Below are 115343 nucleotides of genomic sequence, written 5' to 3' on the forward strand. Positions count from 1 at the left end.
CAGGACGCCAAGAAGGCGAAAGCCGGCTGACGACGTTGTTAAGACTGCTGAAAGCCGATGGCCGTCTGCAGGATCTGGAATTGGCCATCGACGATGAAAAGGCCAGAGAAAAACTGTATGAGGAATATCATATTAATTAAAGAAAATCATAGTACAGCCGGATACGTTTGGTGACGCAGCCGGCTGTTTTTCTAGAACTGTCTATAGAGTTTCAACCGTCCGAAAAAGGGAAGCGATTATGAACAACTGCCGGAAAGCTACGTCATCTTTATTACAGAAAACGATGTCTGGCAGCATGGCTTGGACCGCTACCATGTCAACCGGATCATCGAAGAATTGAACCGGCCTTTTGAAGACGGCAGTCACATTATCTACGTCAATGGCAATTACAAGGGCCATGATAAAACGGCACAGCGCCAGAAGCCGGCAGATGGACAGCCTCATCAAGAATTTACAAGGGCAGGAACTCATCAGAAATCTTGATGAAAGGTTATGGTACAGCCTAATATCTTTTATTATAGTATACAGCAAAGAGAATATCAGGGTAATCTTTAAAGACGGGGCGGAACTCAAGGGGGAATCAAGGGATTTTTTTGCTTGACTAGTCTCTGTATATAAGTGATAAAATAATAAAGAATAAATCAACGATAAATACTTTAATAAAAGGAGGAATAATAGATGAAAAAGTCGTGTTTTTTAATGATGACCGCGATGATTATCGCCAGTGGTATGGGGATTCAGCCAGCAATTGGAGCAACCGTGGAGGCTGTAAAGCCGGCTATTGCTGTGCCAGATACCGATCGGAAGAGCATTGCGGATAAAATAGCTATCCGTGAACTTATAGATACGTTTTCAATTGAGGCGGATAATAAAGATGGCATATCGCAGATTGACCTTTTTACGAAAGATGCTGTTGTGGAGAATTACAACAATGGCAAGCTGACGCAAACTTTAAAAGGCAATGAAAATATTGGCAAGGCCTTTGACGACTTTTTAAAGACACAGGATGTTGTTTATCATATAAATGGACAGCAGGTCATACATCTAAATGGGAATAAAGCAGACGGAATCAGTTATTGCTTTGTTACTCTTATTTATACGGATAAAGAGGGCAAAACTATGAAACGTCAGACAGGCGTCCGCTATGTAGATGATTATGTATTCCAAAATGGTCGTTGGCTGATTGCGCATCGAAAAGCCTATTTTAATTGGAGCGAACAGGTCCCGTATCAAGGCGGCTGAAAAAGCCAATAGTCACATCATCTACGTCAATGGCAATTATAAGGGAAATGATGACATGGGCAAGCTGATGAATGATTTTCGCAGTGAGAACGTAGAAGACATGGTGTTGGAACCCTTGAAAGAAACGGTCCATCGTTACAAAAACAACCCGGAGGAGGTGGCGGTTATGTGCGCAGAACTTGAAAAATGGAGCCTTGAAGAACGTCAGGAAGGACGTCAAGAAGGCGAAAGCCGGTTGACGACATTGTTAAGACTGCTGAAAGCCGATGACCGTCTGCAGGATCTGGAATTGGCTATCGACGATGAAAAGGCCAGAGAAAAGCTGTATCAGGAATATCATTTTAATTGAAGAAAATCATAGCACAGCCGTTTACGTTTTGTGTAACGCAGACGGCTGTTTTGCTAAAATACAGAGGTAACGCCGCTTTGATGCGAAATGGTGCCATGACGTGATCGGTTGGTCATCACCAATGAGTACCGTGACATACTATCATTGAATACGTTAAAAAGCCTGATTTCTAGTAACTGAGAAATCAGGCTTTTTGGCGTTGTGGAGGTAGTGTATGAGGTCTCGGATTTGATGTCAATCTTCTTCGTCCCCGGTCCGCTTGGGCCCGGGATCGGCGACGAGGGTGCTGTCGGCAATGGGATCCGTCGGCGTCGTCGGGGTCTCTCCGGAAGGAACTGTGCCATGGCTGCTGGAATAATGGCCGGCATGGGGGACGGATTGGCCGTGATAGGAGTAGTTGTTATAGACGATGCCGTCGGGATTGGTGGCTTCGTAGCCTCTAACGTGATGCATCGTGCCGTCCGGTCCCGTTCGGTAATAGTCGTGGGTATAGTGAGTGCCCGGGGCCGGCGTGACGGCATCGGAACCGCCGTGGATGTCGCCGCCGTGCGCCGTATCGACGGCTGTGTCGGCAGCATCGGCGATGGCGTCAAAGCCGCCAAAGGCCTTGATGAAGGGCAGGCAGAGGAGGATGATGAGCAGCGGCGCGACGCCCATGATGGGAAGAGCCCGTTCGAGGGTGTAATGATGATGGTAAAGCCAAATCAGGATGAGGTGGAAACCGACGGCAGCGACGAAGCCCGTGAGCAGGGCTGGAATCATTTCGACGGTCGTACTGCGAAGAACTGCAAAGTAGAAACCTACGCCGTACATATAGAATCCGGCCAGAACGGCCCGCCAATTGGCCGCAATATATTTCAGACGCAGGAAGAAGATGACCGCCATGATGATAAAGGCGATGGGCGCCAAAAAGGGAAAGAGGCTGATGAGGAGCACCGTAATGGCTGCCGTGATGACGATGTACATGATGCGCCGCCAGGTAAAGGTGATGAATAAGATGACGACACCTACGATGGAAGCGATTTGATAATCGAGGGTCACCATATTGATGAAAACATAAAGCCAGGTAATGAGTAAGATTGTCAGGTGAGCTGCACGGTCCGCACGCTGGGGGGCCAGGTTCAATATCATCACATCCTTTAGCAAAATTAGCCGTGAATAAGCCGTATAATTACATTTAATTATATCATATATTTTCTATGGACGAGGGGGATAATAGAGGCTTTTCTTCTTTTTTACGAAAGGATATGTTACCGGTTTTCCGGCTATCCGCAGGTAACGACAAAAAGCGCCGCTGTCCGGCAGGAGATGCTGTCAGACAACGGCGCTTTGCATATGCTTTTTATCAGCCTAAGATTTCAATGAAGGCCTTGACCACTTCCGGGTCAAAGAGGAGGCCGGATGAACTGAAGAGTTCGCGGACGGCCTGTTTTTTCGTTTTCGCCCAAAATTCAGTCGACGGATTGATGATCATGTCATAGTAGTCGGCCACGGCGATGACCCGCGCTCCCAAGGGGATGTTGGCTCCGCGCAGGTGTTTGGGAAAGCCCGAACCGTCCCAGTGTTCATGGTGATAGCGGATGTAAGGCACGATGTCCTGGCAGCAGGGGATGTTTTCCAACATATTGCCGCCGGCTGCTGCATGGCGCTTGTACTGGGCCATTTCCGAGCGGTTGAGATAGGGTATCTTGACTAAAAGTGTATTAGATACGACCAAAAGACCAACGTCATGGAGGAGAGCAGCGTATTTTATCTGTTCGATTTCGCTCTTTGGCAGCATGAGTTTGGCGGCGATACTGACGCTGTAGTTGGCAACTTGCAGGGAGTGCATATATAAGCGCTGACTTTTTAGCTGTATGAAGTTGAGCAACTCTGCCGTAATGCCGTCAAGAGACGTCATTTCTTCACGGGCAATGCCCGCTGCTTGATTTAACGATACCATATACATGACAAACAAACCCTTTCATCTGCAACCATACTATTCGTTCGTCGTCCGATTCGACTGGCGTACTTTTTTTGGATGACGAAGGATATTGAACATTTTGGCACTCGTTTTTTTGATGCGCGCGCCTGTATTTTTCATACGCCGTGCTGTCGTAATCTTGGACTTGCGCTTCGGGCGCATGTCGCGGATTGAGCCGAAATCACCGCGGCGGATACTCGTCGCCTTGATGCGGTCGGAACGGAGGTTTACTTTTAATGCGTTCATGATTTGGCTCGTCTTAAGGTCGATGTTAAAACTGTAGATATCTACTGCCACGTAGGAGAGGAGAGGATAGGCATGGATGCTGATATGGGCGTTGCCCGATACGGCCATGCACGTCAGTTCGTCATCAATATGGAAGAAGGTAATGCCCTCAGCAGGTGCGCCGACCAAATGGAATGCGCGTTCTACCAAGGGCTGCAAGTCTTCGGCTTCGGTGAAAGAAGCTTTGCAGTTATAAAAATCGATCAGTACATGATTTCCTAATGTATTATTCATAAATCTCCACCCGTTACTTAGTTACAATTAATTATATACTGTTTTTGGGAACTTGTAAACTAAAAAGGGCCCCATGGGATATGTTAAAACCCCATGAGGCTCGTTTTAGTTATGCTTTGTGCTCACGAATGGGCGTGAAGGTAAAATCCGTTCCGTCAAAGCCGATGCTGACCGTATCGCCTTCGCGGATGGTGCCGGCGATGATGCTGCGGCTCAAGGACGTTTCGACGGTATGGGTGATCAAGCGGCGCAGGGGACGGGCACCGAACTGAGGATCGAATCCTTTGTCGGCCAATTCCTGCAGGGCTTCATCAGTCCAAGTGAGTTTGATCTTGATCTGTTTTTCCAGACGCTGACCGAGGCGTTCCAAGAGGATGGCTGCAATACTCTGTACCTGGTCTTTCTGCAGGGCCTTGAAGACGACGATGTCGTCGACTCGGTTGAGGAATTCCGGACGGAAGTACTGTTTGAGGAGGTCACGGACCTTCTGGTTGGCCTGTTCGTAATCCGGCGTTTCCAAAATTTCATGAGAACCCAGGTTACTGGTCATGATGATGATCGTGTTCTTGAAGTTGACGACCCGGCCCTTGCCGTCAGTCAGGCGGCCGTCATCGAGGATTTGCAGGAGGACGTTGAAGATGTCGGGATGGGCCTTTTCGATTTCATCGAGGAGGATGACGCTGTAGGGACGGCGGCGAACGGCTTCGGTGAGCTGACCGCCTTCGTCATAGCCGACGTATCCCGGAGGCGCCCCAATCAGGCGCGATACGGTATGTTTTTCCATGTATTCTGACATGTCGATGCGGATGATGTTCCGTTCGTCATCGAAGAGGGATTCCGCTAAGGTCTTGGCAAGTTCGGTCTTGCCGACGCCGGTCGGCCCCAGGAAGATGAAGGAACCGATGGGACGGTTCGGGTCTTTGATACCGGCACGGGCGCGGATGATGGCGTCGCTGACGACTTGGACGGCTTCGTCCTGGCCGACGACGCGTTTATGGAGGGTTTCGTCGAGGTGGAGCAGTTTTTCCCGTTCGCCGGTCATCATCTTAGTGACGGGGATGCCCGTCCAGCGGCTGACGACCTGGGCGATGTCTTCTTCGCCGACTTCTTCTTTCAGGAGCTGCGAATCCTGTTTCTGTGCCAGGTGAGCTTCCTGTTCCGCCAGTTGTTTTTCCAGTTCCGGCAATTTGCCGTACTTCAGTTCTGATGCTTTCGCCAAGTCGTAGTTGCGTTCGGCCTGAGCCATTTCGCCCTTGACGGCGTCGATTTCTTTTTTCAGTTCCTGTGTGTGCAGGATGGACTGTTTTTCCGTATCCCACTGGGATTTGAGCTGGTTTTCTTTTTCCTTTAATTCATTTTTCATGGTCGTAATCTTAGCCAGCCGTTCTTTGGAAGCGTCGTCCGTTTCTTTGGTCAGGGACTGTTCTTCGATTTCGAGCTGCATGATCTTATGGCTCAATTCGTCGATCGGCGTCGGCATGGATTCGATTTCCGTGCGCAGCTTGGCAGCGGCTTCGTCGACGAGGTCGATGGCCTTGTCGGGCAGGAAGCGGTCCGAGATGTAGCGGTCCGAAAGGACGGCAGCCGCAACCAGGGCCTTATCGCGGATGCGGACGCCGTGATGGACTTCATAGCGTTCTTTCAGGCCGCGGAGAATGGTGATTGTATCTTCGACGGAAGGCTGGTCGACCATGACCGGCTGGAAACGCCGTTCGAGGGCAGCGTCCTTTTCGATGTATTTCTGGTATTCGTTGAGGGTCGTAGCCCCGATGCAGCGCAGGTCGCCGCGGGCCAGCATCGGTTTCAGGATATTGCCGGCGTCCATGGAGCCTTCGGACGCGCCGGCGCCGACGACGGTGTGGATTTCATCGATGAAGAGGAGAATCTGACCGTCTGATTTGGCGATTTCATTGAGGACCGATTTCAACCGTTCTTCGAATTCACCGCGGTATTTGGCCCCGGCAATGAGAGAACCCATGTCGAGGGAGTAGAGGGTCTTGTTCTTTAAGGATTCGGGAATGTCTCCGCTGACGATGCGGCGGGCCAATCCTTCGACGATGGCCGTTTTACCGACGCCCGGTTCCCCGATGAGGACCGGGTTGTTCTTACGGCGACGCGACAAGATTTCGATGGTCCGTCGGATTTCGTCGTCACGGCCGATGACGGGATCGAGCTTATTCTGGCGGGCAGCTGCCGTCAGGTCGCGGCCGTATTTTTCCAGGGCTTTGTAGTTGCCTTCAGGGTTGTCGGTATTGACGTTGGCCTTGCGGTTGGCCTTGATGGTACTCATGATCTTGTCTTGGTGCAGGCCGAATTCACGGCACAGTTCCTGGACGTCGCTGCTGCTTTCGCTGACGATGCCGAGGAGCAGGTGTTCCGTACTGATGTAGTCATCGTGCATGGAGTCGGCTAATTGCTGGGCTTTGCCGATGACCCGGACCATTTCCGTCGACATCGACATCTGGCTCGAACCTTGGACGGAAGGGATTTTCTTCAGCAGCTGTTCCAGACGTGCCTGGAGCATGGGGACGTCGGTCTGACATTCCGTAAGGATGGTGCTCAGCAGGCCTTCAGGCTCTTTGAGCAGGCCCATGAGCATGTGGACCGAGGAGATTTCTTGGTTGTAATGGAGGGCGGCAATCTGCTGGGCAGACTGGAAGGCTTCCATGACTTTCTGTGTATATTTTTCGTTTCCCATAAGTAAGACCTCCTTATTATGGCGATTGTATTCAGGATTAGGAGCTTTTCGCTAGCTTCTAGTATCATTATAGCTATAAAAGTCAAAAAGTCAATATGTCAAAAAGGAAAATTTGTAAATCTTTTGGAAAAGACTTTGTTGACAGTCCTCATCCTTTCCCCTACAATCGAGGCAGTATAAAGATTGTCTTCCGTCATGGGAGACCGATGAAAGGAGTCCGACGATGGACGAAACAGAACGACTGGCCTTTAGCGGCGATGCAGCGGCTCAATGTGCCATGGGAGACGATTATTTCTTTGACGCTTTTGACGCCGATATAGAAGATAAAGATGATTTATATAGGAAGGCTTTTTACTGGTACAGCCGTTCGGCCAAGGGCGGTTATGCTGCCGGTCAGTATAACTTGGGCTACCAGTATGAGCATGGGTTAGGTACGGAGCGCGATATCGAACAGGCTGTCCTTTGGTACGGTGCGGCCGCCAGCCACGGCTATGGAGCGGCTGAGAATAATTTAGGCCATCTCTATGAAATAGGGGATGATCTCCCTCAGGATTACGAAAAGGCCCTGTACTGGTACCGGCGGGCTGCCGAACACGACGACGGCGACGGCCAGTGCAATGCGGCCATCATGTATCAGTTCGGCTACACCGGGGAGCCGGATTATGAAAAAGCCGCCTATTGGTATGCTAAGGCGGCAGATCAGGGAAATGTCATTGCCGGAAACAATCTCGGCTATCTCTATGAAAAAGGATATGGCGTTCCTCAAGACTGGGAACTGGCTGCGCACTGGTACTATGAAGCGGCCATGGCCGGCGACGGGCCGGCGCAGAATAACTTGGGCGTCCTTTACCGTGACGGCCACGGCGTCGCCCGTGACAGCATTCAGGCGGCTTACTGGTTTGCCCAGTCTGCAGCGTCAGGCTATAAAGAGGGCATGAAAAATTACGCCACCGCCCTGGAAACAGGCGATGGCGTAGAGTTGAATCGTGATGAAGCTCGATATTGGCGAAATAAAAGCCGGGACGATTAGTGGAGAATATTGATAAATACCGTAATGATCGTGGCATTGACCGGGTCGATGATTAAGGACCCGATGAGGGGAATGACGAAGAAGGCCGTCGGTGCCGGGCCGAAGATTTCCGTCATGGCCGTCATATTGGCGATGGCGTTGGGCGTAGCCCCTAAGCCGAAGCCGCAGACGCCGCTGGTCATGACGGCAGCTTCGTAATCGCGGCCCATGATGCGGAAGACGATGAAGTAGGCGAAAAGAGCCATGAACAGGGCCTGGCTGAGGAGCATGACGACCAGAGGTACGGCAAGGTCCGCCAACTGCCAGAGCTTGAGGCTCATGAGGACGCAGGTCAAAAAGACGGTCAGGCTCAGATTGCCCAGGACTTCGCTTTCATGCTGGTAGACTTTGAAGCTGTGCGTGAAGTCGGCGATGTTGCGGATGATGGCAGCGACGATCATCGAGCCGATATAGCCCGGGAAGACAAGGCCGATGCTGCTGAAGAAACCGCTGACGATCGTTCCGAGACCCATGGCCAGGAAGAGGTGGGCCATGGCGTTCATGAAGCGGTAGTTGTCGATGGTCTGGCCGATTTTGTTTTCAATCTTGATGGCGTTTTCGGCCCGTTCTTTATCGCCGGCTACGGCTTTTAACCGCGATACGGCGTCGGCGTTGGCCGAAGGATCGAACCGTTCTGATTCAGCCGAGCTGACCAGATGGTGTTTGTGAATCAGTCCTTCCCCAATCGGACCGCCGATAACACCGCCGGCGACGAGGCCGAAGGTAGCGGCGGCGACGGAAATGGTGACGCCGCTGTCAAGGCCGATGTCTTCCAACAAGGGACCGAAGGCCGCTGCCGTGCCGTGACCGCCGACCATGGGAACCGATCCCGTTGCCAGTCCCATGAGAGGACTGAGGTCGAAGACTGTCGCGAGGCTCACCCCGATGATATTCTGTAAGGTGATGAGAATCGTCGTGACGATGGCCATTTTAAAGACCATGATGCCGCCTCGTTTGATAAGGCTGATGCTGGCCGTGTAGCCGACACTGGTGAAAAAGAGCATCATACAGATGTTTTGCATAATCGTATCCTGCTCGTACTGCCAAAGACCCTGTGTATAGAGAATGCAGTTGATGATAGCGAATAAGATGCCTCCGACGACCGGAGCGGGGATACAGTACTTGCGCAGGACGTCGAATTTTGCACGCAAGAATACGCCGGTATAGTAAACGACAATCGCTGCGGCTAATGTTTGATAAATATTAAGATTTACAGCCACAAATAAGCCCCCTTCATATTTTACCGATTATGGTCAGAATCGATGAAATAGGTTATGAAAAAATAAAAAATACAGTACTTATGATAACAGATTTTGGGCTGTAAAACAAATATATGGATAAAAATAAGCGGAGGTTACGGTTCACGATCGCCTTGGGGAAGATAGCTGGGGGAGGTATAATAGTCCCTTCGTCCTTGGCGGCAAGAAGCGCTGCGGAAACAGAGCGCTTGAATGTCGTTGGCCCGGATATCAAGGGTAAGCTGTGCCTGTCCGAGAGGGGACAGGATTTTTTTTGCCTGCGCCGGTTTGGTTATGATGGGGAAGGTTCCTTTTGCTTTTTTCAAGAAGGCGGCGCCGCGCTCGTTGAAGGCCAGGATGCGGCCGTATTGAGGCCCTTCACGGTAGGATTCATTGAAGAAATCTTGTGACGGCTGCAGGACCGTATAGGCGCCCATGCGGCACAGGCGGCTGAATGCATAGCGCTTGGTCTTGACGGCGGCCAGGGCTTCTTCATACGTCGAAAGGGTAGAGAAGGCCCGGTGCCAACGGTTTTCGAGGCCTTCGGTAAAGGCCGGCAGGCAGCGGAGCTGTTCCGGTGTCAAGAGGCGCCCTTCAAGGCTGACGAAATCGCCGTAGCGATCGTAGTCCGTGAAAGAACCGGCTCTCAATAGGGCTTCGATGTCGCTGTGGTTGGCCGGCGGCAAATAGGCTGCGACGCGGGACGTGAATCCCTTTTTCAGTTCCCGGCGGAGAGCCGAGGCACTGGTGAAAGGCTGGTCGAAGCTGTTTTCAGCATGGCTTCCGCGGCGAGGGACGGTTTGCATCGCAAGGGGAGACGGCAGGGCGAGGATGGCTTTTGCATATTCAAGAGCCAAGAGGGCATTGGGCTGATCCAAAAGGCCGGCCAGTTCCGGCAGGGTCTTTGCCAGGTCATCTGTCTGATTCCGACCGGCCGTGGCCGTCTTTGTCGATCCATCGTACGAGAGGCTCAAGGCGGTTTTTCCCAGGCGGAGAAAGTCGGCAGCCGTCCCCTCTTCGACGCCGCAGGCAAGGGAGGTGCAGCCAAGGCGATAGGCTAAACGGATGCCGCCTGAGGCAAATCCTTCGGCACTCGAGAGGGCATAGACGGCAGGCAGTTCAAAGACGGCATCGGCTCCGCTGCGGACGGCCCAACGGGAGCGGTGCCACTTGTCGAAGAGTGCCGGTTCGCCGCGCTGGACGAAGGCGCCGCTCAGAATGACGATGACGGCCGTATCGGGCGGACTTTGGCGGCGGATTTCCGACAGCAAATAGGCGTGGCCGGTGTGAAAGGGATTAAATTCGGCGATGACGGCAATGGCTTCCATAGCAGCCTCCTTACGTTCTAAATTTCACAATATCTGAACGGGACGAAGCCGCAGTGTCTGGCGGCACCGTCCGGAAAAGGCCGTATTTCACGAAGAAACACAGTATAAGTTGTTTATAAGTATACGGAAGGTAAAGAAAATCGTCAATGGATGCCGTTCATTCTTTTTGGCTGTTTGGGCGGATAGCTAAAGTATTTCCAATTCCTGCTTTTTTTAGATGACGCTATAAGGCTTTTATGCTATAATGAACCTAGTCTGTAGAAAGCATAAATAGGTGATTGTATGAAGGGATTGAAAGGACTTGCAGCTGCGGCCATGGTCTCAGCTGCCGTATTGTTAGCCGGCTGTGGCAGCAATACGATGCTTGAAGAATACAGTTTCGGCTATGTCCAGTTAAAGGCCGGAAATTCGGAAGTGTACGTCATGACCCCGTTTGACCTGGCACACGTGAATCGCCAGGACGGCGAAGGCATGATGTATATTAACAATGACAAACACATCGATGTCGTCGCTGTTTCTGAAACAGCCGGCGAAACGACGCCTGTTGCCATGGCAGATAAATACGTTGCCATGCTGAAACAGACACCGGATGTATCTGATCTGCAAACGAAGATTACCGAAGCCGAAGAGAGCGGGCGCAAGGCTACCGTCGTCGACGCCTCCTATACGGAGCCCTTGAACGGCCAGCCGGCGAAGCTCACCGTGCGGAGTTTCTTCTTTGAAGATAATGGCCAGATTTGGCACGTCATGTACATGTACAAAGACGGTGACGAACTGGCGAAGGAAGTAGTTGACCACGTATTTGGCCAGCTAAAGTAATTTTAAAACACACGAAAGAGGGTAAAATTTCATGATCGTATTGGTTGTAAACTGCGGAAGCTCATCTTTGAAGTATCAGCTCGTCAACATGGATAATGAAGAAGTAATGGCAAAAGGTTTGGTCGAAAAAATCGGCCTCACCGATTCGCAGCTGACCCACAAATGGAATGGCCAGAAAAAAGAAATCAAACAGTCCATTCCGGATCACCAAGTAGCCGTCAAGTTAGTCCTCGACATTTTGACCGACGCTGAATGCGGCGTCATCAAATCGATGGATGCCATCGATGCTGTCGGCCACCGCGTCGTCCATGGCGGTGAAGAATTCGCTGCTTCCACGCTCATTACGGACGAAGTCATGAAAGCCTTGGAAAAATGCTCGGCCATGGCTCCGCTTCACAATCCGCCGAACATCATCGGCATCAATGCCTGCAAGGCTATTATGCCCGGCGTACCTCAGGTCGGCGTCTTCGATACGGCCTTCCATCAGACCATGCCGGCAAAAGCCTTCATGTACGGCCTCCCGTACGAACTCTATAAGGAAGATCATATCCGCCGTTACGGCTTCCACGGCACGAGCCATCGCTATGTCGCCGGTGAAGTCGCTAAAGTCATGGGCAAACCCGTTGAAGAACTGCGCATCATCAACTGCCATCTCGGCAACGGCTCTTCCTTAGCTGCTATCAAATACGGCAAATGCGTCGACACGACGATGGGCTTTACGCCGCTGGCCGGCGTCCTCATGGGTACGCGCTGCGGTGATATCGACCCGGCTATCGTCCTCAACGTCATGGACAACCATAACCTTTCGACGAAAGATATGGACAAATTGATGAACAAACAGTCCGGTGTCCTCGGCATCTCCGGCGTTTCCAGCGACTTCCGCGATCTCGGTAAAGCTGCCGGCGAAGGCAATGAACGCGCTCAGCTCGCCCTCGACATGTTCCACTATCAGGTCCGCAAGGAAATCGGTGCCTTTGCTGCTGCCATGGGCGGTGTCGATGTCATCACCTTTACGGCCGGTGTCGGCGAAAACGGCATTGAAGACCGCGCCGCCATTGCCGAAGGCCTCGAATACCTCGGTGCCAAACTCGATCCGCAGCGCAACGACGTCCGCGGCAAAGACGCTTTGATCAGCACCGACGATTCGACGGTTAAGATGTATGTCATTCCGACGAATGAAGAAATCATGATTGCCCGCGATACGAAGGACATCGTATCCAAACAGTAATAGTGCCTCGGATGGAGTGAAGACCGTGAAATTATTATACTGGGATATTGACGGAACCTTATTGAATACCGGCCATGCTGGATTGAATGCCATTAAAGAGGTCCTCCGCGATTTAAAAGGGGAGGATACACCGGTGCCGAAAATCGATGCCGGCGGCAGGACCGATAACTATATTTGTCAGCAGCTGCTCTATAAATCGACGGGCGTCATGCCGACGGATGAAGAAGTCTTTGCCTTTTGCCGCAACTATGAACAAAAGCTCTTGAAATGGCTGAAACGCAAGGCTCATGAAGGTGTCATCCTGCCGAATGCAGCAGAAAACCTGGCATTCTTCCATGGAAGGGAAGGTTACTGCCAGCTCCTCCTGACGGGGAACAGCCGCGTCGGTGCCAGCCTGAAGATGGATTTCTTCGGCTTGTCTCAGTATTTTGATTTCGACCATTCCGGCTTTGCTTTCGACTACTACTACCGCGACGACTTGGCCCGCAATGCCCTGGCCATTGCCAAACGGACTTGGGGCGATGACATTGAAGCCATGTATGTTATCGGTGACACGCCTCATGACATTCAGTGTGGAAAAGCCATTGGCGCCCGGACTATCAGCGTCGCTACCGGAAGGCATTCCTACGATGATTTGGCCAAGTGCGAACCCTGGAAAATCATTTCATCCCTTCCGGAACCGGAAGCCTTCGAAGCGCTTCTTGAATCGTGATAAATCCCTAATAAAAAAAGGAAACCCAGACTCATCACATGGAGTCTGGGTTTTTTTTCGGTTCTTCGATGCGCCACGTGTTTTCAAGGACACGGAAGTTCAACGAATGCCATTTTTTTTCTATATCGTTTAAGGTGACCGATGCTGAGTAGAGCAGGTTATTCTGTCTTTGAGCCTGTTTCTCCAGCTGGGAGATGCGGACTTGTTGGAGCGCGACGGTCTTAGACAGCGTAAGAATCTGGACCTGCAGCACCAGGTTCCATGCCAAGAGAAGAACCGCAGCGGCAGTTAGGTATCTTTGCGTCTTAGACAGACCCTGCCAAGTCTTGAGCAGGCGGCGATACTGATTGAGCAAACCGTTTCTGCCGCGCTGTATCCGGCTTTTCAGGGAACCGGCAGGAGCGGCGGGGCCTTGTCTTTCCCCGGCCATTATAAGTTGGAAATGACGCGGGCCTTATTGCGGACGAAGTCGAGCCATAATTGAGCCGCATGGGACAGGTAGTGGCCGCGTTTCCAGATGACATAGAGGACGTGCATGATTTCCGGTTCGACCAAGGGACGGACGACGACCGATTCCGAGACGCGGGGGTTGGCTTCCTTCGTCGGGCACAGGCGGCTCGGCAGGAGGGCGACGCCGAGGTTGGCGACGACGGTCTGGATCATGAGGTCGCGCTGGCTCGTTTCAAAGATGATTTTCGGCTGGAAGCCGATTTGCTTACAGTGTTGGATGATTTCGTCGTGCAGGTTGAAGTCATCGCGGTAGAGGACCAGCGATTCGTTGGCCAGTTTCTTCAAGGGAATCGTCTTTTCCTTGGACAGGATGTTGTCGCGGTGAATGATGACGTTCATCGGATCCTGGGTGAGGAAGAACGATTCAAAATCCTTTTCCTTCGGCTGGGTGCAGACGATGCCGAGGTCGATGAGGCCTTCTTGGACGCTGATTTCGACCTTCTTCGAGCCGTGTTCGTACAAGTCCAGTTCAATTTGAGGATATTCCTGCTTGAAAGCCCCTAAGAGGTTGGCGAAGATCGGCGCCCCGGTAATGGGGGGCAGGCCGATGAGAATCGTGCCCTGTTCCAATTTGAATTCATTTTCGAAGTCGGTCTTCAAATGTTCGAACATGAAGACGACCCGTTTTGCATGGGACAGGAAGATCGTGCCGGCATCGGTCAGTTCGACGGCCTTCGCATTTCGCATGAAAAGGACGACGCCCAGTTCTTCTTCCAGGGCTTTGATGGTACGGCTGATGGCGGACTGAGAAATATGCAGTGTTCGCGCTGCTTTGCTGAATGACTTCTTGTCTGCTACTTCGACAAAGTATTTAAGATGATGAAAATCCATGCTAACACCTCCACTAACTAATCGTGTATATCAAAAATAACGCTACAATATACACTACTTCGGTATACGTTTACAAAATAGCACTGAACGATGCATAAACTAGCATCACATTCCTATTGAATTTAACATTGCTTAGGCATATAATTAACTTGTAAGAAAAAGTTACAAAGTCGTTCGGTTTGTGATGGTCAGCAATTCTGAAAAGAGATATGGTAATGTGCAAATCTGTAATACCACTATAATAGTAGTACAGATTGAGAATATTAGCAATACTTTTTTTGAATATTGTCGGACCTTCCCGCGTTTTATTGCATTTTTTTCAATTATGGGACGTGTATAGTCGATACGTGAACAGAATGCATCATTGGAACCTTTGCGTGCTGTTCGCGCCTTCTGTATGAGATACAGCGGGACGTCTTTATAGCTATCTTAAGCCTATCAGTATGGAATCTTCCATATTGTGTATAACATTCAATTAAGGAGCGTGTTTTATCTATGAGCAAATTTAAAACCATGGATGGTAACGAAGCAGCTGCATGGGTGTCCTATGCATTTACTGAAGTTGCCGCAATTTATCCGATCACGCCGTCTTCTCCTATGGCAGAACATGTCGATGATTGGTCCGCCACTGGCATGAAAAACCTCTTCGGTCACAAAGTTCACGTTGTTGAAATGCAGTCCGAAGCTGGCGCTGCCGGCGCATTCCACGGTTCCTTACAGGCTGGTGCTTTGACCACGACGTACACTGCATCTCAGGGCTTCCTCCTCATGATGCCGAACATGTACAAAGTTGCCGGCGAACTCCTTCCGGGCGTATTCCACGTAGCTGCGCGTGCTTTGGCTAACCATGCACTGAGCATCTTCGGTGACCATCAGGACGTCATGGCTGCTCGTGCAACGGGCTGCTGTCTCTTGGCCGAATCCAATGTTCAGGAAGTCATGGACCTCGCTGGTGTCGCTCACTTATCGGCAATTAAAGGTTCCTTGCCGTTCATCAACTTCTTCGACGGTTTCCGTACGTCTCACGAAATTCAGAAAGTTGAAGTCATGGATTTCGAAAACTACAGAAAACTCGTTGACTGGGAAGCTATCGACAAATTCCGTAAACGTGCTCTTAACCCGGATAACCCGCAGGTTCGCGGCACGGCTGAAAACCCGGACGTATACTTCCAGCACACAGAAGCTGCCAACAAGTTCTATGATGCTATGCCGGATATCGTAGCTGACTACATGGACAAGATTTCTGAAATCACTGGCCGCTCCTACAAACCGTTCAACTACTACGGTGCTCCTGACGCTGAATACGTCGTCGTTTCCATGGGTTCTCTCTCCGACGTCGCTAAACAGACCGTCGAATACTTGCAGAGCCAGGGCGAAAAAGTCGGCGCTATCAACGTTCACCTCTATCGTCCGTTCTCCAACAAATACCTCCTCAACGTTCTTCCGAAAACGGTCAAGAAGATTGCTGTCATCGACCGCACGAAAGAACCGGGTTCCCTCGGCGAACCGCTTTACCTCGATATCACGGGCTTCGTAAAAGAAGAAGGTCTTAACATTGACGTCATCGGCGGCCGCACCGGTATGGGCTCCAAAGACGTTCTTCCGGAAGACTTCCTCGCTGTCTTCAAAGAATTGAAGAAAGATCATCCGCTCAACGGCTTCACCCTTGGCATCGTCGACGACGTTACCAACCTCAGCCTTGCTCGCGAACCGAAAATGCCGGTTGATACGACGGGTCTTACGTCCTGCAAATTCTGGGGCTTCGGTTCTGACGGTACTGTCGGTGCTAACAAATCGGCTATCAAGATCATCGGTGACCACACGGATATGTATGCACAGGCATACTTTGCTTATGACTCCAAGAAATCCGGCGGCGTAACGATTTCTCACCTGCGTTTCGGTACTCGCCCGATCGATATGCCGTACCTCATCGACGCAGCTGACTACATCGCTTGCCATCGTCAGTCCTATGTAGGTCGTTTCGATGTTCTCCGCGGCATCAAAGACGGCGGCACGTTCATGCTGAACTGCACCTGGACCGATGAAGAACTGGAACACGAACTTCCGGCTCGCATCAAACGCGCTATCGCTAAACATCACGTTAAATTCTACACCTTGAACGGTGACGCTATCGGCCAGAAACTCGGCCTCGGCACTCGTATCAACATGGTCATGCAGGCTGCATTCTTTGCCCTCGCTAAGATCATCCCTGTAGAAGACGCTGTTAAATACTTGAAAGACTCCATCATCAAGAACTACGGCAAAAAAGGCCAGAAGATCATTGACATGAACAATGGCGCCGTTGATGCTGGTATCAAAGAATTCCACGAAGTTAACTATCCGGCTTCCTGGGCTGATGCCGTTGACGAAGTCGTCGAAGGCCGTCCGGCTACGAAGTACTTCACGGAAGTTGCAAAACCGATGCTCGAACAGGTTGGCGACGATCTCCCGGTTTCCGCATTTGTCGGCCGCGAAGATGGCACCATGCCTTCCGGCACTTCGAAATTCGAAAAAGCCGGCCCGGCTCTGCACGTTCCTTCCTGGGATAACGAAAAATGTATCGGCTGCCTCCAGTGTTCCTTCGTTTGCCCGCATGCTACGGTTCGTCCGTGCTTGACGACCAAAGAAGAAACCGCTGCTGCTCCGGCTGGTTACAAAGTCGCTGTTAAAGCTAAATCCGGTAAAGAATATGATTTGGCTATCGTCGTCGACCAGCTCGACTGCCTCGAATGCGGTTCCTGCGTCAACGTCTGCCCGGTCCAGGCTCTGACCATGGTTCCGAACACCGACGAAGAACGCAAGAAGATGGAATTCTGGTACTATGCTACGGAAAAGGTTGCTCCGAAAGCTAACCCGCAGAACAAGAAGACCGTTATCGGTTCTCAGTTCGAACAGCCGCTCCTCGAATTCTCCGGCGCCTGCGCAGGCTGCGGTGAAACACCGTATGTCAAACTCGTTACACAGCTCTTCGGCGACCGCATGATGATCGCTAACGCAACAGGCTGCTCCTCCATTTGGGGTGCATCGGCTCCTGTTTCCCCGTACACCATGAACGCTGCCGGCCACGGTCCGTCCTGGGCAAACAGCCTCTTCGAAGATGCTGCTGAATTCGGCCTCGGCATGTTCCTCGGCGTAGACAAAGTCCGTAAAGACTTGGTCGAAAACCTCGACGCTGCAAAAGCTGTCGCTTCTCCGGAACTCCAGGAAGCACTCAGCGATTGGGCTGCTCATGCATACGAAGGCGAAGGCACTCGTGAACGCGCTGACAAATTGACGGCTCTCCTCGAAAAAGAAGCTGCCGGCAAACCGGTTCTCGAAGACTTCCTCGCTAAGAAACAGTTCTTCGTAAAACGCAGCCAGTGGATCATCGGTGGTGACGGTTGGTCCTACGATATCGGTTACGGCGGTGTTGACCATGTCCTCGCTTCGGACAACGACATCAACGTCCTCGTTCTCGATACGGAAGTTTACTCCAACACCGGCGGTCAGTCCTCTAAAGCTACCCCGACTGCAGCTATCGCACAGTTCGCTGCTGCCGGCAAACGCACCAAGAAGAAGGACCTCGGCATGATGGCTATTTCCTACGGCTATGTTTACGTAGCTCAGGTAGCTATGGGCGCTGACAAGAACCAGCTCCTCAAAGCTATCACCGAAGCTGAAGCTTACCATGGTCCGTCCTTGGTTATCTGCTACGCTCCTTGCATCAACCATGGTATCCGTAAGGGCATGGGCAAGAGCCAGACAGAAGAAAAACTCGCTGTCGAATGCGGTTACTGGGATCTCTTCCGTTACAATCCGGAACTCAAAGAACAGGGCAAGAACCCGTTCAGCCTCGATTCCAAAGAACCGGATTATGGCAAATTCCAGGAATTCTTGCAGGGTGAAGTTCGTTACGCATCCCTCAAGAAGAGCTTCCCGGAAGAAGCCGAAGCCCTCTATGCTAAGACTGAAGCTGACGCTAAGAATCGTCGTCATTCCTACGTCCGTCTCCAGAAGGGTTTTGAAGACTAATTTAAATGCACTTGCTGCATAGATAAATAGCGGAAAGGCTCTGCACGGTGGTTTCCACCATGCAGGGCCTTTTTGTTGTTTGTTATTTATGGGGAAGTAGTGTATAATGAATCGTGATTGAATTATTAGTTTTTTTATTCTCTATCATAATAATTAGATGAACTAGGGGGCCTCTTTCATGTCATCTAAAATGGGTACGCTTTGTATTGTCCTGGCAGCCCTTGCCTTTGGGACCATGGAAATTTCGCTGAAGATTGCCGGTACGGCCTTTACACCTTTTCAGCTGACCTTTCTCCGCTTTCTCGTAGGCGGCATCCTGCTCATGCCGCTGGCCGTTCGCGATATGAAGAAACATCAGATTCGTCTCAGACGGACTGATTGGGGGTATTTGGCTGTCTTGGGACTGGTCAATATCTGCTTCAGCATGATCCTCTTCCAGATCGGCGTCAACATGGCCAATGCCAGCCTGGCGGCCATCGTCTTTTCCAGCAATCCTATCTTCGTCATGATTTTTTCCTATTTTCTCATCCACGAAGCCTTTACGCGCAAGAAGGCCATCACCTTGGTATTGAGTCTCATCGGCCTGATCATCGTCGCCAATCCCGTGGATATCATCCAGAACGGAAATGTAGGACTTCTGGTGTCCTTGGCAGCGGCTATTTCCTTTGCCTTTTACACGACCTTGGGGAAACTGCGGATCGGGAAATTGGGGGGCAACGTCGAAAACGCCTTCAGTTTTCTCATCGGCTGCCTCTTCCTCTTGGTCATTCTGATTTTCCACGGCGATCCGATCATTGCCGGTATCAATTCCCGCACCATTTGGCCGCTCCTGTACTGCTCCTTGGTCGTCACCGGCTTTGGCTACCTGTTCTTCATGAAGGCCATTGAACTGACGGGTCCGTCCAATGCGTCCTTTGCTTTTTTTATTAAGCCTATCATCGCCCTCATCTTGGCCTCGATTATCTTATCGGAACCAATTACGGCCAACGCCGTCATCGGCCTGGTACTGATCCTTTTAGGCTGTACCATGGCAGGGCCCATTGAACGTCTGATTTTCTCTCATCGGGCTATCGGCGAAATCGCCGGCCGTACCAACCATCCGGCTTGGATGAAGGAAGATACGGACAGCCCCTTAGTCATTACCATTTCGCGTGAATTCGGCAGCGGCGGCCGGAATATCGGGAAACTCGTGGCCCGTAAATTAGGCGTTCCGTACTACGATACGGAAATTTTCAACCGGACCCAGAAAGAACATCCGCAAACTGTCATCGCCTGGTGCAAGGACCAGAAGCGCCGCTTGGGGCCGCTCCTGTCTAAGGTATACGAAGATTACGTCCACTATGCGTCGGGATATGAATCGAATCAGATGGAAATGTTCCGCGATGAAGCTGAAGTCATTGAAGCCCTGACGACAGGGCATTCCTGCGTCATCGTCGGCCGTTTGGCAAACTACGTCCTGCGCAAACGACCGAACACCTTCAATGTCTTCATTTCGTCCGATCCTGATTGGGCCGTCCAGCGCATCATGCTCCGGGAACACATCGACGCCGACCGGGCGCGTAAACTCCGCAACCACGTCAATCGTGAACGGCGGGATCACTGTATGTACTGCACCGATTCCTATTGGGGTTATGGGGCCAACTACGATTTGAGCCTCAAATCCAGCGACTACGGCATCGTCAAGACGGCCGACCTCATCTTAGAAGCGGCCCGTCATCGCCTGACCATTTCTCAAGACGATATCAATCCCACAGAGAAGGAAAGGGAAACGGCGAAGGCCGGGACGACTTCGGAAGCGTTGTCGTCGTAAACTCGATGTTTTCGATATCGACATGATACAGAGGGCTATTCGTGATTTTTCATGAATAGTCCTTTTTCGCTATCCTCGAAAAGGGAGGCGAAGTGGAGACTGTAAAGAAATGGTAAAATCCATTTCTAAGATGAGAATCTTGCTAAGTGCATATTAATTTAGTCTTTATTTTGAGAATAGAAAGTGATAAAATAATAATTGATTTATTGATAGTGATTATTCCTGAGAATGAGTTGTGATGCAAATGGAGAAACGATGGCAGTTTGCCCCCTTCGAAGAGGGCCTTACGTCCGCCTTAACCGAACAACTGCATATATCGCCGATTTTGGCCCAAATACTGGCTAATCGCGGCATTGCCGATGTCGAAGAAGGGCGTCACTTTCTCCAGGACACATTGAACGACATGGCCGATCCGTTCTTGATGGACGGGATGGAAACAGCCGTCCGTCGGCTGAAGCAGGCCGTAGAAGATAAAGAGCGCATCGTCATCTATGGTGACTATGACGTCGACGGGATTACGTCGACGTCACTTGTTTATTCAGTTCTTCGGGATCTGGGGGCGTCGCCGCAGTTCTATATACCTGAGCGGCAGAGTGAAGGCTATGGCCTGAACGAAGAGGCCCTGCAGCACTTAGAGCATGAAGCCGATGTTCTCATTACCGTCGACTGCGGTATTTCATCGTATGAGCTGGTTCGTGAGTTTTCACCTCATCTTGATATCATCATTACCGATCATCACGAGCCGCCGGAAAAGATACCGCCGGCCTTGGCCGTCCTCAATCCCAAGAAACCCGGCTGTCCCTATCCCTTTAAGGAGCTGGCCGGTGCCGGTGTGGCCTACGTCCTTTGCCGGGCCCTTTGGCAGCGCTGCTGTAACGAAGATCTGGCAGGCTATTCGGATCTTTCGGCCTTGGGAACCATTGCCGACCTGGTGCCTTTAATCGGAGAAAACCGCATCATTGTCCGCCAAGGGCTGGAATTGATGAAAAAGGGGCAGCGCACGGGATTGTACGCCTTGCTCCGGGCTTCGGGGCTTGTCGATAAAGAAATCACAGCCGGCCGCATCGCCTTTACGGCAGCGCCGAGATTGAACGCTGCCGGCCGCATCAGCCATGCGACAAAGGGCGTCGAACTGCTCTTAGAGACGGACGACGAAAAAGCGGCGGCTGCGGCCGCGGAGCTCAGTGAACTCAACGCCGAGCGTCAGGACATCGAGCATACCATTGCCAAAGAGGCCATCGCCCAGATCGAAAGCCGGCAGCAGGGAAGGGACGGCGTCCTCATTGCCAGTCATGAAGGCTGGCACGTCGGCGTCATCGGCATTGCCGCATCGCGCCTCGTCGAAAAATACTACCGCCCGGCCTTGGTCATTACCATCAGCGACGGTATCGGCAAGGGCTCGTGCCGGAGCATCAGCGGCTTCAATATGTACGAAGCCCTGCAGTCGGCGAAAGACCTGCTCATCCAATTTGGCGGCCATACCATGGCAGCCGGCTTTTCCATCAAGGCCGAAAACATCGAAGGCCTGCGCGAAAGGCTTTTGGACTATGCCAAGGAGTACATGACGGCCGACGACTACATTCCCTTGGTCCATTTAGATAAAGAGCTGGAAACACAGGACGTCTCGCTGGACATGATTGCCGAGCTCTCCTCGTTAGAGCCTTACGGCATGGGAAACAGCCGGCCCGTCTTTTCCCTGCGGAATCTGACCGTCGAAGAAATCCGACCCATCGGACGGGATAAGCAGCACGTTCGCATCGTTGTCTGCGGTCCTCATAAGATTCGCCTGAGCGGCGTTGCCTGGTCCCGGCCGGACCTGTGCGATGCCATCGTCGAAGGCGATATCATCGACGTCGCCTTCCAGCTCGAACGCAATGATTTTAACGGAACGTCGTCGCCTCAGCTGGTCGTTCAGGACGTCCACGTCTTGAATAAGGAGGTCACCCTCAACCGGACGGTCATGGTCGATATTTACATGGCCCTGAAGAAACTCCTGCCCGAATGGGGTATGCCCGTTTGGCAGGTCCGGCGCCGCATGGCAGCCTCTCAGGCCGACCGCTACGACGTCCATACCATTTACGCGGCCATTGTCGTCCTTCGGGAAATCGGCGTCCTCAAAGTGCGCCAAGATGACGACGGCCCGGTCTATTATTTTCCTATCCTTGCAGGGAAAATGAATCTTCATATGTCCCCGACGTATGAATTGTATTGCAGGGAGTAAGGAGGTTTTTTATGGGAGAAAGAATTCAAGATGCCGAATTCAGGCACCTCATCGATACGATACACTCGTACCTGCCACAGGCAGACTGCGAAGATGTAACGAAAGCATATCATGCGGCAGAAGAAGCCCATAAGGAACAGCATCGCGTCAGTGGGGAACCTTATATCCTGCACCCCCTGGCGGTGGCCCAAATTTTGGCCGACATGAAAATAGATACGACGACGATCACGGCAGCCTTGCTCCATGACGTCGTAGAAGACACAGCCTGTACCCTTGAAGACCTGCGCCAGGAGTTCGGCCGCGAAGTCGCCTTCCTCGTCGACGGCGTCACCAAGTTAAGCCGTCTCAATTACCGGACGAAGGAAGATCAGCAGCTCAACAGCATGCGCAAGATGTTTTTGGCTATGGCCAAAGACGTCCGCGTCGTCGTCATAAAGCTTGCCGACCGCCTGCACAATATGCGGACCCTGCGCTATATGCGCAGCGACAAGCAGAAGCGGATCGCCCAGGAAACCCTGGAAATCTTCGCGCCCTTAGCGCATCGCCTGGGTATTTTTAACATCAAATGGGAGCTCGAAGACCTGTCCTTCCGCTACCTTGAACCGGATAAATACTACGACCTCGTCGATCAGATGAAACAGAAGCGGCACGTCCGCGAAGAAATCGTCAACGAAGCCATCGACGTCCTGCGAAAAGCCCTCGACGATGCACACATCCACTGCGAAATCAACGGCCGGCCCAAGCATTTTTACAGCATTTATAAGAAAATGAAAAAAGATAACCGCGACTTGAGCCAGGTCTATGACCTCTTCGCCATCCGGGTCATCGTCGACGACGTCAAGGACTGCTACGGCGTCTTAGGTATCGTCCACAGTTTGTGGAAACCCTTGCCGTACCGCTTCAAAGACTACATCGCCATGCCTAAGCCCAATAACTACCAGTCCCTGCACACGACGGTTATCGGGACCCGGGGACAGCCCGTTGAAATCCAGATCCGCACCTGGGAAATGCACCACATCGCCGAATACGGCGTCGCCGCCCATTGGCGCTATAAAGAAGGCAACCAGACGGCGAATAAGGACGCCTTCGATGAAAAGATGGGTTGGCTGCGCAACCTCCTGGAATGGCAGGATACGAGCAACCCCCAGGAATTCGTCAACGCCTTAAAGCTCGATGCCTTTTCGGACGAAGTCTTCGTCTTTTCTCCGCGAGGTGACGTCATCGACCTGCCCCAGGGGGCCATTCCCATCGACTTTGCTTACCGCATCCATACCGACGTCGGCCACCGCTGCGTCGGCGCTAAGATCAACGGCAAGATCGTGCCCCTCGATTACCGTCTGAAAAACGGCGATATCGTTGAAATCATTACATCTAAGACGGGGAAACCGAGCCTCGACTGGCTCAATATCGTCGGCAGTTCTGAAAGCCGTTCGAAGATCCGCAACTGGTTCAAGAAAGAAAACCGTGAGGAAAATATCGAAAAAGGTCTCGAAGCTTTGGAGCGGGAATGCAAACGCCTCAATCACGACTGGAAGACCTTAAACGTCGGCGGACGGCTGGGCCGGGTAGCCAAGCAGATGAACGCCGGCTCGGAAGACGATTTGGCAGCGGCCGTCGGTTACGGCGGTTTTGCCGTCAATACGGTCCTCATCAAGCTCCTGGAGCTGCAGAAGAAAGATTTGCAGAAGCAGGAAGAACAGAACACCAGCCTGGTCATGCTGGAAAAACTGAAACCCCGCAAGCCGGTCAAACACAGCGGCACGGGCATCTTGGTAAAAGGGGAGCCGGGTCTTCTCGTGCGCCTTGCCAAATGCTGCAGCCCCGTGCCGGGCGATCCCATCATCGGATTCATCACCCGCGGCCGCGGCGTGTCGGTCCACCGGGCCGATTGTCCCAACGTTACCCACGGCCAGAGTGACGTCGACCGCTTGATCGATGTCGAGTGGGATTACGAAGGCGATGAACGCTTTGAAGTCAACATGGAAATCGTCGCCTACGACCGCACGGGCATCATGGCCGAAATCATGGCCGCCCTGGCAGAAATGAAAATTTCCATCTTAAGCATCAATGCCAAGACCAGCGATACGAAAAACGTCGTCATCCACATGGGCATCAGCATCAAGGACTTGGCTCAGTTTGAATTCATTACGACCAAGATCCGCCGCTTGAAGGATGTCTATGCCGTAGAACGTTATACAGGAGGAAGCATGCAATGAGAGCCGTCGTACAAAAGACGCTGACATCATCGGTCACCTCAGACGGCGTCCTCGTCGGAAAAGCGGCCGAAGGCCTTACGGTCCTCCTCGGCGTTTCCGTCGAAGATACTGAAAAGGACGCCCTGTACCTGGCCGATAAGATCGTTCACCTGCGGATCTTTGAAGATGAAGCGGGGAAACTGAACGACTCCCTTCTCGATAAAGGCGGTGACATGCTGGTCATCTCTCAGTTTACCCTCTATGGAGATGCCCGCCACGGCCGCCGCCCGAGTTATACAGAAGCTGCCAAACCGGAACAAGCCGAAGCCTTATACACCCGATTCGTCGAAGCTGTCCGCGCCTTTGGCGTAGAGGCAGCGACGGGTCGCTTTCGGACCCATATGGTCGTATCCCTCGATAACGACGGGCCGGTTACCATTTTATTGGACAGCCAGAAACATTTTTAAGGAGGAATCGACATGAGTATGCAATATATCAGCATGGAACTCGGACCGATCATGACCAACTGCTACGTCGTCTATGACAGCGACACGAAAGAGGCGATGGTCGTCGATCCGGCCTGGGATTACAACGCCATCGACCGGGCCCTGTCCCGCTATGAGCTGGATCTGAAATTCATCTTCCTGACCCATGGTCATGCCGACCACATCGGAGCCTTACAGGAGCTTCGCCAACGCAAGAACGTACCGGTCTACGTCGGTGCCGGCGATGCCGGGCTCATCTCTAATTCGCATCACAACCTGTCCATGTTCATGGGACAGCCCATTGAATGCACGTCGGCCGATCACTTAGCCAAAGACGGCGACGTCATCAGCCTGGGAACGCTGCGCTTCAAGGTCCTGGAAACACCGGGCCATACGCCGGGCGGACTCAGCCTCTATGGAGAAGGCGTCGTCTTTTCCGGCGATACCTTGTTCCGCTATTCCGTCGGCCGGACCGATTTATACGGCGGCTCGTCCCATATCTTATTGGACAGCATCGAAAAGAAACTCTTGACCCTTCCTGACGATACGGTCGTCCTGCCCGGCCACGGCCCGGCGACGACGATCGGCGACGAACGGATGGGCAATCCCTTCTTGGATGGAGGCTGGTAAGCCATGATTACCTATAAGGAAGCAGAATTTTGGATGCGGGTTACCCTGGCTGTCCTGGCATTGGCCCTGTTTTTAACGGTCCATGCCATCTACTGGCCGGCCATCGTGTCCCTCATTCTGACCTTTATCCTTATGCCCATACGCGATGGCATCATCAAAGTGTTCCTGCGCCTTACAGGGCGCAAGATGCCGGTGAGCATTGCCATCCTTATCTCCTTTGTGGTCTTTATTTTCCTGGTGACGGTCATTACCAACATCATCGTCAAGCCGTTAGTGGTTCAGACAAATTTGTTGGCTGCCAACTTCAGCAACTTAGTCAATCGGACGGCAGATCTGGTCATGCAGCTTGAAAATGAACAGACCCAGCTTTACATTCCGGACCAGGTCAAGCGGATCATCAACGATGCCTTCGCTAAGGTCAGCAATTACGGTATCGACGGCATTACCAATCTCCTGCAGTCGGTCTTCGTCATTGCCGGCACGGTCGTCGAATTCTTCGTCGTACCCATCATTACCTTCTACTTCATGAAAGACGGCAGCCGCATGGTCCGGACCTTTGTCGGCATCTTTCCGGCAGGCTACCGCGACCACTTGGCGTCCCTCTTTCTGGAAATCCAGCACGTCCTGAGCCGTTACATCCGCGGCCAGATTCTCATGAGCTGCATCATTGCCGTCCTGACCTTTATCGGCATGTGGGTCCTGGGCGTGCCCTATCCGATGGTCATCGCCCTCTTGGCGGCCATCACCGAATGGATACCCATCGTCGGGCCGATCGTCGGCGCGGCACCGGCTATCCTCTTGGGGGCGTTAATAGACCTGTCCCTGGCCTTGAAGGTTCTCATCTTCTACGTCGTCATTCAACAGATCGACAGCCACCTCATCATGCCCCAGGTCATGGGTGCCGTTATCAAACTCCATCCCGTGGTCATTGTCATAGCCCTGCTCATCGGCGGGACCCTCTTTGGCATAGCCGGCATGATCCTTACCGTCCCGGTGACGGCAGTTTTACAGATTCTCTGCAAACATCTGTGGTTTTACAATACCTATAGAGAAAAGGCGATGAATAAAAATGGAAACCAATAAAAAAGAAATCATGGATACCATGATGAAACGCATGAAAGACAAGATTAAATTCAAGAAATATAAGATGACCTCCCAGCGTCAGATCATCCTTAGGACCTTCGTCGAAAGCCCGATCCGCCATATGAGCGCCGAAGAAGTCTTTGAACTGGTCAAAAAGAAGGCCCCCGATATCGGTTTGGCGACGGTCTATCGGACCCTTGATTTATTCACTCAGATGGACCTCCTCAAAAAGCTCGACTTCGACGACGGTTGCAGCCGTTACGAATTGAACGACCGCGACAATGAAGGCCATTACCATCACCACCTCATCTGCCTCGGCTGCGGAAAAGTGTGGGAATGCGAAGACGACCTTCTGGAAACGCTGGAAACGATTTTGGAAAAACAGCTTCACTTCCATACCGTCGACCACCAGCTCAAGGTCTACGGCTATTGCGAAGAATGCCAGAAGAAGCGCGACGCCGAAGCAGAAGCGGAAGCGGCTGCGAAAGAAGCGGAATAAGATGTCTGTAAAGACCTATACGTACTGCGGTCCCGAAAGCCTGCATTCCCTCATCGGCCAGGTCATGGCCTCCCTGGGCTATGTCGGCGGTCGGGAAAGCCGCGACGTCGGAGCTGCCATCACCTTAAGGGACGATGGCAGCCATCTTTATGTCGGCTGTACCTTTACGGAGGAAGGGCAGTCGTGGTCGTCTGAAATCGGGCTCTTGTCGAAAGACGATCCGCGAAAGATCGTCAAAGACTGCCTTATTCACTGGCACCAGCGTTTTACCGGTCACGGCCCCGGTCCGTGGGGAACCCTCATCGGCGTGCGGCCGACCAAACTCGTTCACCATCTCTTTGACCAAGGCTTTGATGAAAAGGGTGCCGAAAAGGTGCTGACCGACGACTATGACGTGGCCGATAAGACGGCGAAAGACCTCGTCGCCATGGCAAGTCTCCAGCGTCCCTATGTGACCGACCGCGGCCGGAAGATTGCCCTCTACGTCGGCATCCCGTACTGCCCCAGTCACTGCCTGTACTGCTCCTTTCCGTCACGCCTCATCGGCGGGGAAGGGGAGGACGGCCTTACGGCTTTTCGCGACGCCATGCTGCGCGACTTCGATGACTTGGCAGCCCTTTGCCGGGACTACGACCTCGATGTGACGTCCCTTTACGTCGGCGGCGGAACGCCGACCTGCCTGCCCCCATGGGTTTTGAAGCCCCTCATGGAGCGGTTGGCCCGAAATTTCCCGAGCGTCCGTGAATGGACTGTCGAAGCCGGGCGGCCTGACACGGCTGAAGAAGACGTCCTTACCATGCTCAAGGACTGCGGCGTCAATCGCATCAGCGTCAATCCCCAGACGATGCAGCAGCACCTCCTCGACGCCTTGGGACGCCGCCACAGTGTAGACGATATTTATACCATGTATGAGTCGTGCCGCAAGGTCGGATTTTCCGTCATCAACATGGACTTTATCGCCGGACTTCCGGGGCAAACCGTAGGGGATATGCAGGAAAATATGGAAATAGTTTGCAAACTGCACCCGGAAAATGTTACAATTCATACGTTAGCATTAAAAAAACGGGCACCTCTATTCCATCACGACCTGCGGGAAAAAATTCCGCCGGCTGACGTGACGGGCCGTATGGTCAGCCTTTGTCAGTCTGTTTTGGCAGGCGGAGGCTACGTCCCTTATTATATGTACCGCCAGAAATACATGGCCGCCAGCTTTGCCAATGTCGGCTACGCGCTGCCGGGCACGGTCAGTGCTTATAATATCGAGATGATGGAAGAACGGCAGTCTGTCTTGGCAGCCGGACCGGGCGGGGCGACGAAGTTCCTCGGCCGTGACGGTCATACGCTGGAAAAAGTATATATGCCGAAAGATGTCAATACATACATTCAGGCGCTGGACGACAAAATGGCTCGGCGCCGCCGTTTGTGTGCTATCGTATACGGAGGAGAGGATATTTAAAATGGCTATTACTGCACCGAGAGGTACGCAGGATTTCCTGCCGGAACAGACGGCGGAATGGCAGTGGCTGGAAGCAAGAATCCGGCAGATCTGCTCGCTCTATGGTTTTGGCGAAATCCGTACGCCTATGTTTGAAAGTACCGAATTATTTTTACGGGGTATCGGGGAAACGACAGACGTCGTTACCAAAGAAATGTATACCTTTGAAGACCGCGGCGGCCGCAGCATGACCTTGCGTCCGGAAAATACGGCATCTGTCGTCCGGGCCTTTCTCGAGCACAAGCTCTACGGCGAACCGCAGGTCCATAAATTGTACTATATGGGGCCCATGTTCCGTCATGACCGTCCCCAGGCCGGTCGCTACCGCCAGTTCACCCAGTTCGGTGTCGAAGAAATCGGCTCCAAGGATCCGGCCGTCGATGCAGAAATCATCGCCATGGCCTTCCAGCTCTTCCGGGAACTGGGACTGACGGATCTCGTCCTGCACCTCAATTCCGTAGGCTGCCCGAAGTGCCGTCCCGTTTACCGCCAGAAACTGCTCGATTTCTTCGCCGATAAGAAGGATCAGCTCTGCGACGACTGCAATTCGCGGTTGGAAAAGAATCCGCTCCGCGTCCTCGACTGCAAAGAAGACGGCGAAAAGATGATGAAAATGGGCGTGCCTTTGATTACGGATAATCTCTGCGACGAATGTAAGGAACACTTCCACAAAGTCCAGGAATATCTGACGGCCATCGGCATTCCCTTTACCCTCGACCCGCGCCTGGTCCGCGGCCTCGACTACTATACCAATACGGCCTTTGAAATCATGTACGCTCCCTTGGGCGCACAGAGCACGGTCTGCGGCGGCGGCCGCTACGACGGCCTCATCGAAGAAGTGGGCGGTCCGTCAACGCCGGGCATCGGCTTTGCCATCGGCATGGAACGCTTGCTCCTGACCTTAAAGGAACAAGGCCTCATGCCGCCGATGGATGCCAAAAAGCCGGTATTCATCGTCGCCCTCGGCGATGCGGCCAAGACCAAGGCCTTTGAACTCCAGCAGGCCCTGCGCCAAAAAGGTTTCTATGCTGAAATCGACCTCTTGGGCCGCAGCATGAAAGGCCAGATGAAGTCGGCCAATAAACTGAATGCCGATTACACGGTCATCATCGGTGACGATGAATTGGCCAACGGCGCCGCCATGGTCCGCGATATGGCCAGCAAAGAACAAGTCAGCGTTCCCCTTGATGGGATTGTTGCATATATGGAAACACACAAGAAGGGATGATTTACTCATGGATACAATGGAAGGTTTACACCGCTCCCACTACTGCGCTGAAGTAAGCGAAGCGGATAAGGGCAAAGAAGTCGTCTTGACCGGCTGGGTTGAACGCCGCCGCGACCACGGCGGATTGATTTTCATCGACCTCCGCGACCGCACGGGCATCGTACAGGTCGTCGCTTCTCCGGACTACGAACAGGCTTCTTTCGATAAGGCAGAACAGGTCCGCACGGAATACGTTCTCGTCGTCCGCGGCGTCGTCCGCATGCGTGACGCCGATACGGTCAACCCCAAGATGAAGACCGGCACGATTGAAATCCGCTGCGAAGAACTGCGCATTCTCAACTCGTCGAAGACGCCGCCGTTCTACATTGAAGACAACATCGACGTCGACGAAAAGATTCGCCTGAAATACCGCTACCTCGACCTTCGCCGTCCGGAAATGCAGAACAACCTCATCATGCGCCATAAAGTAAAGCATGCCATGCGCACCTTCTTGAACGGCCACGGCTTCATCGATATCGAAACGCCGGAACTGTGCAAGAGCACGCCTGAAGGCGCTCGTGACTACCTCGTACCGAGCCGCGTCAACGAAGGCAAGTTCTACGCACTGCCCCAGTCGCCGCAGATCTTCAAACAGCTGCTCATGATCTCCGGCATGGACCGTTATTACCAGATTGCCCGCTGCTTCCGCGACGAAGACCTGCGTGCCGACCGTCAGCCGGAATTCACCCAGCTCGACATGGAAATGTCCTTCATGGACCAGGAAGAAATCCTGACCTTGGTTGAAGAAATGGTACACTACATCTTCAAAGAAACCCTGGGTCACGACGTCAAGCTCCCGATTCACCGCATGACCTGGGACTACGCCATGGAAAACTACGGCTCCGACAAACCGGACCTGCGCTTCGACATGAAATTTACCGACGTAACGGAACTCGTCAAAGACACGGACTTCAAAGTCTTCCGCAGCGTCATCGATAACGGCGGCCAGGTTAAGGCCATCAACGTCAAAGGCGATGCCGACATTCCTCGCCGCGAACTGGACGGCCTCGTCGAATACGTCAGCCATTACGGTGCAAAAGGTCTCGCTTGGATCGGCTTCCTCGAAGACGGCACCCTGAAATCGCAGATCAAGAAATTCTTCGGCGAAGACAAACTCCTTGAAATCGGTAAAGCCTGCGGCGCTGAAAAGGGCGACTTAGTCCTCATGATCGCCGACAAACCGAAGGTCGTCGCAGCCGCTCTCGGCGAACTGCGTAAAGAAATGGCTCGCCGCATGAATCTCATCGACGAAAACCAATTCGCCTTCACTTGGGTTGTCGACTTCCCGATGTTCGAATACAGCGAAGAAGAAAAACGCTACGTCGCCATGCATCATCCGTTCACGGCCATGCGCGACGAAGATATGGATAAACTCGAAACCGACCCGGGTCACGTCTATGCCAAGGCCTATGATTTGGTCCTCAACGGCATCGAACTCGGCGGCGGTTCTCTCCGTATTTACCAGCCCGACGTCCAGCAGCGCGTCTTTAAAGCTATCGGCCTTACGCCGGAAGAAGCTGAACAGAAATTCGGCTTCCTCCTCCGGGCCTTCGAATACGGTGCACCGCCCCATGGCGGCCTGGCATTCGGCTTGGACCGCATGATCATGCTCATGCTCAAACGCAAGTCCATCCGTGACGTCATCGCCTTCCCGAAGACGCAGAACGCTATCGACCCCATGAGCGAAGCTCCGTCGACGGTTGCATTGAAACAGCTGCATGAACTTCATATTCAGGTTGAAGAAGACTTAGTCAGCAAATAAGTTTGTACCATAAAACAAAAGAGAGGCTGTCCTTACGGATGGCTTCTTTTTTTGTATATAGATTGACAAATATCAATGTGAGAATTATACTGTTCATAGATTGATACATATCAATATGAAAGGGAGAGAGTCATGGAAGAAAAGGAAGCGATTCGCGTATTGAAAGCCTTAGGGGATGAAAAGCGGCTGCGCATTTTGTCGCTCTTGCGCCAGGGTGAACGCTGTGCCTGCGTCCTCTTAGAAGACCTGAATCTGTCGCAGCCGACCTTATCGCACCATATGAAGATTCTCTGCGATGCCAATCTCGTCACCGGCCGCAGAGAGGGGAAGTGGGTCTATTATTCCCTGAATGCCCGCCAAGGGGAAGCCCTGCAGCAGATGATCGGCGATTTGATGAAACCTTCCGGTGACGCGGCTCCCGATGACAGGGACCGCTGCTGCTGAAGCCGGCCGTTTTTGCGACCTCATATATTGATAGATGTAAATGTATAAATTTATTGAGGAGGCTTTTATCATGAAACAGATGGAAATTTTTGAACAAGCGATGTGCTGCCCGACCGGTCTCTGCGGCCCGTCTATTGATCCGGAACTATTACGCCTGTCGGCCGTGCTTGAAACCTTGAAGGGGAAGGGCATCGTCGTCGGCCGCTATAACTTGTCGAACGATCCTATGAAATTCGTTCAGACCAAGGCCGTCACCGATTTTCTTCAGAATCACGGTCCGGAAGAACTGCCCTTGGTCCTCGTCGACGGCGCCGTTCAATATTCCGGCCGCTATCCGACTAATGAGGAATTCGCCGATATTCTCGGCTTTGATGTCGCCTTGTTAAATGATGCTGCCGATGCCTGCCAGGATACGTCCTGTGCTGACGGCGGCGATTCGTCAGCCTGCGGCTGCGGAGACGATACCGGTTCTTGCTGCGGCGATGATACGAGCAGCGATACTTCCTCCTGCTGCTGTGGTGACGGCAGTTCCTGCTGCTAAGGGGGAATGATGATGACCTTATATAATCCTTTAGAGGTTGTCCGTACGAAATACCTCTTTTTGACCGGGAAGGGAGGCGTCGGCAAGACATCCGTTGCCTGTGCGACGGCAGTTGCCTTAGCTGATGCCGGGCGTAAGGTGCTGCTCATCAGTACCGATCCGGCGTCGAATCTGCAGGACGTCTTTTCCATGGATCTGAGTGATGAGGCTACGCCCATTCCGGAAGCGGCCAATCTGTCGGTCGCCAACTTAGACCCCATTCAGGCGGCAGCTGCCTATCGGGAGAGCGTCGTCGGTCCGTATCGCGGTCTCTTACCGGAAGCGGCCCTGCGCAATATGGAAGAGCAGTTATCCGGCTCTTGTACCGTCGAAATTGCGGCCTTCAATGAATTTACTCGCTTCCTGACCGATGGCGAGATCAGTAAAAATTATGATCACATCATCTTCGATACGGCGCCGACCGGCCATACACTGCGGATGCTGCAGCTGCCGTCGGCGTGGAGCCAATTCATTCAAAAGAGCAAGCACGGCGCGTCCTGCCTGGGGCAGCTGGCCGGCTTGGAGTCAAAAAAAGAAGTATATAAAAAAGCCGTGGAAACCTTGGCTGACGAGACGGCGACGACGATGCTCCTCGTGGCCAGACCGGACCTGCTGCCTCTAAAAGAAGCCGGTCGAGCCTCGGCAGAATTGGCGGCCCTGGGCATTTCAAATCAAGTTATCGTCATCAACGGTAAACTTACGGCTTGGGACGATGACCTTACCCGCAGCCTCTATGAAAAGCAGGCGTCGGCATTAAAATCCATTCCGGAACTGCTCCCGGCCCTGCCGATTTTTGAAATCCCCCTGCGTTCGTACAACGTGACCGGTCTCGACCATGTACGGGCCCTGCTCAAGGGAGAAATGGCCGAAGAGAAAGGGAACGCTGACGAGATGAAAAAGGTCAGCTCTCTTTCGTCGGTCATTGATGACTTAGAACAAAAGGGTCGCAAGATCATCTTTACCATGGGCAAGGGCGGCGTGGGTAAGACGACCGTTGCGGCGGCCATTGCCATGGAACTGGCTCGGCGCGGCCACCGCGTCCATCTGACGACGACCGATCCGGCAGCCCATGTAGGCGACATCGTCGAACAGACGGCAGGCCTGACCATAAGCCGCATCGATGAAGGCGCGGCCTTACAGCAGTATCGGAAGGCCGTGTTGGACGAAGCCAAAGCCAACGGTTTAGGAACCGCTGATTTGGCCTACATCGAAGAAGACTTGCGCTCGCCTTGTACCCAGGAAATCGCCGTCTTCCATGCCTTTGCCGACATCGTCGACCGAGGCGGTGACCAAATCGTCGTCATCGATACGGCGCCGACCGGTCACACCCTGCTGCTCTTGGAATCGACGGAAAACTACGATAAAGAAATCCGCCGGACTCGCGGCGTGACGCCGCCGTCGGTACAGCACTTACTGCCGCGCCTTAAAAGTGACGATACGGAAGTGGTCATCGTCACCCTGCCGGAAGCGACGCCGGTCTACGAAGCGCAGCGACTTGAAGATGACTTGAAACGGACGGAACTTCACTGCCATTGGTGGGTCATTAACAAGGCTTTTTGCCGGGCCGGGACGACGAGTCCTTTGCTCCGGGCTAAAGCCAATCAGGAAATTCCCTGGATCAATACCGTTCATGACCATACGAAGGGCCATGCGGCCTTGATTCCTTGGAAATCGGCTGAAGTGCGCGGCTCTATGTTAGAAACCTTATAAGCAAGCCGGCATCGATACTTTTGAAGGATTGGTGATAATCCCGATGCTCTGCAGAGACGGTCGGCGCTTTGACCGAAGGCAGGGCTGCTGACCTTGGTCCGCATTGCCCTGGCGACCAAGTAGATTTGATTTTGACATGAAAAAGGACTCTATGAAATTTCATAGAGTCTTTTTTTCGTATGCTGTTATATGGGAAGGAGGAGTTACTTGCCTTCGTAATAGTAGCGAGTCCACATGACGACTTCCGAGAGAGACGGGTGAGGGGTCATGGTTTCGCTGAAGGTGTAGACCGATTTCGGCGTCAGGGTCCGCGTCAAGGGCAGGGCCCGCAGTTTCTTGGCCGTGTCCGAAGCGATGTCTTCGTGGACGGGCTGAATGGTGTGTTCGCCGCTCATGAGGTTGTTGATGAAAGGCTGAATGAGGATCGATGCTTCAGGGCCGATGATGTGGGCGCCGAGGATGAATTTCGTCTTTTTGTCGACGACTAATTTGATGAAACCGTCGTCGTCTTGTCCCGGTTCAAAGCCCATGGCGTAGCCCTTGGCCGAAGCCGAGTAGTGGTTAATGGCCGTTTCGACGTCGTAGCCCTTCTTTTTGGCATTTTCTTCGCTCAGGCCGACTTGAGCCACTTCGGGATAGGTGTAGGTGACGGCCGGGATGATGTCGTAGCTGGCCCAGCGCCAGTTTTCCGGTTCATTGCCTGAGAAGAGGTTGTGGGCAATGATTTCGGCTTCGTAATTGGCTTTGTGGCGGAAGGGGGCCATGCCGTTGATGTCGCCGAGGGCCCAGATGCCGTCAGCCGTCGTTTCCAGGAACTCATTGGTTTCGATGTAGCCCCGTTTATCGAGGCGGACGTCGGTATTTTCGAGGTGGAGGAGATCCGTCGTCGGCTTGATACCCGGGGCGACGAGTATTTCTTCGGCAGCCACTTCGGCTTCTTCACCGCTGTCGATGTCGCGGATCTTGAGGACTTTGAGGCCGTCGCGGACGGTGACGCTTACCGTGTCCTGCTTTAAGCGGACGTCCATGCCGTAGCGGCGGAACTGTTTGAGGATGAAGGCAGAAATGGCTTCGTCTTCTTTCGGCAGCAGGCGGGCGTTGTGCTGGACGATGGTGATCTTCGTGCCGGCTGCGTCAAAGACGTGGGCAAATTCACAGCCGATGGGGCCGCCGCCGATGATGATCAGGCTCTTATAAGGCGTCTTGGGGAAGGATTCACCGAAGAAGGATTCCGACGTCAGATAGCCGACGTCTTCGAGGCCCTCGATGCGGGGGATGTTGGTCCGGCCACCGGTGGCGATGAAAATCTTGTCGCCCTGGATTTTTGCGTCCGTGCCGTCATTTAAGGTGACGTCCAAGGTGTGGTTGTCGACGAAGGCTGCCGTGCCGTTGTAAGTGTCGACGTTGGGGAACTTGTCGTAGTAGCCCTGGATGGATTTACTTTCATCGATTTTTTCCCAGAGTCTTTTGGCTAAAATATCCCAGTCGAGGCGGGCATTGTCGGCAAAGACGCCGATGCGGCCGCCTTCGCGGATTTCACGGATGCGGCTGGCTGCCGTGACCATGACCTTAGTCGGGATGCAGCCGCGGTTCAGGCAGGTGCCTCCGAAACTGCCCCGTTCGATAATGGCAACGGACAACCCTTGGGTAATGGCGGCGTCGGCAATGATGTTGGCCGACCCGGTCCCAATGAGGATGACATCATATTTTTTCATGAGCAAGACTCCTTTACTTTTCAGCTTCATAATTCATATTTAAATACAACCTTTTTCGTATAGTATAAGCGAAAGGGGACGGTTTGACAAGTGCCGAAGCCCCTTGTTTCGTCATGATGGGAAAGGAGAAAAGATGGTCTGAAAATGAGTGATTTTATGGGATAAAACCAATGGCTATGACACAATCTGTCCATACTATATGGTAGACTATAATCAGCGACAAGACTATCGTGTTGCAAAGAATTCGTGAATTTGTAATATTTGTCGAAAATAACAAAGGCCTTTCTTGTACTCTTTTTTTATTCATGGTAACATAATACTATGTATGACGATATGGCATAGTTGTTGTGACTTATGAGTTCATGACATCATTATATAGTGGAGGTATGGTTATGGGATTGATTTTAAATCGAGATGACTTGGTGAAACTATTGCAGGAAGATGAAGAAATCCGTGATTTGATTCGGCAGATTGCCCTAGGGCAGCCCGAAGAAGGGGAAGCTCACGAAGTCCCGGAAGCACCGGAAGTTCCGGCATCATTAAAGGTTTTGGAACCACTGAAGGAAGCGGTCTATATTGCAAAGAAAGAGGAACTCAGTTCTAAGAAGCAGGAACTTCGACAAAAATTGGAAGAGGCTCGAAAAGATAGAGACCTTTGGAAACAAGCGGCACAGCAGGCCGCGGCGGAAAAGGAAGCCGCAGTTCTTGAGCGAGACCGGGCAATCAATGAACGGGACGCCGCCGTGTATGAACGAAATCAGGCTGTTCAGGAACGGGACGCTATGGCAGACCAATTGAAACAGGCTGTCCGCGAAAAAGAACAAGCCTTTCGTGCTATGGAAGAATCTGACCGGCTGCGGAATCAAGCCGTCCGCGCAATGGAGGAATCGAATCATAAGGTAGAAGAAGCGCGGCGTATCGTTTCTAAACTTCAGGCTGAAATCACCTTTTTGCAGGAACGACTGGGTGAAGCTAAGGGAACAATCAGCTCCCTTACGGCAGATTTAGATCATACCCGGGAAGAACGAGAAGATTTAAAAGATGATTTACAGCAGGCTGAACAAGAATTGGCTCAACGCTTTGTCCAAGGTTGGCAGCTCTATGAAGCCTACCAAGACGTCGATGACTATTATAAAGACCTCTTGGACGGCGTGTTGGCTCGCCCCGGTTTTGAAGCCTTCATCGTAGGCCTATCTCAGGACCGGTCTTTGCGGACCCTGTGGGATGTGACCCGGGAAGCAGTCATGAAGAGTCGTGACGAGGCTGCCGGGAAAATCCTTTGGAATCTGTTCTGCTACAGTTTGGACTTGGTCAATCGGAGCCGGTCGGAAAATCTCTACGCCGTCGAAGACGTAGAGGTCGGTGATCCTTACGATATTGACCGCCATGCCCTGACCGGAGACAGCAGGTCTCAAGGCTGCCTGTCGAAAGTATTCCTGGCCGGGTATCGCAATGTATCTACGGACAAAATCGTCTGCAAAAGCCAGGTAAAGATATAAAGGAGGCACTCCATGGACGTATCGAATCAAGAAACGACTACGACAGAAAAACTGTCTGACCAAAGACCGACTCAAGTCAGTGAAATTCACGTGTCCCAACAGGACTTCGAAGACGCCTTTATGGAAGACGTCTTCACCCGGTGTGACGATATTGAAAAGAAAATCGATTTTGTATTCCAAGCCTGCCGGAAATTAATTGATAAGCGCTTCGTCAAGATGAAGAATAAAAGGGTCTGGTATGACCGCGATACGGCGGCCCTCTATCCCCAGCACGATAAGGTAACTGTGCCCCATTGTGAAATGATGTTACGAAGTGGTAAATTACATATCTATGAAGGTGTTAAAGATTTTGATTACCAATCTAATACATTGACTGTTGACGGAATCGAGTTTGTCCTGGCATCAGCAGAAGAATCCTCTAAAACTTTCAATTCGGAAAATGGAAATCCTTATATTGATAGAGAGGGGCGGATTGCTGACTATCCAACGAACCCCGCACCTTGGGGGCGAATGTTTTTTATAGCTGATGACTATAATTACAATTTATCATCTCATATGAAGTTTTATTCAACCTTAGATCGTCGCAGAAATATCGACTATAATTCAGATCGATCTATATTCATGGTCATGATTTCCCGTTTGGACGGCAGGGACAGCGATGGCTTGAATCCGATCAAGACGTTGTCGGCATGGCTGCAAAGGGGCCTCGTACCGGAAGGCCTTACCGAGAAAGAAGAGACCGCCTATCATCAGCTTTTGTCATCCTATCAAGACCTCGACGCCTATCTTGATGGGATTTCGGCGAACGACCGCATTCTTTTCCGAAGAGAGGCCTTCATGGATGACGTCCGTGACGGCCGTTTTCGGAAGAATGTTTTTCAATGGAAGGGCGAAGTATCGGAAGAGGGGCTTAAGCCAGGAAAAGGTCAGAGTGATATAGATTTGCCTTTGCTGCGGAAGCAGCTTCTGGAATGCGACTACCGGCGGGCCAATTTGGAACCCTATGCCGACAGTACCCTGTCCGATATCAATAAGGGCCACTGGGAACTCTTTGAAGCTCCGGAAGACGGTGCGGTTGCCGTTCCTCTTCCGCCGAATCAGGTCTGGACGGCTCGGCCGCCTCAACTCGATGTCGTGGCCAACGGGACCTGTGCCATCGACTTCGGCACCAAGAGTTCCGTCGTCGTCTGCCGAGGAGAAGGGGGAACACGGCTCCTGCGCATCGGCACCGGTGACTTTACCAAGGCCGTCGAGCAGAAGGATTATGAAAATCCGACCGTCGTCGAACTCCGCGACTTAGACAGTTTTGAAAAGGCCTATCGCAGCCGGAACGGCCGGCCCTTTACGGCTTGGGAAGACGTGACCGTATCTCATCAGGCCGAACAGGCCCTGCTTCAGCAGGATGTGGACAGTTCCGTCTATTACGCCGTCTTCAGCGAATTGAAACAGTGGGCCCATGAAAAAGACCGGCGACTGCTGCTCAAAGACCGCAAGGGCAAGGTATGGAAGCTCAATCCCTACTTGGAATTAGACGATGAAGCCCTTGACCCCATCGAAATCTACGCCTATTACTTAGGCCTCTATATCAATAATATGCGCCATGGCATTTATTTGGACTACATCCTGTCCTTCCCGGTCAACTACGACCTGGCTGTTCGTACACAGTTGCTGAAAAGCTTCGAGAAGGGTCTGAAAAAATCCCTGCCGCCGGCTATCTTGGCCGACGAAAATTGCATGCGGCGCTTCCGCGTCTATGCCGGGGCCAGCGAACCGGCAGCCTATGCTGCAGCGGCCCTGCAAGCCTATGGACTGGAACCGGCTGAACAGGGAGAGATGACGGCTTACGGCGTCTTTGACTTTGGCGGCGGCACGACGGACTTTGACTTCGGCATCGAAAAACGGTCGGCCAATCCGCGGCGCCATAAGTTCGAGCTCCATCAGTTTGGCCGCGGCGGCGACCCCTATTTAGGAGGCGAAAACCTGCTCAATGTCCTGGCCTTCGAAGTTTTCTGTGCCAACTTGGACTTTATGCGCGACAATGCTATCCCCATCGCCCTGCCTCATGGCTGCACGGCCCCGGCGGGGACGGAGACCCTCATCTTGGCCGAGCGGGAAGCGACGCAGATTTCTTTCATGAACCGCAAATGCCTGGCCGAAGCCATGCGGCCCATTTGGGAAGAGCGAACGGAAGAAATCAAGGCTTGGCAAGACAAGGAGTGGACACTGCTGCTGTTTACGGACGGTAACAAAACGGCAGGACGAAGAGACAAGCAAAACAGTGACGATGAGGGCCAACAGAGGGAACGAGAAGAAAATCAAAATAGGGTCAAAGTCAAACTCACCGTCGACATCGATCGCTTAAAAGACGTCATCCGCCGCCTCATTTCTCGCGGCGTCACGAACTTCTTTGAAGCTTGGAAGACAGCCTTTAAACATCAGACCGAAGAGCCGGATACCCTTCATATCTTATTGGCCGGCAATTCCTGCCGTTCGCCTATCGTCAAAGAACTCTTTGAGGCCCGGATTGCTGAGGAAGCCCGGAAAATTTCGAGTCATGCCGGCGGCAAAGACGCCAAGGGGATACTGGTTCTCCATATGCCCTTGGGGATGGAAGAAGAAAAAACGGCAGACAGCAAGACGGAAATAGAAGAAGCCGTAGTCGAAGCGGTAGCGGACGCTGTCCAAGCCCTGAGAGAAGAACAATCCGGCGAAAGATTAGAAAACGCAACAGAAAAAACTACTGAAGACCGAGGTAAACTCGATCAGAAGCTGACCGGTAAGACCGGCGTCGCCTTTGGCCTCCTGCGCAGTCGTAAGGGCGGCAAGGACATCAAAATCATCAATGACAACGTCGATGACAGCGGCGAAGCCTTGTTCCCGTACTTCTTAGGTGATATCGATACGGACGGGCATTTCTGCGTGCGCATCGGAAAAGCCGTGCCTTATCAGAACTGGGCGGAGTTCTGCTATGCCGATGAAGAAGATTTTGAAATCTATTACACAGCAGAGCCTCAGGCCTTGGAAGGACAGCTGCCGCAGGACGCCGTAAAATACGTCAACTGCCGCATCGATGAGGCCGATGTGTCCGACGACGACAACCACATGATCTTCCTGCGAAAAGTGGCTCCCGACGCCATCGAATACGCCGTTGGCACCAAGGATGCGGCGGGGAAGAAGGTCACCATTGAAGAAAGTCGTGCCATCCGTCAGACCTTGAGATGAGCCTCATGAAAACGGGGAGCGGGATAAGCCTGAAATCTGTCGGCTCCTCGTAAATTTGTATCGATATTGGAGATTATTAGCGAAAAGAGGTAGTATGACATGGTGTCATCAAATAGACGCAAAACGACGACCGTCGTGACTTCATCTCATAGAGAGGGAACTCAGACGACAAAATCCCCTGACAGCAAAACCGTGCAGCAGACGACGTCAAGGGAAGAGACGACGACCGTCGTAACCTCGTCTCATAAAATAGAAATGGCGGGGAGAAACTTATCCACTAAGCGGCCAACCCAAGTCAGTGAAATCTACGTGCGCCAACAGGACTTCGAAGACTCCTTTATGGAAGACGTTCGTGTCCAGTGTGACGATATAGAAAAGAAAATCGACCTTGTATTTCAAGCCTGTCAAAAATTAATCGACAAGCGCTTCGTCAAGATGAAAAATAAACGAGTCTGGTATGACCGCGACGTAGCCGCATTATATCCTAAGAATGATAAGGTGGCACTACCCTATTGTGAAATGTATTTGTATAGTGGAGGATTATATGTCTGTGTGGGACTTAAGGAGTTTGATTATGAATCAAAGGTACTGACTGTCGACGGCATCGAGTTTGTCCTAGCATCACCAGGAGAAGCAGGGAAAACCTTTAAAAAGGGAAATGGCAATCCTTATATTCAAGAAGATGGTACAATTTCTAATTTTCCTAAAAATTTCAATTCTTGGAGTAGAAGTTTTTTTGTCGATACAGATTATGATTGCGGTTCTCGTCCGCGGCTACGGTATCATGATATCAATAAGGAAAGCACACAGAAAGATTACGTTTCAGACATCTATATGTTAATGATTATGATCGCTCGCCTGGACTGCAAGGATAGTTCGGGCTTGACTCCAGCTAAGACATTATTGACATGGCTGCAAAAGGGCCTAGTACCGGAAGGACTTAGTGAGGAAGAAGAAGCAATTTATAATCAGCTTTTATCATACTATCAAAACCTTGATGCCTACCTTGATTGGACTTTTGAGGACAATCGAGTATCTTTTCGTCGTGATGAATTTATAGACGATGTCCTCCACGGCCGTTTTCGACAGACGGTCTTTCAATGGCGGTTTAACTTACCGGGCATCATAGAAGAACTCAAGTCCGGTCAAACCAAGTACCAAGGTGAGTATCTGTCGCTGCGGAAGGACCTATTGGAATGCGACTACCGACGGGCCAATCTGGAACCCTATGCCGATACGGCCTTGTCGGACATCAATAAGGGCCATTGGGAACTCTTTGAAGCACCCGAAGCCGATTCGATTACCGTACCGCTGACGGCGAATCAGGTCTGGACGGCCCGGCCGCCCCAGCTCGACGTCGTGGCCAACGGGACCTGTGCCATCGACTTCGGCACCAAGAGTTCCGTCGTCGTCTGCCGCGGTGAGGACGGGGCCCGCCTCCTGCGCATCGGCACCGGCGACTTTTCTAAGGCCGTCAAGGAGAAAGATTACGAAAACCCGACGGTTGTCGAACTCCGCGATTTAGAGCGCTTTGCATCGGCCTATGGACAGCGGATCGGCCGTCCCTTTACGGAGTGGGAAGATGTGACCGTAGCTCATCAGGCCGAACAGGCCCTGCTCCAACAGGATGTGGACAGTTCCGTCTATTATGCCGTCTTCAGTGAACTGAAGCAATGGGCCCATGAAAAAGACCGTCGTCTGCTTTTGAAAGACCGCAAGGGCAAGGTATGGAAGCTCAAGCCCTACTTGGAACTCGATGACGACGACCTCGATCCCATCGAAATCTACGCCTACTACTTAGGCCTCTACATCAATAATATGCGCCACGGCATCTATTTGGACTACATCCTGTCCTTCCCGGTCAACTACGATTTGGCTGTCCGCACTAAATTGCTCAAGAGCTTTGAGCGGGGCTTGAAAAAGTCCCTGCCGCCGGCTATCTTAGCGGACGAAGAATGCATGGATTGGTTCTTAGTCTACGCCGGAGCCAGTGAACCTGCAGCCTACGCGGCGGCTGCCCTGCAGGCGTACGGGCTGGAACCGGCTAAAAAGGAGGACATCACGGCTTACGGCGTCTTCGACTTTGGCGGCGGTACGACGGACTTTGACTTTGGCATCGAAAAGAAGGCCGCCAATCCGCGCCGTCATAAGTTCGAGATCCATCAATTCGGCCGCGGCGGCGATCCCTATTTGGGCGGCGAAAATATCCTCAACGTCCTGGCTTTTGAAGTATTCCGCACCAATTTAGGCACTATGCGGGAGAACGCCATTCCCATCGCCCTGCCTCACGGCTGCACGGCTCCGGCCGGAACGGAGACCCTCATCCTGGCCGAAAGGGATGCGACGCAGATTTCCTTCATGAACCGCAAATGCCTGGCTGAAGCCATGCGTCCCATCTGGGAAGAACGGCCCGATGAAATCAAAGAGTGGCAAGACAAAGAATGGACAATTCTGTTGTTTACCGACGGCAGTAAAACGGGACGGAAAGACAAGAAAAACGATGCCGAAAAAGAGCAGAAGAAGCGAGAAGACAATCAAAACCGCGTTCTTCCTGCGGAAAGTCGCGCCCGACGCCGTCGAATACGCTGTGGGCACGGGGGCTGAATTTAAAGATTCCGACTGCGTGGCACAGAAACATAAAATTCGTCAAACATTGAGGTGAACTGATGAAATTAGGGGAAATAAGGGATGAGGCATCCCAAAATCAAGTTGAATCGGCGTTGACAGCGTCCCGACAGGCCATGGCCTTTTTGGAGCAGGGCGTTCCGGATACGGCCGGAGGCGGCGAGGTTCCGAAGGACTTGGGCCCGGCTTTGAGCCTTCCCAAGCTGTCCTTGTTCCGTCTGGATGAGATTACTTATGAAGAAAAGGCGCCCCGCCGGGAGGCCATGGAAAACGTCATGGGAACCTTTCGCCATATGAAGGGCATCCACTTCGTCTATTTAATTTTAGGTACGCCCGAAGGCGTTCGATTTTATCTCGGCGTCGCCGGTGACTTGTCCTGCCCGGACCCTACTTTTCAGAGCGTTACCGACGTGGGCAATGAGATCCTTCAGCCGGCCCTGCGCGGGAATTTCCGCGGCTGCCAATTGAAGCTGATCAGCGATAACGACGAGAAGCAGGACATCCTCGACGTCTTGGCCCAAAGCCCGTATGGCGGCATTCTCGAAGGGGTTCCGACTATCGATGAGAAGAGTGAAAACTTCCAAGGCGTCGAACGACTGGTCGACGTCATGTCGGGGCAGGAACGATTTGCCTTAGTCGTCTTGGCCCGACCCTATGAGGGAGGAGAAATAGAATCCGTGGCTCGTCAGCTTTCCGTCGTGGCCGATAAGTTGGGCCCGCTGGCACGCTGCCAGTGGCGCTATGACCGTAGCCATACGGACAATGAAAGTGAACAGGTCAACAAGACTTGGAACAAGGGCGTCAGCCGCGGTACGAGCGACCAGTCTTCGGTCAATCACAGTCGGGGAAAGAGTGAGAGCGTCGACAGCCGCCGCGATGAGCTGAGTAATATTCAGGTCGGTACGATGGAATCGGGCAGCGAGACGACGCAGAAGACGGAGCATACCAGTATGTCTTCCAACACCCATAAGGGCGGCAGTTCGGACACGACGACCGACGACGGCCGTGGCTCGGGGACGCAAACTATGAATTCAAACGGCATGAGCCGGCAGAATAACGAAATGTATTCCAGTAGCATGACCGAAAGTAAGGGCCACCATACGACGACGAACGAGTCGGAAAGCCGGGGTGACATGACCCAGCGCAATGTATCTCTGGCGTATGGCCGAAATACGGTGCAGGGGACGGTGCGGGGACGGGTCAGCAATACCAGTCAATCGTACCAGATGGAATTGGAACAGAAGACGGCCGTCGATTGGCTGAAGTATATTGACGAGGTCCTGATGCCCCGTGTCGATGACGGCCGAGGGAAGGGATTATTCCTGTCCTGCGCCTATTTGTGCAGCGATAAAAGGACGACCTTATACCGCCTGGCCAATACGATCGGCTCCTTATACAGCGGCCCCAAGGGGAACCGCATGCCCTTGACCTTCCGTGAGTTTGGCGAAGCGGACGCTTTTTATCGGAATCGGTTGGAGAACTTACAGATTCCCTATCGATTTACGGGTCATGCCGGCAAGTCCTATTTGTACAGTGCTTTTTCCAAGGCCTGTGCCGGCGGACGATTGTACTGCGGCAATTGGCTGTCTGCCGATCAGCTCAGTATTTTGGCCGGCGTGCCGCAGAAAGAAGTCATCGGCCTGAAACTCCGTAAGGAAGTGGAATTCGGCCTCAATGCAGTCCAACATAAGCGGCCCGACGACAACCTGCCTTTAGGGAAATTGGTCCAATGCGGCAGCGTGCAGGAACGGATTCCGGTCATGCTGTCCCGGAAAAGCCTGAGCATGCACACCTTCATTACCGGCGTTACGGGCAGCGGCAAGACGACGACTTGTCAGAACATCCTCCTTCAAAGCGGCCTGCCTTTCTTGGTCGTCGAACCGGCTAAGACGGAATATCGGTTGCTGCAGGTCGTCCATCCTGAACTGGACATTACTTTCTTTACGCCCGGCGCCCAGGATGTGGCTCCTTTCTTCTTAAATCCCTTTGAACTCTTTCCCGGCGAGTCGATTACGTCGCGGGCCGATATGATTAAGGCCACCTTTGAAGCGACCTTCGATATGCAGGCTGCCATCCCGCAGCTCTTGGAAGCGGCGATTTACCGCATCTATGAAGATAAGGGCTGGAGCATCGGTACCAATCTATGGAAGGGGAAAGGTCCTGACGATGCGGACGGTCCCTTTGCCGACGGCGTCTATGCCTTTCCGACCTTGCAGGACTTTTACGATATCATGCCGACCATCATCCGCGAACAGGGCTTTGACGAACGGCTGTTCACGGAGTATCTCGGTACGGTCCATGCTTATATTCAAGGACTGTTGGTCGGCTCCAAGGGCATGATGTTCAACACGCCGCGATCCATTGATTTTCGCGATATCATCAAGCGCAACGTCGTCATCGAATTGGAAGAAATCAAGAACGCTTCGGAAAAATCCCTGATCATGGGCCTCATCATGACCAACCTGCTGCAGGCCGTCAAGGCCGCTCATTTTGAAGCCAGCCAAAAGAAGAAATCGTTCCAGCATATCACCTTGATTGAAGAAGCTCACCGCCTCCTGAGTCGCTATCAGCCCGGGGACAGTCAGAACAAGAAGCAGGGCGTCATGGTCTTTACGGATATGCTGGCCGAAGTTCGAAAGTACGGCGAATCTCTGATCATTGCCGATCAGATTCCCGACCAGATGACACCGGAAGTGCTCAAGAATACGAATACCAAGATCGTCCATAAAATCTTTGCCCAAGACGATAAGGATACGATCGGCAATACGATGGCCCTGGATCAGACTCAGAAAGCCTTTTTATCCAACTTGGTTACCGGCCGGGCCGTCGTCTTTTCTCAGGATTGGACCAAGGCCGTGCAAGTGCAGGTCGATAAACTGGCCGATACGACGGGCTATCAGGAAATACAGCCGAAGGCCATTCACGACATCGCTGTCGGCTACTATCAACGGCATTACCGCAAGGGAATCCTGCCGGGGCTGGAACAATTGCCGGAGGTTACAAAAACGGATGTAGAACATTATTTGGAATTGATGAAGAATGATGCCATTTTCAGCCTCCTTCAGGAAAATTCCCAATCGTCCTGGGACAAGATCGATGCCTTGAACGACGAAATACGGCGCGAAGGCCAAAAATGCGGGAAAGACATACTTTTGACGTATCTCTGCCATGTACTGCCGACGGATAAGCCATCGACAGCGTGGAAAATCGTGCTGGATGAGTGGGTTCAAGATGTCCTCGACGGAAAAGAGCTTGGTAAATATGAGGCCCTTGACCGCTTGGACTTGATCGACTGGATTTGATAGCTTGTAAGAAAGGGTGAGGTGTATGGGATTTTTTAGCTCTCTTGTCGGAGGAATCGGAAGGGCCTTTACCGGTGCCGTCCGAGCCATCGGAAGCTGTGTCAGCGGTGCTCTCAAGACAGCCGGCAGGGCCTTGGCTCATGTAGCCGGGGCTATTGGCGGGAATTTAGGAAAAATATTCGGCGCAGCTGTTCGCGTCATTGGAGCGGTGGCATCTATCGCTATCGGTCCCTTAGGTCCTGTGTTAGGGCCCATTGTAGCGCAAATCATCATTGAAGCTGCGGCTAAGGTCATCGCCAAGATTGCCAAATCACTGGGCATCATTAGCGAAGACGATAAGGTAGAAGAAATCGGCTATCGGCTGGAAGAGGCTTGTGCCATCGACGAACAGGGGCAGTTGAAGCATCCCGATTGGAAACGGCTGGAAGATTTTGACAATCTCCATGACTATTATGCCTATCTCAAAGTGATGATTCCCGATGAAGCCATCGACTATGGCAAACTGAAAGAGAATCGTCTTCGCTATCTGACGGTCGGGACGGCAGGGCTCACCGAAGGCTGGGGCAAAGTCGCCGGCATCGAGATTCCGTCAGACTTCATCGTCACCATCGGCAGGGCCAATATGACGCAAGGCGAAGTGCAGGCCGTGGTCAATGCCTTTAAGGCACTGGGATTTACGTCGGTTCGTTTCGATGACTTCTTGAAGGCTCAGGGAATGAGCCTCGATAAAATCAATCAACTGCGCGATGCCGTCATTGCGGCCTATCAGGAAATCTATCCCGATAAGACCGGAGACGACGTCCGTATGCGCATCCACGAATGGCGTCAGGCTCTCCGTGACGATCAGGCCGTCTACGAAACGTATAAGGACCGGGTTGATTCGGTTATGGACCAGGCTGACCGGGGCGTCGCTGTCGAAGATATTGATTTTCAGTCGGACTCGGCTTATACTGGGAATACGAGGTAATATTATGGCCCATAATCTGCAAGAAGCAATCGAAATGGCACGGATGAAGGTCGATAAAAAAGGTATCGAAATCGGTAGGGAATATGAGGCCTTTCGGCAAAGGATGGTTCAAAAACAAAACCGCCCGCTGCCCAAGACCTTGAATCGCCGGCCCCTTTCGGAGCCGATGAGGCGGCAGACGGAGCCTTGGAAGATGGCCATGGACGGTCAAAAGGCTCACTTTGAGTCCGAAGAAAAAAGAACCGAGGCGGATTTTGCCGCGGCAGAGAAGAAAATTCATAAAACGAAGGCACGGCTTGACCGACAGTTTGAGGCTTGGCAGTCGGCTGTGAAACAAGAAGGGAAACAGATATTATGAAACGATTCATATTCATCATGACAGGGAACAACATTGAAATGGGCGCACTGGTCTATGACGAGGCTGCTAATCGGATTTCCATCGATTGGCACCGGCATCAAGATGAATATGGCTACGATGTCCGGTCTGCGAAGGACCTCGACGGGTTTTGGCAGTGGTTCCAGCAGGAAAGCGGAGTCACCCGGGACGATACGCTGGCCGTGATGGTCCTTTGCGAAGACCCGATTGCCGTTAGGGAAATCCGCAAGGCCCTTCACTCTCGCTTGGATACTGCTTATGATCTGGCCGTCGGGGCCGATAACTGCTGGGATGCCCGCGATTGGAAAGATGTTTTGGCCGACCATTTACGACAAGACGACCTTACTTATGATGAACAACAGCAGGTCTTCCAATCCGGGAATCGGCAGTGGTTTGCTACGGGTCTGTCAGGACTGGCCGCCGATGTGGCCTTGCGGGAATCGCCGTCCTTCGTCGAAAGTGACGATGATGATGCCGTCAATCCGGAAGAAGGTGCGTCCGAACCCCGGGTATTTTTACGGCCGGACGAACCGGAACGGGCAGACGTCGAACGCGACGCTTCGGAATCTGCCGGACTTGGTGACGATTCCGACGCAGGGGACGACCTCGGCAAATGCACCGGGGCCGACATCAAGAGCTACCTCACGGATGCAACCAAGGACCACTGCGACACCGTCCGCTGAGGTCGTCGTCTTTGTAAGGGGACGGTCTTGACTTGAGGGACATTTTCACGATTTATGTAGGAAATTCTTTACACAACTGGCAGGGTATAGTATAATATCTATGTCGTACGGGTGCTCGGTGTCTCGATGACTCCGACGATCACTTAGCACTTTGCGAATAAGTTTTAATTTTTTACACATGGAGGAAAGATACAATGTTAAGCGTAGAAGAAAAAAAAGCAATCGTAGCTGAATTTGGTGCCAATGAAAACGATACGGGTTCTCCGGAAGTACAGATCGCGCTGCTCACCAACCGCATCACCTATTTGACGGAACATCTCCGCAGCCACAAGAAGGACCATGCGTCCCGCCGCGGCTTGTTGAAACTCGTCGGCCAGCGCCGTAATTTGCTCGGTTACTTGCAGAAACACGACCTCGATCGTTATCGTGCAATTCTCGAAAAATTGAACTTGCGTAAATAATTTCGCATACTGTAGGGCTGATGTGACTGCATCGGCCCTTTTTTCAGAACACAGGTTGGTAGGTTGTAGTTTGGGCGAATCGCCGATTTTTCCAAACTAGTGCCTATCACCTGTAAGATTCAAGGAGGTAACAATGGAAGAACAGAAATTCCAAATGGATTTCGCCGGCCGTCCGCTGGTGATTGAAGTCGGCAAATTGGCGAAGCAAGCCAGCGGTGCCGCACTGGTACGGTATGGTGACACCGCCGTTTTCGTAACGGCAACGGGGTCGAAGGAAGCCCGTGAAGACGCAGACTTTTTCCCGCTCACTGTCGATTACGAAGAAAAGATGTACTCTGTCGGCAAAATCCCCGGCGGCTTTATTAAACGAGAAGGCAAACCGCCCGAATCGGCGACTCTCTTTGCCCGTCTCATCGACCGCCCGATCCGTCCGCTCTTCCCGAAAACGTATCGTCATGACGTCCACGTCGTGGCTTATGATTTCTGCGTAGATCACGATAATGCCCCGGAAATCGCCGCTATGATCGGCGCTTCTGTTTCCCTGTGCATGTCTCATATTCCCTTTGCCGGCCCGATCGCCGGTGTCCGCGTCGGCCGCGTTGACGGTGAATTCGTCATCAATCCGACGGTCGCTCAGAGCGAACAGAGTGACATGGACATCGTCGTTGCCGGTACGAAAGACGCCATCCTCATGGTTGAAGGCGGCGCTAAAGAAGTTCCGGAAGAACAGATTCTCGATGCCATCATGGTCGCCCATGAAGAAATCAAGAAAGTCGTCGAATTCCAGCTTTCCTTCCTGGACAGCATTTCTGTACCGAAACAGGAATTCGTCGAAAAAGAACCGCCGGCTGACATCGTCGAAGCCGTTCACGCTTACGGCGAAGAAGCCATGAAGACGGCTATCTTCACGGCCGATAAGATCGAACGTGAAGAAAAGATGAACACCGTCGAAGCCGACATCTACGAACACTTTGCCGACATCTACCCTGATAATGGCGACGACGTCGCCGACATTACTCAGAAGATGATCAAGGAAATCGTCCGCCACATGATCGCTGTCGATAAGATTCGTCCCGACGGCCGCCGCGTCGACGAAGTCCGTCCGGTCAGCTGTGAAGTCGGTCTCTTTGCCCGCACCCACGGCACAGGCCTCTTTACCCGCGGCCAGACGCAGATCATGAGCTTCTGCACCCTGGCTCCCTTGTCGGAAAGCCAGCACATCGACGGTGTCGGCCTGGAAACGGACCGCCGCTACATGCACCACTATAATTTCCCGTCCTTCTGCGTCGGCGAAACGAAGTCCTCCCGCGGTCCCGGCCGTCGTGAAATCGGTCACGGCAAATTGGCTGAACGGGCCTTGACTCAGGTCATGCCGAGTGAAGAAGAATTCCCGTATGCGATCCGCGTCGTATCGGAAGTCCTCGAATCGAACGGTTCGAGCTCTATGGGCAGCGTTTGCGGCAGCACCTTGTCCCTGATGGATGCCGGTGTTCCCATTAAGGCTCCCGTAGCCGGCGTCGCCATGGGCTTGGTCACGAAAGGCGAAGACTTCACCATCCTCACCGACATCCAGGGCATGGAAGATGCTCTCGGCGATATGGACTTTAAAGTTGCCGGTACGATGAAAGGCGTTACGGCCATTCAGATGGATATCAAGATCAAAGGCCTCAGCCGTGAAATCCTCGATCAGGCTTTGAAACAGGCTCACGAAGGCCGTCTCCACATCATGAGCAAGATGTTGCAGGCCATCGATGAACCGCGGAAGGAACTGTCTCCCTACGCTCCGCGCATCATTTCCATGCACATCAACCCCGATAAGATCCGCGACGTCATCGGGCCGGGCGGCAAGATGATCAAGCAGATCACCGAAGAAACGGGCGCTAAAATCGACATCGACGATTCGGGCCTGGTCTACATCGCAGCCGTCGACGGCGAAAGTGGTGACAAGGCGAAAGCTTGGATCGAAAAATTGACGGAAGACGTAGAAGTCGGCAAGACCTACGTCGGTAAAGTCACTCGCCTCATGAACTTCGGCGCCTTCGTCGAAGTCCTGCCCGGGAAAGAAGGCTTGGTCCATATTTCCCAGCTGGCCATGGAACGCGTTGAAAAAGTCGAAGACGTAGTCAACGTCGGCGATGAAATCATGGTCAAGTGCGTCGAAATCGACAGCCAGGGCCGTGTCAACCTGTCCCGTAAAGCCCTCCTCGGCGGCGGTGACGAAGCTCCGTCCCACAGAAGTCGCGGTCCCCGCGGCGGTCACAGCGGCAATCGCGACCGCCAGAAACGGTAGGCCGTCATGACGGGCAGAGGTTTTGAAATCGTCACGGCCTACAAAGATTGTGACATCCATATTCCCATTCGCAAGACGGCTAAGAGTGCCGGCTACGATTTGGAAGCCGCTGAAACGACGGTGCTGGCGCCTCATGCCGTGACCGTCGTCCCGACGGGCCTCAAGGCTTTCATGGAAGGCGATGAATACTTGTCCATTTTCATCCGCTCCAGCCTGGCCTTTAAAAAGGGCCTCATGCTGGCCAACAGCACGGGCATCGTCGACAGCGACTACTATAATAACGAAGATAATGAAGGCCATATTATGATCGCCTACTACAATACGAACGATGTGGCCTATACGATTGAAAAAGGCGACCGCATCGGTCAGGGCATCTTCATGAAGTACCTGACCGTCAACGACGATACTGCCGGCGGCCTTCGTACGGGCGGCATCGGAAGCACCGGCGTCTAAAATCTTTTTCAAGGAAACAACGGCCGGCAGGGGAGACTTTGCCGGACTGCTGTCATAAATGGATACCAACGATTATATATTTTTAATTAAGGAGGCTTAATTATGAAAATGTATGATGTTATCGTAATTGGTTTTGGGAAAGCCGGTAAAACCTTAGCCGGACAATTAGGCAAACAAGGCAAGAAAGTTGCCTTGATCGAAAAAGACAACGGCATGTACGGCGGTACCTGCATCAACGTCGGCTGCATTCCGTCCAAACGCCTCATTACCGAAGCGGCAACGGCTCCGACGTCTGATTTCGCCGCGAAAGCTGCGTATTATAAAAAAGCCGTCGAAGGCAAACGCGAATTGACGGGCGCCTTGAACAAGGCTAACTACAATAAACTGATCCAGGCCGGCGTCGAAGTCATCGATGGCATGGCATCCTTCGTCGATGCAACGCACGTCGAAGTCAAGACGAAAGACGGCGTCCTCCAGCTCGAAGGCAAGCAGTTCGTCATCAACACCGGCGCTACGTCTGTCATCCCCGGCATTCCCGGTGTCAAAGACAGCGACAAAGTCTATACGTCGGAATCGATGATGGACTTGGATGAACTTCCGGAAAAACTGACCATCGTCGGCGGCGGCTACATCGGCTTGGAATTTGCCGCCATGTATGCCAACTTCGGCAGCAAGGTCACGGTCGTTCAGGATATCGACGTCTTCCTGCCTCGCGAAGACAAGGATATCGCCGATAATATCCGTTCCGTCCTCGAAGCCAAGGGCATTGAAATCGTAACCGGTGCCAAGACGACGAAAATCGAAGGGGCAACCCTCTATTACACCGTCGGCGATACGGATACGGTCTTAGAAGGCGACGCCATCTTGATGGCTACCGGCCGCCGTCCTAACACGGATGGCCTGGAAGCTCAGAAAGCCGGCATTGCCCTCTCCGACAGAGGCGCTGTCGTAACGGACGAACACCTGCGGACCAATGTTCCCAACATCTGGGCTGCCGGCGACGTCTGCGGCAATCTCCAGTTCACCTACATTTCCCTCGACGACAGCCGTATCATTATGTCTGACATGAGCGGTAAAGGTGACCGGACGACACAGAACCGTGGTGCCTTCTCGTACTCGGTCTTCATCGATCCGCCCTTCTCGCGGGTCGGCCTCAGCGAAAGCGAAGCCAAGGCCAAGAACATCGAATATCGGGTCATGAATCTGCCGGCTGCGGCCATTCCGAAGGCCAAAGTCCTGCGTAAACCGGAAGGCGTCCTCAAGGCTTTAGTCGGTGCCGACGACCAGATCCTCGGCGTTCAGCTCTTCTGCGCTGAATCCCATGAAATGATCAACCTTGTTAAACTCGCTATGGACAACAACTTGAAATACCAGGTCCTGCGCGACTTCATCTATACCCATCCGACGATGTCGGAAAGCTTGAACGATTTGTTCGCTTTCTAAATTTGTAACATAACCACACTCAGACAGCGGCCGTCTTCGAATCATTTTCGGAGACGCCGAGCCGCTTTGCATATAAGGATACAGCCTGCGGCTTGCTGTCGGCGTTGGAATAAAAAGCTTCTCGGGTTCGCAGCAGCGGAGTTCGGGAAGCTTTTTTTGAAAGGATGATAACATGAGTATTAGTAAGGAAACCCTCGTTTCCCGTAAAGAAATTATGAAAGGACGGGTGCTCCACGTAACGGTCGACACCGTGTCCATTGATGACGGTCAGGGTGGGGAAAAGAAGACGGCCACCCGTGAAGCCGTTTGGCATTTCGGCGCCTGCGCCATTTTGCCCTTGACCGATGACGGCAAGATTATCCTTGTCCGCCAGTACCGCTATGCAGCAGCAGAAGCTATGCTGGAAGTGCCGGCCGGGAAAATCGAACACGACGGCGAATCGCCGGATTACTGCGCCGCCCGGGAACTCGAAGAAGAAGCGGGCGTGACGGCTAAAGAAATCCTGCCCATGGGCTACGTCTATACGTCGCCCGGTTTTTGCAACGAACGGATTTACCTATATTTAGCCAGAGGCCTTGAAAAGGGGAAACAGCACCTCGACGACGACGAATTCATGAACGTCGAATACTATACGCCCCAAGAAGTGGAAGCCCTCATCGATAAGAACGAAATTACCGATGCCAAGACCATTGCCGCTTTTGCCAAGGCTCGTAAATATCTGCCGGGATTATAGGAAGGGGGAGCACATGAAATTCAATCGCATCATCGTCATCGTTACCGACAGCGTCGGCGCCGGCGGAGCCCCCGATGCCGAACGCTTCGGCGATAAAGGGGCCGATACCTACGGCCACATCGACGCCAAGGTCCCCTTGAACCTGCCTAATCTGCGCCGCATGGGCCTCGGGAAGGTTGCCAACATTCATCATCATGAAGATACGGACGTCGTCGGCTCCTACGGCCTCATGGAAGAAATCTCCATGGGCAAGGATACGACCAGCGGCCACTGGGAATTTATGGGAAACCCCGTCGAAAATCCCTTCCCGACCTTTGAAAAGGCCTTTCCGAAAGATCTCCTTGATACCTTTACGGAAAAGACGGGCTATGGCTACATCGGCAATGAAATCGCTTCGGGAACGGAAATCATCAATCGCCTCGGCGCCGAACACTTCAAGACCGGTAAGCCCATCGTCTATACGTCGGCCGACAGCGTTTTCCAAATCGCTGCTCACAACGACGTCATTCCTTTAGAAGAATTGTACCGCATCTGCGACATTACGCGCCGCGAAGTCTGCGTCGGCCCATATGAAGTGGGCCGCATCATCGCCCGTCCCTTCATCGGCGAACAGGGCCATTTTGTCCGTACCGGCGACCGCCGCGACTACAGCAGCCTGCCGAAGCGGAAGATGGTCTTCTCCTACTTATCGGAAGCGGGATACGCCGTCGTCGGTGTCGGGAAAATCGGCGATATCTATGCCCATATCGGCCTGACCGAGTCGTATCACACGGCCAATAACCACGAAGACATGGTGGTCCTGCGGGAACAATTAGCCGCCCACCGCAAGAATCAGGGCCTGCTCATGGCCAACTTCGTCGACTTCGACAGCATGTACGGCCATCGCCGCGACGTCGAAGGCTACGCCAATTGCCTGGAAAGCTTCGATAAGGACTTAGGACCCCTCATGGCGGAAATTCAGGATGACGAACTTCTGGTCATCACGGCCGATCACGGCAACGATCCGACCTGGCACGGCACGGATCACACGCGGGAACGCGTCCCGGTCCTGGCCTACAGCCCGTCCCTTAAAGACGCTGTCGACCTCGGCATTCGCAAGACCTATGCCGATTTGGGGATGACCATCATGGATAATTTCGGCCTCACAGGCCTTCAATTCGGAACCAGCTTTTTAACAGAACTGAGGTGATCCTATGTGGCCTATGGACTGCATCGCCCATAAACGAGACGGCCAGGTATTAACGGCTGACGAAATCCGCCGCTTCATTGCCGACTACACGGCCGGCCGCATTGCCGACTACCAGGCGGCAGCTTGGCTCATGGCCATTTATCTTCAAGGCATGACCGACGAAGAAACGACGGAATTGACCCTGGCCATGGCGAAATCCGGTGACATTGTCAATCTGTCATCCATCCCCGGTATCAAGGTCGATAAACACAGCACCGGCGGCATTGCCGATACGACGACCCTTATCGTCGCGCCTTTGGTGGCTGCCGCCGGCGTACCCGTCGCCAAGATGAGCGGCCGGGGATTGGGCTTTACGGGCGGTACGGCAGATAAACTGGAATCGATTCCCGGTTTTCACGTCGTCCTGCCGGAAGAAAAGTTTTTAGACCAAGTGCGCCGCGTCGGCATTTCCCTCATTACCCAGTCCGGTGAAATCGCAGCGGCTGATAAATTGCTATATGCCCTGCGCGATGCGACGGCAACCGTCGAAAGCATCCCCCTCATTGCCAGCTCCATCATGAGCAAGAAAATCGCCTCCGGCGCCGATGCCATTGTCCTCGACGTCAAATACGGCGACGGGGCTTTCATGAAGACCAAAGAACGGGCCCAGGAACTGGCCAAAATCATGGTCAGCATCGGCCGCCTCGCCGGTCGTCCGACGCGGGCTGTCATTACGTCTATGTCGGCGCCCTTGGGGACGGCCATCGGCAATGCCCTCGAAGTCGACGAAGCCGTCGAAGCCTTGTCCGGTAAAGGCGGGCGGCGTCTCATGGAAGTCGTCGAAGCCCTGGGTGCTCAGATGCTCATCGTCGGCCAAAAAGCAGCCGATGAAGCCCAGGGACGGGCTATGATCCGCGAACTGATCGCTTCCGGAAAAGGCCTGTCTAAGTTTAAAGAATGCATCAAGGCCCAAGGGGGCAGTACGTCGTGGATCGGCAAGCGCCCCCTTACCAAGGCGGAACAGGTCTTTACGGCAGTCAGTACCGACGGCGGATATATCACACGCATCGATGGGAGGGCTCTCGGCGAAATCGCCATGGAAATGGGCGCTGGTCGGGCCCGGAAGGAAGACGCCATCGAGCCCATGGTCGGTATCCGTCTCTTTAAGGAACTCTACGATCCCGTACGGCCCGGCGAAGCCTTATTCACCTTGTACGGAAAGAAAGGCGACGATATGATGGCCCTCGCTCAGCGCGCCGCCGACCATATCATCGTGACCGACGAACAGGCCGCTGTTCAGGAACCTGTCGTCAGCGACATCATCTTATAAAGGGCAGAGAAAAGGCCTTGTATCGTTTTTTAGAAGCGTACAAGGCCCCTTTGCCAAGAAAGGAACCTCATGAAAGAAACACGGCAAATCCCTGTGCAGAAGGGGAAAACCTATGAATTGTCCATTGCCGGCCTGGGAACGAGCGGCGAAGGCATTGGCCGCTATGAAGGCTTTACGGTCTTCGTGCCCTATGCCCTGCCCGGTGAAACGGTGCGGGCCCGGGTGACGATGGTTAAGAAAACCTACGCCTCGGCGGCCTTAGAACAAATCCTGACTCCGTCGCCGGATCGGGAAAAGCCGCCCTGTCCGGTCTATGAACGCTGCGGCGGCTGTCAGCTCCAGCACCTCAGCTATGAAGGCGAGCTGAAGGAAAAACGGCAGCAGGTAAAAGACGCCATGGAACGCATCGGTCACTTGCAGGGCGTCGACATCCTGCCCGTCCTCGGCGCCAAGACACCGTGGAACTACCGCAATAAGATGCAGTTTCCCGTAGCCGCGGCGGGTAAGCGAAACGTCGCCATCGGCTGCTTTGCAGCCTCGACACATGAAGTCATCGACGTTGAAAACTGTGCCATTCAAAAAGAAGCCAATAACGTCATCGCCGCCGTCGTCCGTCAATGGATGAAAGATTTCAAGATTCCGGCCTACGACGAAGACGCACGGACGGGCATCGTCCGTCACATCATGGGCCGCGTCGGCGTCCATACGGGAGAAGTCATGGTCTGCCTGGTAACGGCTTCCGACATGGTCCCCCATATGAAAGATTTGGTCCAATACCTGCGCCGCGACGTGCCGGGCCTTAAGAGCGTTGTCCAAAACGTCAACAAACGCCATACCAACGTCATCTTAGGAAATAAGACCAGGACCATTTACGGCAGCGGCACCATTCACGACTCCATCGGTTCACTGACCTTCCATATCTCGGCCCAGTCCTTCTTCCAGGTCAATAGCGAACAGGCCCAGCGCCTTTATGAAACGGCCCTCGACTTTGCCGATTTGAAAGGCGGGGAAATCGTTGCCGACGTCTACTGCGGCACGGGGACGATCACCCTGTTCTTAGCTCAGAAGGCCAAACAAGTCTACGGCATCGAAATCGTAGACTCCGCCATCCGTGACGCTGTCCGCAATGCCAAGGACAATAAAGTCGGCAACGCCCAATTCATCTTGGGCGACGCCATCTATAAACTGCCCGAACTCATCCGTAACGGCGTCCGGCCTGACGTCATCGTCTTAGACCCGCCCCGTGCCGGCTGCGGCGAACCGGTCTTAAAAGCCATCGCCAACAGCAAACCAAAGCGCGTCGTCTACGTCTCGTGTAACCCGGCGACATTGGCTCGCGACCTGGCTTACCTAAACAATCACGGCTACCATACACAAAAAGTACAGCCCGTCGACATGTTCCCACGGACTCACCATGTTGAAGCCGTGGCGCTCATTACAAGGGAAAAGTAAGGATCGAGTGATTGAGCCTCATTCGGAATTTGAAAAGGGGAGAGCATCAGAAAAAATGGGCTTTCATACGGTTGAATCCGTTGAAAACACCGAGTGGAGTACAAAGGGAACTCCTGTCATGGAAGTCAAAATGGAAATGGATTTGTGAGTACATAAGCGGATACATCCCCGTTTAATGTCATGAAGCGAGGCTCTCAGTCACTATCGTGAAATAGATGATTGGGAGCCTTTTTATATGCAAAATTTTATAAATTCTGCAAGGGGTTAATGTAACATGGTTGTGGGGAAATTTTAACGTAATCCGCTGGAAATTATCCACCTCTGAGGTAGTGGATGAAGGCGAACTGGCGACTTTGCGTAAGTAATTAAGCCAAATAATTGCTCTGTGGATAGTTTTTTAGTATAATCAGTAATATGATAACGGATTGATTATAATACTGAATTGCAAAATAATAACCATTCAGCAGTATATAATGTACCCAAAGCTGTGAAATTGGATGCTGTTTGGAATGTAGATACCGCTAGTCGGATATATCTGACTAGCGATAGCTAAGTATACAAATTTCATTTGAAAGGAGATTCGTTATGAAAAAATTAGCAGCAGCAGTACTTTGCAGCCTTGCCATTACCGCGGCAGCAGGTTTTAATGTGGCTGAGGCAGCTCATGGAGACAAGGTAAATATTGCCGAGCCCTTCAAGGCTACTGTCCTTGTCGATGGCCTTGGTTCTCCCTGGGAAGTCCTTTGGGGACCGGACGATTCGTTGTGGGTAACGGAACGGCAGTCGAAATCGATTTCTAAGGTTGACCCGAAAACGGGTAAGCATACGGTGCTGTATACCTTCAAAAATGCCGTGGCAGCGCCGCCTCATCAAGGGGTTCTGGGGCTGGCATTAGATCCTCAGTTCCTGAAGGGTAATAACTATGTCTACACGGCCTATACCTATGAAGTCAATGGTGAAAAGCATGCCCGTATTGTCCGCATGACCTATGATCCTAAGACCGAGACCCTCCGTGATGAAACGGCTATCCTCGATAACCTGCCGGCCAGCGTTGACCATAACTCCGGTCGTCTCCGTTTTGGACCGGACGGCAAGCTGTACTATACCATCGGTGACCAAGGGTATAATCAGGGATCTCACGTAGACAAGGAAATCCAGGCGCAGATGCTGCCGACGGCAGAGCAGGTTGCTGCTAAAGATTACAGCCTCTATCCGGGCAAAGTGTTGCGTCTCAATAAAGACGGCTCCATTCCCGATGACAACCCCGTATTAAACGGTGTCCGCAGTCATGTATATGCCTATGGATTCCGCAATACACAGGGCCTCGCCTTTGTTGGCGATAAGCTCTTTGCGACAGAGCATGGCCCGTCTACGGATGATGAGCTGAACCTCATCGAAAAAGGCGGAAACTATGGCTGGCCTTATGTGGCAGGCTATCGGGATAATGAATCCTATGTCTATGCCAACTATTCCAAGGCTCCCAAAGAATTACAGGAAAAATTCGATCCCAACAACATCCCCGCAGGCGTTCCCACTCAGAAGGAAACAGACTTTGATGCTCCGAATCTCAAAGATCCGCTCAAATCCTTTAACGTCGTCCGCAATGGATATAATTTTGCCGATGACACCTATGCACCGCTTTACTATATAGGCTGGCCGACCATCGCGCCTTCCAGCGTGGCCTACTATCCGGACAACGGGAAAATTAAAGAATGGCGGAATTCCCTGCTCATTACGACCCTTAAGAGCGGCGCCATCTATCGGGTGAAACTCGACGGCAAGAAAGAACAGGTCCAGGGCGATGTAGAAAAAATGTTCAAGACCAATAACCGTTACCGCAACGTCCTCGTAAGCCCGGATACGACAAAAATCTACGTGGCTACGGATAACGGAGGCAATGCGATGGGGAAAGATGGCAAGCCCATTACCGAAATGGAAAATAAGGGAGCCATCATCGTCATCGAATACACGGGAGATAAGAAGGACAAATAAAGAGACGAACTCCCGGCAGGAATTTTATGTTTGGTCTCTCGTCAAAAATAAGGCATACATGAATCTATGAGAAAATGGCTCATCGTCATAACGACGGTGGGCCTTTTTCTGTATTGTTTTCTGATGGGAACTGTCACATATTTTTTGTAATGCCTGAATCTCGACGTACGTAACACCAGTCAAGAGATTTATCCACATCAAATCCGTAGTGGTGATTCATACCCCTGTACGATTCTTAACGATTCGGGTACAAGAAATATCAAAGCTTTGAAAAAGAGAGTGTATGAGAAAAGCCGGTACAGGCATCTGTCTAGGATGTTTTGTATCGGCTTTTTGTTGTATTCAGATCGATAAAGATGAACTTACTCAAGTCTTTCTGTTTTTTATATGGAAAGAATAAGGGCGTAATAAGGTGATTTGCCAATCGGATGCAATGCTCTTAAATGGCCTTATACTGCGATGTAAGGACGTTTTGTTGTTCTCTTTTTCGACGAGGTGTAACGCGTTACAGAAAGAGAAGATAAGAAGAGATAAGAAAAGAAGGGAGATAAGATATAGAACAGACAAGATACAAGACAAGATATAAGAAAAGATGAAAGGGCGATGAGAACGCATAAGGGAAACATGATATTTTTTTAATTTTATAAATTTTTGCACCCCTGATTTTGAGTCAGGCAGGGGAGAAAATCGGGTAAGATATTTCCTTTATCCGATTCGATGGGTTTGTCTCTTTTTGCCGGAAGTTGTATGTTCAGTGTGGACAAATGTATTAATTTGCAAATTTTTGAAAGTTCAGAAAACGTTAAGTATATGAATGTCAGCCTTAGCATTTAGCATGTATTGAGTCAGAAATGGATATAATCAACTGAAATAAGGGAAAATACGAAAAATGAAAATGAGAAAATGGGGCCTTTTTGGAAAAAGTTTGAAAAAAACTTTAGACGATTGGCATTTTTTTTGTATTAGTATAGTAGAGGGGAAATTTCAAATGGCCTGTCTAAGGTGATACAGGATGTGCCGGAAATGAAAGGGTACGATGACAGAAAACGAAGGTTTGGAACGGGGGACGGTCTTGCCGGATTTTTTGGCTGAAACTGTGTGTGTAGAATGGACGAATGTATTAATTTGTAAATTTCTAAAAGTTCAGAAAACTTTAGGTGTTTCGTAGAAAACTCCTTATAGTCAAGAATAAATTCATGGGAAAACAATCTCTATTTTTGAGAATCCATGTATTTTCGAGAAAAGATAAAATGAAAATTGGCATTTTGGCGAAAAATTGTGCCGCATTTCGATTTATTTTTCTCTTATAAGAGTAGAGGGGTAATTTCGAAGGACAATCCCTAAAACGAAAATGAGGTGTTGGCAATGAACAAGTTACAATGGCTGAAAACGAAAGTAGGACTCTTTTTAGATCCCCGTATCCTTTATTTGATGAATCTTCCCAACGGCGATTCGTATATCGTCTTATGGTTCTTCTTAAAGGATATGGCCGGCATGGTCAATGACGAAGGCCGGATCTATGTATCTGAAAACGAGCCCCTTACGACGCAGCTCATTGCTAAGAGCCTGCACCGCCGCCAGCCGTTTATTGAAAACGGACTGCGGGCACTCGAGCAAGTCGACCTCATCGAACGCGACGAAAAGGGCATGATCCGTATCGTCATTTGGGATGAGCTGCAAAGCTTTCATCGTGACGAGAGGCGAAGGGAGCAGACCTCTGAACGGGTTCGCCGCTATCGGGAGAGGCAGCGCCTGACTCAAGAGGAAGAAGCTCAACAAGAGAGTTTTCAAGAAGAAAGTCTCATCGCTGAACCTTCCGGTGAAGACCATTCGGATACTCTGGACGAAGAACCGGTTGCCCTGCCCATCGATGAGCTCGTCGAAGAAGCTGTCGTAGCCGAAAAGGCGGGTGACATGCCGCTGGGAGAAATTCCTTCTACGGATGAAGGGGAAGTGTCTCAAACAGAACCGGAACGGCTTACAGGCGAAGCGGTGACGACGCCGAAGGCCGTGACGGGCTACGCCTCGGTCCGGACGTATCAGAACCTATTTGGGCCCATGCAGGGCGATTTTGCTCATCGATTGATCACCTTGGAAAACATGTGGGGCAGTGAGCCCACTTGTACGGCCATTGAGATGGCTCACGAAAACGAGGTCAATAATATAAACTATATTGCCGCTATTCTAAAAAACAGCAACGGACGACCCATGCGCGGCAAACGAAAGGAAGATAAGTACCATGGCTATCCGACCTTTGAGGCCTACGTTGAAGGTGTGTTGCGGGGCGAACCGGAATACAAACCCCATCTTCAGCGAGACGGTGAAAGAAAATCGGGACTGCGGCATATCAGCGACACCGGAGAAGGTCTTCTCTAAGCGAATCATGAAAGGCGGTGCTTTTTCGGATCATGACGGACTTTTCGCATCGGACGTCGTTTTTGAAGGCTGAAAATGATCGTGATTCCCATAGATATCGAAAGCCCAAGAGATATTTAATGCCCCGGCAGGGACCCATCGTCATCGAAATGGAAAACTTTTTTCAAAAAAACGCTTGACAGGTAGTTACTACCGGTTGATATCCTTGTTTCAAGAAGAGCGATACAAGCTACTTCTCATACAAAACGTATAAATCTGAAAGGTTGGTTATCGTGAACCAAAGTATCAAGAAAAAAATATGGAGTCTATTTTTGATGGGAGGTTTGATGATGATGAGTATGAATGGAAATACGGCAGCCGCCGCTTCGCCGAATGGGAATCCCTTTGGCCTCGTCTACGGCAATGCCATTGAAAAGAATGAACCGGGCAAGGTGAATATCCGCCCTGTCGAATATGAAGTGGATGGTATCAAAGTGTCTGCCAACCTCTATTTGCCGGCCGATTATGACGAAAAGAGCGATAAGAAGTATGCCGCCATTACCGTGGCGCATCCCAACGGCGGGACGAAGGAACAGGTAGCCGGCCTGTACGCCCAGCGCTTGGCTGAACTCGGCTATATCACGGTCGCTGCCGATGCTCGCTATCAGGGAGCCAGCGGCGGGACACCGCGCCTTCGCGATTACCCGTCGAACCGTATCGAAGACGTGAGCGGCATGGTCGATTACCTTTCTACGCTGAATAAAGTCGATCGAGCTCGCATTGCCGCCCTCGGTATCTGCGGCGGCGGTGGTTATACGCTGGCAGCAGCCCAGACGGATAAGCGCATCAAGGCTGTAGCCACCTTGTCCATGTTTAACTCCGGCCGGGTACGCCGCAATGGCTTCCACGATGCCGATATGGCAGGGATTCCGGCTCGCCTTCAAAAAGCGGCCGATGCCCGGGAAAAAGAACTTTCCGGCGAGATCGTCTATGAAGGGTTCCTGCCTCCTAACGCTACCGATGACGATCTTCGGGCTAAGATGGCAGAACTTCCGGAAAATACCCTCTACCATGACGGTATCGAATACTATGGTCTGACCCATCGCCATCCCAATGCGACGGGAAGCTACACGACGGAATCGCTCATGAAGCTCATGGCCTTTGACGTCGAAGATCGGATGGATCTCATCGATCAGCCTCTGTTGATGATGGCCGGCGATAAGGCCGACACCCTCTACATGACGGAAGATGCCTTTGCCAAAGCCAGCGGTACGAACGATAAGGAATTGTTCCTCATCAAAGGCGCCAGCCATATTCGGACCTATTGGGTTCCGGAATACGTCGATGAAGCTGTCAATAAACTGGCTGATTTCTACGGGAAGCGTCTGTAAGCGTAAGCCCATACGTTGTAACCAGTTCAACTGGGTATGAAAAGCCCTGCCGGTATCGGTTTAGGGCTTTTCGGCCTAGGGGGATTACGCCTTGTCATGGCGTTTGACGGTTTATTTTTTGGATATCCCTTGATACGGGCAGGGCCTAAAAAAAGTGCGAATGACCTTCTTTGAGCGCCGTATCCGGGGATACCATGAGAAAGGAGACGATTTTCGAAGATGATTAAGAGGACAACCGGGGCCTTTTCGTTGGATTCAACCATCCGCGATGTCATCCAGGATGAGGCATTTTCCGGCTTCGGCCGCCTGCTGTTTCCCGTAGATCTGGCGCTGCCGCCGCAGATGACGTTGAAGGATTTGGGAAAAGCCTTTCTTTGGTACAGCTATATAAAGCCGGAGCGGACGGTGAGCCTCGTCAATGAGCTGAAAGAAAGGGTCCTTGCCGGGGAGACGGTTTTTTACGATATTTACAGTCCGGCGGAAAAGGCTGCCGATCCGAAAAAGAAGGATACGGGGTTATTTTTCTTCCGCGGCAAGCCTCAGGGCAAGACTGCCATTCTCAGCGCCGGCGGCGGGTTTGTCTATGTCGGTGCCATGCATGACAGTTTTCCTCATGCCCAGGAGCTTGCCAAGGACGGTTACAACGCCTTTGCCCTCATCTATCGCGTCGGTGCCCAAACGGCCTGTGAAGATTTGTCCCGGGCCATTGCCTTTATCCATGACCATGCAAGAGAACTAAATATCGATGTCAGCGATTATTCCCTCTGGGGCGGTTCGGCAGGCGCTCGGATGGCGGCCTGGGTCGGTACGTATGGGACGGGAGCCTTTGGCGAAAGACCATACCCTCAGCCGGCGGCGGTCATCATGGAGTATACCGGATTGTCCGATGTCACCGGAAGGGAGCCGCCTACGTATAACTGCGTCGGGACGGCCGACGGCATTGCCTGGTATGGCACCATGAAACGACGGATCGAAGGCATTCGGGCCCATGGAACCGATGCCGACATTGAAATTTTCCCGGGGCTGCCCCATGGCTTTGGCCTCGGAGAAGGGTCCGTTGCCGAAGGATGGATCCATCGAGCCGTTTCTTTTTGGCAGCGGCAGATGAAAGATTGAAAGATTATTTTATGATTTGGATGACAGCCTTTGGCTGTCAGAAAGGAAGCATCATGAGTATTTTATTTATCAACGGAAGCCCCAATAAAAATGGAAATACGGCCAAGATGGCTGCGGAACTCCTTAAAAATCAGACCTATGCAACGCTGAACCTCGTCGATTACCGGATCAATGCCTATGGACAGGACCTGCCCGGAGACCAGTTGGACACCGTTCTCGAAAAGATTGAAGCGGCCGATGTCCTCGTCGTCGGATCGCCGGTGTACTGGCATAATATCTGCGGCTCCGTACGAAATGTACTGGACCGTTTTTACGGGAAGGTTTCCCAAGGGAGCTTATCCGGGAAAAAACTCTTCTTCATCTTCCAGGGAGCTGCGCCGGAAACGTGGATGCTCGAAGCGGGCGAGTTCACGATGAAACGCTTTGCCGCCTTATACGGCCTGACTTATGTGGGCATGGCCAAGAATGCGAAAGAAGCGGGGGACCTGGCCGCTTCCTTATAAGTTAGAAAGAATCCTGTCGGACAGGCGTGCCTAAGAAGGCGGGAGAAAAGTGACTATTTAAAAAAAGAGGTGAAGAGAGATGGCAAGATGGATTTTGTTTTTTATGGTGATGCTGTCGTCCCTGTTGCCGGTTATGACCATCGATGCGGCCGAACATCAAAAGATGCCTTTTCCCGTAGGGAAGGATATTTCTGACCGCTTTGTCGGGACCGTTCATCGGAATGATTTAATCGAGGCTGATGCTGTCTATCAGGTTCCTCAGACCAATGTCATTACCTTCGAGCCGGGAAGCTACAGCGGCTGGCATGCCCATGGGGCTATGACCGTCATCGGTGTCGCAGGTCAAGGAATTTATCAGGAATGGGGAAAAGATGCCGTTCGTATCAACCCCGGTGACGTCGTCGAGATTCCCGCCGGTGTCAGCCATTTTCACGGCGCGGTTGAAGACTCGGCCTTCCAGCAGATCGTCATCTACGATAAGAACTGGCAGGCTCCGAAGGATGCCGCTGCCGTCCATACGGGACCGCTGAGCCCTGAGGAATATGAAAATATCCATTTTTCCGATACGGGCAAGACGAAGGTTGCCGAAAAAAGAGATGACGCCTTTCTGTTCCCTTATTCACCGGAGCCCTATGCGTCACCGAATTTCAATCACCCCGTCTATTTGGGGAAGGTACTGACAAAGCCGAACGCTGCGGGTTCTCCGGAATGGACGTATGTCGTCTTTCCTAAGGGAACCTATAACCGTTGGCATAGCCATAAGACCGGGCAAATCTTGATCGCCACCGACGGCGTCGGCTACCATCAAATACAAGGCGGTAAGGTAGAAGTCCTTCATCCCGGAGACGTCGTTTACTGCCCGCCCGGTGTCGTCCATTGGCACGGCGCTGCCCCGGACAGTACCTTTGCCCATATCGCCATCAGCCCACACGATAACCATGACGTGATCTGGTACGGTTTCCCGACGGCAGAATATGAATCACTTTCCGGCGTATCCGATAAGACAACCGTCGAAAACGGTGCGGCTTAAATCAAGATAGATAACAGCCGAATACGGCTATGAATGAAACCTAGCCTATTGCCATTTCTAAATGGCGGCTGGAGCGTAAAAGGGACTTGCCTTTTGTGAACCGCCCCCCCTTAAAGTTGGACCTAAAAATCTAACTTTAGGATGTCGGTTTTTCAATGGGCGAGTCTTTTTTTGTATAGGATGGGTTTGACTGGGCAACAGGAAAAATTTGTATAAGGCCAACATCATTATTGCGGACGATGACATATTCTGTCATGACTGCGCGATATAATAGGAATTACAGCACCGATGAAAATTAGACATCACACTATTGGGAGGTAAGGGAGATGACGGTATCGAGATTTTGTTTTTTGGAGCAGGATTTTCCTCAATTGTATGATCTCTGCGTCTGGGCCGAGGAGGCTTCCGAGGCTAAGGAGGCCATGGAGGAGATGAGCCTGGCTATGAGATGGATGATTCGTGATTTAGGGGCTGCCTATTTGAATTTGTTTGAGGGCATCAATGAATTAGAAGAAAAAAAGCTCGTGGATCAAGGCTTAAGCCGCCATTTCCATGAGGTTCGTCGTATGGTCGAGTCTTATGGCCGGGAGGATGGGGATGTGCAACTGTGTTTGGAACGGTTATTGATCCTGACCACAGCCTATGGGCTGTATAAGGGAAAATCCTACAGGACGGAAGACTTTTGGCCCGCTGATGTCCCCGCCGTGAGCCGCTATTTGACTCAAGGTGGAAGACTGTCCGGGGACACCGAAAAAGAGGTACAGCAGGTGCAGCCCCTGTCTCGCCGGGGCTTTGAAACGCCGAGTGCCTTCCGGCAGCGGATTACGGCTATGGAGCCTGTGTATATTGGCTGTGCTGTTCTTGATCCCCGTAAAGGCGACGGGTATACGGACAGCTGTTTTTTGAGGTACCATATCGATCGTAATCCGGATATCCGATTTTCGCCTGTCCAAGCTTTTTACGTGACCGGCGTGACCGATGACACGGTCATCGACGGGGAGTTGGTGGCAAAGTTAAGGATTCATGAGGATGAGGTCTGTTGTGATTACAGTAAGGTGTATCTGAAGCATGGCGACGAGTTGATCGCTGTACAGCCCATCTGTTGGGAGCCATTCCCGTATGAAACGGAGGTCGCTTATGAAGAAAGAATCCGTCAGATGCCCTTCCTGCCCTTTGGTAGGGTGACGGCGGTACTTGCAGACTATGATGCCGAGGCGGAGAGGCTGCCGTTTTTTATTCGGCCCTTTTGCTTTTGTGCAAAAGATGATTATGCAGAAACGATTTTGAAAGATGTAGGATTGACTAAGACCGGGGTTGTCAATTCTCGGGTTCATCTTCCCTGTAACCGTGATATGGTAAAAAAGATTTCTCGTTCGCCAAAGCAGCTCACCCTTTTTCTGAAGCTCCATACGGTCGAGGTGGTTGCTGAATTTGTATTGTGGCGAGACGATGTCGGGGAGGTTTTCCGCAGCGTGTATGAGAACCAGCGGGACTGGGGCGGTGCAATATGGCATCAGAAATGGTATCGGGAAGCCGTTGAACTGGGAGATTCCATGGCACAATACAATTTGGGAGGAGAAGCATCATGGGATGGAGATGAGTATCAGGCCTTTTCATGGTTCCAAAAATCAGCCGACCAAGGCCATGCCAGTGCGCAGTATCAGTTAGGGGACTGCTATTATGAAGGAAAAGGCGTCGCACAAGATTACAGCAAAGCCGCAGCGTGGTACCAAAAAGCAGCTGATCAAGGAGATGACGATGCACAGTGTGATTTAGGAAGGTGCTATTACTTTGGCAATGGTGTTGAACAAGATTATCGAAAAGCTGTCGAATGGTTTCGAAAAGCAGCGAATCGGGAAATTGGCAGTGCCGAAGCCATGTGCTATTTGGGAAACTGTTACCGTTACGGTACCGGCGTCGAACAAGATCGGGAACAAGCCATAAAATGGTATAAAAAAGCGGCTATGGACGGCAAGGGCGATGAAGACTTGCAGGAAATTGTACGGCAGGCCTTAGCAGAAATGTAACTTTTGGGTGTGAAAAGGCCATAAGGCATCGGATTGTGATGAAGGTGCCTTTTTTGAGGGACTTTGCTGCCTCATTCGTGATATAATTAAATTTAAGTTGAAAATGCATTATTCAAAACACGATATAAGGCGGTATAAGGATATGTCTCATGAAGAAAAAAGGGTATGGGGGATTCATACAACGGATGATAATTTATTTTTGCAGCGCCATGTCATTGCCATTGGTTGGGAGGATATGGGTGATTTGAGTCAGCTCGAAGCCAATCGCGATGCTTTCAAGGAAAAGTACGCAGCCGTTTATCCCGATGCCCGCAAGGGCCGGATTTCAACCCATGCCGGTATGCTCTATCGATTTGTCCACGAGGTCGGAATCGGCGATTACGTGGTATTCCCGTCCAAAATCGATCGCCGGATTAATATCGGCATCATTGAAGGGGAATATGAGTTTCATCCGGGCGATGCATCGTATGGCCAGCAGCGTAAGGTGACATGGTTGAAGCATCTTCCCCGGACTTTCTTCTCTCAAGGTGCGCTGTATGAAATCGGTTCTGCCCTGACCTTCTTTTTGGTGAAAAATTATGCCGACGAGTATCTTTCTGCCCTTGATCAGGGATTCGAGAAACACACGGAAGCCATCGGGGATGAGGAAGATGACAGTGTGGGGGCTACGGCAGCGGATATTGTAGAGGCGACGAGAGATTTCATTTTGAAGGAATTGAGCAAGCATCTCAAAGGATATGGTTTAGAGGACTTTGTGGCTGACCTCTTACGGGCCATGGGGTATCGTACCATCGTGTCGGCCCATGGCGGAGACAGCGGAATCGACATTACGGCTTATAAAGATGAGTTGCCGCCTCGGATTCTGGTGCAGGTTAAAAGCCAGGACGGCGACATAAGGGAAGCGGCCATCCAATCCTTGAAAGGCGCCATGCGGGAAGGGGACTACGGCCTTTTTGTAACCTTATCTAACTATACCCGGAATGCCCAAAAGTATCTGGACAGCACGCCCATCATTCGCGGCATCAATGGAAACGAGCTGGTCGATTTGATTTTGAAATACTATCCGGATTTGAGTGAAAAGTATCAACAGATGATTCCTTTAAAGCGGGTGTATATCCCCGTTGTAAAAGAAGATTCCCAGCCATAGGCGAACTCCTTTCAATCATAAAAGAAAAAGACATATCGAACCCCTTTTGGCCCTTGGCAGAAGCTGAGCTAAAAGAAAGGCGCGATATGTCTTTTTGTGCTGCAAATCCGGTGAGGCAGAAGGGGGTTTATGGCAATGATTCCGCTGCCGATGGCACATCGTGGATACGGGTGCAGGCATCGGCCGTCGGGAGCATAGATCGAGCATCTTTTTTGTATAAAACAGTATAACAAAGTTGCCTTTATTTTGTTATAATGAAAATAGCTATAAATCGCAGATATAGTCAGATGACTAAAAAATAGAGAATTCATTGTGACCGGAACGGACGCGGAAAGGGGGAAAAACGTCGGCAGTACAGGGCCTTTTGAACATGAATTCTATGAATAGAGACGGTTTTGTCACGATGGCTTTGTATAATCGGAAGTATATAGAATCGAATGGAGGGGGTTTTTCGTATTTGCTACCAGTCAGATGGCTGCTCAATTAGTTGTTCTATCGTTCGATACTCTCTATCATGACGTGTACTGCGATGGCCTATTGCTATGAGGATAGAGCGTTATTTTTAGTAAAGGGGATGAAGCGGGTGAGAAAGTTGGCTAAGGCATTGGCAGTCTTTTTGTTGATATATCTGGTCCTCTTCGGCTGCGCCGGTCCTTCGAAGGCTGCCGACGTTTGGGTCGATCATTGGGCTTCGGAAAATGTGGATTTGTATGTCATGGATGATATCTTAGCTTCCGGAACCGATTCACAGGGACCGTGGTTTGCCGTAGCTGTCAAACGGGTTCAAAATGGCAAGTTGGACAAAGTGGTGACTTGGCGGTTCTTTAAGGCCGATACGGTGTGGCAATATTACACGAGCACCATGGCCGGCAGCCGTCGTACGGGCGTCCTGGTGCCTAATAAAATCTTTGAATATGGGATGAAGCAGTTGGGATGGTCCTATTCGAGTGACGGCACGCATTACTATTAAGGCGCTGCTATATGTATGATTGACAGGCGATTCTATTCACAAAGGAGATGAGGTCGTGAAACGGTTGTGGAAGACGTTATTGATTTGTTGTGTGGGATGTATGTGCTTCTTTGCCGGCACCGGTTCTGCCGGGGCTGCCGACGTTTGGGTCAACCATATGGCATCGGAGAATGTAGACGTCTATGTCATGGATGATACCTTAACCTATGGGACGAGTGCGACCGGGAAATGGTTTTCTGTCTCTGTAAAAAGAGTTCAAAACGGCAGGTTGGGTGAGGTCGTGACTTGGCGTTTTTCTCAGTATAAGACGGACATGTGGCGGTATCGGACCAATACCATGTCGGGAAATCATACGACGGTGCTCATGGCTCCCAACAAGATTTTTGAATACGGCATGAATCGGTTAGGCTGGTCCTATCGCCTCAACGGGACGTATTATTATTAAGCATCTATTATTTGATTCGTTGCTGGAAAAAGGGATTGAAACAATTATTCTAAAACGAGGATGAAAGCCGCGGGTCTGTGGACTTGCGGCTTTTCTTTTGGGAGGGGGCTGACCTTGCAGGGCGGTTCGCTAAGGGCGTCTGAGCTTCACCGAAATTAGAAGTTCAAAGGTTCTTGCAGAAAACGCGTAATCTCTTCGAGCCTTTCCGGAGCGATGGCCAACACTTTATCGAAGGGAGGCTCCAGGGTTACGACGTGAAGTTCGTCAGGCGTTATGGATTGGACGGCCTTGTGGAAAATTTCGAGAGAGTCCGCATCGTCACTGTAGCCTTTGACGATGGTGATCTCCAGATGGAAGCGGCCGCTGTAGTTTTTTCGGAATCGGACCATGTTGTTTATATGCTGATGAAGGGTGTAGCCCGGAAGGGGGCGCTGTGCCTTTTGAAAGGCTGCTTCGTGAGCCATTTTCAGTTCGCCAATGACTTCTTCACAGTGACCGGCCAGTCTGGCGTATTCCGGATTTCCATAGAGGTAGCCGTTGGAGAGGAGGCGTACGGGAATTCCGGCTTCGTGGATGGTATGGATGATCTGTTCGAGTTCCGGTAAGAGCAGGGCTTCTCCCAGGGAGTTAATAAAGACTAAGTCGGGACGTATGTCACGGAGCCGTTGCTGTAAGTCGCCCATGGCCGGGGCCATGTCGTCCAAATGGACGGTTTCCTCTGTTTGTATGTGGGTCAACTTTCGGCTGACCGGGCAGAAGATGCAGTTAAAGTTGCAGTATTTGTCCGGGAAGAGATTGACCTCTAAGACCGTTTTTCCATTTTCCTCATAAGGTTCCTTGTAAAAGAATGTTTTCATTGTTTCCTCCTAAAAACTAAAAAGGCGCCGCGTCCTCATCTGCTAAGACCTGACGATGAGGAACACGGCGCACTCTGACTACTCGGCAGCAGTCAGTACCATTACATATGAAGTTGAACTGATTATAGCAAAAGTTTGGGAAAGAATCAATGGGAAATTCTCTTTCGAGGGCGCATCCCTTATCGGTAGCGAGGAACTTCCTTCGATGGTATAATTAGGATATGGAAACATGTGTTTGCTAACGGGTTCGTCAGGACTGCCGCCTCTGTTTCAAGGACTATCATGGCGCTAAGCCTTTGATTTGATGAGGACCGAGAAGAGAGGGCTGCCTTTCGGGTTAAGAAAGGGGAGAAAAAGATGGGATATTGTGAATGGGCCAATACGGATCCGCTCAATACGACGTATCATGACAACGAATGGGGCGTTCCCGTTCACGATGATCGGCAGATGTTTGAGCATTTGACCTTGGAAAACCTGCAGTGCGGCCTCAGTTGGCTGATCGTTTTGCGCAAGCGGGATATTTTCCGGCAGTGTTTCGACAACTTTGATTACGATAAGGTGGCAGCTTACGACGACGCCGATGTGGAACGCATCCTAAATACCGACGGCATGATCCGCTCGCCCCGGAAGATACAGACTGTCATCAACAATGCCCGTTGCTGTCAGAAACTGCGCGACGAATTCGGAAGCTTGTGCGACTACTTCTGGAGCTTCACCGGCGGAAAAACGATTCTCTATCAAGGTCATGCCAAGGGAGCGATTCCGGTCCGCAACGGCTTGTCGGAACGAATCAGCAAAGATATGAAGAAGCGCGGTTTTAAGTATGTCGGCGGTGTCACTATTTACTCCCACCTCCAAGCCTGCGGCATCATCAACGACCACGATGCCACTTGCCTGCGCCGCCAGATCATTATCGACAGCCATCCGACGGTGACGAAACGAAAAGATAACGAAGTCTATTAAAGGATAGGAACGCCGTGAGTTTAGAGGACTCGCGGCGTTTTTTTGTATGCGTTGTTTCCCGAGGCGGCCCTCGATATTACGTTATGATTTGAGAAATAACGAAGCACTATAATGGGCTCAAAGGATACATGACATGTCAATTTATTCTCATCGTAAATCGGATGTGGGATTTTACATCATTCATTGAAATTACTTTAGAGAAGGGAGGTATGCTTTCATTAATTTTTATTTAATTCTAATCTACATGCTTTGTAGTAAATATCGTTTAGGAGTATAATGAGTTTTAGAGATATATGAATGTCGATTGTTTCTTGTCAGGAAGCCGCATCGTGAACCGGTATATGGCTTAGATTGAGGCATAGACCGGCCTGACGTCGTATTGCTAGGAGCTTTTATGACGATTATAGCGCATTTTCGAAGAGATAAGGACGGCAAGGTTGTGGTACAGGCTTTGAGGAATCACTTAGTGAACGTGGCTGAGAAGATGGAAGTTGCCGCAACACCTTGGGGCTTGGGCGCCTTGGCGAAGTTGACCGGCCTCTTGCATGATTTTTCTAAGAGCCGCAGTCAGTGGATTGAGGGGCAAAAGCCTTTTCAGGTATATATTCGAGACATAATTGCCGATGCTGAAACAGCAGTTCGTGATCGTGGCAAAATCGATCATTCGACAGGAGGAGCCAAGTTTTTATGGAAGCGTTATGGCAGTCTAAATGAGGAGATGAAAAGGAAGACGATCAATCTAATCGATCTTTCCGTTATGTCTCATCACGGCGGATTGGCGAACTTTTTGAGTGAGCGCGGCGAATCGGATTATGTACGGCGTCTTCAAAAAGAAGGCGTTGCAACGAAAGAGGAAGAGGATTACTTTTTTGAATCGGTCCTGTCATCGACGGAGTTGGATGATCTCTTCCATAAAGCCGTTGCCGAAGTCGAAGAATTCCAGGACCGCATTAATAAATGCTGTCCGTCTAAAAATCGTGAAAACCGCCAAAAATATTGGTTTTATTGGGGCATGGTCGAAAGGCTGCTTTTTAGCTGGTTAGTCGATGCTGATCGATTGGATTCGGCAGAGTTCGAAGGGAACTCCTCTTTGACGCAGAATTGGGATTACGATAAGCTGTGGAATCTCTTTTCCGGGAAATTGGAAGATAAGCTTCACTCCTTTGTCCTGCCGGTAGATGGTAAGGCCCGGGCCATTGCCTTGGAACGGCAAAAAATCAGTGATGCCTGCCAACACTTTGGAACGGAGAAACCGGGCATCTACACCTTGTCGGTACCGACGGGGAGCGGCAAGAATTTTGCTAGTATGCGCTTTGCGTTAGCTCAGGCCCAAAAGTACCATAAAAAGCGAATCATCGTCGTCATTCCTTATACGTCGATTATCGATCAAAATGCCAAGGAAATCCGTGACGTATTCCAGCTTGATGCGGCCGTGTTGGAGCACCATTCCAACGTATTGCCCAAGGAAGACATGAGTGAGGAAGAGCGGGAATGGCGGAAGTTATTGACCGAACGCTGGGACACGCCGGTTATTTTTACGACCCAAGTTCATTTCCTTGAGACTTTATTTGAAGGAAGCTGCCAATCGACCCGCCGGCTTCAGGCATTGACCGACAGTATCATCATATTCGATGAAATTCAGACCTTACCCGTTAAATGCACCTATATGTTTAATCTGGCTATGAATTTCTTAAAGCACTTTGCCGGCGTCACGGCCGTTCTTTGCACGGCGACGCAGCCCCGATTAGATAACATGAAGATGCATTGCATTGAGTCTGATGGGGAAATAATGGATGATCTAAAGGCTGTTTATGAGGCTTTTCAGCGAGTAAAATTCGAGTATTTGAAAGATACCTTGCATACGGCTGAAACGCTGGCACCCTTGCTGCTGAAAGATGCGGTGGAATCGGGCAGTGTCCTCTGCATCGTCAATTTGACTCGCCAGGCTCGCGACATCTATACGGCTGTAAAGAATCTGGCTGCCAACAGCGAAGACAAAGTCGAGGTGATTCACTTGAGCACCAAAATGTGTCCGGCCCATCGAATGGATAAAATTAAACGCATGAAGGAGGCCTTGGCGGCCTTTCATAGCGGAACATCGAAGCGCAGGCTCATCTGTATCTCGACGCAGCTGATTGAAGCCGGTGTCGACGTGTCCTTCACGACGATATACCGTGCTCTGGCCGGCCTTGATTCTCTGGCCCAGGCGGCAGGCCGCTGTAACCGTCATGGTGAAATGGAATCAGGCCTAGTCAAGATCTTTCAGATGGAAAGGGAAAATCTCGATAAACTGCCCGACATCCAAATCGGCATCAAAATGGCCAAGGATTTGCTTCATAATATCGATATCCAGGACATTCTAAAACCAGATAATTTGGATGCCTACTTTATGAAGTATTACAACGATCGAGGAGATCTCAAGAAATCTTATGAGTTGCCGCCGAGGAAGTATACCATGTTAGAACTTATTTCAGCGAATGATATCGGATATCAGGCCTGTGGGGAACGAGACAAGATAGAAATAAGCAAGTACCTTTCCTATCGTCATGCTTTTTGGGATGCAGGCAATGCCTTTTCGGTCATCGACTCGGAAACCATCGGCGTCATCGTTCCTTATGAGGAGGGGAAAGATTTCATTAAGGCCTTAAATGGTTCCGTTGAAAATCCGAAGGAACTCTTGAAACTGTTCAAGAAGGTTCAGCCATATACGGTCAATGTCTTTTCCTATGAACTGGAACAGCTTCAGCGAATGGGTGCTATTTTCCAGACTCTGCAAGGACCATTGGCCTTGCGGGAAAAGTATTATGATTCGGCCATCGGTCTCAAATTAGAAGAACAAGCAAATCCATTTTGTAATTATTAAGGAGGGGATATTTTGCGAAATGAAATAACCTTTAAAGTATACGGAAGAATGGCGTTATTTTCCGATCCCATTACCCGTATAGGCGGCGAAAAATCATCCTATTCTGTGCCAACCTACCAGGCTTTGAAAGGAATCGTTGAAGGTATTTATTGGAAACCGACGATCATCTGGTACATCGATGAAATGCGGGTCATGAAGGAGATTCGTACCCAGTCTCGCGGGGTAAAACCAAAGGGCTATAATAAGAAAATGAATACGTTGTCTATTTATAAGTATTTGAGCGACGTTTGCTATGAAGTGAAGGCTCATTTTGAGTTCAACCTTCATCGACCGGAACTTGCCTGTGACCGCAATGAAAATAAGCACTATAAGATTGCCAAACGAATGGTCGAACGAGGCGGCCGCCGTGATATTTTCTTAGGTACGCGAGAATGTCAGGGCTATGTAGAGCCCGTTGACTATGGTGAAGCTCCCGGTGTTTATGATGATACTCCGGCTATTCCCTTGGGAACGATGTTCCATGGCTTTAACTATCCTGATGAAACGGGGCGAGACATGATGCAGGTCCGTTTTTGGCAGCCTGTCATGAATCACGGCGTCATTCGCTTTATTCGCCCGGAAGCCTGCACCCTCGTGCGGAATATTCACAAGGTGAAAGCCAAAGTCTTTACACCGGACGATATCTGCTCCGTGGACGAGAAGCGGCGGTGCTGGAAGGAGACTTGCCATGAGCTGGATTATGGAGTTAGTTAAAACCTACGATGCCCATGAAGACTTGGTGGGAAAAGAGAATATAGAGGGGAGTAAGGCTGTTTTAATGCCAATCTGTCATGTCGTACAGAAAGCCCAAATCGAAGTGACCATCGACGGTGAGGGTAACTTTAGTCATGCCAGCGTCCTTCCCAAAGCAGAACAGTCAACCCTCCTTCCCTGTACCCCGGCTTCGGAAGTGAGGACGTCGAACTTGGCCCCACATCCGCTGCATGACAAATTAATTTATATTGCCCGTGACGGTGACTTATATCGAGAAGAACGGGATAAAAAAGGACGAAGCCCTTACTCACTCTATGTAGAGCTCTTAGGCAAGTGGGTCCATTCTCCTTATAGTATCCCTAAGGTAGAAGCGGTGTATAAATACGTTACGCAGCATGATATCATCGATGACCTGTGCAGGGCCAATCCGCCCGTCCTCTACCGTGATGATAAGGGCAACATCATGCAAAAATGGCCTTATAAAGACCGACCTAAACCGGATATCTTTTCTGCGGTAAGTGACGACATTTTAAAAGCCTTAGTTCGGTTTCGAGTCATCCATATCCCCGGTGATAATGAACCTGATTTATGGAAGGATCAGGACTTGCAGCGGCAATATATAGCCTTTTTTAAGCATGAATTTTCTAAAGATTTGGAGCTTTGTTACGCAACGGGAAAAATGATGCGTCCTGCGGGCAAACAAGGCAAGAGAATCCGTTCGCCAAAGGACAAGTCTAAGCTCATTTCATCCAATGATACTAAGGGACTTACCTTTCGCGGTCGTTTTAAAAACGCGCATGAATGTTTGTCTCTCGGCCATGAAACCTTGCAAAAAGCTACCAATGCCTTGGCCTGGCTTATTCGCAACCAAGGTCATGATTGTGAGGGCCGCGTCTTTTTGGCTTGGAGTAGTTCAACGCCGCTTCCCGATATTTTGTCGGCTACGAACGATGTTATTGGTGATGAATGGAGTACTCCTTTAGAAATTACACAGCCGCAGACATTAACGCAATGGGTAGAAAGCTTTGACCGTGCTATTAAGGGATATTACCATAATTTTGAAAAAGATCCGAATGCGAAAGCGAACGTTATCGTTCTCGATGCGATTACATCAGGGCGACTATCCATTTGTTATTACGATGAGTTTTCGGGAAGGGATTTTATTCGGCGTATTGAAAAATGGCATAAATCGGGCCGCTGGATTCAGCATAAAGAGGTTACGGATAATAAAGAAAAAAAGGATAAAATTAGCCGTAAATCTAAAAAAAGAATCCTCGGCTATGTGGGGGTACCTTCGCCACGAACCCTCATTAAGGCCTGCTATGGCGAAAATGTCAGTGATACGAAAATGAAGATGGAGCTCGAACGCATTTTCAATTGTATCGTACAAGGACGGCCCTTACCCATCGACATGGAACGATGCATTGTGCGGCGCGTCGTCACGATGGCCAATACTGCATCCGGCAATAAGTACTATCCGTGGAGACATGGTATTGTAGAACCGGCTTGTACCGTCATTTGTAATCGATGGAATGGAACTCATTCAAAGGAGGAAGAATATAAAGTGGCACTTGATGAAAAAAACTGCAATCGTGATTATCTCTTTGGAAGACTTTTGGCCGTAGCCGACCAAATAGAACGGTCCACTTTTAAGGGGAAGGACAAGTATTCGCGGCTTACGAACGCCATGAAGTACATGGAGGTATTTTCCATGCGGCCGGCGAAGACGTGGATGACCATTCACAATCGCCTGCTTCCATACATGCAAAAACAGAAAGAAAAACATGGCTCGAAAGAACTTGAGCTGTTGGCCCGGATAACGGATCTTTTTCAGGAAGAAGATTTTGTCTCCGACGCACCCTTGGGAAGTCGCTTCCTGCTTGGATTCTATAGTCAACAGGTCGTTATCCAACAGGAAAGTCAAGATTATACAGACTCAAAAAATAGTCAATCTGGGGAATCAGATTCAGCTGATCAATCAGATGAAGCGTAATAGGGAGGAATTATCATGACGACATTAGCAAATAAAATTGATTTTATCGGCTTTATCACCGTAGACCATGCCAATCCCAACGGGGATCCTTTGAACGGTAACCAGCCGCGCAGTGATTACGACGGCTACGGCGAAATTTCTGACGTCTGCCTTAAGCGCAAGATTCGCAACCGCTTGCAGGACATGGGTGAACGAATTTTGGTTCAGTCCAACGAACGTTGTGACGACGGATATGACAGTATTCGATCAAGAGTCGCCGGTGAAGAAGCTATGAAGAAACCTTTGGCGATGAAAGAAAAAGATGCCGGACGGAATAAAATGATTGCCGAAGAAGCCTGCAAAATTTGGACCGATGTCCGTGCTTTCGGTCAGGTTTTTGCGCTGAAAAAAGGTGGTGGCATTGACTCTGTTTCCGTCGGTGTGCGCGGGCCTGTATCCATTCATACGGCTATTAGTTTAAATCCTATTATCATTACCAGTATGCAGATTACTAAGAGCGTTAACACTGAACCGGGAGATATAAAAGGCTCCGATACGATGGGGATGAAGCATCGCGTCGACTTCGGCGTCTATAAAGTCGTCGGCAGCATCAACGTCCAGTTGGCTGAAAAAACGGGCTTTAGTGAAGACGATGCGGAAAAGGTAAAAGAAGCCTTGGTCACCTTATTTGAAAACGATGCATCCTCAGCTCGGCCGGAAGGCAGCATTGAAATGACGAAATTCTATTGGGTTCGCCATAATAATAAAACGGGCAACGCCTCGTCAGCTCGTGTCCATCACAGCGTCACGGCTAACTTAAAAGAAAGCGGTACAGCAGCCCATTCCTTTGACGACTACGTCATCGATGACAGCGCCTTGAAAAATATCGAAGGCCTCAACATTGAAGTCTATCAGGAAGGTGAAAAAATCCAGTAAGGGATTCTAGAGAGAAAACGGGGATTTTGACCATGGTCGGCTAATATGACGTCACATATAACCCTATGACGAAACCCGTGCATCAGAACCGGAGAAAGGCACAGATTGACAGTGCGAAGATATAGTGAACATCGTATTAGCCGCCAAAAATCTCGATTACGATAGAAAAAATTGATTAGATCCCTAATTTAGTAAGAACAAACTGTATCAGTGGGGAAATATCCCCATCGATACGCGCAAAAGAGACTATAAAAACGTCCTTTTGCTGTCGCACCCTTCATGGGTGCGTGGATTGAAACATGCTTCTCTAATAGTTACTGTGTTGTGTTGACCGTCGCACCCTTCATGGGTGCGTGGATTGAAACGCCCTGAATCTAATGGGCTTATGGTTATAGCAGAAGTCGCACCCTTCATGGGTGCGTGGATTGAAACATAATCCGTTTTGGGGTTTCCGCTCTGACCAGTCGTCGCACCCTTCATGGGTGCGTGGATTGAAACTCGGCGGGACGGCTGAGGTTAAGAGTGCCGGCGGGTCGCACCCTTCATGGGTGCGTGGATTGAAACTGATTTCCCGAAACTGACTGGTCACCATCAATAGTCGCACCCTTCATGGGTGCGTGGATTGAAACATTGAAAGCCCCGGAAAAGGATGATCGAAAATGAAAGTCGCACCCTTCATGGGTGCGTGGATTGAAACGATATGGCGACAAACGATTTGGAATCCGATAAAGTCGCACCCTTCATGGGTGCGTGGATTGAAACGCCGCGACTGACTGGCTGGTGCTGGCGGCCTTGGGTCGCACCCTTCATGGGTGCGTGGATTGAAACTGCAATGCGCTCTACTCCTAACGAGGGCAATATAAAGTCGCACCCTTCATGGGTGCGTGGATTGAAACGGACACGGCTAAACCGGGCTTCCGACTAACAGTGCGTCGCACCCTTCATGGGTGCGTGGATTGAAACGACGGCGTGGTGTTGGTGCCGATGATCCCGCAGAAGGTCGCACCCTTCATGGGTGCGTGGATTGAAACGTTTTGTACGCTCCATTTTACGCCCGATCCATAGTCGCACCCTTCATGGGTGCGTGGATTGAAACGTTGATTAAGGAGTGATTACACTGAGAGATAATAGTCGCACCCTTCATGGGTGCGTGGATTGAAACAGTTAATCTACCGTATCTCATCATTTCATGCCGTCGCACCCTTCATGGGTGCGTGGATTGAAACGATTCGTCCGGGTCCTGCATTGTAGGCAGCTTCGGTCGCACCCTTCATGGGTGCGTGGATTGAAACCGTGACCCGATGGACGCGGAAGATGTGATAATGGTCGCACCCTTCATGGGTGTGTGGATTGAAACGACAGTGGTCAGATGGATTATGCCAAGAAGAACGTGTCGCACTCTCAGGGGTGCGTGGATTGAAACAGTTAGCAGTTCGGGAGCAACTCAATAATGAAGGGTCGCACCCTCCATGGGTGCGTGGATTGAAGCAGCTATGATCAAGGAAATACATTAGGTATTATTTCGATGCATAGAAGGAGGTTGAAACAAATGATTGAACTGATTGTCTTATACTTTATTGTTGATTTCTTCACTGTACAAGCTTATCTGACTCAACGAGCTGTACTTGATATACAACGGGCGCTTATGTTACCCTTTGATTTCAGGCCAATTGTTTGCCCGCTGTCAAAATGGTACAAGTTCCGTAGGATACCTCAAGTCATTGACTTTGCTATTCTTATCTTCATAGCTTATCAGTATAAATGGTATTATGCAGCAATTTTACTTATCCTTGATTTTGCAATAACAACATTCATCCCTGTTCCAAAAAGCAAGATGGATTGGGCAAAAGATAAAATGGATGAAACAGCACTACAACTCGCGAAGTAAGTGTCGATGTTCTTTATCCATAAGTTCATGGATTGAAACATTTACCTTGTGCATTTGTTGTCGGATTGTTATAACGTCGATGAACGTCTACTGCAAGTGATACCAATAAATAAGGGGGATTATGACATACAAGGAAACTCATCAGTTATTATGTAGATGTATTGAAGGATATAGGAAGGTGTTATTATGAACGTTCTGCGTTGGATACTTGTTTTACCGTCTTTTATTGTTTCTTATGGCCTTGTTCGTTTTATTGCCCTAGCACTCATTTTAATCTTTGCCGGGACGACGGGCTTTCTCTATGCATTTTGTTCCATCGTTGTTGAAGGGATACTTGCTACCATGTTTGCACTGGCCACTTCCGTTTGGGTAGCACCGTCGCACCGTGACAAAGTAGTATATGCGTTGTCGGCATTCGTCGTAATTGTATCAGCCATTAGCTTGTTCCTGGGAGTTGGAAAATATGGTTTTGGAAATATGCCGGACTGGCAAGGAGCTATCACGGTTGCAGCAATGGCCGTTACTTGTTTATATGTATCCTATCTTACGCACAAGGAGGGGACGGTAAAAGTTTTCGGAAGATAAAAAGCCCACATAATAAGTATCGTGTGAGTATAATACTATGGTCATACCCTTCATGGGTGCGTGGATTGAAACTACATGAACGATTCCCTGTCAATTGCGATGCCGAGTCGCACCCTCCATGGGTGCGTGGATTGAAACTCGAATAATTTGCTCATTCAGCTTTATCGGCTCGTTGCACCCTTCATGGGCGCGTGAATCGAAACTGGCAAAAAGAATACCCTCTCTACACCGGTAGGGAGGGTATTTCTATGCTCGAATCAGTCTTTGAAGTAAGGCTTAAACACGGAACGATTCGGTTCTTTATGTTGTTTTTTTTCGGAGCGCTGGTTGTTACGGAAGGTGCCGTGGTTATTGGAGTCGCGATTTTTCGGAGCGAAGTGACGACGGCGTTCGCCTCGTTCTTGGCCGTCTTCTTTTCCGTTGCGGCGGTCTTTCCGATTGCGGTCGTTGCGGCGATAGTTGCGGTCGCGATTATTTTTCCCTTGGCGGCTGCGATGGACGCGGAGAGGGGCTTCTTCGGTAATCTTGACGGGCGTCGTGTCCGGTTCTTTCGTGAGCAGCTTGATAGCGGCTGCAACGAGGGACGCCGAGTCGTAGTTTGCCAGGAGTTCTTCGGCATTTTCTTTATAGCTTCCGAAGTTGCCTTCTTCTGCGGTAGCGGCCAGGTTGCGGATGGCTGCCTGCTGGGCGCCTTCTAAGGCTTCGGAGAAGGTCGGTGCTTTGCGGCGGGCGATGCTGCGCTTAATGAGGCGTTCGATAGTGCGCAGGTGTTCCATTTCACGGGGAATGACGAAGGTCGTAGCTTCGCCGCTCTGGCCGGCACGACCGGTACGGCCGACGCGATGAACGTAGCTTTCCGGGTCCTGGGGCAGGTCGTAGTTGAAGACGTGGGTGACACCGCTGATATCGAGGCCGCGGGCGGCGACGTCGGTAGCGACCAAGATATCGATGGTCTTTTCACGGAACTGGCGGATGACGGTGTCGCGCTTAGCCTGGGTCAGGTCGCCGTGGATGCCTTCTGACGAGTAGCCGCGTTTCTTTAAGGCTTCTGAGACTTCGTCGACGCGGCGTTTGGTGCGGACGAAGATGATGGCCAAATCCGGTTCCTGCAGGTCGAGGAGACGGCAGAGGATGTCGAACTTCTGGCGATCCGGTACTTCGATGTAAGACTGTTCGATGAGGTCCATGGTGACTTCTTTGGTCTTCATGCGAATCATGAGGGGGTCGTGAAGGAAGGTTTCGGCCAATTGTCGGATCGGTTTCGGCATGGTAGCCGAGAAGAGCAGGGTCTGGCGCGTGTTTGGGGTCGCTGCCATGATGAGGTTGATGTCATCGATAAAGCCCATGTCCAGCATTTCATCGGCTTCGTCGAGGACGATGGTCGCAATGTGGCTCAAGTCGATGGTGCCGCGTTTCATGTGGTCGATGAGGCGGCCCGGGGTGGCGACGATGATCTGCGGGCTTTTCCGCAGGCGGCGCAGCTGGCGTTCCATATCTTGACCGCCGTAAATAGGCAGGGCCTGAATGTTGGTGAATTGAGCCAAGTGGTTCAGTTCTTCGGCGACCTGCATGGCGAGTTCACGGGTCGGGGATAAGACGACGGTCTGAATTTCTTTGGAAGGTTCGGCCTTCAATATTTTTTCCAGGACAGGAATGCCGTAGGCAGCGGTCTTACCGGTACCGGTCTGGGCCTGGCCAATCATGTCGGAGCCGCTCATGGCGACGGGAATCGATTCGGACTGGATCGGCGTCGGTTCTTCAAAACCCATTTCGTTCAGGGCACGGATAATGACTTCGCTGATATTTAAATTTTGGAATTTCTCTAACATGTACTTCCTCCTTGTTGTGTAACTTATTTATTATAGCATTAATGATTGAAAAAAGATAGGGCCGGTCTTGTTTCCGGGCGGGAAGGTACCTTTTAAGCAACTTGTTTCAAGATAAACGTTAAACTAGAATCATTTAGAAATTATTAACATAAGTTTGACGTTTAACTTTAAAATATTTTGAAAAAAGCCTTGCCAAACAGACATGATGGTGGTAAGATACGAACCATCAACAAAACAATCCAAAATAAAAATGCGTTGAAGAGAACTAGTAGGTTCCAGAAAGCTTACAGAGAGCTGTCGGCAGGTGCGAGGCAGCAGCGGCATGGAACGGAACTCCTCTCTAAGCAGCTCGCTGAAACAAAAGGAGTAGGTGGAGCCGGGGCCTGGCCGTTAACAGACAGGAGGGTATCGACCTAAAGTCCGTACCTGTAGAGTGCCTATGGAAGCATAGGAATTAGAGTGGTAACGCGCAAGTGAAATCTTTCGTCTCTTTGGAGGTGGAAGATTTTTTTTATTTTGATTGTGTAATGAGTTGTTTTTAATTTATTTCATAATCATAGGAGTGATGACCATGGAACACGTAGAACATTATCAAAAAGGTTATTTTATGCCGCCCGTCGTCGATATGTCTTGGACTCAGCGGGAGTATCCCGAACAGGCACCGGTCTGGTGCAGCGTCGACTTGCGCGACGGCAATCAGGCCCTTATCATCCCTATGAGTTTAGAAGAAAAAGTTGAATTTTACAAGGTCTTGGTCGCCATGGGCTTTAAGGAAATCGAAGTCGGCTTCCCGGCAGCATCGGAAACGGAATTCGAATTCCTGCGCTACTTAGTCGATCATAATTTGATTCCCGACGACGTCACCGTCCAGGTCCTGACCCAGGCGCGGGAGCACATCATCCGCCGGACCTTTGAAGCCTTGAAGGGCGTTAAGCATGCCATCGTCCACGTCTATAACTCGACGTCCTTTGCCCAGCGCCAGCAGGTCTTCCATAAATCGAAGGAAGAAATCAAGCAGATTGCCGTCGAAGGGGCGGCCTTACTGAAAAAACTGACGGAAGAAGCCGGCGCCGACTACCGCTTCGAATATTCGCCGGAAAGCTTTACCGGGACGGAACCGGAATACGCCCTCGACGTTTGCAACGCCGTCCTCGACGTTTGGCAGCCGACGGCCGACCGCAAGGCCATCATCAATTTGCCGTCGACGGTGCAGATGTCCATGCCTCACGTCTTTGCCTCGCAAATCGCCTATATCTCGCAGAACCTGAAATACCGCGACAACGTCGTCTTGTCGGTCCATCCCCATAACGATCGGGGGACCGGCGTGGCCGATGCCGAAATGGCCATCCTGGCCGGGGCTGACCGCGTGGAAGGGACCTTATTTGGCAACGGCGAACGGACGGGCAATGCCGATATCGTGACCATCGGCATGAACATGTATGCTCTCGGCGTCGATCCGGGCCTCGATTTTTCCCACATGACAGACCTCGTCGATACGTATGAACGGGTGACACGCATGGAAGTCCACCCTCGTCAGCCTTACGCCGGGAAACTGGTCTTTGCCGCCTTCTCGGGATCTCATCAGGATGCCATTGCCAAAGGCATGCATTATCGGGCCGAACAGCATCAGCCCTACTGGAACTGCCCCTACCTCTACATCGATCCCCACGATATCGGTCGGACCTATGATGCCGACGTCATCCGCATCAACAGCCAGTCCGGCAAGGGCGGCATCGGCTTTATCATGGAGCAGCACTACGGCATCGCCATGCCCAAGAAGATGCGCGAAGACTTCAGTTACTTCGTAAAAGAAGTGTCCGACCACGCTCATCAGGAATTGAAGCCTCATGAAATTTACGACGTATTCCAGAAACATTACCTCAATACGGAAAGCCCGCTGAAAGTCGAAGACTTTTCCCTGCAGAAGAAGGGCAACCGCTGGATCGGCACGGTCCTGGTCCGGGCCAATGGCGAAGAAATCGTCCTCCAAGGCGACGGCAACGGTCAATTAAATGCCGTCAGCAACGCCATCTGTAAGGCCTACGGCATCGAGTTTGAAAACCTCGTCTACAGCGAACATGACCTCGACGGTGATTCCGATTCCCGGGGCATTGCCTACTTCGGCCTGACCGATAAAACGGGGCAGACGACGTGGGGCGCCGGTATCGATACCGATACGATGACGGCCTCCATTCGGGCCTTCGTGACGGCTGTCAATCGCATGGAAGGCATGGATCAGCGCGTTCGCTTTCGTCACTTCGCCTCGGCCCCAACAGAAGTAGCTGCCTTTAAGGCGGCTGCCAGCCAACATTGATCCTATTTTAGAATTCTGCGTTTTTTTGAATATTCATCCATTTCGAGAAATGACAGCGTTTCCCGAAAAACAGGATTTTTAAGGAGTGTATAGATGATGGGAATGACTATGACCCAAAAGATTTTAGCCAAGCATGCTGGCGTGCCGTCTGTAGAGGCGGGAGATTTAATTGTATGCAGCGTCGATATGGTGCTGGCCAATGATATTACGGCACCGCCGGCCATTGCTGAATTTAAGAAAATAGGCCGACCCGTCTTTGATAAGACCAAGATTGCCTTGGTGCCTGACCATTTTACGCCTAATAAGGACATCAAATCGGCAGGGCTGGCCAAGATTGTCCGCGACTTTGCCAAGGAACATGAAATCACCCATTACTTTGAAGTCGGCCGTGTCGGCATCGAACACGTCCTCCTGCCGGAACAGGGCATCGTAGGTCCCGGTATGGTGACTGTCGGCGCCGATTCGCACACCTGTACCTATGGGGCTCTGGGCGGCTTTTCGACGGGCGTCGGCTCGACGGACCTCGGCGTCGCCATGGCCACCGGCAAGGCTTGGTTTAAGGTCCCCGATGCCATTCAGGTCCGCCTGACCGGCGAAAAACCGGAAGACATCACCGGGAAAGACGTCATGCTGACCCTCATCGGTATGATCGGTGTCGACGGCGCTCTCTATAAGTCCTTAGAATTTACGGGACCCGGTGTAGCTTCTCTCGACATGACCGACCGCTTTACCATTTCTAACATGGCCATTGAAGGGGGCGCCAAAAACGGCATTTTCCCCGTCGATGAACAGACCCTGGCCTATGAAAAAGGGCGCTTTGCCGACGCTTACGAAGTCGTTACGGCCGACGATGACGCCAAGTACTGCCGGACCGTAGACATCGACTTGTCGAAATTACAGCCTGTCGTCGCCTTCCCGCATCTGCCGGAAAATACCAAGGTCGTCGGTACCTTTGGTGACATCAAGATCGACCAGGTCGTCATCGGCTCCTGCACGAACGGCCGCCTCGAGGACCTGCGCATTGCCGCCGAAATCTTTAAAGGCCGCAGCGTTCATCCCGACGTCCGCTGCATTGTCATTCCCGGCAGCCAGTCAGTCTACATGGAGGCCATGAAAAAAGGCTATATTGAAACGTTCATTACAGCAGGCTGCGCTGTATCGACGCCGACCTGCGGGCCCTGTCTTGGCGGTTACATGGGCATCCTCGCCGCCGGTGAACGCTGCGTTTCGACGACGAACCGGAATTTCCGCGGCCGCATGGGCCACGTCGACAGTGAAGTCTATCTGGCAGGTCCGCAGGTTGCGGCAGCCAGTGCTATTCTCGGCAGGATTGCCGCTCCCAAGGAGGTACGATAAGATGGTGTTAGAAGGAAAAGTATGGCGCTACGGCGATAATATTGATACGGATGTCATTATTCCGGCCCGTTATTTAAATAGTTTTGATCCGAAAGAATTGGCGTCCCACTGCATGGTCGACATCGACGAAACCTTTGCCGGAAAGGTGCAGCAAGGCGACATCATGGTCGGCGGCCACAACTTTGGCTGCGGCTCGTCGCGAGAACACGCTCCCATTGCCATTAAAGCTTCGGGCATTCCGGTCATCATCGCCGCCAGCTTTGCCCGCATCTTTTACCGCAACGCCATCAACGTCGGCCTGCCGGTCCTTGAAATCGGCGATGCCGTAAAGGCCATCAAGGCCGGCGACGTCGTCGAAGTCGATATTGCCAAGGGATCAATCGTCGATGTGACGACGGGAGATACCTTTCAGGCACGGCCCCTGCCGGGCTTCATTCAGGACATTGCCGCTGCCGGAGGCTTAATCAATTATATCAAGGGGGCAGAGGCTCATGAGTAAACACATCGTCGTCATCCCCGGCGACGGCATCGGGGAAGAAATCACGGCCAGCGCCGTGCGGGTACTGAAAAAAGTAGACGAGGTCTGCCGGTTGGGCCTGACCTTTGAACGACAGATGGCCGGCGGTACGGCTTACGACGCCTGCGGCACTCCCCTTCCTAAGGAAACGGTAGAAGCGGCTAAAAAGGCTGATGCCATCCTCTTTGGCGCCGTCGGCGGCGATCAATGGGACGACGTCGAACCGACCCTGCGGCCGGAACAGGCTGTCCTGGGCCTTCGGAAAGCCCTCGGTCTCTACGTCAATCTGCGTCCCGTCAAGGTTCCCCCGGTCTTAGCGGAATATTCGCCCTTAAAGGCCGATATCGTCACCGGTACCGACGTCCTCATCGTCCGCGAACTCGTGGGCGGCATCTACTTTGGTGACCGCTGCGAATCGGAAATCCATAACGGTGTCGAACGGGCCTGGGACCTTGAAAATTACAGCGTCCCTGAAGTTAGGCGCATCGGCACCTTTGCTATGAAGGCCGCCCAAAAACGGCGGGGCAAGGTGACCTCCGTCGATAAGGCCAACGTCCTGGCTACGTCCCGCCTGTGGCGGCGCACCATGATCGACGTGGCCAAAGATTATCCGTCGGTCGCCTTGAATCATTTTTATGTCGACAACTGCGCCATGCAGCTGGCCCTCAATCCGAAACAGTTCGACGTCATCGTTACGGGCAACCTCTTCGGCGACATCTTGAGTGACGAAGCGGCCGTCCTCGGCGGTTCCATCGGCATGATGCCGTCGGCGTCCATCGGGGAATTGACCAGCCTCTACGAACCAATCCACGGTTCGGCGCCGGACATTGCAGGCAAGGGTATTGCCAATCCCTGCGCCACCATCTTGTCGGCGGCCATGCTGCTGCGTTACTCCTTTGGTGAAGAAGAAGGGGCAGCCCTTATCGAAGATGCTGTCGACGCTGCTCTCGAAGAGGGCTGGCGCACGGCGGACCTCTATAAAGAGGGCTTCAAAAAAGCCGATACGAAGACCATGACTGATGCCATCCTCGCCCACATCGGAACCACAAGAAAATAATTTTTCCTTCCATCCTCTCCGTATCATACCATAGGAAGGAACAGAAAGGCAGTCTTTGCGACTCGGTTGCAAGGCTGTCTTTTTAGCATGTTGGCGAAAGGGGTGGAAAAGAGGGGGGATTCGGCCTGAAGCTGCGGATTTCTTTACCAAGACATTACGCCATTATAATGTATATAAGGGACCGACGCTTGAAAGGTCGCGGCGAATAGTGTATTATGAGAAATAGTTTAAATAGATTTTTCACAATTTCGTGTACAGCGAGAGGCAGGATTAAAGATAGATGTTAGAATTTCCCATTAAACGCACGATTATCATAGACGATTCAAAAAAGAAGAAGGGTCGTAAAAAGAAGGGCGACGGTGAAAAGACCGTCATCCGGGGCACGGTCAACCTTCCCAAGAAAGAGCCTCTGAAGAAGCTCGACAAGCTTCCTAAGAATGCTAAGAACCTGGTCATCGTCGAATCGCCGGCCAAGGCCAAGACTATCGAACGGTTCCTCGGCAGCGGCTATAAGGTCATGGCCAGCCGCGGACACCTGCGCGACTTGCCGCGCAACCAGTTCGGCGTCAACATCGAAGAAGGTTTCGTGCCGACCTATACCAATATGTGGGATAAGCGCAAACTCATCGACGACTTGCAGGAAGAATACGTCCGCTCGAAAAAAGTCTTTCTGGCAACTGACCCGGACCGCGAAGGCGAAGCCATTTCCTGGCATTTGGCCCATTTGTTGGACATCGATCCGAAGGACAAATGCCGCATCATGTTCCACGAAATCACGAAAAAAGCGATTCTCGAAGCCATCAAGAAGCCGGAAGCCATCGACATTAAGAAGGTCGACGCCCAGCAGGCCCGCCGCATCTTGGACCGCATCGTGGGCTATAAATTAAGCCCGCTGCTCTGGAAAAAGGTCTGTAAGGGCCTCAGTGCCGGCCGCGTTCAGTCCGTTGCCGTCCGTTTAATTTGCGAACGAGAAGAGGCCATCAAAGCCTTCGTCCCCGAAGAATATTGGACCGTCAGCGGGACCTACCAGACGGAAGACGGCCTGACCCTTCCGACGGAACTGACCAAGATCGACGGCAAGAAGGCTGAAATCCAGCATGAAGACGAGGCCAAGACCATTGCTCACGACCTTAGTTGGGAAAGCCGCGGCGAAACGCAGGACCCCGATAAGATTGTAAAAGTCGAAAAACGCAAGCGTAAACGTCAGCCGCAACCGCCGTTTACGACGTCGACGATGCAGCAGGAATGCGTCGGCAAGCTCAATTTCGGCGCCAAGAAGACGATGATGCTGGCCCAGCAGCTCTATGAAGGCCTCGATATGGGCGACCAGGGCCACGTCGGCCTCATCACCTACATGCGTACCGACTCGGTCCGCATCAACGACGACATGGTCCAGGCGGCGCGGGACTTTATTACGGCTAACTACGGTGCTGAATACGTCCCTGAAAAGCCGCGGGTCTATAAGACCAAGCAGTCGAGTCAGGATGCCCACGAAGCCATTCGCCCGACGTCTTTGGAATTGACGCCCTATAAGGTTTCCGACTTCCTGTCGCGGGACCAATTGCGTCTTTATACCTTGATTTGGAATCGCTTTTTGGCCAGCCAAATGGAATCGGTCGAAACGGAACACATGGCCATCGTCATTGAAAGCGGCAAGTACGAACTGCGGGCCGCCGGCTATAAGGTCCTCTTCAAGGGCTTTACGGAGCTCTATGAAGATGCCAAGAAGGATAAGACCTTGACCGAACTGCCCCATATTTCGGCCAATACCATCGTCCATAACAAGGCCGTTACGCCCCAGCAGCACTTTACGCAGCCGCCGGCACGCTACACCGAAGCCAGCCTGATCAAGACCCTCGAAGAAAAGGGCATCGGCCGGCCGAGTACCTACGCGCCCATCATGGACACGATCCAAAACCGCAACTACGTCGAAAAGAAGGACAAGCAGTTCATTCCGACGGAACTCGGCGTCATCATCGTCGACCTCCTCAAGAAATACTTTGCCCGCATCATCAACGTCAGCTTTACGGCCCATATGGAAGAATCCCTCGACGCCATCGAACAAGGCGACGATACGTATCCCCACGTCCTTCAGGAATTTTATGACATCTTTAAGCCTGAAATGGACGAGGCCGAAACGAAGATGGAAAAGGTCACCATTTCCGGGCAGGAATCGGGCCAGATCTGCGAAGTCTGCGGGTCGCCCATGGTCTATAAATTCGGCCGCTTCGGCAAATTCCTGGCCTGCTCCAACTTCCCGGAATGCCGCAACACCAAGGCCATCGTCGAAGATTTGGGCATTACCTGCCCGAAGTGCGGCAAGGGGACGCTCATCAAGCGCAAGTCGAAACGAGGCCGCGTCTTTTACGGATGCAGCCAGTATCCGGACTGCGACTTCGTCCTCTGGAACCAGCCTGTCGACAAGAAATGCGACTTGTGCGGCAGCATCATGATTGTCAAACATTATAAAAAAGGCCCTGACAAGCTCTTTTGCAGCAATGGGGACTGTGAAAACCATAAAAAAGGTGAGGTAGTTAGTCAACCACTCACAGAAGAGTGAGCTTGTAAGTCAGAAAAGCATAGGTAGTTGCGACATCCTAAAGATGTCTCCCTAATTCTGCCTACATCATCGGGCAGTTGACCATGCCCGTTTTGCCGGGGAGATTTACTCCGAGGCAGTTGTTATCCTCTCGTAACGAGGGTGATTGTCTCCGGAAATCCACCTCGTCCCAAGATGCTGGATATTCATGGCTCCGATACGGTCATCATTCGATTGGTAGCCGCATTGGCAGCGATACAGGTGCTTGTGCGGGTCACGGTTCTCTTTATGGATGGTGCCGCATTTGGGGCAACGCTGAGAAGTGTATTTTGCCGAGACTTTTAATACTTCCGAGCGATTTTCGTGAGCCTTGTAGGTCAGAAATTGCTCAAGCTGATAGAAAGTCCAGCTCCGCAGGTCGTAATTCTGTTTGGCAGTTTGGGAGAGATTCGATGCTTCAAAGCTGACACCCGTCAAATCTTCCAGCACAAACAGCGTATCTTTGCCGTATTTCGTAACGAGTGTCTTAGAAATCCGATGATTTACATCGGACATCCAACGGTTCTCTCGTCCGGAAATGGCTTTGAGCCTACGCTTTGCAGATTTTGTGCCTTTGGATTGAAGCTGCTGTCTGACTTTGAGAAACTTGTGTCTTTTGGCCGCAATTTTTTGCCCGGAAACAAATTCTGTCTTACCTTGATTGTCATAGCTGGTCGTGATAAAACGCAGACCACGGTCAATACCGACAATGTGACAGACGTTCTCTTTCTGGAAAACTTCGACAGCCTTAGTAACAGGAATATGCAGATACCACAAACCTTTTAGTTCAACCAGTTTGGCTGTACCGAGATTCCACGAGCCATTGAGGTATTCCGCAAAATGCTTGCCCTCAAAAGGGCACCGGGCTCGTTTTCCCAATGTGTTGATAGACAGAGCTTGTCCGTCATCAACGAAGCTGTAATCGCGGTTACGAACCAAATCCACTTGCGGGCGCTTGAAGAATATAGGTTTCCAAAGCCATTCGAGTGTCTTGGTGATGTATTTCCAGGTGCCGTCTTTGTCCTTGTATTTGAAAGGGGTTTGGAAGAATTGCCCTTTGACGGCTTTGTATCGAACGATAGTCGTCTTGATGGACGACTGTGCAAGCTGTGACTTCAGCCCAAACAGTCTGCGCAGATCGCGATACAGTTCTTTGTTAAGGCTGTGGTAAGCCAAATTGAATTGGTTGTCGAAGATGTGCTGTGACACAAAGTTGCAGGCCTGACGATAATGTTCCGTCATTTTGCGAAACATCATCTCTTGCTCTGGAGTAACATGGATATGAAGTTTTATGGTTTTTGTTAGGTCGGACATTTTCCTCACCGGCCTTTCTGAAATTATAGGGCTTTCATCAATACCACCATATCATACATTTTACTAAAACTCTAGTATTTTAAGAAAGTGAGGTGATGCGGGCATTTCTCCCCGACCTAAGAGGTTGGCGTACCCTGCCCGCATTATAATAATGAAGAATAGTGTCTTAATCATCGGCGCCGGCCTGGCCGGATCGGAAGCGGCCTGGCAGCTCGTCAACCGTGGCATTCCCGTCGAACTGGTCGAAATGCGGCCGGTCAAATCGTCGCCGGCCCATCATACGGAATATTTTGCCGAACTGGTCTGCAGCAACTCTCTGCGGGCAGCCAATATCGAAAACGCCGTCGGTCTCTTGAAGGAAGAAATGCGCCGCCTGGGCTCCTTGATCATGGAATCGGCCGATATCAACCGCGTCCCTGCCGGCGGGGCCCTGGCCGTCGATCGCCTGCCCTTTAGTCAGTATGTGACGGAAAAACTGGCCGCCCATCCCTTGGTTACCATTCGCCACGAAGAAGTGACCGAGCTCCCGACGGATCAGATCTGCATCGTCGCCAGCGGTCCCTTGACCAGCGACGCCTTGTCCGACACCATCGCCAAATTGACCGGGGAAGGGTACTTCCATTTCCATGACGCCGCAGCGCCCATTGTCACCGTCGAATCCCTCGATATGAACAAGGTCTATCGGGCGGCTCGTTACGGCAAGGGCGGCGCCGATTACTTGAACTGCCCCTTTACGCAGGAAGAATATGAAGCCTTCTGGCAGGCTTTGACGACGGCCGAATGTGCTAAGCTCCACGACTTTGAAAAAGACGACAGCGTCTTTGAAGGCTGCATGCCCATCGAAGTCATGGCTGGCCGCGGCATCGATACCATGCGTTTCGGTCCCATGAAACCCGTCGGTCTCGAACTGCCCGATACAGGGGAACTCCCGTACGCCGTCGTTCAGCTGCGCCAGGATAACGGCAGTGCGACGTTATATAACATCGTCGGCTTCCAGACCCATCTTAAATTCCCGGAACAGAAACGGGTCTTTTCCATGATTCCCGGCCTGGAAAACGCCGAATTTGTGCGCTACGGCGTCATGCACCGCAACTCCTATATCAATTCGCCGGAACTCCTCCTGCCGACGCTGCAGTTGCGCAAACAGCCGAATCTGTTGTTTGCAGGACAATTAACCGGTGTCGAAGGTTATTTGGAATCGGCGGCCATGGGCCTCTTAGCCGGTATCAACGCCGCACGCCTCCTGGCTGAGAAAGATCCCTTGACCTTCTCCAAGCGGACGGCCATGGGCGGTCTCAGCCAGTATATCTCCAGCGGCCCCAATAAGCATTTCCAGCCCATGAACATCAACTTCGGCATTATGGAGCCCCTGGGCATCAAGAAACGCATGAAGAAAAAAGAAAAAAACGCCCTCTTAGCACAGCGGGCGCTCGATGAAATTGAACAAATGAAGGGGGACATGTCTCATGTCTAACGGAATGACTACAGAATTTCATGCCACGACGATCTGCGCCGTTCAGCGTGACGGCAAGACGGCTATCGCCGGCGACGGCCAGGTCACCATGGGCAATGCCGTCATCATGAAGGGGACGGCTCAAAAAGTTCGCCGCCTCTATCACGGCAAGATCATCAGCGGCTTTGCCGGCTCCGTGGCCGACGCCTTTACGCTCTTTGATCACTTTGAAGAAAAATTGAACGAACACAACGGCAACCTGGTACGCAGCGCCGTCGAATTGGCCAAAGAATGGCGGTCCGACAAGGTTCTCCATAAACTGGAAGCACTGCTCCTCGTCGCCGACAGCCAGCGTATCCTGCTCATTTCCGGTAACGGCGAAGTCATCGAACCGGACGACGGCGTCTTAGCCATCGGTTCCGGCGGCAACTACGCCTTGTCTTCGGCGCGAGCCCTCATGCAGAATACGGATCTTTCAGCTCGTGAAATCGCTGAAAAATCCCTGCACATCGCAGCCGACATCTGCGTCTATACCAACCACAACGTCATTGTCGAAGAAATTTAAGAAAGAGGTACTTTATGGAACAAGCATCATGGACGCCAAAACAAATCGTGGCGGAACTGAACAAATATATCGTAGGCCAAGGGGAAGCCAAGAAATCCGTGGCCATTGCCCTGCGCAACCGCTGGCGCCGCAAACGCCTGAGTGAAGCCATGCAGGATGAAATCATCCCTAAGAATATCCTCCTCATCGGCCCGACGGGCGTCGGCAAAACGGAAATCGCCCGCCGCCTGGCTAAACTCGTTGGCGCGCCTTTCATCAAGGTCGAAGCGACGAAGTACACCGAAGTCGGTTACGTCGGCCGCGACGTCGAACAGATGATCCGCGACCTCGTGGCCAACGCCATTCGCATGGTCCAGGAACAGGAAAGCCAGCGCTATGAAGAAAAGGCCGAAGCCGAAGCCAACAAACGGATCCTGCAGGTTTTCTGGCCGAAAAAATCGGTGGCCGAAAAGGTCAAAAATCCGATGGACGTCTTCTTCGGCAGCGATGACGACGAAGCTAAGGAAGAACCGAAACAGCTTGAAGAAGGCAACTCCGACCGCCGTCAAAAGATGCTCGAAGACATTTGCGCTCATAAGATGGACGAACGGGAAATCGAAGTCGAAGTGGCCGAACAGAGCCCGGGCTTTCAAGGCATCCTGACGGGGAATTCGACGGAAGAACTGACGAATAACTTCCAGGAAATGCTGGGCAGCATCATGCCGAAAAAGAAAAAGAAGAAGAAAATGACCGTTGCCAAGGCTCGGGAAATCTTCAAAGAAGAAGAACTGGAAAAATGCCTCGACATGGACACCATCGTCGATAAGGCCGTGGCTGCGACAGAAGAATCGGGCATCGTCTTCATCGACGAATTCGATAAGATTGCCGAAAAAGGCCGCACCAACGGCCCCGACGTATCCCGCGAAGGGGTCCAGCGCGACATCCTGCCCATCGTCGAAGGGGCTACGGTCAATACCAAATACGGTCCGGTCAAGACCGACCATATCCTCTTTATCGCTGCCGGTGCCTTCCACGTATCGAAGCCGAGCGACCTCATTCCCGAACTCCAGGGCCGTTTCCCGATCCGCGTCGAACTCCAGTCGCTGACCGTCGAAGACTTCCGCCGCATCCTGACCGAACCGAGCCAGTCCTTGGTCAAACAGTATACGGCCCTCCTCGAAACGGAAGGCCTGACCCTGGAATTTACCGACGACGGCATCAATGCCATTGCCGAATACGCCTACCGCGTCAACCGCGAAACGGAAAACATCGGCGCCCGCCGGCTGCACACGATTTTGGAAAAGATCCTCGAAGATGTAGCCTATGAAGCGCCCGATATCGATGAAAAACACATCGTCATCAACCAAGAATTCGTTGCCGGCAAACTCCACGACGTCGTCCAGAACGTCGACCTCAGCCATTACATTTTATAAAGGACGCGACTGATGAGACCTTACGCAAAATTATATCTGACCAAAAAAGGGGAACGGGCTGCCAAAACGGGCCATCCCTGGGTCTATGGTGAAGAAGTGACCCGCGTCGACGGGACCTATAAGACGGGCGACATCGTCGACGTCTACAGCGACAAAGACCGCTACCTCGGCACGGGCTTTGCCAACGATATCTCTAAAATCCGCGTGCGCATCGTATCGCGCAATGCCAACGATCGCTTCGACGACGCTTTTTGGCAGCGCCGGGTAAAATACGCCCTTGACTATCGCCGGACGGTCATGGGCGAAACGGACTTTGCCTGCTGCCGCCTCATTTTCGGCGATGCCGATGAAATGCCGGGCCTTACCGTTGACCGCTACTCCGACGTCCTCGTGGCCCAGACCTTATGCTACGGCATGGACCAGGTGAAGCCCATCATCTTCAAGGCCCTGGTCGATGAATTGAAGGCCATGGGCGTCACCATCCGCGGCATTTACGAACGAAACGACGTCAAAGTCCGCGAACTGGACGGCATGGAGCAGTACAAAGGCTGGTACGAAGCCGATTACCTGCCTCAGCCGGGAAGCGTCATAACGACCATCGAAGAAAATGGCATTCGCTACGACATCGACGTCGAAAACGGTCAGAAGACGGGGTTCTTCCTGGACCAGAAATACAACCGTCTGGCCGTGGCTAAAATCGCTGCCGGCAAGCACGTCCTCGACTGCTTTACCCATACCGGGGCCTTTGCCCTCAATGCCGCCAAGGGAGGCGCTGCCAGCGTCACCGCCGTCGACGTGTCTCAAGAAGCCGTCGACATGACGACGACCAATATTCATCGCAACGGCTTAGAATCGATCGTAACGGCCAAACAGGCCAACGTCTTCGACCTCTTGACCGAGATGGCTGAACAAAAGAATCGCGACTACGATTTCATCATCCTCGACCCGCCGGCCTTTACCAAGTCCGGTCATACCGTGCACAACGCCATTCGAGGCTATAAGGAAATCAACTTGAAAGCCATGAAGCTCTTGCCCCGAGGCGGCTATTTAGCTACCTGCTCGTGCTCCCACTTCATGCGCGACGACCTCTTCCGCCAGATGCTCCACGATGCCGCGAAAGATGCCGGCGTTCACCTTCGTCAAATCGAAGGCCGCCAGCAGTCGCCGGACCATCCCATTCTTTGGAACGTCCCGGAAACGAATTACTTAAAATTCTACCTATTCCAAGTCGTATAAAGGGGAACGCCGCTGTTTCAGTGCTGATGCTGAGACGGCGGCGTTTTTGCATAACCGGCCTTGTAGCCAAGCGTCGGGGAGGCAGGGGTGCTTTTTCGGCATGGAGAAAACATAACGTAATGATTAATTGATATGGCCGTCTGTTGAAATTATGGAGGCGGCGATATATAATCGGCCTAAGAAGAGAATCTATACGATTTTTATCATCCTTGTCAGCAGGCGAATAGAGGTACTTATCCTGCTTGATGGAAATGGATGAGTAACAAGATGAAAGGAGTACGCTATGAAACCTATTGTGATTACCAATTACAGCGACCCGGTTTGTGTCTGGTGCTGGGGCACAGAGCCAGTCTTTCGGGCCATGGAAACCCATTATCCCAATCTCTTTTCCATTCGCTATGTCATGGGCGGCATGGTCCGCGATTTGAGTGACTTTAATGATGAAGAAAACGGTATCGGCGGCGGAGATGCCGACGTCATCAACGTCCAGCTTCGCGAGCATCTGGCCGAATCGACGGCGGTCCATCATATGCCCGTCGCCGTCGACAAGTATCATTTGTTTTCAGAACGCTTCAACTCGTCCTTCCCCCAGAACATCGCCTACAAAGCGGCCCAGATAGCAGCACCGGACCAGGCCGATTATTTCCTGCGCCGCATCCGCGAGGCGACCATGACCGAAGGGGCTGTTACCGGCGACTATGCCGTCTTAGAGACACTGGCAGAAGACTTCGGCTTACCCATGGATGCCTATCGTGAAGCTCTCAAGAGCGGCGAAGCGGAAAAGGCCTTTTGGAGCGATGTCGACGAAGCCATTGCAGCCAAGGTCCAGGTTTTCCCGACGGTGACCCTGTCCGTTTCCGGTAAGGAAGAGACCTTTGGCGGATACTATACCTTTGCCGACTATGTATCCCGCATTCGCAAGTTGAGCGGGGGAACGATAGAACCTGTAAAGCCCGATGCTTCTATTGAACACCTGTACCGGATGCTGACCGATTACCGAAGGCTGGCGGCGGAAGAGATTCGCTGTGCTTTTTCTTTTGAATCGAAGGCGGTTTTAGAGTCGTGGTTAACGCCTTATCTTTCGGAAGGAAAATTGAAGAAAGAACCGTGCGGAACGGATGATTATATGATTTCCCTGGCTTCCGTATAATCCCTTCATATTTTTTTGAATCGTGAATAAGCCGAGTTGACCGGCTTTGCAGCCGAAAACCTCTGTCAGCTCGCATTTGAAACGGAGCTGATGGAGGTTTTCTTTTGGGAATCTGTCTGTCTGAAGAGAAGGGGAAGACCATATTTAGAACTGAACTAAAGTCAATGAATATATTTCACTGAATTAAATTCATTGACTTTAGTTCAGCGTATATGATACAATGAGTTCATCCCAAAAAGCTTGAGGTGATATGTATGACTAATCGACAGATGGCGGCTCTTGAGACACGGCGAAAACTCCTCGATGCGGCCAAGAAAATCATCTGTGAAAAAGGGATGGTCAACACGTCAGTGGCTGAAATTACCAAGGCCTGCGGCGTGGCCAGCGGTACCTTTTACACCCATTTTAAACGAAAAGAAGATATCATCTATGCCTTGAGCCGTGAGATGTATCAAGAAATTTTAGACAAGGCCAAGGCCTTTGACGGACCTTTCATGGCCCGGTTGGTATTTTTTATGACTAATTTTTCAGGCTATATTGAAAAGAGCAGCCTGAAGCTCTGCCAGGAATGGGTGCGCAATACGGTCGATCCCGATTTGGTCGACGACGGAGAGGATAAACCCAAGGTCTACGTCGATATCGATGCCGTAACCGGTCTCATTCTGGATGGAATCGAACGAGGCGAGGTCAAAGCCGACGCACCGGTCGCTGTCCTGGCTCATACCCTGGTCGACGTCCTCTACGGTCAAATGCTCTGCTGGGATATGTCCGGCGGTGCGTACAGCCTCGAATGGCGGACCAAAGAGTTTTGCCGCATCTTCCTGCCTGGGTTGATGGCGCCGTACTTGGCGTAATGTTATAAGAAAAACGGAAAGTTTCCTTGTCTGTTAACGGCAGGCTGAGTGGGAGCTTTTCCTTTACTGTAGATATTTTTTTAGAAAGGATGGATCATGATGACCACAAAGATTGAAAGCGTAACCTTAAATGATGGCGTAAAAATTCCGGCCTTTGGTTTCGGTACTTTCCAGATTCCGGCTGACGGCAGCACCTATCAGGCCGTAAAGGAAGCCCTTAACTTGGGACTGTACCACATCGATACGGCAGCGGCCTATTTCAATGAAGCCGAAGTCGGCAAGGCCGTTCGCGACAGTGGGATTCCCCGGGAAGACATCTTCGTGACCAGTAAACTCTGGCTCCAGGACTATGGCTATGAAGCCGCTAAGAAGGGAATCGACACGTCCCTTCGCAAACTCGGTTTGGACTATATCGACTTATACCTCATCCACCAGCCCTACGGCGACGTCCCCGGTGCCTGGAAGGCCATGGAAGAAGCGAAAAAGGCCGGTAAGATCCGCTCCATTGGGGTCAGCAACATGACGCCGAAGATCTGGAACTCCTTCGTACCCCAGTTCGATACGGTACCTTCGGTCAACCAGGTCGAATTTCATCCCTACTTCCAGCAGAAAGAAATCAGAGCCATCATGGCCAAAGATAAGGTCTATCTCGAAGCCTGGGCGCCCCTCGGACAGGGCAACCCGCAGCTCTTTAGCGAACCAATCATTACTAAGATTGCTGAAGCTCACGGCAAAGATGCCGGCCAAGTCATTCTGCGCTTTGAATACCAGGACGGAGCCATCATCTTCCCGAAGACGACCAAACCGGCCCGCATGAAGAGCAACATGGACATCTTTGATTTTGCCCTTACGGATGAAGAAATGAAGGCCATGCGCGCCCTCGACACGGGTAAAGGCCGTCACGATCCCGATGCCCCCGGCGTTGCCGAAAGGCTTCTCGGTGCCTTTGACGTTCATGCGAACGATTAAAATAACTGTAGAATCGAGGAAAAAATGCCTTACATCGCTATCAAAGCCTATCCCAAAGACGAAGAAACGAAAAAACGAGTCGTCGAACAGATCCGAGACGTCCTGTTAAAAACCTGGGGCTGCCCGGAAGAAGCCATCACCATCTCCGTGGAAGAATTCCCGCCGGAAGACTTCGATAAAAAAGTCCGGGAACTGGAAATCCTCCCGAAACTGGACAACATGATGATCCTCGACGGAAAGAAACAGTATAAGTAGCAACGAGAAAGGACCGATACCTGACATGGTGTCGGCCCTTTTGCCTTTCCTTGTGCGTAAGCGAATTATAGAAATTTCCATTCATATCTGATATTAGAAGGCTTATGAAAGCGCAGGGCTATTTATTGACAAATTAAGTCCACTATTTTAAAATAGTACGAAAATTACTAATCTTTTCGCACTTTACGGAATCGAAAGCTGTATTCCAAAGATGTTCTGCGAGCCGTGCTTTCTTCTCATTCAAACCGTCAATGCGGCTGTAACGGCCTGTTATAAAAGGGCTGGATTCGGGTGTGGGAGATGCCGGGAAATCGGCGGAATAAGACATCCACTTTACCGACGAGGGGCGGCGTGAGGCGCAGCGCATACTCCTAAGGTGCGGGACAGCGAGCGCTAAGCGATGAAGGACTTAAGTAAAGTAACTTTTATCCCTGACCGAGCGCTATGTGACGGTCTGCGCGACGGCCATGAAGGACCTGGAAAGGGCCCTTCTATTACATTCAGTGATATCTGAGAGTGACCTGTGAAGGAGTGATGATTGACTGTGCTTTGGGGACTTCTGTTCGGCGGGCTGTTTTTGCTGTGCCTCGCCGGGATATACTTTCTGATCTACAGTGTACATAAACTTCGATTCGTATCAGCCCTGTCCCGTGGGAACAAGGCCGTAGGCTGGCTGATCAGCACGGCTGTGATTTTGGTGCCCTCGGCCCTCCTTTGGGAAGTCTGGGGTTATATGAATACCGTCATTGTGCTGCTGCACCTGGCCGTGTTCTGGGGCGTTGCGGCCCTGATTCAATGGGGTCTTCAAAAACGTCGAAAGAAATCCTTTCAGGGACATTATGCGGGCCCGGCTGCCGTCCTTGTTACCGTCCTTTATCTGGCAGTCGGCTTTGTCCAGGCCAATCATGTCTGGCAGACGGACTACACCGTGACCACGACAAAACCTGTCGGATCCCTCCGCGTGGCACTGCTGGCCGATTCTCATGTGGGAACGACCTTTGACGGCGAAGGGCTGGTAGCGCATATCGCTCGGATTCAAGAACAGAAACCGGATGTCGTTGTCATTGCCGGTGACTTCGTAGATGAGGGGACCCGTAAGGAAGACATGATTGCTGCCAGCCGTGCGTTGGGCCAAATTGATGTACCCTACGGTGTTTATTACGTCTTTGGTAACCATGACAAGGGACGCTACGCCAAAGGGCAGCGCGGATACGACGGCGATGACCTCATTGCCGAACTGCAAAAGAACGGCGTGACCGTATTGCAGGACCAAAGCGTCTTGATCGACGACCGCTTTTATCTGGTCGGGCGGCAGGATGCGTCCGAGGAAAAAGATTTCGGCGGCGGTCGTGCTGCTATTTCCGATTTGACAAAGAACCTGGACAAAGATAAATATACCATCGTCCTCGACCATCAGCCCAGTGACTATGAGGCCGAGGCCGCAGCCGGCGTAGACCTAGTGCTGTCCGGCCATACCCACGGCGGACAACTGATCCCCATGGGGCAGCTCATGCGCTGGTTCCATATCGGAGGAGAGGATAATGTCTATGGCTTTGAGCAGCGAGGAAACACGAATTTTATCGTGACCTCCGGCATTTCCGATTGGGCCATCCAATTCAAGACCGGAACCCGGTCAGAATATGTGATCATCGACATTCAAGGAAAATGATGTAAAAGAGAACAATACATCGACCCGATTACGGGCAGTAAGACATATAGACAAAACAAGAGCCCCGTGTTGATGTGATCCCAAAAAGTTAGACCTACCACCGTAACAGCAATGTTGCGGTGGTAGGTCTATCTAGCAGAATGGCGAAGTCGGTATTCTACCGGCTGCACAGGTGGTTATGATGTATCAATAATGTTCTATATTTATTATTAATATTTTTTCATTAATGAACATAGCATGGATTTTTATAGTATACTTAAGGTAATTCAAAAGGAGATGTTGCCTATGCCGGGAGAAATGTAACCGGTCCCTTTATGTGTGGCTGTACGCCACCGGATTATAAGTACTGCCCGACTTGTGTATTTGCAGAAGGGAAGCCTTTGTTGAGTACTTGCATGATGTATCCGGGAGGGATGATGCTCAAGCCGAATCATGTGTATAACGGTAAGCCTTGCGAATGGTATCAGAAGATAGAATGAAAGCATTTGCCATGAATAGAGCGTATTCTGACGTTAGACGTAGTGCTTTCGCTTTTGGAGACCGTTCAGAGTGGCTATACTGCCTTTGTTTTGTGAACGGGACGGGCTTATGGACAGAAAGGAGTGGTGCCTATGCCGGGAAATGTGACGGGACCTTTTATGTGCGGCTGTACGCCACCGGATTATAAGTACTGCCCGACTTGTGTATTTGCAGAAGGTAAGCCTTTGTTGAGCACTTGCATGATGTATCCGGGTACGTCTATAAAGCCGAAAGTAGTGGACGAAGGCGGGCCCTGCGAATGGTACATGAAGATAGACTAGAAGAATTTATCATGAATGGAGATGCTGCTTATGCCGGGAAATGTGACCGGACCCTTTATGTGCGGCTGTACGCAGCCGGATTATAAGTACTGTCCTACCTGTTTGCTTTCAGAAGGGAAGCCATTGATTAGTACTTGCATCATCTACCCAGATCCTTATGGGAAGCCAAAAGAGGTTGATGAAGGCGGACCCTGCCAATGGTATATGAAAATAGAATAAAGCACGCATAACATAAAACGCTTTCTTCATGCTGGAAATGCTGTCGTGAAAGGCGTTTTCTCAGAATGAAAAGGGCATTCGTTGTTTGTTGAATCGATAATAAGCTTATCCCGAATCGTGAGCGTGTTTTTCACGACGATTAAAATGAGGTGATGATATGTCGTTAGATCGTGTAAATGCATATGTAAAAGAAATAGGATTTGATGTAGCTGAAAAAACAGGGACGTGGAAGGACTATACGGTATACACGCCTCTCTTTGAAAACAAGCATGGAAAGCGAATACCAACCGGATTACCTGTCTTGGTATTGGAGAAGAAGGGAATTTTAAAAGAAGTAACGGGACGAAAAGTTTTTCTGATTTGTGATGAAATTTTTCGTCAGGCTAAGCAGCCTAAAAAGCGTTATGCATAATTCTGATTAAAATGGGTCGATATATAATATGGTAATATAAAGGGGGGGTACCCGTCTTAGGATGCAGCAGATGGGTTCTGCTTTTTTGCGTAACCATGGGGCGACAAAAAGTACAACCACGCTTAACCGGCGGGTTGTACTAGTAAAAAAATAAACCTTATAACAGCAATAATCCAGCTAGCAACCGCGATTATATTACTGATACAAGGTTTAGAGAAATAAGCTAACGGGTTCGCCCTTCTCGTGAAGGGCGGGCCTCCTGCTTAACATCAGTATAGCACATCTGATAAAATGAAAGCAACGAAATATATCAGTATAGCAGCCTTAGTGATTTCAATAATAGCGTTTCTTAAAGTTGTGGGGGTATTTTGATGAATCCATTAGATGAGGTTATGACGGCGGCGGAAGCGGCAGAAAGATGGGGAAAAGCTCCCATTACAATACAACAAGCCTGCTCTGGATACAAGAAAGCTCTTCCGCGATTTAATTCAAATGAAGCAAGGAAAGCAGGACGAATATGGCTTGTGACCCGTGCCGGTATGGAACGACTGTACGGACCTGAACCGTAAAGGGGAGCTCTTGTGGGCAGATCGTTCACAAGAGCTATTCATTCCTAAGTATACTTTTTGTTCGTCATGAATAGACTCTATTATCTTATATATGATTGTATATATAAGATATAAAAACTAAATGAGTTAAACTGATTTAGGCATATTTAGCTGTGAGGATTGTGTGAGGATTTTGCCTTTTTAGGCGTTCAAACAAAAAAAGACAACCACGCTCAAACGGCATGGTTGTCCTATTGGTGCGAGTGAAGGGACTTGAACCCTTACGTCGTAAGACGCCAGATCCTAAGTCTGGTGCGTCTGCCATTCCGCCACACTCGCAAGTACCCGTCCATTTTATCACGTTTTTTGGCTGTCGGTCAACTGGAAATTGTCTCTTCCGGAGATATTCGTGCAAAAATTCACAATATTTGAAAAACCTATTGTCAAGGCCTTCCCAGTGTGCTATACTACGCATGACACAAAGGCAGGTCCTTCTTTAACGTCGGATGGGTACCGGAATCGGACTGATACTGGCGGAGGCCGGCCGTGTTTTTATATGCGCGACTTGTATCTTGGAGAAAGAACGAGAACGGGGGAGTATCATGGTACATCAAAAGGCACCGGGCCAGCCGACATTTCTGTCGATTCGTCAGCTGACCATTGCCGCTTTTTTATCGGCTATTACGATTTTTTTGGGAATTACCGGGTACGGATTCATTCCGCTGGTCATCATGAATGCGACGATTCTTCATATTCCTACGATTATCGGCAGTCTGTCGGCAGGCCGTAAGGTCGGGATGATCGTCGGTTTTATGTTTGGGATTTTTTCCTTTATCCGTTCCTTGCAGGCACCGAGTGCGCTGCTCTTGTTTGCCGTGCAGTACAACGTCATTGCCGACGCCTTTATTTGTATTGTACCGCGAATTCTTATCGGCCTCATTGCTTATGAATTGTACCGTCATTTGAAGACGCGCGAAGTGGTGCGCGTAGCTGTGACGGCTGTCGTGACGACGGTGATCCATACGGTTCTCTTCCTGGGTTCCTTTACGGCCCTCGTCGGTGTTCCTTATGCCGAAGCCCAAGGGATTCCCTTCATGAACGTCATTAACATCATGCTCGGCATTACGGCTGTCAACGGAATTCCCGAAGCCGTCGTTTCCGGCCTGATTGTTACGCCCATTGTCATGGCCCTCCAGCGTGCCGGGTTAAAGGCGTAGTAACAGCAAAATATAAGGGTTATGAATCAAACGGGGCTGTCCCCCAAAGGGCGGTCCCGTTTCTCTATTCTATGGAAATTTGCTAATGCGAAAGTTTGCGCTATGTGGTAAAATAAGCAATGAATGGCTGTTTACGTATGACAGCATATATGAAAGGAATAGAAGGGATTATTTGTTATGGCTTCGATTTTTTCTCCATTAACTAAAAATATAGGCATCGATTTAGGGACGTCTACGGTCCAGGTCTATGTGGAAGGCCGGGGCGTCGTCTTGTCTGAGCCGTCGGTCATGGCAACGGACGAGCGAAACAGTAAGATGATTGCCGTCGGAAGGTCGGCAGAGGACCTCTTGTCCCGGTCACCGGAGACGGTTAAGCTCCATCGCCCGCTCGTACACGGCGTCATTGCCGATTACAGTGTAACGCGGACGATGCTGGGCTATATCCTCAGCAAGTGTGTCCGCAGCGTTCAGCGGCTGCGCATCATGATCGGCGTGCCGTCGGCTGCGTCGAATGTCGAAAAAAGAGCCGTCATGGAAGCGGTGTATCAGGCCGGTGCCAAAGAAGCCTTCGTCATTGAAACGGCGGCAGCGGCGGCGCTCGGTGTCAATTTGCCGGTCTATGATCCGGTTGGCAATATGGTCATCGACATCGGCGGCGGTACGACCAATGTGGCCATGCTGTCTCTCGGCGGCATCGTCGTCTCCAAGTCACTTCACTTGGGAAGCCTTGATTTCAATGCGGCTATCCGCGACTATCTGCGCTACCAGTACGACGTTGTCACCGACGATACGACTATTGAAGAGATGAAGGTCACCAACGGTTCGGCCGTCCTGCCCCTTGAAGATAGGGGCTATTATTTCCTGGCCCGCGGTCTCGACGACGGGCTTCAGCGTGAAGTGGCCGTCAAGTCGAGTGAACTCTATCATGTCATCGGTAAGCCTTTAGTGAAGATTCTCGACGTCGTCAAAGACGTCCTGCGCGAGACACCGCCCGAGCTTGCTGCCGACATCATGGAACACGGCATCGTCCTCACCGGCGGCGGCGCCAAGCTCAAAGGGATGGATCAGTTCTTTACGCAGGAATTGGGCGTTCCCGTCCTGATGGCAGCCGATCCGGAACTGGCCGTTGCCAGGGGCACGGGGATTGCCATCAACGATCGTGATAAGTTATCGGCCCTCATTGAAGGGGCGCAGCGCATATATAGGAGGAGATTTTAAAATTGTTTTCGTTCGGTAAAAGAAGCGTCGTCTTCGTACTCGTCTTATTCATCATCATTGCTGTCGTAGGCTGGGCTTGGCGCCAGCGCGATTCCCTGCCTTTTATTACGAAGCCTCTGATGACGATCATGTCGCCTTTTGAATATGGGGCCAGCAGCATCATGAATGTCCTCGCTTCCAATATTCACATCGTCGACGTCAGTTTGAAGAACCGCATTGAATGGGAATCGCTGGAAAAAGAAAATGCCGACCTGAAAAGCCGGACCGTCGACTACGATGAAGTCGTCGCTGAAAATGACCGCCTGCGGGCGCTCCTCGACTTTAAATCGAGCCATAACCAGTATCAACTGTTGGCCGGTTCCGTCATTTCCCGTGATTACGGTACTTGGACCAATACCATGATCATCGACGTCGGCAGCGGCGAAGGCGTTGAAAAGAATATGCCCGTCATTACGCCGGCCGGTGTCGTCGGCTTCATTAGCGACGTCTATCCTCATTCGTCGCGGGTACAGCTCATGACCGACCCCCGGACCAGTATCGGGGCCATCGTTCAGCGGCCGGAATCGCGGGTATCGTCAGTCGTCCGCGGCAACGGCAATGTGCCGACGGAACCGCAGTTCGTCAATATCGCCAAAGATGCCGATATCCTTGAAGGGGATACCTTGGTCACGTCGGGCTTCGGCTCTATTTATCCGAAGGGACTCTATATCGGCACCATCGTATCGATCCATCAGAATGAAAATGATTTCGTAAAATATGCCGTCATTCGTCCCGGCGTCGATTTCTCGAAATTAGAAGAAGTCTTCGTCATCTTGAAATCGGCCGATACCGGCTCTTATGAAAAACCGGACGTCACGCCGAAACTCGTTCCGCAGACGAATCGCGACAAGGTGGAAGGCATTAAAGGAGCCGCTGCGTTATGAAGAAATTGAACTGCATCATCACAGCCTTCATCGTCTTTATCCTGCAGGCTGCGGTCTTGCCTTTTATCTTTAACGGTGTAAGCCAGCCCAATCTGATCTTCGTCTTCGTCGTCCTCATGGGCCTCCATCACGGCCAGCGCGTCGGCATTGCAACGGCTCTCTTGGGTGGTTTTTGCCAGGACGTCATCATCGGCAATTTCTTTGGCCTGCACCTCTTGGTGTATCTCATTGTCACCCTTGTTTGCAGCTATCTCGGCCGCAACATCGATAAGGATCAGTGGATCTTGACCCTGCTCATCGTCCTCGGGGCGACGGAAGCCGGTCTCATCCTGACCTGCGGCTTCCTGTTTCTGGCCGGCCAGTACATCAATGTGGCGGCGTACTTATTGGAATTCAGTATACCCGTACTCGTTTATCACGGAATCTTGGCCTTGCCCGTGGACCATGTCGTCTGGCGCCTGCGCCGGTCCGACACCTTTTATGGCTTTCCGGGCTATCGCTGGTAACTAAAGGAGACACAGATACATGCTTGAAGCGTTATTAAAAAAGAAAAATCAAGACGGCCGCTTCCGGTATCTTTACTGGGTGGTCATCGCGATTTTTGTGATTCTCGTCAGCCGGCTTATCTATTTACAGCTTTTTGCCGGTGAATATTATCATTCCCTGGCCGAAGGGAACCGCCTGCGGGCCATCCCCATTGCCGCCATGCGCGGCATCATGTATGACCGCAACGGCCAGATTCTGGTCGGTTCCCGGCCCAGTTTCATGGCGACCTATGTACCGCCGAAAGGCGGCATGAGCGACGAGGAACTGGCCAAGTTAGCCGGTATCCTCAACGTACCGGAAGACAAGCTGCGCGATAAGATTCAAAAGGTAAAGAGTTCTTACGTGCCGACAGTCCTGGCCAATGATTTGACGCAGGATATTGTCACGAAAATCGAAGAACAGCGCAACGACTTGCCCGGCGTTTCTGTCGAAGTCCAGCCGATTCGCTATTATCCCTATAAAACGATGGCGGCGCAGGTTTTCGGCTACGTCGGTCAAATCGACGAAGAAGATGCCAAACGGCTCGAAGGCGTGGAAGGCGTCTCCAATATTACCCAAATCGGGCGGGCCGGCCTTGAAGCCTATTACGACGATCTCCTGCGCGGTCAGGACGGCGGCCGTCAGGTCGAAGTCGATGCGGCCGGCAGTCCGGTCACGGAAATGGAACGAAAAGAACCGGTGGCCGGCCACAATATGCACCTGACCTTGGACCTTAATTTACAAGAAGCGACGGAACAGGCTATGGACCGCCAGATTGCCAACGGCGTCGGTACTCACGGCATAGCCGCCGTTGCCATTGACCCCAATACGGGAGCCGTTCTGGCCATGGCCAGCCGACCGGCCTATGACCCCAACTGGTTTACGCGGGGCATTACGGAAAAAGAATGGGCCATGATTAACGATAATCCTAACCATCCTATGGAAAACAGGGTCATTGCTGGTGAATATCCGCCGGGTTCTACCTTTAAGCTCATTACCGGTTCGGCCGCCTTGGAACTCAAAAAAGTTACGCCTGATGAAATGATCTTCGACAGTGGGCGCCACTGGCTCGTCGATATGCGTAACGCCGGCGGCGAAGCCTTGGGCTGGATCAATTTCGTCGAAGCTTTGGCAAAGTCCGATAACGTCTATTTCTATGAAATGGGCCGCCGCGTCGGCATCGATGAATTGGCAAAATACGCCAGCATGTTCGGCATGGGCAAGAAGACCGGCATCGCCCTTCGCGGCGAAGCGACGGGTCTTGTCGCCAGTGAAGAATATAAAATGAAGACCTTCCACGAAGACTGGTACTTAGGGGATACATTTAACTCCGCTATCGGCCAGGGCTTCCAGTTGGTTACGCCCCTTCAGGCGGCGATGATCGTCAGTGAAGTGGCTAACGGCGGGATTCAGTACCGGCCGTTTATCGTCAGCCGTATTGACAATCTCGACGGGACACCGTATAAGATCTTTGCGCCGGAACAGATAGGGACCCTGTCGGTTTCCAAATCGACGCTGGACCTTGTCCGCGAAGGGATGCGCAACGTTGCGGAAGAATCAGGGACAGCAGGCTCCTTGTTTGCCGGTTTCCCTATCCAGGTCGCCGGTAAAACGGGGACGGCAGAAAACTTCGGCGGTACGGACCACGGCTGGTTCGTCGCCTATGCGCCGTATGAACATCCGCGTATCGTCATTGCCGTATTGGTAGAACAAGGCGGGTTCGGGTCCGTTTCGGCAGGCCCGATTGTCCGTTCCATGCTGGAAGAATTCTTCCACATCGGTACTTATGCCGACGGAGCGAAGAATACAAGCGGCACGCCGGCAGCGTCGAATCAGGCCAACAGCAGCGGCCAGACGGCTGACCCGAACAATAACTAATGGTACTTTAAGAAGGGTGGTAATTCCATGTCTCGACTCATCGCGATTGCTTCTGGTAAGGGAGGCGTCGGCAAAACTTTGATTACAGCTTCTCTTTCCGTACTGCTCCAGCGCCGCGGCTATCGGGTGCTGGCTGCCGATGCGGACATGGGACTGCGCAACCTCGATTTGCTTTTTGGCGTAGGCGATGCCGTCCGTTACGACGCCAGTCAGGCTGCCCGGGGAAAATGTCTGCCCCGACAGGCCCTGGTGTCGGTCTGTCCCGGCCTCGACGTCCTGCCGGCCAGTCAGAAGCGGACTTGGGAAAAGGTCGATGTGCCGTCTTTTCACTACGTCTTGGAATCCTTGGCCGGTGAATACGACTACGCCTTCGTCGACTGCCCGCCGGGCCGCGATGAGGCCTATCGGGCGGCGACGGCCCTGGCCGACCAGATTCTGTTCGTCGTCGAACCGTCACCGTCGTCACTCCACGATGCCGGACGGGTCATGCAGTATTGCACGAAACAGAAACGTTTTCACTACGACGTCATTCTCAATAATTTTTACGCCGACGGTGTCATTTCGGCAGCCTCGGCGAAATCGACGCTTGGCGTAAAGACCGTCGCCGGGATCCTGCCTCACGACGAGGGCATCGATCAGGCGGCCAGTCAGGGCCTGATTCACGAAGCCTCAGACAGCCTGCCTTTCATGAAGGCCTTGTCGGCTACGGCGGACTGGCTTGAACAGGGGACGGCTATTGATGAAGCCGGGCTGACAAGCCTGCTGCCGCGGCGCTCTGGCGGAGACGCTGCCGAATCAGGCTTATCGGTGCGGCGCCGCCGGCAGGAATGCCGGAATTGGCGCCATCATCGTCGATAGGAGAGGGAAATGTTTATTAAACGTGAATGGAAGAATTTAGATAAAGTTATGCTCCTGGTGAGCTTTTTCATCGTCTGCATCAGCCTGGCTATTATCGGCAGTGCGACGCATATCAATAAAGGGGCGATCAACTATGATTTCGTCATTAAACAAGGCGTAGCCTTTGTCGTCGATTTCATGATCGTCATCTTTTTCAGCCGCTTTGACTACACCAAGTTAAAGAAGTACGGCAAACCCTTATATGTCATTAACTTACTGATGCTGGTGGCGGTCATGTTCGTCGGTACGTCGGCTCTCGGGGCCCAGCGCTGGATCCAGTTAGGGCCGATTACCCTGCAGCCGTCAGAATTTTCGAAACTCATCATGATCATCTGCACGGCAGCCATTCTCAGCGACCGCGTCGGCCAGCTCAATAAGTGGCGGCAGGTGCTTCCCATCGGCCTTTACGTCGGGATTCCCTTCCTCTTGGTCTTGAAACAGCCTGACCTGGGGACCAGTCTCGTCTTTTTGGCCATTACTTTAGGCATGCTCTTTGTCGGCCGCATCAAGATGTCTCTTTTGCGCAACGTCTTTTTGGCCGGCATCGTCCTGGCACCGGTGGGCTGGCACTTTCTGAAGGACTACCAAAAGTCTCGTATTACGGTATTCCTCAACCCTAACGCCGATCCTTTCGGGGCCGGCTACCACATCATCCAGTCCAAGATCGCCATCGGTTCGGGCATGCTCTTTGGCAAGGGCTTGTTCCAGGGGACGCAGAGCCAATTGAACTTTTTGCCGGAAAATCACACAGACTTCATCTTTTCCGTTATCGGGGAAGAACTGGGATTTTTAGGCTGTATTTTTCTCTTGTTCCTCTATTTTATCCTCATCTACCGAGGTATCATGATTGCCAAGGAATGTAAGGACACCTTCGGCATGATGCTGGCCACCGGCGTCGTATCCATGTGGGCCTTCCAGATCCTGGTCAATGTCGGCATGACCTGCGGTATTATGCCGGTCACGGGGATTCCGCTGCCCTTCATGAGTTACGGCGTCAGCGCCTTGACGACGAATATGATGGGCATGGGTATTTTATTGAGTATTTACATGCGTCAGCAGACGATGATCTTTTAGCGATTCCTGAAGGAGGAAATGAATTGTCACATCCTGTGGAGATAGATCCGATTTTATTGAGCAAAGTCAGTAAACCGGCCCGCTACGTCGGCGGGGAATGGAACAGCGTCGTAAAAGACCACGACCGGGTCAAACTGACCGTTGCTTACTGTTTTCCCGACGTGTATGAAGTGGCCATGAGCCACTTAGGCCTGCGCATCCTCTATGCCCTGCTCAACGAACGGCCTGATGTGGCTGCCGAGAGGGTCTATGCGCCTTGGCCGGATATGGAAGACCTCATGCGGACCAAAGGCTACCCGCTTTTTTCGTTGGAAACGAAGACGCCCGTCCGCGATTTCGACATGGTCGGCTTTACCCTTCAATATGAAATGAGTTTTACCAACATCTTAAATATGCTCGATCTGGCCGGAATGCCGATTTTTTCCAAAGACCGCGGCGACGATATGCCCTTAGTGGCCGCCGGCGGTCCTTGTGCGTATAATGCAGAACCCTTGGCCGATTACATCGATATCTTTTTCCTCGGCGAATCGGAAGAATCGACGCAGCTCTTGGCTGATACGATCATCGCCTGGAAAGAAGGCGGAAAGCCCGGCGGCAAGAAGGGGCTCTTGAAAGAACTGGCTCAGCAGCCGGGAAACTACGTCCCGGCCTTCTATGACGCCGAGTACGACGAAGAGGGGAACTTTAAAGCCCTGGTGCCGACGGAACCGGAAGCCAAGGCCGAAATCGAAAAATGTGTCGTCGCCGACGTGGAACACGTCTTTTTCCCGACCAAACCAATCGTTCCCAACATCGACATCGTCCATAACCGGGCCGTTCTCGAACTCTTCCGCGGCTGCAGCCGGGGCTGCCGTTTCTGTCAGGCCGGCATGCTCTACCGTCCCATTCGGGAAAAGACGCCGGAACAGTTGGTAAAACTGGCCAAAGACATCGTGGCCAACTCGGGCTACGATGAAATTTCTCTCATGAGCCTGAGTTCGGCCGACTATTCCTGTTTGCCGGAACTGGTCGATCAGCTCCTCGACGCCTTTAAGGGTCAGAAGGTCAGCGTCAGCCTGCCGTCGCTCCGCGTCGACAGCTTTTCCGTCGACATCGCCAAGAAAGTCCAGCAGGTCCGTAAGAGCGGCCTGACCTTTGCCCCTGAAGCAGGGACGCAGCGCCTGCGCGACGTCATCAATAAGGGCGTCACTGAAGAAGATCTCCTCTCGGCCTGTGAGAATGCCTTCCAAAACGGCTGGTCGACGGTAAAGCTCTACTTCATGATGGGCCTTCCGACGGAAACGGATGAAGACTTGGCCGGCATTGCTGATCTCGCCTATAAAGTCCTGAACTTATACCGTTCTGTTACCCATAAGAATAACGGCAAGGTGACGGTCTCGGTCTCGAGCTTCGTTCCCAAATCGCACACGTCTTTCCAGTGGTTCGGTCAGCTTCCCATCGAAGAAATCGAGCGCAAGCAGCAGTACATCAAGGGACTCATTCGCGATAAGCACATTTCTTACCACTACCACGACGCCAAGACGGGCCGCCTGGAAGCGACCTTTGCCCGCGGCGACCGCCGCATGGGGAAGGTCCTCTACGAAGCCTGGAAACTGGGCTGCAAATTCGACGGCTGGACAGAAATGTTCGACTATGACCGCTGGATGAAGGCCTTTGAATTGGCCGGCATCGATCCCGATTACTATGCGGCCAGAAACCGCAGCCTCGATGAGGCCTTGCCCTGGGATCACCTGACCAGCGGAGCTGCGAAAAATTATTTGAAGCAGGAATGGAGAAGGGCCGAACGAGCCGAACTGACCCATGACTGCCGCCGTCTGTCCTGTACGGGCTGCGGTGTCTGCCCCAATTTGGGCGTTTCGATTATCGATAGAAAGGCAGGGGACGCTCATGGCAAGAATACGTTTAGCTGTTAAGAAAGACGGGGCCCTGCAGTTTTTGTCGCACCTCGATTTTGCCCGGGCCGTGCGCTACGTCATCATCAGGGCTAAGCTTCCCATTTGTTATTCCGAAGGCTTCAACCCCCATATGAAACTCAGTTTTGCCTCGGCCCTCGGCGTCGGTGTGTCGGCCGATATTGAATATCTCGACATGGAACTTGCCGAAAAGATTCCCGTTCCCGACGTCATGGAACGGATGAACGCCATGTCGCCCCAGGGTTTTGCCGTCCTCGATGGCCGCTATGTCGACCCTAAGGCGCCGAAGTTGATGGCCATTGCCAATTACGCTGTCTATACCCTGCGGGGGCCTTTGAAGGAAGACCTCAGCCAAGACGGGCTGAATGCGATTTTGCAGCGCTTCAACGAGGCCCCATCGGTCCTCTATGAAAAGGTATCCCATAAGGGGAAGCATCGCGTGCGCACCATCGAAGTCAAAGATCACGTCATCGACGCCATTCATGGGAATGTCAAAGACGGCGACGTCTATCTGACAGTCGGCATCTATCAGACGAGTGAAGGGGCCATCAAGCCCATTCAGGTTTGGGAAGTCCTTGAAAAGGACTTTAATCTTCCCGTTCATGCCGATATGATGCTGGCCCGGCGGACGGGAATCTTCGTTCGTAAAGACGACGGCAAGACGGCGTCTCTTTTTGAGGGCTATGATGAAAGGTAAACTGTACTGCGTCGGCATCGGCCCGGGGGACCCGGAGCTGTTGACCTTAAAGGCGCTGAAAACCATCGGGGCTTGTCCCGTCTTGGCCGTTCCCAAGAGCGGCAGCGGCCCTTTGACGGCCAAAGATATCTTGCTTAAAGCCTTGGACGGCAGCGATCTCAGCCTGTCCGAGAAAAAAGTCCTCACCTTAGATTTTCCCATGACCCGTAAGGATGAAGTCCTGGCCGGGGCCCATGAAAAAGCGGCTCAATCGATTCGATCTGAACTCGATGAAGGCCGGGACG

Annotated in this window: 91 protein-coding genes, 1 tRNA gene, 1 CRISPR repeat array and 1 other annotated feature (1 of these 94 running past the window's edge); of the genes, 79 read left to right on the forward strand and 13 right to left on the reverse strand. The window is 51.6% G+C overall.

Going from position 1 to position 115343, the window contains the following annotated elements; genetic code table 11:
• Window positions 1–300: 300 nt before the first annotated feature.
• From UCI88_RS06910 to UCI88_RS06920, 3 genes are all read left to right on the forward strand, one after another.
• Complete coding sequence (locus tag UCI88_RS06910) at window positions 301–483, forward strand: hypothetical protein (protein ID WP_256179317.1); 183 nt, start codon at window positions 301–303, stop codon at window positions 481–483.
• 195 nt (window positions 484–678) lie between these two features.
• The gene (locus tag UCI88_RS06915) at window positions 679–1242 is read left to right on the forward strand and encodes a nuclear transport factor 2 family protein (protein WP_044503600.1); all 564 of its coding nucleotides are present in this window, start codon (window positions 679–681) and stop codon (window positions 1240–1242) included.
• Between the two features lie 55 nt (window positions 1243–1297).
• Complete coding sequence (locus UCI88_RS06920) at window positions 1298–1591, forward strand: hypothetical protein (protein WP_256179316.1); 294 nt, start codon at window positions 1298–1300, stop codon at window positions 1589–1591.
• A gap of 234 nt (window positions 1592–1825) precedes the next feature.
• Here the strand turns inward: UCI88_RS06920 and UCI88_RS06925 are convergent, their stop codons facing one another.
• The 4 genes from UCI88_RS06925 to clpB form a co-directional block, all read right to left on the reverse strand.
• Complete coding sequence (locus UCI88_RS06925; RefSeq protein ID WP_256179315.1) at window positions 1826–2716, reverse strand: hypothetical protein; 891 nt, start codon at window positions 2714–2716, stop codon at window positions 1826–1828.
• A gap of 220 nt (window positions 2717–2936) precedes the next feature.
• A complete protein-coding gene (locus UCI88_RS06930) occupies window positions 2937–3539 on the reverse strand; it encodes an HD-GYP domain-containing protein (protein WP_065359926.1) in 603 nt (200 codons plus the stop codon).
• A 30-nt stretch (window positions 3540–3569) separates the two neighbouring features.
• Window positions 3570–4073 carry an S-adenosylmethionine decarboxylase family protein gene (locus tag UCI88_RS06935; protein WP_044503603.1) on the reverse strand — a complete coding sequence of 168 codons (504 nt, stop codon included), beginning with the start codon at window positions 4071–4073 and terminating at the stop codon, window positions 3570–3572.
• A gap of 109 nt (window positions 4074–4182) precedes the next feature.
• The gene (clpB, locus tag UCI88_RS06940) at window positions 4183–6771 is read right to left on the reverse strand and encodes an ATP-dependent chaperone ClpB (RefSeq protein ID WP_256179314.1); all 2589 of its coding nucleotides are present in this window, start codon (window positions 6769–6771) and stop codon (window positions 4183–4185) included.
• A gap of 223 nt (window positions 6772–6994) precedes the next feature.
• Between clpB and UCI88_RS06945 the strand changes: the two genes are divergently transcribed.
• Window positions 6995–7801, forward strand: a complete 807-nt coding sequence (locus UCI88_RS06945; RefSeq protein ID WP_256179313.1) for a tetratricopeptide repeat protein — start codon at window positions 6995–6997, stop codon at window positions 7799–7801.
• Here the strand turns inward: UCI88_RS06945 and gltS are convergent.
• Together gltS and UCI88_RS06955 are read right to left on the reverse strand one after the other, a co-directional pair.
• Complete coding sequence (gene gltS / locus UCI88_RS06950; protein ID WP_256179312.1) at window positions 7798–9060, reverse strand: sodium/glutamate symporter; 1263 nt, start codon at window positions 9058–9060, stop codon at window positions 7798–7800. The genes UCI88_RS06945 and gltS overlap by 4 nt on opposite strands.
• Window positions 9061–9194: 134 nt before the next feature.
• On the reverse strand, window positions 9195–10406 hold the full coding sequence (locus UCI88_RS06955) for a tRNA(Met) cytidine acetate ligase (protein WP_256179311.1): 1212 nt from the start codon (window positions 10404–10406) through the stop codon (window positions 9195–9197).
• A gap of 282 nt (window positions 10407–10688) precedes the next feature.
• On the opposite strand from UCI88_RS06955, the gene UCI88_RS06960 reads away from it, so the two are divergent.
• The 3 genes from UCI88_RS06960 to UCI88_RS06970 are packed head-to-tail and all read left to right on the forward strand — an operon-like array spanning window position 10689 to window position 13165.
• On the forward strand, window positions 10689–11225 hold the full coding sequence (locus UCI88_RS06960) for a hypothetical protein (RefSeq protein ID WP_256179310.1): 537 nt from the start codon (window positions 10689–10691) through the stop codon (window positions 11223–11225).
• A gap of 31 nt (window positions 11226–11256) precedes the next feature.
• Window positions 11257–12453 (forward strand): acetate/propionate family kinase, encoded by a 1197-nt coding sequence (locus tag UCI88_RS06965; protein WP_044503608.1) that lies wholly within the window; start codon window positions 11257–11259, stop codon window positions 12451–12453.
• Window positions 12454–12478: 25 nt separating this feature from the next.
• Complete coding sequence (locus UCI88_RS06970; RefSeq protein ID WP_065359920.1) at window positions 12479–13165, forward strand: HAD family hydrolase; 687 nt, start codon at window positions 12479–12481, stop codon at window positions 13163–13165.
• A 34-nt stretch (window positions 13166–13199) separates the two neighbouring features.
• Here UCI88_RS06970 and UCI88_RS06975 read toward each other — a convergent pair whose 3' ends face one another.
• Both UCI88_RS06975 and UCI88_RS06980 read right to left on the reverse strand, forming a co-directional pair.
• A complete protein-coding gene (locus UCI88_RS06975) occupies window positions 13200–13520 on the reverse strand; it encodes a hypothetical protein (RefSeq protein ID WP_230198035.1) in 321 nt (106 codons plus the stop codon).
• 74 nt (window positions 13521–13594) lie between these two features.
• A complete protein-coding gene (locus UCI88_RS06980) occupies window positions 13595–14506 on the reverse strand; it encodes a LysR family transcriptional regulator (protein ID WP_330024154.1) in 912 nt (303 codons plus the stop codon).
• A 495-nt stretch (window positions 14507–15001) separates the two neighbouring features.
• On the opposite strand from UCI88_RS06980, the gene nifJ reads away from it, so the two are divergent.
• The 14 genes from nifJ (at window position 15002) to arsA (ending at window position 34698) form a co-directional block, all read left to right on the forward strand.
• Window positions 15002–18517 (forward strand): pyruvate:ferredoxin (flavodoxin) oxidoreductase, encoded by a 3516-nt coding sequence (nifJ, locus tag UCI88_RS06985; protein WP_044503612.1) that lies wholly within the window; start codon window positions 15002–15004, stop codon window positions 18515–18517.
• Window positions 18518–18695: 178 nt separating this feature from the next.
• A complete protein-coding gene (locus tag UCI88_RS06990; protein ID WP_044503613.1) occupies window positions 18696–20327 on the forward strand; it encodes an EamA family transporter in 1632 nt (543 codons plus the stop codon).
• A 244-nt stretch (window positions 20328–20571) separates the two neighbouring features.
• Window positions 20572–22548, forward strand: a complete 1977-nt coding sequence (recJ, locus tag UCI88_RS06995; protein WP_256179308.1) for a single-stranded-DNA-specific exonuclease RecJ — start codon at window positions 20572–20574, stop codon at window positions 22546–22548.
• A gap of 11 nt (window positions 22549–22559) precedes the next feature.
• The gene (locus tag UCI88_RS07000; protein WP_044503615.1) at window positions 22560–24764 is read left to right on the forward strand and encodes a RelA/SpoT family protein; all 2205 of its coding nucleotides are present in this window, start codon (window positions 22560–22562) and stop codon (window positions 24762–24764) included.
• Entirely contained in the window at window positions 24761–25210 is a 450-nt protein-coding gene (gene dtd, locus UCI88_RS07005; RefSeq protein WP_256179307.1) for a D-aminoacyl-tRNA deacylase, read from the forward strand. Before UCI88_RS07000 ends, dtd begins: the two co-directional genes overlap by 4 nt.
• 12 nt (window positions 25211–25222) lie before the next feature.
• The gene (locus UCI88_RS07010) at window positions 25223–25858 is read left to right on the forward strand and encodes an MBL fold metallo-hydrolase (RefSeq protein WP_256179306.1); all 636 of its coding nucleotides are present in this window, start codon (window positions 25223–25225) and stop codon (window positions 25856–25858) included.
• 3 nt (window positions 25859–25861) lie between these two features.
• Entirely contained in the window at window positions 25862–26941 is a 1080-nt protein-coding gene (locus tag UCI88_RS07015) for an AI-2E family transporter (RefSeq protein ID WP_065359914.1), read from the forward strand.
• Entirely contained in the window at window positions 26928–27440 is a 513-nt protein-coding gene (locus UCI88_RS07020; protein ID WP_044503619.1) for a Fur family transcriptional regulator, read from the forward strand. The genes UCI88_RS07015 and UCI88_RS07020 overlap by 14 nt, the downstream gene beginning before the upstream one ends.
• A gap of 1 nt (window position 27441) precedes the next feature.
• On the forward strand, window positions 27442–28896 hold the full coding sequence (gene hemZ / locus UCI88_RS07025; RefSeq protein WP_302357289.1) for a coproporphyrinogen dehydrogenase HemZ: 1455 nt from the start codon (window positions 27442–27444) through the stop codon (window positions 28894–28896).
• Between the two features lies 1 nt (window position 28897).
• Window positions 28898–30163, forward strand: a complete 1266-nt coding sequence (gene hisS, locus UCI88_RS07030) for a histidine--tRNA ligase (protein ID WP_044503620.1) — start codon at window positions 28898–28900, stop codon at window positions 30161–30163.
• 7 nt (window positions 30164–30170) lie between these two features.
• Window positions 30171–31964, forward strand: coding sequence for an aspartate--tRNA ligase (gene aspS / locus UCI88_RS07035; protein ID WP_044503621.1), 1794 nt, complete (start codon window positions 30171–30173; stop codon window positions 31962–31964).
• A gap of 132 nt (window positions 31965–32096) precedes the next feature.
• Window positions 32097–32408 (forward strand): ArsR/SmtB family transcription factor, encoded by a 312-nt coding sequence (locus tag UCI88_RS07040; RefSeq protein ID WP_065359910.1) that lies wholly within the window; start codon window positions 32097–32099, stop codon window positions 32406–32408.
• Between the two features lie 70 nt (window positions 32409–32478).
• Complete coding sequence (gene arsD / locus UCI88_RS07045; RefSeq protein WP_256179304.1) at window positions 32479–32949, forward strand: arsenite efflux transporter metallochaperone ArsD; 471 nt, start codon at window positions 32479–32481, stop codon at window positions 32947–32949.
• A 9-nt stretch (window positions 32950–32958) separates the two neighbouring features.
• A complete protein-coding gene (arsA, locus tag UCI88_RS07050; protein WP_302357290.1) occupies window positions 32959–34698 on the forward strand; it encodes an arsenical pump-driving ATPase in 1740 nt (579 codons plus the stop codon).
• Between the two features lie 203 nt (window positions 34699–34901).
• Here the strand turns inward: arsA and UCI88_RS07055 are convergent, their stop codons facing one another.
• Entirely contained in the window at window positions 34902–36413 is a 1512-nt protein-coding gene (locus UCI88_RS07055) for a dihydrolipoyl dehydrogenase family protein (protein WP_256179303.1), read from the reverse strand.
• Window positions 36414–36805: 392 nt separating this feature from the next.
• On the opposite strand from UCI88_RS07055, the gene UCI88_RS07060 reads away from it, so the two are divergent.
• From UCI88_RS07060 to UCI88_RS07180, 25 genes are all read left to right on the forward strand, one after another.
• On the forward strand, window positions 36806–37912 hold the full coding sequence (locus UCI88_RS07060; protein WP_256179302.1) for a hypothetical protein: 1107 nt from the start codon (window positions 36806–36808) through the stop codon (window positions 37910–37912).
• Between the two features lie 12 nt (window positions 37913–37924).
• Window positions 37925–41134: a hypothetical protein gene (locus UCI88_RS07065; protein WP_256179301.1), complete on the forward strand. Its 3210-nt coding sequence runs from the start codon at window positions 37925–37927 to the stop codon at window positions 41132–41134.
• A gap of 99 nt (window positions 41135–41233) precedes the next feature.
• The gene (locus tag UCI88_RS07070; protein ID WP_330024156.1) at window positions 41234–43738 is read left to right on the forward strand and encodes a hypothetical protein; all 2505 of its coding nucleotides are present in this window, start codon (window positions 41234–41236) and stop codon (window positions 43736–43738) included.
• Window positions 43739–43800: 62 nt separating this feature from the next.
• Window positions 43801–47061 (forward strand): ATP-binding protein, encoded by a 3261-nt coding sequence (locus UCI88_RS07075; protein WP_256179299.1) that lies wholly within the window; start codon window positions 43801–43803, stop codon window positions 47059–47061.
• 25 nt (window positions 47062–47086) lie between these two features.
• Window positions 47087–48028 carry a hypothetical protein gene (locus UCI88_RS07080; protein WP_044503627.1) on the forward strand — a complete coding sequence of 314 codons (942 nt, stop codon included), beginning with the start codon at window positions 47087–47089 and terminating at the stop codon, window positions 48026–48028.
• A gap of 4 nt (window positions 48029–48032) precedes the next feature.
• A complete protein-coding gene (locus UCI88_RS07085; protein ID WP_044503628.1) occupies window positions 48033–48386 on the forward strand; it encodes a hypothetical protein in 354 nt (117 codons plus the stop codon).
• Window positions 48383–49087: a hypothetical protein gene (locus UCI88_RS07090; RefSeq protein WP_044503629.1), complete on the forward strand. Its 705-nt coding sequence runs from the start codon at window positions 48383–48385 to the stop codon at window positions 49085–49087. Before UCI88_RS07085 ends, UCI88_RS07090 begins: the two co-directional genes overlap by 4 nt.
• A gap of 194 nt (window positions 49088–49281) precedes the next feature.
• Complete coding sequence (rpsO, locus tag UCI88_RS07095) at window positions 49282–49548, forward strand: 30S ribosomal protein S15 (protein WP_065360842.1); 267 nt, start codon at window positions 49282–49284, stop codon at window positions 49546–49548.
• Window positions 49549–49681: 133 nt separating this feature from the next.
• Window positions 49682–51838, forward strand: a complete 2157-nt coding sequence (locus UCI88_RS07100; RefSeq protein WP_330024158.1) for a polyribonucleotide nucleotidyltransferase — start codon at window positions 49682–49684, stop codon at window positions 51836–51838.
• Between the two features lie 6 nt (window positions 51839–51844).
• Window positions 51845–52291 (forward strand): dCTP deaminase/dUTPase family protein, encoded by a 447-nt coding sequence (locus UCI88_RS07105; protein WP_256179297.1) that lies wholly within the window; start codon window positions 51845–51847, stop codon window positions 52289–52291.
• 102 nt (window positions 52292–52393) lie between these two features.
• Window positions 52394–53734 (forward strand): FAD-dependent oxidoreductase, encoded by a 1341-nt coding sequence (locus UCI88_RS07110; RefSeq protein WP_256179296.1) that lies wholly within the window; start codon window positions 52394–52396, stop codon window positions 53732–53734.
• Window positions 53735–53906: 172 nt separating this feature from the next.
• Window positions 53907–54467, forward strand: coding sequence for an NUDIX hydrolase (locus tag UCI88_RS07115; RefSeq protein WP_062411710.1), 561 nt, complete (start codon window positions 53907–53909; stop codon window positions 54465–54467).
• A 13-nt stretch (window positions 54468–54480) separates the two neighbouring features.
• On the forward strand, window positions 54481–55656 hold the full coding sequence (locus UCI88_RS07120; protein WP_256179295.1) for a phosphopentomutase: 1176 nt from the start codon (window positions 54481–54483) through the stop codon (window positions 55654–55656).
• 4 nt (window positions 55657–55660) lie between these two features.
• Window positions 55661–56965: a thymidine phosphorylase gene (locus tag UCI88_RS07125; RefSeq protein ID WP_256179294.1), complete on the forward strand. Its 1305-nt coding sequence runs from the start codon at window positions 55661–55663 to the stop codon at window positions 56963–56965.
• 69 nt (window positions 56966–57034) lie between these two features.
• Window positions 57035–58417 carry a 23S rRNA (uracil(1939)-C(5))-methyltransferase RlmD gene (rlmD, locus tag UCI88_RS07130; protein ID WP_256179293.1) on the forward strand — a complete coding sequence of 461 codons (1383 nt, stop codon included), beginning with the start codon at window positions 57035–57037 and terminating at the stop codon, window positions 58415–58417.
• 585 nt (window positions 58418–59002) lie between these two features.
• Window positions 59003–60409 carry a glucose/sorbosone family PQQ-dependent dehydrogenase gene (locus tag UCI88_RS07135; protein ID WP_256179292.1) on the forward strand — a complete coding sequence of 469 codons (1407 nt, stop codon included), beginning with the start codon at window positions 59003–59005 and terminating at the stop codon, window positions 60407–60409.
• 1365 nt (window positions 60410–61774) lie between these two features.
• Window positions 61775–62785, forward strand: a complete 1011-nt coding sequence (locus UCI88_RS07140; RefSeq protein ID WP_256179291.1) for a phage replisome organizer N-terminal domain-containing protein — start codon at window positions 61775–61777, stop codon at window positions 62783–62785.
• A gap of 326 nt (window positions 62786–63111) precedes the next feature.
• On the forward strand, window positions 63112–64155 hold the full coding sequence (locus UCI88_RS07145; RefSeq protein ID WP_256179290.1) for an alpha/beta hydrolase: 1044 nt from the start codon (window positions 63112–63114) through the stop codon (window positions 64153–64155).
• A 219-nt stretch (window positions 64156–64374) separates the two neighbouring features.
• A complete protein-coding gene (locus UCI88_RS07150) occupies window positions 64375–65271 on the forward strand; it encodes an alpha/beta hydrolase (RefSeq protein WP_256179289.1) in 897 nt (298 codons plus the stop codon).
• Between the two features lie 11 nt (window positions 65272–65282).
• Window positions 65283–65774: a flavodoxin family protein gene (locus tag UCI88_RS07155; protein ID WP_330024159.1), complete on the forward strand. Its 492-nt coding sequence runs from the start codon at window positions 65283–65285 to the stop codon at window positions 65772–65774.
• A gap of 79 nt (window positions 65775–65853) precedes the next feature.
• Entirely contained in the window at window positions 65854–66804 is a 951-nt protein-coding gene (locus tag UCI88_RS07160) for a cupin domain-containing protein (RefSeq protein WP_256179287.1), read from the forward strand.
• Between the two features lie 326 nt (window positions 66805–67130).
• On the forward strand, window positions 67131–68831 hold the full coding sequence (locus tag UCI88_RS07165; RefSeq protein ID WP_256179286.1) for a tetratricopeptide repeat protein: 1701 nt from the start codon (window positions 67131–67133) through the stop codon (window positions 68829–68831).
• A 142-nt stretch (window positions 68832–68973) separates the two neighbouring features.
• Window positions 68974–69978 carry a restriction endonuclease gene (locus UCI88_RS07170; protein ID WP_044503650.1) on the forward strand — a complete coding sequence of 335 codons (1005 nt, stop codon included), beginning with the start codon at window positions 68974–68976 and terminating at the stop codon, window positions 69976–69978.
• A gap of 574 nt (window positions 69979–70552) precedes the next feature.
• The gene (locus UCI88_RS07175) at window positions 70553–70948 is read left to right on the forward strand and encodes a hypothetical protein (protein ID WP_044503651.1); all 396 of its coding nucleotides are present in this window, start codon (window positions 70553–70555) and stop codon (window positions 70946–70948) included.
• Window positions 70949–71003: 55 nt separating this feature from the next.
• On the forward strand, window positions 71004–71393 hold the full coding sequence (locus tag UCI88_RS07180; RefSeq protein WP_256179285.1) for a hypothetical protein: 390 nt from the start codon (window positions 71004–71006) through the stop codon (window positions 71391–71393).
• A 155-nt stretch (window positions 71394–71548) separates the two neighbouring features.
• On the opposite strand, the gene UCI88_RS07185 is transcribed toward UCI88_RS07180, so the two are convergent.
• Complete coding sequence (locus UCI88_RS07185) at window positions 71549–72250, reverse strand: radical SAM protein (RefSeq protein ID WP_044503653.1); 702 nt, start codon at window positions 72248–72250, stop codon at window positions 71549–71551.
• Between the two features lie 357 nt (window positions 72251–72607).
• Between UCI88_RS07185 and UCI88_RS07190 the strand changes: the two genes are divergently transcribed.
• The 7 genes from UCI88_RS07190 to UCI88_RS07220 all read left to right on the forward strand — a co-directional run bounded on the left by UCI88_RS07190 (window position 72608) and on the right by UCI88_RS07220 (window position 82210).
• Window positions 72608–73213, forward strand: a complete 606-nt coding sequence (locus UCI88_RS07190) for a DNA-3-methyladenine glycosylase I (protein WP_256179284.1) — start codon at window positions 72608–72610, stop codon at window positions 73211–73213.
• A 394-nt stretch (window positions 73214–73607) separates the two neighbouring features.
• Window positions 73608–76076, forward strand: coding sequence for a CRISPR-associated helicase Cas3' (gene cas3 / locus UCI88_RS07195; RefSeq protein WP_256179283.1), 2469 nt, complete (start codon window positions 73608–73610; stop codon window positions 76074–76076).
• Between the two features lie 12 nt (window positions 76077–76088).
• Complete coding sequence (gene cas5c / locus UCI88_RS07200; protein WP_256179282.1) at window positions 76089–76829, forward strand: type I-C CRISPR-associated protein Cas5c; 741 nt, start codon at window positions 76089–76091, stop codon at window positions 76827–76829.
• Window positions 76804–78822 carry a type I-C CRISPR-associated protein Cas8c/Csd1 gene (cas8c, locus tag UCI88_RS07205; RefSeq protein ID WP_256179281.1) on the forward strand — a complete coding sequence of 673 codons (2019 nt, stop codon included), beginning with the start codon at window positions 76804–76806 and terminating at the stop codon, window positions 78820–78822. Before cas5c ends, cas8c begins: the two co-directional genes overlap by 26 nt.
• Before the next feature lie 15 nt (window positions 78823–78837).
• Complete coding sequence (cas7c, locus tag UCI88_RS07210) at window positions 78838–79737, forward strand: type I-C CRISPR-associated protein Cas7/Csd2 (protein ID WP_256179280.1); 900 nt, start codon at window positions 78838–78840, stop codon at window positions 79735–79737.
• Window positions 79738–80004: 267 nt separating this feature from the next.
• A CRISPR array of direct repeats spans window positions 80005–81094; the repeat unit is 32 nt; unit sequence GTCGCACCCTTCATGGGTGCGTGGATTGAAAC.
• Between the two features lie 192 nt (window positions 81095–81286).
• Window positions 81287–81625 carry a hypothetical protein gene (locus UCI88_RS07215; protein WP_225069333.1) on the forward strand — a complete coding sequence of 113 codons (339 nt, stop codon included), beginning with the start codon at window positions 81287–81289 and terminating at the stop codon, window positions 81623–81625.
• 186 nt (window positions 81626–81811) lie between these two features.
• Window positions 81812–82210: a hypothetical protein gene (locus UCI88_RS07220; protein ID WP_256179279.1), complete on the forward strand. Its 399-nt coding sequence runs from the start codon at window positions 81812–81814 to the stop codon at window positions 82208–82210.
• A gap of 257 nt (window positions 82211–82467) precedes the next feature.
• Here the strand turns inward: UCI88_RS07220 and UCI88_RS07225 are convergent, their stop codons facing one another.
• On the reverse strand, window positions 82468–84039 hold the full coding sequence (locus UCI88_RS07225; protein WP_044503659.1) for a DEAD/DEAH box helicase: 1572 nt from the start codon (window positions 84037–84039) through the stop codon (window positions 82468–82470).
• A 246-nt stretch (window positions 84040–84285) separates the two neighbouring features.
• Window positions 84286–84533 (forward strand) — a binding site (T-box leader).
• 77 nt (window positions 84534–84610) lie between these two features.
• On the opposite strand from UCI88_RS07225, the gene UCI88_RS07230 reads away from it, so the two are divergent.
• The 5 genes from UCI88_RS07230 (at window position 84611) to topA (ending at window position 91843) form a co-directional block, all read left to right on the forward strand.
• On the forward strand, window positions 84611–86353 hold the full coding sequence (locus UCI88_RS07230; protein WP_256179278.1) for a 2-isopropylmalate synthase: 1743 nt from the start codon (window positions 84611–84613) through the stop codon (window positions 86351–86353).
• A 96-nt stretch (window positions 86354–86449) separates the two neighbouring features.
• Window positions 86450–87709 carry a 3-isopropylmalate dehydratase large subunit gene (gene leuC / locus UCI88_RS07235; RefSeq protein WP_256179399.1) on the forward strand — a complete coding sequence of 420 codons (1260 nt, stop codon included), beginning with the start codon at window positions 86450–86452 and terminating at the stop codon, window positions 87707–87709.
• 1 nt (window position 87710) lies between these two features.
• A complete protein-coding gene (locus UCI88_RS07240) occupies window positions 87711–88208 on the forward strand; it encodes a 3-isopropylmalate dehydratase small subunit (protein WP_044503662.1) in 498 nt (165 codons plus the stop codon).
• On the forward strand, window positions 88201–89283 hold the full coding sequence (gene leuB, locus UCI88_RS07245; protein ID WP_256179277.1) for a 3-isopropylmalate dehydrogenase: 1083 nt from the start codon (window positions 88201–88203) through the stop codon (window positions 89281–89283). Before UCI88_RS07240 ends, leuB begins: the two co-directional genes overlap by 8 nt.
• Window positions 89284–89563: 280 nt before the next feature.
• A complete protein-coding gene (gene topA / locus UCI88_RS07250) occupies window positions 89564–91843 on the forward strand; it encodes a type I DNA topoisomerase (protein ID WP_256179276.1) in 2280 nt (759 codons plus the stop codon).
• A gap of 105 nt (window positions 91844–91948) precedes the next feature.
• On the opposite strand, the gene UCI88_RS07255 is transcribed toward topA, so the two are convergent.
• Window positions 91949–93175 (reverse strand): transposase, encoded by a 1227-nt coding sequence (locus UCI88_RS07255; protein ID WP_256179275.1) that lies wholly within the window; start codon window positions 93173–93175, stop codon window positions 91949–91951.
• A 151-nt stretch (window positions 93176–93326) separates the two neighbouring features.
• Here UCI88_RS07255 and trmFO point away from each other — a divergent pair, with 151 nt between their 5' ends.
• From trmFO to UCI88_RS07310, 11 genes are all read left to right on the forward strand, one after another.
• Window positions 93327–94649 (forward strand): methylenetetrahydrofolate--tRNA-(uracil(54)-C(5))-methyltransferase (FADH(2)-oxidizing) TrmFO, encoded by a 1323-nt coding sequence (gene trmFO, locus UCI88_RS07260; protein ID WP_256179274.1) that lies wholly within the window; start codon window positions 93327–93329, stop codon window positions 94647–94649.
• Between the two features lie 4 nt (window positions 94650–94653).
• Complete coding sequence (gene hslV, locus UCI88_RS07265) at window positions 94654–95193, forward strand: ATP-dependent protease subunit HslV (RefSeq protein ID WP_083122209.1); 540 nt, start codon at window positions 94654–94656, stop codon at window positions 95191–95193.
• 14 nt (window positions 95194–95207) lie between these two features.
• Window positions 95208–96605, forward strand: a complete 1398-nt coding sequence (gene hslU / locus UCI88_RS07270) for an ATP-dependent protease ATPase subunit HslU (protein WP_256179273.1) — start codon at window positions 95208–95210, stop codon at window positions 96603–96605.
• A gap of 12 nt (window positions 96606–96617) precedes the next feature.
• Entirely contained in the window at window positions 96618–97841 is a 1224-nt protein-coding gene (locus tag UCI88_RS07275) for a class I SAM-dependent rRNA methyltransferase (RefSeq protein WP_044503668.1), read from the forward strand.
• 283 nt (window positions 97842–98124) lie between these two features.
• Window positions 98125–98991 carry a DsbA family protein gene (locus tag UCI88_RS07280; protein WP_256179272.1) on the forward strand — a complete coding sequence of 289 codons (867 nt, stop codon included), beginning with the start codon at window positions 98125–98127 and terminating at the stop codon, window positions 98989–98991.
• 254 nt (window positions 98992–99245) lie between these two features.
• Window positions 99246–99845 carry a TetR/AcrR family transcriptional regulator gene (locus UCI88_RS07285; protein WP_044503670.1) on the forward strand — a complete coding sequence of 200 codons (600 nt, stop codon included), beginning with the start codon at window positions 99246–99248 and terminating at the stop codon, window positions 99843–99845.
• A 96-nt stretch (window positions 99846–99941) separates the two neighbouring features.
• Window positions 99942–100814 (forward strand): aldo/keto reductase, encoded by an 873-nt coding sequence (locus tag UCI88_RS07290; RefSeq protein ID WP_044503671.1) that lies wholly within the window; start codon window positions 99942–99944, stop codon window positions 100812–100814.
• Between the two features lie 24 nt (window positions 100815–100838).
• Window positions 100839–101069, forward strand: a complete 231-nt coding sequence (locus UCI88_RS07295) for a tautomerase family protein (RefSeq protein ID WP_256179271.1) — start codon at window positions 100839–100841, stop codon at window positions 101067–101069.
• A 544-nt stretch (window positions 101070–101613) separates the two neighbouring features.
• The gene (locus UCI88_RS07300; RefSeq protein ID WP_044503673.1) at window positions 101614–102738 is read left to right on the forward strand and encodes a metallophosphoesterase; all 1125 of its coding nucleotides are present in this window, start codon (window positions 101614–101616) and stop codon (window positions 102736–102738) included.
• 1176 nt (window positions 102739–103914) lie between these two features.
• The gene (locus UCI88_RS07305) at window positions 103915–104169 is read left to right on the forward strand and encodes a hypothetical protein (protein ID WP_044503675.1); all 255 of its coding nucleotides are present in this window, start codon (window positions 103915–103917) and stop codon (window positions 104167–104169) included.
• Between the two features lie 371 nt (window positions 104170–104540).
• On the forward strand, window positions 104541–104738 hold the full coding sequence (locus tag UCI88_RS07310; protein WP_256179270.1) for a helix-turn-helix domain-containing protein: 198 nt from the start codon (window positions 104541–104543) through the stop codon (window positions 104736–104738).
• A 234-nt stretch (window positions 104739–104972) separates the two neighbouring features.
• Here UCI88_RS07310 and UCI88_RS07315 read toward each other — a convergent pair.
• A tRNA-Leu gene (locus tag UCI88_RS07315) sits at window positions 104973–105056 on the reverse strand.
• Between the two features lie 233 nt (window positions 105057–105289).
• Here UCI88_RS07315 and UCI88_RS07320 point away from each other — a divergent pair.
• The 10 genes from UCI88_RS07320 to cobI form a co-directional block, all read left to right on the forward strand.
• Window positions 105290–105934 carry an ECF transporter S component gene (locus UCI88_RS07320; RefSeq protein WP_287770147.1) on the forward strand — a complete coding sequence of 215 codons (645 nt, stop codon included), beginning with the start codon at window positions 105290–105292 and terminating at the stop codon, window positions 105932–105934.
• Window positions 105935–106111: 177 nt separating this feature from the next.
• Entirely contained in the window at window positions 106112–107152 is a 1041-nt protein-coding gene (gene mreB / locus UCI88_RS07325; protein WP_044503679.1) for a rod shape-determining protein, read from the forward strand.
• A gap of 2 nt (window positions 107153–107154) precedes the next feature.
• Window positions 107155–108075: a rod shape-determining protein MreC gene (gene mreC / locus UCI88_RS07330; RefSeq protein WP_044503680.1), complete on the forward strand. Its 921-nt coding sequence runs from the start codon at window positions 107155–107157 to the stop codon at window positions 108073–108075.
• Complete coding sequence (gene mreD / locus UCI88_RS07335) at window positions 108072–108581, forward strand: rod shape-determining protein MreD (RefSeq protein WP_044503681.1); 510 nt, start codon at window positions 108072–108074, stop codon at window positions 108579–108581. Before mreC ends, mreD begins: the two co-directional genes overlap by 4 nt.
• Before the next feature lie 19 nt (window positions 108582–108600).
• Complete coding sequence (gene mrdA, locus UCI88_RS07340; RefSeq protein WP_256179268.1) at window positions 108601–110478, forward strand: penicillin-binding protein 2; 1878 nt, start codon at window positions 108601–108603, stop codon at window positions 110476–110478.
• 27 nt (window positions 110479–110505) lie between these two features.
• Entirely contained in the window at window positions 110506–111336 is an 831-nt protein-coding gene (locus UCI88_RS07345; RefSeq protein WP_256179267.1) for an AAA family ATPase, read from the forward strand.
• Window positions 111337–111345: 9 nt separating this feature from the next.
• A complete protein-coding gene (gene rodA, locus UCI88_RS07350) occupies window positions 111346–112449 on the forward strand; it encodes a rod shape-determining protein RodA (protein WP_044503684.1) in 1104 nt (367 codons plus the stop codon).
• Window positions 112450–112472: 23 nt separating this feature from the next.
• Window positions 112473–114362: a TIGR03960 family B12-binding radical SAM protein gene (locus tag UCI88_RS07355; RefSeq protein ID WP_256179266.1), complete on the forward strand. Its 1890-nt coding sequence runs from the start codon at window positions 112473–112475 to the stop codon at window positions 114360–114362.
• A complete protein-coding gene (locus UCI88_RS07360) occupies window positions 114337–115059 on the forward strand; it encodes a TIGR03936 family radical SAM-associated protein (RefSeq protein WP_256179265.1) in 723 nt (240 codons plus the stop codon). The genes UCI88_RS07355 and UCI88_RS07360 overlap by 26 nt, the downstream gene beginning before the upstream one ends.
• On the forward strand, window positions 115046–115343 hold the 5' portion of the coding sequence (cobI, locus tag UCI88_RS07365) for a precorrin-2 C(20)-methyltransferase (RefSeq protein WP_256179264.1). 401 nt of this gene lie beyond the right edge of the window; 298 of the gene's 699 nt are visible here — the first part of the coding sequence; its start codon is at window positions 115046–115048; its stop codon lies beyond the right edge, outside the window. The genes UCI88_RS07360 and cobI overlap by 14 nt, the downstream gene beginning before the upstream one ends.

The sequence above is a fragment of the Megasphaera massiliensis genome, assembly GCF_036305205.1.
Taxonomy (GTDB): Bacteria; Bacillota; Negativicutes; order Veillonellales; family Megasphaeraceae; genus Megasphaera; species Megasphaera massiliensis.

What these genes read in the sequence shown, in the direction of transcription:
- rlmD (WP_256179293.1), top strand. Translation starts at nt 57,035, where the DNA reads ATGAAAGAAACACGGCAAATCCCTGTGCAGAAGGGGAAAACCTATGAA.
- dtd (WP_256179307.1), top strand. Translation starts at nt 24,761, where the DNA reads ATGAGAGCCGTCGTACAAAAGACGCTGACATCATCGGTCACCTCAGAC.
- hslV (WP_083122209.1), top strand. Translation starts at nt 94,654, where the DNA reads ATGACTACAGAATTTCATGCCACGACGATCTGCGCCGTTCAGCGTGAC.
- UCI88_RS07225 (WP_044503659.1), bottom strand. Translation starts at nt 84,039, where the DNA reads ATGTTAGAGAAATTCCAAAATTTAAATATCAGCGAAGTCATTATCCGT.
- UCI88_RS07070 (WP_330024156.1), top strand. Translation starts at nt 41,234, where the DNA reads ATGGTGTCATCAAATAGACGCAAAACGACGACCGTCGTGACTTCATCT.
- UCI88_RS07110 (WP_256179296.1), top strand. Translation starts at nt 52,394, where the DNA reads ATGAAAATGTATGATGTTATCGTAATTGGTTTTGGGAAAGCCGGTAAA.
- UCI88_RS07345 (WP_256179267.1), top strand. Translation starts at nt 110,506, where the DNA reads ATGTCTCGACTCATCGCGATTGCTTCTGGTAAGGGAGGCGTCGGCAAA.
- UCI88_RS07040 (WP_065359910.1), top strand. Translation starts at nt 32,097, where the DNA reads ATGGAAGAAAAGGAAGCGATTCGCGTATTGAAAGCCTTAGGGGATGAA.
- trmFO (WP_256179274.1), top strand. Translation starts at nt 93,327, where the DNA reads ATGAAGAATAGTGTCTTAATCATCGGCGCCGGCCTGGCCGGATCGGAA.
- mreB (WP_044503679.1), top strand. Translation starts at nt 106,112, where the DNA reads ATGGCTTCGATTTTTTCTCCATTAACTAAAAATATAGGCATCGATTTA.
- topA (WP_256179276.1), top strand. Translation starts at nt 89,564, where the DNA reads ATGTTAGAATTTCCCATTAAACGCACGATTATCATAGACGATTCAAAA.
- leuC (WP_256179399.1), top strand. Translation starts at nt 86,450, where the DNA reads ATGGGAATGACTATGACCCAAAAGATTTTAGCCAAGCATGCTGGCGTG.
- UCI88_RS07150 (WP_256179289.1), top strand. Translation starts at nt 64,375, where the DNA reads ATGATTAAGAGGACAACCGGGGCCTTTTCGTTGGATTCAACCATCCGC.
- cas8c (WP_256179281.1), top strand. Translation starts at nt 76,804, where the DNA reads ATGAGCTGGATTATGGAGTTAGTTAAAACCTACGATGCCCATGAAGAC.
- UCI88_RS07360 (WP_256179265.1), top strand. Translation starts at nt 114,337, where the DNA reads ATGGCAAGAATACGTTTAGCTGTTAAGAAAGACGGGGCCCTGCAGTTT.
- UCI88_RS07280 (WP_256179272.1), top strand. Translation starts at nt 98,125, where the DNA reads ATGAAACCTATTGTGATTACCAATTACAGCGACCCGGTTTGTGTCTGG.
- UCI88_RS07120 (WP_256179295.1), top strand. Translation starts at nt 54,481, where the DNA reads ATGAAATTCAATCGCATCATCGTCATCGTTACCGACAGCGTCGGCGCC.
- UCI88_RS06930 (WP_065359926.1), bottom strand. Translation starts at nt 3,539, where the DNA reads ATGTATATGGTATCGTTAAATCAAGCAGCGGGCATTGCCCGTGAAGAA.
- UCI88_RS07100 (WP_330024158.1), top strand. Translation starts at nt 49,682, where the DNA reads ATGGAAGAACAGAAATTCCAAATGGATTTCGCCGGCCGTCCGCTGGTG.
- UCI88_RS07230 (WP_256179278.1), top strand. Translation starts at nt 84,611, where the DNA reads ATGGAACACGTAGAACATTATCAAAAAGGTTATTTTATGCCGCCCGTC.
- UCI88_RS07105 (WP_256179297.1), top strand. Translation starts at nt 51,845, where the DNA reads ATGACGGGCAGAGGTTTTGAAATCGTCACGGCCTACAAAGATTGTGAC.
- UCI88_RS07055 (WP_256179303.1), bottom strand. Translation starts at nt 36,413, where the DNA reads ATGAAAAAATATGATGTCATCCTCATTGGGACCGGGTCGGCCAACATC.
- aspS (WP_044503621.1), top strand. Translation starts at nt 30,171, where the DNA reads ATGGATACAATGGAAGGTTTACACCGCTCCCACTACTGCGCTGAAGTA.
- UCI88_RS07125 (WP_256179294.1), top strand. Translation starts at nt 55,661, where the DNA reads ATGTGGCCTATGGACTGCATCGCCCATAAACGAGACGGCCAGGTATTA.
- UCI88_RS07020 (WP_044503619.1), top strand. Translation starts at nt 26,928, where the DNA reads ATGGAAACCAATAAAAAAGAAATCATGGATACCATGATGAAACGCATG.
- UCI88_RS07215 (WP_225069333.1), top strand. Translation starts at nt 81,287, where the DNA reads ATGATTGAACTGATTGTCTTATACTTTATTGTTGATTTCTTCACTGTA.
- UCI88_RS07310 (WP_256179270.1), top strand. Translation starts at nt 104,541, where the DNA reads ATGAATCCATTAGATGAGGTTATGACGGCGGCGGAAGCGGCAGAAAGA.
- leuB (WP_256179277.1), top strand. Translation starts at nt 88,201, where the DNA reads ATGAGTAAACACATCGTCGTCATCCCCGGCGACGGCATCGGGGAAGAA.
- UCI88_RS07185 (WP_044503653.1), bottom strand. Translation starts at nt 72,250, where the DNA reads ATGAAAACATTCTTTTACAAGGAACCTTATGAGGAAAATGGAAAAACG.
- cas7c (WP_256179280.1), top strand. Translation starts at nt 78,838, where the DNA reads ATGACGACATTAGCAAATAAAATTGATTTTATCGGCTTTATCACCGTA.
- UCI88_RS07065 (WP_256179301.1), top strand. Translation starts at nt 37,925, where the DNA reads ATGGACGTATCGAATCAAGAAACGACTACGACAGAAAAACTGTCTGAC.
- UCI88_RS07060 (WP_256179302.1), top strand. Translation starts at nt 36,806, where the DNA reads ATGGGATTGATTTTAAATCGAGATGACTTGGTGAAACTATTGCAGGAA.
- UCI88_RS07080 (WP_044503627.1), top strand. Translation starts at nt 47,087, where the DNA reads ATGGGATTTTTTAGCTCTCTTGTCGGAGGAATCGGAAGGGCCTTTACC.
- rodA (WP_044503684.1), top strand. Translation starts at nt 111,346, where the DNA reads ATGTTTATTAAACGTGAATGGAAGAATTTAGATAAAGTTATGCTCCTG.
- UCI88_RS06965 (WP_044503608.1), top strand. Translation starts at nt 11,257, where the DNA reads ATGATCGTATTGGTTGTAAACTGCGGAAGCTCATCTTTGAAGTATCAG.
- UCI88_RS07155 (WP_330024159.1), top strand. Translation starts at nt 65,283, where the DNA reads ATGATTTGGATGACAGCCTTTGGCTGTCAGAAAGGAAGCATCATGAGT.
- hslU (WP_256179273.1), top strand. Translation starts at nt 95,208, where the DNA reads ATGGAACAAGCATCATGGACGCCAAAACAAATCGTGGCGGAACTGAAC.
- cas3 (WP_256179283.1), top strand. Translation starts at nt 73,608, where the DNA reads ATGACGATTATAGCGCATTTTCGAAGAGATAAGGACGGCAAGGTTGTG.
- hemZ (WP_302357289.1), top strand. Translation starts at nt 27,442, where the DNA reads ATGTCTGTAAAGACCTATACGTACTGCGGTCCCGAAAGCCTGCATTCC.
- hisS (WP_044503620.1), top strand. Translation starts at nt 28,898, where the DNA reads ATGGCTATTACTGCACCGAGAGGTACGCAGGATTTCCTGCCGGAACAG.
- UCI88_RS07090 (WP_044503629.1), top strand. Translation starts at nt 48,383, where the DNA reads ATGAAACGATTCATATTCATCATGACAGGGAACAACATTGAAATGGGC.
- UCI88_RS07075 (WP_256179299.1), top strand. Translation starts at nt 43,801, where the DNA reads ATGAAATTAGGGGAAATAAGGGATGAGGCATCCCAAAATCAAGTTGAA.
- UCI88_RS07175 (WP_044503651.1), top strand. Translation starts at nt 70,553, where the DNA reads ATGAAGCGGGTGAGAAAGTTGGCTAAGGCATTGGCAGTCTTTTTGTTG.
- nifJ (WP_044503612.1), top strand. Translation starts at nt 15,002, where the DNA reads ATGAGCAAATTTAAAACCATGGATGGTAACGAAGCAGCTGCATGGGTG.
- UCI88_RS07085 (WP_044503628.1), top strand. Translation starts at nt 48,033, where the DNA reads ATGGCCCATAATCTGCAAGAAGCAATCGAAATGGCACGGATGAAGGTC.
- UCI88_RS07285 (WP_044503670.1), top strand. Translation starts at nt 99,246, where the DNA reads ATGACTAATCGACAGATGGCGGCTCTTGAGACACGGCGAAAACTCCTC.
- UCI88_RS07170 (WP_044503650.1), top strand. Translation starts at nt 68,974, where the DNA reads ATGTCTCATGAAGAAAAAAGGGTATGGGGGATTCATACAACGGATGAT.
- mrdA (WP_256179268.1), top strand. Translation starts at nt 108,601, where the DNA reads ATGCTTGAAGCGTTATTAAAAAAGAAAAATCAAGACGGCCGCTTCCGG.
- recJ (WP_256179308.1), top strand. Translation starts at nt 20,572, where the DNA reads ATGGAGAAACGATGGCAGTTTGCCCCCTTCGAAGAGGGCCTTACGTCC.
- UCI88_RS07145 (WP_256179290.1), top strand. Translation starts at nt 63,112, where the DNA reads ATGATGATGAGTATGAATGGAAATACGGCAGCCGCCGCTTCGCCGAAT.
- UCI88_RS06980 (WP_330024154.1), bottom strand. Translation starts at nt 14,506, where the DNA reads ATGGATTTTCATCATCTTAAATACTTTGTCGAAGTAGCAGACAAGAAG.
- UCI88_RS07140 (WP_256179291.1), top strand. Translation starts at nt 61,775, where the DNA reads ATGAACAAGTTACAATGGCTGAAAACGAAAGTAGGACTCTTTTTAGAT.
- UCI88_RS07290 (WP_044503671.1), top strand. Translation starts at nt 99,942, where the DNA reads ATGATGACCACAAAGATTGAAAGCGTAACCTTAAATGATGGCGTAAAA.
- rpsO (WP_065360842.1), top strand. Translation starts at nt 49,282, where the DNA reads ATGTTAAGCGTAGAAGAAAAAAAAGCAATCGTAGCTGAATTTGGTGCC.
- UCI88_RS07220 (WP_256179279.1), top strand. Translation starts at nt 81,812, where the DNA reads ATGAACGTTCTGCGTTGGATACTTGTTTTACCGTCTTTTATTGTTTCT.
- arsD (WP_256179304.1), top strand. Translation starts at nt 32,479, where the DNA reads ATGAAACAGATGGAAATTTTTGAACAAGCGATGTGCTGCCCGACCGGT.
- UCI88_RS07000 (WP_044503615.1), top strand. Translation starts at nt 22,560, where the DNA reads ATGGGAGAAAGAATTCAAGATGCCGAATTCAGGCACCTCATCGATACG.
- UCI88_RS07010 (WP_256179306.1), top strand. Translation starts at nt 25,223, where the DNA reads ATGAGTATGCAATATATCAGCATGGAACTCGGACCGATCATGACCAAC.
- UCI88_RS06915 (WP_044503600.1), top strand. Translation starts at nt 679, where the DNA reads ATGAAAAAGTCGTGTTTTTTAATGATGACCGCGATGATTATCGCCAGT.
- UCI88_RS07160 (WP_256179287.1), top strand. Translation starts at nt 65,854, where the DNA reads ATGGCAAGATGGATTTTGTTTTTTATGGTGATGCTGTCGTCCCTGTTG.
- UCI88_RS06955 (WP_256179311.1), bottom strand. Translation starts at nt 10,406, where the DNA reads ATGGAAGCCATTGCCGTCATCGCCGAATTTAATCCCTTTCACACCGGC.
- UCI88_RS07255 (WP_256179275.1), bottom strand. Translation starts at nt 93,175, where the DNA reads ATGTCCGACCTAACAAAAACCATAAAACTTCATATCCATGTTACTCCA.
- arsA (WP_302357290.1), top strand. Translation starts at nt 32,959, where the DNA reads ATGATGACCTTATATAATCCTTTAGAGGTTGTCCGTACGAAATACCTC.
- UCI88_RS06945 (WP_256179313.1), top strand. Translation starts at nt 6,995, where the DNA reads ATGGACGAAACAGAACGACTGGCCTTTAGCGGCGATGCAGCGGCTCAA.
- UCI88_RS07275 (WP_044503668.1), top strand. Translation starts at nt 96,618, where the DNA reads ATGAGACCTTACGCAAAATTATATCTGACCAAAAAAGGGGAACGGGCT.
- UCI88_RS07015 (WP_065359914.1), top strand. Translation starts at nt 25,862, where the DNA reads ATGATTACCTATAAGGAAGCAGAATTTTGGATGCGGGTTACCCTGGCT.
- UCI88_RS06990 (WP_044503613.1), top strand. Translation starts at nt 18,696, where the DNA reads ATGTCATCTAAAATGGGTACGCTTTGTATTGTCCTGGCAGCCCTTGCC.
- mreD (WP_044503681.1), top strand. Translation starts at nt 108,072, where the DNA reads ATGAAGAAATTGAACTGCATCATCACAGCCTTCATCGTCTTTATCCTG.
- UCI88_RS06920 (WP_256179316.1), top strand. Translation starts at nt 1,298, where the DNA reads ATGGGCAAGCTGATGAATGATTTTCGCAGTGAGAACGTAGAAGACATG.
- UCI88_RS07305 (WP_044503675.1), top strand. Translation starts at nt 103,915, where the DNA reads ATGTCGTTAGATCGTGTAAATGCATATGTAAAAGAAATAGGATTTGAT.
- UCI88_RS07190 (WP_256179284.1), top strand. Translation starts at nt 72,608, where the DNA reads ATGGGATATTGTGAATGGGCCAATACGGATCCGCTCAATACGACGTAT.
- UCI88_RS07240 (WP_044503662.1), top strand. Translation starts at nt 87,711, where the DNA reads ATGGTGTTAGAAGGAAAAGTATGGCGCTACGGCGATAATATTGATACG.
- UCI88_RS06935 (WP_044503603.1), bottom strand. Translation starts at nt 4,073, where the DNA reads ATGAATAATACATTAGGAAATCATGTACTGATCGATTTTTATAACTGC.
- UCI88_RS07135 (WP_256179292.1), top strand. Translation starts at nt 59,003, where the DNA reads ATGAAAAAATTAGCAGCAGCAGTACTTTGCAGCCTTGCCATTACCGCG.
- clpB (WP_256179314.1), bottom strand. Translation starts at nt 6,771, where the DNA reads ATGGGAAACGAAAAATATACACAGAAAGTCATGGAAGCCTTCCAGTCT.
- UCI88_RS07115 (WP_062411710.1), top strand. Translation starts at nt 53,907, where the DNA reads ATGAGTATTAGTAAGGAAACCCTCGTTTCCCGTAAAGAAATTATGAAA.
- UCI88_RS06960 (WP_256179310.1), top strand. Translation starts at nt 10,689, where the DNA reads ATGAAGGGATTGAAAGGACTTGCAGCTGCGGCCATGGTCTCAGCTGCC.
- UCI88_RS07295 (WP_256179271.1), top strand. Translation starts at nt 100,839, where the DNA reads ATGCCTTACATCGCTATCAAAGCCTATCCCAAAGACGAAGAAACGAAA.
- UCI88_RS07165 (WP_256179286.1), top strand. Translation starts at nt 67,131, where the DNA reads ATGACGGTATCGAGATTTTGTTTTTTGGAGCAGGATTTTCCTCAATTG.